This is a genomic window from Acinetobacter shaoyimingii (assembly GCF_011578045.1).
Classification (GTDB): Bacteria; Pseudomonadota; Gammaproteobacteria; order Pseudomonadales; family Moraxellaceae; genus Acinetobacter; species Acinetobacter shaoyimingii.
In genome coordinates, this window is the sequence record NZ_CP049801.1 from 1,787,812 (window position 1) to 1,903,154 (window position 115,343).

Annotated in this window: 111 protein-coding genes and 1 pseudogene (2 of these 112 only partly in view); 55 read left to right on the forward strand and 57 right to left on the reverse strand. The window is 37.7% G+C overall.

Features of this window, described 5'->3' with window-relative positions; translation table 11 throughout:
• On the reverse strand, positions 1-1,579 hold the 5' portion of the coding sequence (locus tag G8E00_RS07985; protein ID WP_166223506.1) for an OsmC domain/YcaO domain-containing protein. 620 nt of this gene lie to the left of the window's left edge; 1,579 of the gene's 2,199 nt are visible here — the first part of the coding sequence; the start codon lies at positions 1,577-1,579; its stop codon lies beyond the left edge, outside the window.
• Between the two features lie 375 nt (positions 1,580-1,954).
• Here G8E00_RS07985 and G8E00_RS07990 point away from each other — a divergent pair, with 375 nt between their 5' ends.
• The 5 genes from G8E00_RS07990 (at position 1,955) to G8E00_RS08010 (ending at position 6,086) form a co-directional block, all read left to right on the forward strand.
• The gene (locus G8E00_RS07990) at positions 1,955-2,899 is read left to right on the forward strand and encodes an ABC transporter permease (RefSeq protein ID WP_166223509.1); all 945 of its coding nucleotides are present in this window, start codon (positions 1,955-1,957) and stop codon (positions 2,897-2,899) included.
• Positions 2,899-3,780 carry an ABC transporter ATP-binding protein gene (locus tag G8E00_RS07995; RefSeq protein WP_166223513.1) on the forward strand — a complete coding sequence of 294 codons (882 nt, stop codon included), beginning with the start codon at positions 2,899-2,901 and terminating at the stop codon, positions 3,778-3,780. Before G8E00_RS07990 ends, G8E00_RS07995 begins: the two co-directional genes overlap by 1 nt.
• Positions 3,781-3,859: 79 nt before the next feature.
• Positions 3,860-4,864: an isopenicillin N synthase family dioxygenase gene (locus G8E00_RS08000; RefSeq protein ID WP_166223516.1), complete on the forward strand. Its 1,005-nt coding sequence runs from the start codon at positions 3,860-3,862 to the stop codon at positions 4,862-4,864.
• Complete coding sequence (locus G8E00_RS08005; RefSeq protein WP_166223519.1) at positions 4,864-5,748, forward strand: hypothetical protein; 885 nt, start codon at positions 4,864-4,866, stop codon at positions 5,746-5,748. The genes G8E00_RS08000 and G8E00_RS08005 overlap by 1 nt, the downstream gene beginning before the upstream one ends.
• An 8-nt stretch (positions 5,749-5,756) precedes the next feature.
• Entirely contained in the window at positions 5,757-6,086 is a 330-nt protein-coding gene (locus G8E00_RS08010; RefSeq protein WP_166012946.1) for a DMT family transporter, read from the forward strand.
• Positions 6,087-6,257: 171 nt separating this feature from the next.
• Here G8E00_RS08010 and G8E00_RS08015 read toward each other — a convergent pair whose 3' ends face one another.
• The 5 genes from G8E00_RS08015 to G8E00_RS08035 all read right to left on the reverse strand — a co-directional run bounded on the left by G8E00_RS08015 (position 6,258) and on the right by G8E00_RS08035 (position 15,939).
• Entirely contained in the window at positions 6,258-6,530 is a 273-nt protein-coding gene (locus G8E00_RS08015; RefSeq protein ID WP_166223522.1) for an RHS domain-containing protein, read from the reverse strand.
• A 393-nt stretch (positions 6,531-6,923) separates the two neighbouring features.
• Entirely contained in the window at positions 6,924-7,247 is a 324-nt protein-coding gene (locus tag G8E00_RS08020) for a hypothetical protein (protein ID WP_166223525.1), read from the reverse strand.
• Positions 7,248-7,265: 18 nt separating this feature from the next.
• The gene (locus tag G8E00_RS08025) at positions 7,266-12,260 is read right to left on the reverse strand and encodes an EndoU domain-containing protein (protein WP_166223528.1); all 4,995 of its coding nucleotides are present in this window, start codon (positions 12,258-12,260) and stop codon (positions 7,266-7,268) included.
• The gene (locus tag G8E00_RS08030) at positions 12,253-13,683 is read right to left on the reverse strand and encodes a DUF2169 family type VI secretion system accessory protein (RefSeq protein ID WP_166223531.1); all 1,431 of its coding nucleotides are present in this window, start codon (positions 13,681-13,683) and stop codon (positions 12,253-12,255) included. The genes G8E00_RS08025 and G8E00_RS08030 overlap by 8 nt, the downstream gene beginning before the upstream one ends.
• Positions 13,684-13,704: 21 nt before the next feature.
• A complete protein-coding gene (locus G8E00_RS08035) occupies positions 13,705-15,939 on the reverse strand; it encodes a type VI secretion system Vgr family protein (RefSeq protein ID WP_166223534.1) in 2,235 nt (744 codons plus the stop codon).
• A 206-nt stretch (positions 15,940-16,145) separates the two neighbouring features.
• On the opposite strand from G8E00_RS08035, the pseudogene G8E00_RS08040 reads away from it, so the two are divergent.
• The 4 genes and pseudogenes from G8E00_RS08040 (at position 16,146) to G8E00_RS08055 (ending at position 20,528) form a co-directional block, all read left to right on the forward strand.
• Positions 16,146-17,873 (forward strand): annotated as a pseudogene (locus tag G8E00_RS08040) (SulP family inorganic anion transporter).
• Between the two features lie 189 nt (positions 17,874-18,062).
• Positions 18,063-19,265: a serine/threonine transporter SstT gene (gene sstT / locus G8E00_RS08045; RefSeq protein ID WP_166010010.1), complete on the forward strand. Its 1,203-nt coding sequence runs from the start codon at positions 18,063-18,065 to the stop codon at positions 19,263-19,265.
• A gap of 36 nt (positions 19,266-19,301) precedes the next feature.
• Positions 19,302-19,976 carry a YoaK family protein gene (locus G8E00_RS08050; RefSeq protein ID WP_166223537.1) on the forward strand — a complete coding sequence of 225 codons (675 nt, stop codon included), beginning with the start codon at positions 19,302-19,304 and terminating at the stop codon, positions 19,974-19,976.
• A gap of 15 nt (positions 19,977-19,991) precedes the next feature.
• Entirely contained in the window at positions 19,992-20,528 is a 537-nt protein-coding gene (locus G8E00_RS08055) for a DUF2058 domain-containing protein (RefSeq protein WP_166010006.1), read from the forward strand.
• Positions 20,529-20,684: 156 nt separating this feature from the next.
• On the opposite strand, the gene G8E00_RS08060 is transcribed toward G8E00_RS08055, so the two are convergent.
• The 4 genes from G8E00_RS08060 to betI form a co-directional block, all read right to left on the reverse strand.
• The gene (locus tag G8E00_RS08060) at positions 20,685-21,458 is read right to left on the reverse strand and encodes a TorF family putative porin (RefSeq protein WP_227591344.1); all 774 of its coding nucleotides are present in this window, start codon (positions 21,456-21,458) and stop codon (positions 20,685-20,687) included.
• Positions 21,459-21,579: 121 nt separating this feature from the next.
• Complete coding sequence (gene betA, locus G8E00_RS08065) at positions 21,580-23,223, reverse strand: choline dehydrogenase (RefSeq protein WP_166223540.1); 1,644 nt, start codon at positions 23,221-23,223, stop codon at positions 21,580-21,582.
• Positions 23,224-23,233: 10 nt separating this feature from the next.
• A complete protein-coding gene (gene betB / locus G8E00_RS08070) occupies positions 23,234-24,709 on the reverse strand; it encodes a betaine-aldehyde dehydrogenase (RefSeq protein WP_166223543.1) in 1,476 nt (491 codons plus the stop codon).
• Positions 24,710-24,733: 24 nt separating this feature from the next.
• Positions 24,734-25,312, reverse strand: coding sequence for a transcriptional regulator BetI (gene betI / locus G8E00_RS08075; protein ID WP_166223546.1), 579 nt, complete (start codon positions 25,310-25,312; stop codon positions 24,734-24,736).
• 292 nt (positions 25,313-25,604) lie between these two features.
• On the opposite strand from betI, the gene G8E00_RS08080 reads away from it, so the two are divergent.
• Positions 25,605-27,644, forward strand: a complete 2,040-nt coding sequence (locus tag G8E00_RS08080) for a choline transporter (protein ID WP_166223549.1) — start codon at positions 25,605-25,607, stop codon at positions 27,642-27,644.
• A 26-nt stretch (positions 27,645-27,670) separates the two neighbouring features.
• A complete protein-coding gene (locus G8E00_RS08085; protein ID WP_166009996.1) occupies positions 27,671-28,279 on the forward strand; it encodes a MarC family protein in 609 nt (202 codons plus the stop codon).
• Between the two features lie 266 nt (positions 28,280-28,545).
• Here G8E00_RS08085 and G8E00_RS08090 read toward each other — a convergent pair whose 3' ends face one another.
• The 7 genes from G8E00_RS08090 to G8E00_RS08120 all read right to left on the reverse strand — a co-directional run bounded on the left by G8E00_RS08090 (position 28,546) and on the right by G8E00_RS08120 (position 36,039).
• Positions 28,546-28,986 (reverse strand): hotdog fold domain-containing protein, encoded by a 441-nt coding sequence (locus G8E00_RS08090; RefSeq protein WP_166223552.1) that lies wholly within the window; start codon positions 28,984-28,986, stop codon positions 28,546-28,548.
• Between the two features lie 80 nt (positions 28,987-29,066).
• Positions 29,067-29,969, reverse strand: coding sequence for an alpha/beta fold hydrolase (locus G8E00_RS08095; protein ID WP_166223555.1), 903 nt, complete (start codon positions 29,967-29,969; stop codon positions 29,067-29,069).
• A 24-nt stretch (positions 29,970-29,993) separates the two neighbouring features.
• Positions 29,994-31,487: a DUF2306 domain-containing protein gene (locus G8E00_RS08100; protein ID WP_196781979.1), complete on the reverse strand. Its 1,494-nt coding sequence runs from the start codon at positions 31,485-31,487 to the stop codon at positions 29,994-29,996.
• A gap of 174 nt (positions 31,488-31,661) precedes the next feature.
• Complete coding sequence (locus G8E00_RS08105; RefSeq protein ID WP_166009988.1) at positions 31,662-32,105, reverse strand: winged helix-turn-helix transcriptional regulator; 444 nt, start codon at positions 32,103-32,105, stop codon at positions 31,662-31,664.
• A 243-nt stretch (positions 32,106-32,348) separates the two neighbouring features.
• Positions 32,349-33,833 (reverse strand): sulfite reductase subunit alpha, encoded by a 1,485-nt coding sequence (locus tag G8E00_RS08110; protein WP_166223561.1) that lies wholly within the window; start codon positions 33,831-33,833, stop codon positions 32,349-32,351.
• 12 nt (positions 33,834-33,845) lie between these two features.
• Positions 33,846-34,436, reverse strand: a complete 591-nt coding sequence (locus G8E00_RS08115; protein ID WP_166009984.1) for a PepSY-associated TM helix domain-containing protein — start codon at positions 34,434-34,436, stop codon at positions 33,846-33,848.
• Between the two features lie 28 nt (positions 34,437-34,464).
• Positions 34,465-36,039, reverse strand: a complete 1,575-nt coding sequence (locus G8E00_RS08120) for a DUF2271 domain-containing protein (RefSeq protein ID WP_227591345.1) — start codon at positions 36,037-36,039, stop codon at positions 34,465-34,467.
• Between the two features lie 114 nt (positions 36,040-36,153).
• Between G8E00_RS08120 and G8E00_RS08125 the strand changes: the two genes are divergently transcribed.
• From G8E00_RS08125 to gcvH, 5 genes are all read left to right on the forward strand, one after another.
• On the forward strand, positions 36,154-37,059 hold the full coding sequence (locus tag G8E00_RS08125) for a DUF4198 domain-containing protein (protein WP_166223564.1): 906 nt from the start codon (positions 36,154-36,156) through the stop codon (positions 37,057-37,059).
• 289 nt (positions 37,060-37,348) lie between these two features.
• Entirely contained in the window at positions 37,349-39,211 is a 1,863-nt protein-coding gene (locus G8E00_RS08130; RefSeq protein WP_166223568.1) for an ABC transporter ATP-binding protein, read from the forward strand.
• A 1-nt stretch (position 39,212) separates the two neighbouring features.
• On the forward strand, positions 39,213-39,668 hold the full coding sequence (locus G8E00_RS08135; protein WP_166223572.1) for a MaoC/PaaZ C-terminal domain-containing protein: 456 nt from the start codon (positions 39,213-39,215) through the stop codon (positions 39,666-39,668).
• A 111-nt stretch (positions 39,669-39,779) separates the two neighbouring features.
• Positions 39,780-40,811 (forward strand): helix-turn-helix transcriptional regulator, encoded by a 1,032-nt coding sequence (locus tag G8E00_RS08140; RefSeq protein ID WP_166009977.1) that lies wholly within the window; start codon positions 39,780-39,782, stop codon positions 40,809-40,811.
• 75 nt (positions 40,812-40,886) lie between these two features.
• Positions 40,887-41,261: a glycine cleavage system protein GcvH gene (gene gcvH / locus G8E00_RS08145; protein WP_166009975.1), complete on the forward strand. Its 375-nt coding sequence runs from the start codon at positions 40,887-40,889 to the stop codon at positions 41,259-41,261.
• Between the two features lie 60 nt (positions 41,262-41,321).
• On the opposite strand, the gene G8E00_RS08150 is transcribed toward gcvH, so the two are convergent.
• The 4 genes from G8E00_RS08150 to G8E00_RS08165 all read right to left on the reverse strand — a co-directional run bounded on the left by G8E00_RS08150 (position 41,322) and on the right by G8E00_RS08165 (position 47,836).
• Complete coding sequence (locus G8E00_RS08150; RefSeq protein WP_166009973.1) at positions 41,322-42,482, reverse strand: PilT/PilU family type 4a pilus ATPase; 1,161 nt, start codon at positions 42,480-42,482, stop codon at positions 41,322-41,324.
• A 305-nt stretch (positions 42,483-42,787) separates the two neighbouring features.
• Positions 42,788-43,849, reverse strand: a complete 1,062-nt coding sequence (locus tag G8E00_RS08155) for a 3-deoxy-7-phosphoheptulonate synthase (protein WP_166223575.1) — start codon at positions 43,847-43,849, stop codon at positions 42,788-42,790.
• 515 nt (positions 43,850-44,364) lie between these two features.
• On the reverse strand, positions 44,365-46,491 hold the full coding sequence (locus tag G8E00_RS08160) for a sensor domain-containing protein (RefSeq protein ID WP_166009969.1): 2,127 nt from the start codon (positions 46,489-46,491) through the stop codon (positions 44,365-44,367).
• A 574-nt stretch (positions 46,492-47,065) separates the two neighbouring features.
• Positions 47,066-47,836 carry an alpha/beta fold hydrolase gene (locus tag G8E00_RS08165; RefSeq protein ID WP_166223578.1) on the reverse strand — a complete coding sequence of 257 codons (771 nt, stop codon included), beginning with the start codon at positions 47,834-47,836 and terminating at the stop codon, positions 47,066-47,068.
• A gap of 278 nt (positions 47,837-48,114) precedes the next feature.
• Here G8E00_RS08165 and G8E00_RS08170 point away from each other — a divergent pair, with 278 nt between their 5' ends.
• Positions 48,115-49,320 (forward strand): amino acid aminotransferase, encoded by a 1,206-nt coding sequence (locus G8E00_RS08170; RefSeq protein WP_166223581.1) that lies wholly within the window; start codon positions 48,115-48,117, stop codon positions 49,318-49,320.
• A 90-nt stretch (positions 49,321-49,410) separates the two neighbouring features.
• Here G8E00_RS08170 and G8E00_RS08175 read toward each other — a convergent pair whose 3' ends face one another.
• Positions 49,411-50,526, reverse strand: coding sequence for an S-(hydroxymethyl)glutathione dehydrogenase/class III alcohol dehydrogenase (locus tag G8E00_RS08175; RefSeq protein WP_166009963.1), 1,116 nt, complete (start codon positions 50,524-50,526; stop codon positions 49,411-49,413).
• A 115-nt stretch (positions 50,527-50,641) separates the two neighbouring features.
• Between G8E00_RS08175 and G8E00_RS08180 the strand changes: the two genes are divergently transcribed.
• Positions 50,642-52,225, forward strand: a complete 1,584-nt coding sequence (locus G8E00_RS08180; RefSeq protein ID WP_166223584.1) for a phospholipase D family protein — start codon at positions 50,642-50,644, stop codon at positions 52,223-52,225.
• A gap of 304 nt (positions 52,226-52,529) precedes the next feature.
• On the forward strand, positions 52,530-52,967 hold the full coding sequence (locus G8E00_RS08185; protein ID WP_166223587.1) for a hypothetical protein: 438 nt from the start codon (positions 52,530-52,532) through the stop codon (positions 52,965-52,967).
• On the opposite strand, the gene G8E00_RS08190 is transcribed toward G8E00_RS08185, so the two are convergent.
• The gene (locus G8E00_RS08190; RefSeq protein WP_166009957.1) at positions 52,964-54,373 is read right to left on the reverse strand and encodes an aminotransferase-like domain-containing protein; all 1,410 of its coding nucleotides are present in this window, start codon (positions 54,371-54,373) and stop codon (positions 52,964-52,966) included. The two genes, G8E00_RS08185 and G8E00_RS08190, sit on opposite strands and share 4 nt — an antisense overlap.
• 145 nt (positions 54,374-54,518) lie before the next feature.
• Here G8E00_RS08190 and G8E00_RS08195 point away from each other — a divergent pair, with 145 nt between their 5' ends.
• Positions 54,519-55,391: a DMT family transporter gene (locus G8E00_RS08195; protein WP_166223590.1), complete on the forward strand. Its 873-nt coding sequence runs from the start codon at positions 54,519-54,521 to the stop codon at positions 55,389-55,391.
• Between the two features lie 83 nt (positions 55,392-55,474).
• Here G8E00_RS08195 and G8E00_RS08200 read toward each other — a convergent pair whose 3' ends face one another.
• Together G8E00_RS08200 and G8E00_RS08205 are read right to left on the reverse strand one after the other, a co-directional pair.
• Positions 55,475-56,071: a uracil-DNA glycosylase family protein gene (locus G8E00_RS08200; protein ID WP_166223593.1), complete on the reverse strand. Its 597-nt coding sequence runs from the start codon at positions 56,069-56,071 to the stop codon at positions 55,475-55,477.
• A gap of 37 nt (positions 56,072-56,108) precedes the next feature.
• Positions 56,109-56,828: an SGNH/GDSL hydrolase family protein gene (locus tag G8E00_RS08205; RefSeq protein WP_166223596.1), complete on the reverse strand. Its 720-nt coding sequence runs from the start codon at positions 56,826-56,828 to the stop codon at positions 56,109-56,111.
• 147 nt (positions 56,829-56,975) lie between these two features.
• Between G8E00_RS08205 and G8E00_RS08210 the strand changes: the two genes are divergently transcribed.
• Together G8E00_RS08210 and G8E00_RS08215 are read left to right on the forward strand one after the other, a co-directional pair.
• Positions 56,976-58,505: an alpha/beta hydrolase-fold protein gene (locus G8E00_RS08210; protein WP_227591346.1), complete on the forward strand. Its 1,530-nt coding sequence runs from the start codon at positions 56,976-56,978 to the stop codon at positions 58,503-58,505.
• 49 nt (positions 58,506-58,554) lie between these two features.
• On the forward strand, positions 58,555-59,325 hold the full coding sequence (locus tag G8E00_RS08215) for a hypothetical protein (RefSeq protein ID WP_166009949.1): 771 nt from the start codon (positions 58,555-58,557) through the stop codon (positions 59,323-59,325).
• Positions 59,326-59,563: 238 nt separating this feature from the next.
• Here G8E00_RS08215 and G8E00_RS08220 read toward each other — a convergent pair whose 3' ends face one another.
• The 5 genes from G8E00_RS08220 to G8E00_RS08240 all read right to left on the reverse strand — a co-directional run bounded on the left by G8E00_RS08220 (position 59,564) and on the right by G8E00_RS08240 (position 63,992).
• Complete coding sequence (locus G8E00_RS08220; RefSeq protein ID WP_166223599.1) at positions 59,564-59,851, reverse strand: hypothetical protein; 288 nt, start codon at positions 59,849-59,851, stop codon at positions 59,564-59,566.
• A 205-nt stretch (positions 59,852-60,056) separates the two neighbouring features.
• Positions 60,057-60,803: an SDR family oxidoreductase gene (locus tag G8E00_RS08225; protein WP_166223602.1), complete on the reverse strand. Its 747-nt coding sequence runs from the start codon at positions 60,801-60,803 to the stop codon at positions 60,057-60,059.
• A 55-nt stretch (positions 60,804-60,858) separates the two neighbouring features.
• A complete protein-coding gene (locus tag G8E00_RS08230; RefSeq protein ID WP_166223605.1) occupies positions 60,859-61,557 on the reverse strand; it encodes a histidine phosphatase family protein in 699 nt (232 codons plus the stop codon).
• Positions 61,554-62,675, reverse strand: a complete 1,122-nt coding sequence (locus G8E00_RS08235; RefSeq protein WP_166223608.1) for a phosphotransferase family protein — start codon at positions 62,673-62,675, stop codon at positions 61,554-61,556. Before G8E00_RS08235 ends, G8E00_RS08230 begins: the two co-directional genes overlap by 4 nt.
• 78 nt (positions 62,676-62,753) lie before the next feature.
• Positions 62,754-63,992 (reverse strand): acyl-CoA dehydrogenase family protein, encoded by a 1,239-nt coding sequence (locus G8E00_RS08240; protein ID WP_166223611.1) that lies wholly within the window; start codon positions 63,990-63,992, stop codon positions 62,754-62,756.
• Between the two features lie 93 nt (positions 63,993-64,085).
• Between G8E00_RS08240 and G8E00_RS08245 the strand changes: the two genes are divergently transcribed.
• Both G8E00_RS08245 and G8E00_RS08250 read left to right on the forward strand, forming a co-directional pair.
• A complete protein-coding gene (locus tag G8E00_RS08245) occupies positions 64,086-65,015 on the forward strand; it encodes a LysR family transcriptional regulator (protein ID WP_166223614.1) in 930 nt (309 codons plus the stop codon).
• 97 nt (positions 65,016-65,112) lie between these two features.
• Complete coding sequence (locus G8E00_RS08250; protein ID WP_166223617.1) at positions 65,113-65,841, forward strand: DUF805 domain-containing protein; 729 nt, start codon at positions 65,113-65,115, stop codon at positions 65,839-65,841.
• Between the two features lie 80 nt (positions 65,842-65,921).
• Here the strand turns inward: G8E00_RS08250 and G8E00_RS08255 are convergent, their stop codons facing one another.
• From G8E00_RS08255 to G8E00_RS08270, 4 genes are all read right to left on the reverse strand, one after another.
• On the reverse strand, positions 65,922-66,029 hold the full coding sequence (locus G8E00_RS08255; RefSeq protein ID WP_166009933.1) for a DUF2474 domain-containing protein: 108 nt from the start codon (positions 66,027-66,029) through the stop codon (positions 65,922-65,924).
• Between the two features lie 14 nt (positions 66,030-66,043).
• A complete protein-coding gene (gene cydB, locus G8E00_RS08260; protein WP_166009931.1) occupies positions 66,044-67,051 on the reverse strand; it encodes a cytochrome d ubiquinol oxidase subunit II in 1,008 nt (335 codons plus the stop codon).
• Complete coding sequence (locus G8E00_RS08265) at positions 67,048-68,487, reverse strand: cytochrome ubiquinol oxidase subunit I (RefSeq protein WP_166223620.1); 1,440 nt, start codon at positions 68,485-68,487, stop codon at positions 67,048-67,050. Before G8E00_RS08265 ends, cydB begins: the two co-directional genes overlap by 4 nt.
• A gap of 216 nt (positions 68,488-68,703) precedes the next feature.
• On the reverse strand, positions 68,704-69,087 hold the full coding sequence (locus G8E00_RS08270) for a DUF2946 domain-containing protein (RefSeq protein WP_166009927.1): 384 nt from the start codon (positions 69,085-69,087) through the stop codon (positions 68,704-68,706).
• A 298-nt stretch (positions 69,088-69,385) separates the two neighbouring features.
• Here G8E00_RS08270 and G8E00_RS08275 point away from each other — a divergent pair, with 298 nt between their 5' ends.
• Together G8E00_RS08275 and G8E00_RS08280 are read left to right on the forward strand one after the other, a co-directional pair.
• A complete protein-coding gene (locus G8E00_RS08275) occupies positions 69,386-69,826 on the forward strand; it encodes a MarR family winged helix-turn-helix transcriptional regulator (protein ID WP_166223623.1) in 441 nt (146 codons plus the stop codon).
• Positions 69,823-71,034 carry an MFS transporter gene (locus G8E00_RS08280; protein WP_166223626.1) on the forward strand — a complete coding sequence of 404 codons (1,212 nt, stop codon included), beginning with the start codon at positions 69,823-69,825 and terminating at the stop codon, positions 71,032-71,034. Before G8E00_RS08275 ends, G8E00_RS08280 begins: the two co-directional genes overlap by 4 nt.
• 149 nt (positions 71,035-71,183) lie before the next feature.
• Here the strand turns inward: G8E00_RS08280 and G8E00_RS08285 are convergent, their stop codons facing one another.
• The 6 genes from G8E00_RS08285 to galE form a co-directional block, all read right to left on the reverse strand.
• The gene (locus tag G8E00_RS08285) at positions 71,184-71,786 is read right to left on the reverse strand and encodes a nitroreductase family protein (RefSeq protein ID WP_166223628.1); all 603 of its coding nucleotides are present in this window, start codon (positions 71,784-71,786) and stop codon (positions 71,184-71,186) included.
• Positions 71,787-72,078: 292 nt separating this feature from the next.
• The gene (locus G8E00_RS08290; RefSeq protein ID WP_166223631.1) at positions 72,079-72,570 is read right to left on the reverse strand and encodes a hypothetical protein; all 492 of its coding nucleotides are present in this window, start codon (positions 72,568-72,570) and stop codon (positions 72,079-72,081) included.
• A 725-nt stretch (positions 72,571-73,295) separates the two neighbouring features.
• Positions 73,296-73,700: a type II toxin-antitoxin system HicB family antitoxin gene (locus tag G8E00_RS08295; protein ID WP_166223634.1), complete on the reverse strand. Its 405-nt coding sequence runs from the start codon at positions 73,698-73,700 to the stop codon at positions 73,296-73,298.
• Between the two features lie 48 nt (positions 73,701-73,748).
• Positions 73,749-73,931, reverse strand: a complete 183-nt coding sequence (locus G8E00_RS08300; RefSeq protein ID WP_166223638.1) for a type II toxin-antitoxin system HicA family toxin — start codon at positions 73,929-73,931, stop codon at positions 73,749-73,751.
• 247 nt (positions 73,932-74,178) lie between these two features.
• Positions 74,179-75,573, reverse strand: coding sequence for a class II fumarate hydratase (fumC, locus tag G8E00_RS08305; RefSeq protein WP_166223641.1), 1,395 nt, complete (start codon positions 75,571-75,573; stop codon positions 74,179-74,181).
• Positions 75,574-75,768: 195 nt separating this feature from the next.
• A complete protein-coding gene (gene galE / locus G8E00_RS08310; protein ID WP_166223644.1) occupies positions 75,769-76,770 on the reverse strand; it encodes a UDP-glucose 4-epimerase GalE in 1,002 nt (333 codons plus the stop codon).
• A gap of 73 nt (positions 76,771-76,843) precedes the next feature.
• Here galE and tusD point away from each other — a divergent pair, with 73 nt between their 5' ends.
• From tusD to G8E00_RS08330, 4 genes are read left to right on the forward strand one after another with little or no spacing between them, the layout of a single operon-like run.
• Positions 76,844-77,212, forward strand: coding sequence for a sulfurtransferase complex subunit TusD (gene tusD, locus G8E00_RS08315; protein ID WP_166009913.1), 369 nt, complete (start codon positions 76,844-76,846; stop codon positions 77,210-77,212).
• Positions 77,213-77,255: 43 nt separating this feature from the next.
• Positions 77,256-77,606 carry a hypothetical protein gene (locus G8E00_RS08320; RefSeq protein ID WP_166009911.1) on the forward strand — a complete coding sequence of 117 codons (351 nt, stop codon included), beginning with the start codon at positions 77,256-77,258 and terminating at the stop codon, positions 77,604-77,606.
• 6 nt (positions 77,607-77,612) lie between these two features.
• A complete protein-coding gene (locus tag G8E00_RS08325) occupies positions 77,613-77,897 on the forward strand; it encodes a DsrH/TusB family sulfur metabolism protein (RefSeq protein WP_166009909.1) in 285 nt (94 codons plus the stop codon).
• 60 nt (positions 77,898-77,957) lie between these two features.
• Positions 77,958-78,281 carry a TusE/DsrC/DsvC family sulfur relay protein gene (locus G8E00_RS08330; protein ID WP_166009907.1) on the forward strand — a complete coding sequence of 108 codons (324 nt, stop codon included), beginning with the start codon at positions 77,958-77,960 and terminating at the stop codon, positions 78,279-78,281.
• A gap of 217 nt (positions 78,282-78,498) precedes the next feature.
• On the opposite strand, the gene G8E00_RS08335 is transcribed toward G8E00_RS08330, so the two are convergent.
• Together G8E00_RS08335 and G8E00_RS08340 are read right to left on the reverse strand one after the other, a co-directional pair.
• Complete coding sequence (locus tag G8E00_RS08335) at positions 78,499-78,942, reverse strand: hypothetical protein (RefSeq protein WP_166223649.1); 444 nt, start codon at positions 78,940-78,942, stop codon at positions 78,499-78,501.
• Positions 78,943-79,020: 78 nt separating this feature from the next.
• On the reverse strand, positions 79,021-79,368 hold the full coding sequence (locus tag G8E00_RS08340) for an immunity protein Imm33 domain-containing protein (protein ID WP_166223652.1): 348 nt from the start codon (positions 79,366-79,368) through the stop codon (positions 79,021-79,023).
• A 245-nt stretch (positions 79,369-79,613) separates the two neighbouring features.
• Here G8E00_RS08340 and G8E00_RS08345 point away from each other — a divergent pair, with 245 nt between their 5' ends.
• The 5 genes from G8E00_RS08345 (at position 79,614) to accC (ending at position 84,088) form a co-directional block, all read left to right on the forward strand.
• Positions 79,614-80,240: a LexA family protein gene (locus G8E00_RS08345; protein ID WP_227591347.1), complete on the forward strand. Its 627-nt coding sequence runs from the start codon at positions 79,614-79,616 to the stop codon at positions 80,238-80,240.
• A gap of 9 nt (positions 80,241-80,249) precedes the next feature.
• The gene (locus tag G8E00_RS08350; RefSeq protein ID WP_166009901.1) at positions 80,250-81,578 is read left to right on the forward strand and encodes a Y-family DNA polymerase; all 1,329 of its coding nucleotides are present in this window, start codon (positions 80,250-80,252) and stop codon (positions 81,576-81,578) included.
• A 237-nt stretch (positions 81,579-81,815) separates the two neighbouring features.
• Positions 81,816-82,271: a type II 3-dehydroquinate dehydratase gene (gene aroQ, locus G8E00_RS08355; RefSeq protein WP_166223655.1), complete on the forward strand. Its 456-nt coding sequence runs from the start codon at positions 81,816-81,818 to the stop codon at positions 82,269-82,271.
• Between the two features lie 17 nt (positions 82,272-82,288).
• A complete protein-coding gene (gene accB / locus G8E00_RS08360) occupies positions 82,289-82,708 on the forward strand; it encodes an acetyl-CoA carboxylase biotin carboxyl carrier protein (protein ID WP_166009897.1) in 420 nt (139 codons plus the stop codon).
• Positions 82,709-82,723: 15 nt separating this feature from the next.
• Complete coding sequence (gene accC / locus G8E00_RS08365) at positions 82,724-84,088, forward strand: acetyl-CoA carboxylase biotin carboxylase subunit (protein WP_166009895.1); 1,365 nt, start codon at positions 82,724-82,726, stop codon at positions 84,086-84,088.
• 84 nt (positions 84,089-84,172) lie between these two features.
• Here the strand turns inward: accC and G8E00_RS08370 are convergent, their stop codons facing one another.
• Entirely contained in the window at positions 84,173-84,655 is a 483-nt protein-coding gene (locus tag G8E00_RS08370) for a hypothetical protein (RefSeq protein ID WP_166009893.1), read from the reverse strand.
• A 255-nt stretch (positions 84,656-84,910) separates the two neighbouring features.
• Between G8E00_RS08370 and G8E00_RS08375 the strand changes: the two genes are divergently transcribed.
• A complete protein-coding gene (locus G8E00_RS08375; protein ID WP_166223658.1) occupies positions 84,911-86,368 on the forward strand; it encodes a GGDEF domain-containing protein in 1,458 nt (485 codons plus the stop codon).
• 63 nt (positions 86,369-86,431) lie between these two features.
• Here G8E00_RS08375 and G8E00_RS08380 read toward each other — a convergent pair whose 3' ends face one another.
• Both G8E00_RS08380 and G8E00_RS08385 read right to left on the reverse strand, forming a co-directional pair.
• A complete protein-coding gene (locus G8E00_RS08380) occupies positions 86,432-87,592 on the reverse strand; it encodes an MFS transporter (protein ID WP_166223662.1) in 1,161 nt (386 codons plus the stop codon).
• Between the two features lie 296 nt (positions 87,593-87,888).
• Positions 87,889-88,326 carry an I78 family peptidase inhibitor gene (locus G8E00_RS08385; protein ID WP_166226490.1) on the reverse strand — a complete coding sequence of 146 codons (438 nt, stop codon included), beginning with the start codon at positions 88,324-88,326 and terminating at the stop codon, positions 87,889-87,891.
• A gap of 147 nt (positions 88,327-88,473) precedes the next feature.
• On the opposite strand from G8E00_RS08385, the gene G8E00_RS08390 reads away from it, so the two are divergent.
• Positions 88,474-88,917: a universal stress protein gene (locus G8E00_RS08390; RefSeq protein WP_166223665.1), complete on the forward strand. Its 444-nt coding sequence runs from the start codon at positions 88,474-88,476 to the stop codon at positions 88,915-88,917.
• Positions 88,918-89,027: 110 nt separating this feature from the next.
• Here the strand turns inward: G8E00_RS08390 and G8E00_RS08395 are convergent, their stop codons facing one another.
• Positions 89,028-89,264, reverse strand: coding sequence for a hypothetical protein (locus G8E00_RS08395; protein ID WP_166009885.1), 237 nt, complete (start codon positions 89,262-89,264; stop codon positions 89,028-89,030).
• 485 nt (positions 89,265-89,749) lie between these two features.
• Between G8E00_RS08395 and G8E00_RS08400 the strand changes: the two genes are divergently transcribed.
• Positions 89,750-90,217 (forward strand): hypothetical protein, encoded by a 468-nt coding sequence (locus G8E00_RS08400; protein WP_166009883.1) that lies wholly within the window; start codon positions 89,750-89,752, stop codon positions 90,215-90,217.
• 71 nt (positions 90,218-90,288) lie between these two features.
• Here G8E00_RS08400 and G8E00_RS16400 read toward each other — a convergent pair whose 3' ends face one another.
• From G8E00_RS16400 to prmB, 3 genes are all read right to left on the reverse strand, one after another.
• Positions 90,289-90,639, reverse strand: coding sequence for a hypothetical protein (locus G8E00_RS16400; protein WP_171522205.1), 351 nt, complete (start codon positions 90,637-90,639; stop codon positions 90,289-90,291).
• 172 nt (positions 90,640-90,811) lie between these two features.
• The gene (gene aroC, locus G8E00_RS08410; protein WP_166223668.1) at positions 90,812-91,897 is read right to left on the reverse strand and encodes a chorismate synthase; all 1,086 of its coding nucleotides are present in this window, start codon (positions 91,895-91,897) and stop codon (positions 90,812-90,814) included.
• Positions 91,898-91,909: 12 nt separating this feature from the next.
• Positions 91,910-92,920, reverse strand: a complete 1,011-nt coding sequence (gene prmB / locus G8E00_RS08415; protein WP_166223671.1) for a 50S ribosomal protein L3 N(5)-glutamine methyltransferase — start codon at positions 92,918-92,920, stop codon at positions 91,910-91,912.
• 381 nt (positions 92,921-93,301) lie between these two features.
• On the opposite strand from prmB, the gene G8E00_RS08420 reads away from it, so the two are divergent.
• Entirely contained in the window at positions 93,302-93,511 is a 210-nt protein-coding gene (locus G8E00_RS08420; protein WP_166009877.1) for a cold-shock protein, read from the forward strand.
• 90 nt (positions 93,512-93,601) lie between these two features.
• Here the strand turns inward: G8E00_RS08420 and G8E00_RS08425 are convergent, their stop codons facing one another.
• Positions 93,602-93,919 (reverse strand): hypothetical protein, encoded by a 318-nt coding sequence (locus G8E00_RS08425; protein WP_166223674.1) that lies wholly within the window; start codon positions 93,917-93,919, stop codon positions 93,602-93,604.
• Positions 93,920-94,256: 337 nt separating this feature from the next.
• Between G8E00_RS08425 and G8E00_RS08430 the strand changes: the two genes are divergently transcribed.
• The 5 genes from G8E00_RS08430 to G8E00_RS08450 all read left to right on the forward strand — a co-directional run bounded on the left by G8E00_RS08430 (position 94,257) and on the right by G8E00_RS08450 (position 99,516).
• Positions 94,257-94,565, forward strand: a complete 309-nt coding sequence (locus tag G8E00_RS08430; protein ID WP_166223677.1) for a hypothetical protein — start codon at positions 94,257-94,259, stop codon at positions 94,563-94,565.
• Between the two features lie 170 nt (positions 94,566-94,735).
• Positions 94,736-96,109: an ABC1 kinase family protein gene (locus G8E00_RS08435; protein WP_166223680.1), complete on the forward strand. Its 1,374-nt coding sequence runs from the start codon at positions 94,736-94,738 to the stop codon at positions 96,107-96,109.
• A gap of 287 nt (positions 96,110-96,396) precedes the next feature.
• Positions 96,397-97,692: an acyl-CoA dehydrogenase family protein gene (locus tag G8E00_RS08440; RefSeq protein WP_166223683.1), complete on the forward strand. Its 1,296-nt coding sequence runs from the start codon at positions 96,397-96,399 to the stop codon at positions 97,690-97,692.
• 28 nt (positions 97,693-97,720) lie between these two features.
• Positions 97,721-98,920 (forward strand): acyl-CoA dehydrogenase family protein, encoded by a 1,200-nt coding sequence (locus G8E00_RS08445; protein ID WP_166223686.1) that lies wholly within the window; start codon positions 97,721-97,723, stop codon positions 98,918-98,920.
• Positions 98,921-99,024: 104 nt separating this feature from the next.
• Complete coding sequence (locus G8E00_RS08450) at positions 99,025-99,516, forward strand: GNAT family N-acetyltransferase (protein WP_166009864.1); 492 nt, start codon at positions 99,025-99,027, stop codon at positions 99,514-99,516.
• Here G8E00_RS08450 and G8E00_RS08455 read toward each other — a convergent pair.
• Both G8E00_RS08455 and G8E00_RS08460 read right to left on the reverse strand, forming a co-directional pair.
• Entirely contained in the window at positions 99,505-100,098 is a 594-nt protein-coding gene (locus G8E00_RS08455; RefSeq protein WP_166223689.1) for a DedA family protein, read from the reverse strand. The two genes, G8E00_RS08450 and G8E00_RS08455, sit on opposite strands and share 12 nt — an antisense overlap.
• A 26-nt stretch (positions 100,099-100,124) precedes the next feature.
• Positions 100,125-100,670, reverse strand: coding sequence for a TetR/AcrR family transcriptional regulator (locus tag G8E00_RS08460; protein WP_166009861.1), 546 nt, complete (start codon positions 100,668-100,670; stop codon positions 100,125-100,127).
• Positions 100,671-100,779: 109 nt separating this feature from the next.
• Here G8E00_RS08460 and G8E00_RS08465 point away from each other — a divergent pair, with 109 nt between their 5' ends.
• Positions 100,780-101,355: an HPP family protein gene (locus G8E00_RS08465; RefSeq protein ID WP_166223692.1), complete on the forward strand. Its 576-nt coding sequence runs from the start codon at positions 100,780-100,782 to the stop codon at positions 101,353-101,355.
• Between the two features lie 177 nt (positions 101,356-101,532).
• Complete coding sequence (locus G8E00_RS16405; RefSeq protein ID WP_166223695.1) at positions 101,533-102,042, forward strand: nuclear transport factor 2 family protein; 510 nt, start codon at positions 101,533-101,535, stop codon at positions 102,040-102,042.
• 137 nt (positions 102,043-102,179) lie between these two features.
• Here the strand turns inward: G8E00_RS16405 and G8E00_RS08475 are convergent, their stop codons facing one another.
• Positions 102,180-103,382 (reverse strand): alkane 1-monooxygenase, encoded by a 1,203-nt coding sequence (locus G8E00_RS08475; protein ID WP_166009852.1) that lies wholly within the window; start codon positions 103,380-103,382, stop codon positions 102,180-102,182.
• A 188-nt stretch (positions 103,383-103,570) separates the two neighbouring features.
• Here G8E00_RS08475 and G8E00_RS08480 point away from each other — a divergent pair, with 188 nt between their 5' ends.
• Entirely contained in the window at positions 103,571-104,521 is a 951-nt protein-coding gene (locus tag G8E00_RS08480) for an AraC family transcriptional regulator (RefSeq protein WP_166009851.1), read from the forward strand.
• A gap of 261 nt (positions 104,522-104,782) precedes the next feature.
• Here G8E00_RS08480 and G8E00_RS08485 read toward each other — a convergent pair whose 3' ends face one another.
• From G8E00_RS08485 to G8E00_RS08495, 3 genes are all read right to left on the reverse strand, one after another.
• Entirely contained in the window at positions 104,783-106,648 is a 1,866-nt protein-coding gene (locus G8E00_RS08485; RefSeq protein ID WP_166223698.1) for a SurA N-terminal domain-containing protein, read from the reverse strand.
• Positions 106,649-106,779: 131 nt separating this feature from the next.
• On the reverse strand, positions 106,780-107,052 hold the full coding sequence (locus tag G8E00_RS08490; RefSeq protein WP_166009847.1) for an HU family DNA-binding protein: 273 nt from the start codon (positions 107,050-107,052) through the stop codon (positions 106,780-106,782).
• A 170-nt stretch (positions 107,053-107,222) separates the two neighbouring features.
• A complete protein-coding gene (locus tag G8E00_RS08495) occupies positions 107,223-107,687 on the reverse strand; it encodes a phasin family protein (protein WP_166009844.1) in 465 nt (154 codons plus the stop codon).
• A 217-nt stretch (positions 107,688-107,904) separates the two neighbouring features.
• Between G8E00_RS08495 and G8E00_RS08500 the strand changes: the two genes are divergently transcribed.
• The 8 genes from G8E00_RS08500 to fdx all read left to right on the forward strand — a co-directional run bounded on the left by G8E00_RS08500 (position 107,905) and on the right by fdx (position 114,122).
• A complete protein-coding gene (locus G8E00_RS08500) occupies positions 107,905-108,558 on the forward strand; it encodes a hypothetical protein (protein WP_166009843.1) in 654 nt (217 codons plus the stop codon).
• Between the two features lie 133 nt (positions 108,559-108,691).
• A complete protein-coding gene (locus tag G8E00_RS08505) occupies positions 108,692-109,165 on the forward strand; it encodes an Rrf2 family transcriptional regulator (RefSeq protein WP_166009841.1) in 474 nt (157 codons plus the stop codon).
• Between the two features lies 1 nt (position 109,166).
• The gene (locus G8E00_RS08510) at positions 109,167-110,384 is read left to right on the forward strand and encodes an IscS subfamily cysteine desulfurase (protein ID WP_166223701.1); all 1,218 of its coding nucleotides are present in this window, start codon (positions 109,167-109,169) and stop codon (positions 110,382-110,384) included.
• Between the two features lie 119 nt (positions 110,385-110,503).
• Positions 110,504-110,890, forward strand: coding sequence for a Fe-S cluster assembly scaffold IscU (gene iscU, locus G8E00_RS08515; RefSeq protein WP_005010233.1), 387 nt, complete (start codon positions 110,504-110,506; stop codon positions 110,888-110,890).
• Positions 110,891-110,932: 42 nt separating this feature from the next.
• Entirely contained in the window at positions 110,933-111,253 is a 321-nt protein-coding gene (gene iscA, locus G8E00_RS08520) for an iron-sulfur cluster assembly protein IscA (protein ID WP_166009838.1), read from the forward strand.
• A gap of 101 nt (positions 111,254-111,354) precedes the next feature.
• On the forward strand, positions 111,355-111,870 hold the full coding sequence (gene hscB / locus G8E00_RS08525; RefSeq protein WP_166009837.1) for a Fe-S protein assembly co-chaperone HscB: 516 nt from the start codon (positions 111,355-111,357) through the stop codon (positions 111,868-111,870).
• 37 nt (positions 111,871-111,907) lie between these two features.
• The gene (gene hscA, locus G8E00_RS08530) at positions 111,908-113,767 is read left to right on the forward strand and encodes a Fe-S protein assembly chaperone HscA (protein ID WP_166009835.1); all 1,860 of its coding nucleotides are present in this window, start codon (positions 111,908-111,910) and stop codon (positions 113,765-113,767) included.
• A 16-nt stretch (positions 113,768-113,783) separates the two neighbouring features.
• Positions 113,784-114,122 (forward strand): ISC system 2Fe-2S type ferredoxin, encoded by a 339-nt coding sequence (gene fdx, locus G8E00_RS08535; protein WP_166009833.1) that lies wholly within the window; start codon positions 113,784-113,786, stop codon positions 114,120-114,122.
• Positions 114,123-114,248: 126 nt separating this feature from the next.
• Here the strand turns inward: fdx and G8E00_RS08540 are convergent, their stop codons facing one another.
• Positions 114,249-115,343 carry the 3' portion of an adenylate/guanylate cyclase domain-containing protein gene (locus G8E00_RS08540; RefSeq protein WP_166009831.1) on the reverse strand. Its footprint extends 372 nt past the window's final position, so the window shows 1,095 of its 1,467 coding nt (coding positions 373-1,467); the start codon falls outside the window, past its right edge; its stop codon occupies positions 114,249-114,251.

Sequence of the window (115,343 nt, forward strand, 5' to 3'; positions counted from 1 at the left end):
CTAAGTGTTTATAGACTGCCATATACACTTCTTTGCCCATATCTTCTAAAATGCCGAATAATGTTGAGGCTTCAGCTTCATTGTCACCATTGCCTGTGAAATCCCATTCCACAAATTCAAAATCGGATTTGGCACTGAAGAAACGCCAAGACACCACACCGCTTGAATCAATAAAATGTTCGACAAAGTTATTCGGTTCAGTCACTGCATTTGAGCTAAAAGTCGGTTTTGGTAAATCATTTAAACCTTCAAAACTACGACCTTGTAACAGTTCCGTCAAACTGCGTTCTAATGCGACTTCAAGTTTTGGATGTGCACCGAAAGAAGCAAAAACACCGCCTGTACGTGGGTTCATTAACGTCACACACATCACAGGATATTGACCGCCAAGTGAAGCATCTTTCACTAAAACAGGGAAACCTTGTTCTTCTAAGCCTTTAATGCCTTCAACAATACTCGGATATTTCGCTAACACTTCCGCTGGCACGTCTGGAAGAGTGAGTTCGCCTTCCAAGATTTCACGTTTCACCGCACGTTCAAAAATTTCAGATAAACATTGAACTTGTGCTTCTGCCAAAGTGTTCCCAGCACTCATACCATTCGACAGGTACAAGTTTTCAATCAGGTTCGATGGGAAATAAACAGTTTCACCATCAGACTGGCGTACGAATGGCAGTGAGCAAATACCACGTGCCGTATTGCCTGAGTTGGTGTCGTATAGATGTGTGCCTAAAAGCTCACCCTCTGGATTATAAATGTCACGAGTGTAATCATCTAAGATTTCAGTTGGTAATTCACCCTTTGGACCCGGTTGAAACCATTGTTCATCTGGATAATGCACAAATTCAGCGTTGGCAATGTCTTCACCCCAGAATTGATCGTTATAAAAGAAGTTGCAGTTTAAACGCTCGATAAATTCGCCTAGCGCTGATGCTAAAGCACTTTCTTTGGTTGCACCTTTACCATTGGTAAAACACATTGGTGATTGCGCATCACGAATATGCAATGACCAAACATTCGGCACAATGTTACGCCATGATGCAATTTCAATCTTCATCCCCAAACCGGCCAAAATACCTGACATATTGGCAATGGTTTCTTCTAAAGGTAAATCTTTACCTGGAATAAAGGTGCTGCTCCCCGCTGCTAAATTTGGCATGAGAAGTGCTTGAGCATCTGCATCAATGCTTTCCACTTCTTCAATCACAAACTCAGGACCAGTTTGAATGACTTTTTTCACCGTACAACGGTCAATCGAACGTAAAATCCCTAAACGATCTTTTTCAGAAATGTCTGATGGAAGTTCGACCTGAATTTTAAAAATTTGTTTATAGCGATTTTCAGGATCAACAATATTGTTTTGCGATAAACGAATGTTATCTGTTGGGATGTCTCGTGCAGCACAATAGACTTTTACAAAGTAAGCTGCACATAAAGCCGATGATGCTAAAAAGTAGTCGAATGGACCTGGCGCTGAACCATCACCTTTATAACGAATCGGCTGATCGGCAATGACAGTGAAGTCATCAAACTTCGCCTCTTGTCGAAGGTTATCGAGATAATTGACTTTGATTTCCATGCAGGTACCTAACGATTGTGATGTGTTTTTTTCAAACACATCAAAAAATTCAATTTTTTGGAATTGGCCAAATAACGTGATGTCATTGACTTAAAATAGAAAATAAATAGATCAGCGACAAAATACGAGTATTTGTTTGAAAGCTGAAAAAGAATGAACGAATTTTACCGAATAATTGCAAAGAAATAAGGTTTTTTATCAAAGAAAAACGCTTTTTTCGCAAATAAAAGGATATTCGACCGGTTAATATCTCTAAAATTCAAATAACACACGATTTTAAAAATTTAATCAGAAAAAATAAATAAGCTTAAACTGGCACTCATTTTGCTTATTCAATATTACGATTTATAAAAAAAGTAATATCGGGGCGAGATTATGAGTTATGTTGCAAAAGAACTGAGCAAGCAAAATAAAATATTGCTGAGCTTTTGTTCTTTTTTAATCCCAGTTTTAATTTGGTGTGCTGTTAGTTATTTACCTTTTATCTGGCATCCACAAGTACAAATTACTGAAGCAGGCAGTGTGAGCTATTTTCAGGTCGATAGCCGTGTAGAAAAAGCGGTGTTTTATAGCGAAGCACAAAATGCAGTTAATCAAGGTTTAGCCCCACCTCAAGGGAAATTGGTCAATCCGATATACTTACCAGCACCACATGAGGTCGCAAAAGCTTTAGTCACAGCATTCACCACTCCTCCCGTTCAAGACAATGCACCGTGGTTTCACCAAAGTTTGTGGCACAGTATTAAGTTAGTTTTTATTGCTTTTTTTATCTCATCATTGATAGGTTTACCTTTAGGTATTTTGTGTGGTTTTTCGTCAAAAATTTCTTTGTTAACAGAACCTTTTGTTGAGTTTTTCCGTTACTTACCAGCGCCAGCCTTTGGTGCATTGGCTGTGGCAATCTTGGGCATTAATGATGCACCGAAAATAGCCATCATCGTCATTGGTACATTATTTCAACAAATTTTGATTATTGCCAACACCACACGACTGGTTGACAGAAGTCTCATCGAAGCAGGATTTACTTTAGGCACCAATAAAATCAAAAGTTTATTTTATGTGGTCATCCCTGCTGCATTGCCTGAAATCTATCGTAATTTACGTGTTTTATTAGGCTGGGCATGGACCTACCTCATTGTTGCTGAATTGATTGGAAGCACTTCAGGCATTACTTGGTTTATTACTCAACAAGCACGTTATCAAAATTTCGAAAATGTATTTGCCGCTATTTTAATTATCGGTTTAGTCGGTCTTATTTGTGACATGGTTTTAATGAGATTGGGTCAACGCTTATTTAAATGGAAAGCAGGAGCACACTAATGGAAAATTTAGAATTTAATTCATCTGAATATTTTCAAAAAATCTATAAACGCCCTGTCCTTCTAGAGGCGAAAAATCTCACACAAACGTTTAAACATGGCAAGACTGAGCGTACGGTTTTAAATGCACTCAATTTAAAAATTCATAAACGTGAGTTTATTTGTGTGATTGGTCCATCTGGATGTGGAAAATCGACATTTAGTCGTGTGGTTGCAGGTTTAGATGCTTATAGCAGTGGTGAAATTTTGGTGGATGGCAAGGCAATTACTGGACCAAGCCCAGAGCGTGGCATGGTGTTTCAGGGTTATACCCTATTTCCATGGAAAACAGTGAAAGAAAATGTCATGTTTGGCCCCCTCATGAAAGGTCAAAGCCAAGCGACTGCTGAAGCGCATGCTAGAGAATGGATTAATATTATTGGTTTAGATAAGTATGAAAACCAATATCCACATGAACTTTCTGGCGGGATGAAACAACGCGTTGCCATTGCTCGTGCACTGGTGAATGAACCAAAAATACTGCTCATGGATGAACCTTTTGGTGCACTAGATCCGCATACTCGCCAAAAAATGCAGCGCCATTTGATGGATTTATGGCAGAACATCGATATCACCATTATTTTCGTGACTCACGATATGGACGAAGCGATTTTACTCGCAGATCGTATTGTTGCATTAAAAGCCAATCCAGGGGAAATCAAAGAAATTATAGAAGTGAATTTACCCCGACCTCGTCACCCAGATGTCATGTTAACACCTGAATTTAAAAAGTTACGTCAACATGTCGATCAATTGGTGCATGCCGATGAAGATGAATTAGATCCTGCATTGGCTGAACTACCAGTGATTCCAAGAATGACTCAAGTCAGCCATTGCAAATAATCTATATGTTCCTCAAATCTTTGGGACGACCCAAAGATGTTATTTTCCAGTTGGACGACCAACGATCAAGGTGATTGTCATGCAAAGTCAATATGTACTGCCACTCGTTGATATTTCAAAAATGCATAGCCCAAATCTTACAGATCGACTTGAAGTCGCTCACGCGCTTGATCAAGCCTGTAAAGATGTTGGATTCCTCTATTTAAAAGGGACTCAATTTAATTTTGACTATGCTCAGCAGTTAATTGAGCTGGCAAAATCTTATTTTGCCAAAGACCTCGACACTAAAATGCAGCATTATATTGGTCAATCTCAGAACCATAGTGGTTACGTCCCCATTGGTGAAGAACAATTTGCTGGACAAAGCTATGATTTAAAAGAAGCTTACGATGTCAATTATGACTATTTGGGGTCTCCTACAGATTGTCCATTATTAGGACCGACTTTATGGCCTGAAGATGCGCATTTCAAAAGCATTGTCAGTCAATATTATGGTCACTTAAGAGGCATTAGCGCACAGATCTTTCAAGCATTTGCTTTGGCTTTAAATGTTGATGAACATTATTTTGATGAAAAAATTACCCATGCCCCAAGTCAATTAAGGTTGATTCATTATCCTTACCATCCTGAAGTTCAAGATGCAGAAGGTATTGGTGCGCATACTGATTATGAGTGTTTTACCTTATTGTTACCGACTGCACCCGGACTGCAAGTTCTAAATAAAGCGGGTGAATGGATTGATATTCCTTTAATTCCAGATACTTTGATCATGAACATTGGCGATATGATGGAAATTCTGTCGAATGGAAAGTACTTGGCCACAAAGCATCGAGTCAAAAAAGTTGCCGAAGAACGATATTCATTTCCATTATTCTGCGCCTGTAACTATGACACGGTAATTGAACCCGTCATTCATGATCAAGATTCAAAATACCAAGCGTTAATTGGGGGTGAACATCTATTTAATCAGACTGCACAAACTTTTGCTTACTTGAAACGTCGAGTTGCGTCGGGTGAATTGGTATTAAAAAATGCCGTGCCCTTGTCTTCTTTTGGTTTAAACGAACAATTGGAAGATGCTTGATGAATCTATACGAAGCGCTAAACTCGATTGAAACGACAGAACAACATCAAGCTGTTATTCCAAGCTATTTATATGGTGCTTTTCGCCGTAAAAGTATTAGTTTTTATAATGGATTAACTGATGAAAATACCATTGTCTATTGGTTTCAATCACGTAGTTTTACCATTGATTTAAGGCTTAAACATCCTACTGAAACGCCTGTGGTAGAACGTCAAGGTTGGATTGGAGATACACGCTGGGATACACAAACTGAATTGTTATCATGGCATGTGAAAGATCATGCAAATTATCAAAATCATGTGCAGTGGCCAGAACCTGCAAAACTACATGCTATTGGAAACTGTATTTTAGAGTTTTCACCAAGCAATGTATATGTGGAAGACTGGCGCCAACAGGTTCAACATGGACTTTTTTTAGGATTACGTTTAAAGAGAGCCTTAGATTTAACTTCACAGCAATTTTTGGATTTGGACGGTGGTTTGATTATTTGTGACAATCATTTTGCCTTTTCATTGACACGTCTTCCTCATGATCAAGACCAAGTACAGCAACTCGATTTAAATTCAAATGCTTTGACTGATGAAGATTTAACTGCAATTGAAAGTTTTGAAGTTTCAGTTAGATTTGACGGTATAAAACGTTTAAGTACCACGCATATTGAAGCGCAGTCCAACTTTAATTTAGAAGGATTTAAAGTTTTAGATGCACATCATTTGCTACAACAAATTGAATGGTACGGTCGGAGTATTGAATTGACCTTCGAAGTTGACATGTATATTCCAGCATATTCTTTCCAACACAGCACCGAAACAACGCAAGATGCGCAAGCGTGGTTCACGCAGCAAAAGGATCATTTGGCGCATCATGCAGAAATTGTTTTGTAGGGAGCTTTATGTCTTTTTTCTATTTATCCATCGCGATTATCGCTGAGGTGATTGCAACCTCAGCTTTAAAAGCATCTAATGGATTTAGTGTGCTTTGGCCTTCTTTGCTGACTATAGTCGGTTATATGATTGCGTTATTTTTTCTGTCTTTAACATTAAAAACAATTCCTATGGGAATTGCATATGCGATTTGGTCTGGTGCAGGCATCATTTTAATTTCAACTGTGGGGTTGATTGTGTTTAAACAGCAGTTAGATGTACCTGCATGTATCGGACTAAGTCTTATGATTTTAGGGATTATTGTGATTAATGTTTTTTCAAAAAGTACTGAGCTTTAATGTGTTAAAAAATCCTCGATAAAGGGGATTTTTTAGCATTACTATTTTTGAAATTTTGATTTATTTATTATTCATCCATACCTTTTTCTATAAATACAAAGCATACTTTGTATTTGCTCACGATCATGGAAAATAAAACTTCTAGCATCAGGGTCATAATAACGGAAACGGTTATAGTGTAAACCCGTTTCTACATCCTTGCGCTTCATGCTGAGCAGTGCTCAGCCTTTGCTCATGACCTTGGAAACGATGTGGCTGTAATAAATACGCTTTTTCAAGCTCATTCAGTTCAATGGCTTCAAATTCTTGCGCCTTGGCAATCTCCTGCCATTCAACCGTAACGGTATTGCCCCACGCCTGATACACCGCTTCCCATTCAATATTGCCAGCATTTGAAGTCAGTTCACTTGGCGTTCCCAAATGATCATTCTGATACCAATACACTTGATGCGGATGCTGTGTAGATGGCTCATCATTGGCTGCAACATTGAATTTTAAGGCATGACAAGTTCAATATTTAAATACATATGATCATTGTGAATGAAGTTTACTTTATAAAATTAATAGATAAAACAATAGACCTCTTGAAAAAATCAGAAAATATACAACTAAAAATAATTATTTTTAAGAAATTTTTACGGGAAAATCATTAAAAACAGTACTTACGCGAGATTTCTATTAAATATACTTTTAAAAAATCATATATTTTTATAATTATCTATAAACTAATTAATCCAATAGCTATAGTCATCAAGATTATCTTCATCATAATCTAAAGTTAATAAAAAAATTAAAATCCCTAAATATAAATAAAGGAGTATTACTAAATATTATTTATTAAACTCCCTTTTTAAGTTTAATAGCCGACTTCCAAATATTCAAACAATCAATAAAATCTGAAATTTTAATTTTACTTAAGCTTTCTTCAGTATATTCATTGCTTACACCTACATATTCTTTATTAATATAAATATTAAAAGCATTTCCTACACTATCAATATCATCGGATATATCATTTTTAATTTTATCAATTAAATCCAAGTAATAATCACAAACCTCTATCGATTCTTGTATATCCACCTCAAAAAACTCACTTAATAATGACATTTGAGGTGGTGTAACCAAAACAATTTCATTATTGATAATTTTAGTTTTAAACATAATCTTATCCTTTCTATTCTATAGTTTAGGAAATGCTGTAGCAATGTTACCAAATTTATCAGTATAACCGTCAATTCTGGTTCCAGTACTTGATACACCTGACCATTTTTCACTTTTACCAACATTTCCGCAAGAACTGAATGCAGAATTAATTTCATCTAAGACTTTTTTTCTACTCCAACTATCTGGGAAAAATGTAGAAGGTGCTATTTTGGAAACCCATTGTCCTGTTTTTGAATTAAATATTTCAACTTTAGCTTTGAAAAAACCTTGACCATTAGGAGGCGATATTATAGACACAATCCTTGCTTTACCATTATGCCCAATAGATCCTTGATGATGAAAACCTACAGCTTTACCTTTTTTATTAATCTCACCGTGAAAGATATGCTTTATAAAACTCAAGCCTAAAGCATCCACCCACTCCACCGGATTCGGCGCATACTGAAAATGATTATCTCCGCCCAACAACCCTATCGGATCATGGCTAATAAACCTTCCAGCATCAGGGTCATAATAACGGAAACGGTTATAGTGTAAACCTGTTTCTACATCATAAATCTGACCTTGGAAGCGATGTGGCTGTAATAAATACGCTTTTTCAAGCTCATTCAGTTCAATGGCTTCAAAGTCTTGCGCCTTGGCGACTTCCTGCCATTCAACAGTAACGGTATTTCCCCACGCTTGATACACCGCTTCCCATTCAATATTGCCAGCATTAGAGGTCAGTTCTTTCGGCGTTCCCAAATGATCATTCTGATACCAATACACCTGATGCGGATGCTGTGCAGATGGCGCATCGTTGGCTGCAATTTTGAATTGAAGGTCTTGAGTATTTAAACTTTCAAAACCATCCAATTGCTTAAATGCAACCTGTTTCAATTCTTCAAACTGTTCAGCATCAACCTGTGGCGTTGCATCATTAGCGGCGACAGTTAAACTGTCTTGCAACCACAACAATCGCGCCAAGGGTACAAAACTGTCGGCTTCATACACGGTGGTAAACACATGCTGACCATGATGATCTTGCAAAATACGGTTGCCATCCCAAACACTCCAAATGGCGTAGACATGCACCCGTTGCAATTGTTCATGCTTTTTCGGTGCAGCAGTCAGTTGGTTGCCATAACTTTGCGAATGCGACGGTGCTTTTTGGAAAAAGGTCTTTTTATAGACCTGACTCTGTTTGGCAATACGTCGCCCAAAAGGGTCATAGCAATATTGCGTGTGAATCACATCTTGACCGCCACGACCATCAGGTTTTACTGATGTTGATGATTGCAATTGATTCTGCTCGTCCCACTGTAACTCAATTTGTCGTGACGTAAACTGATTCAACACATGTTGCTGACTGAGTTGCTGGCGTATATGACCAAAAGCCTGTTTATCTTTTATATGAATCTGTTTATGGATAATACGACCCAAGTCATCATATTGGTAATGCACGGTTTGATGCTCTTGCTCAATATGACGTACACGGTTGTCTTCAATCTTATTGTTTTTATCCTGTACCGCATTGTCTTGACCTTGATGTGCAATCGGCAAAATATTGCTTGCAGGGTCAAAGGCAAAACGCTCACGCATTTGGATGTAATTTTCACTCTTACCCAGTGTACTCAACTCACTGGCAGTTAAACGTGACAAGACATCATAGTGATAGTTCTGCGTACGTTGCCAAACATGATCTTGACTGACAAAACGCTTGTCTAAAATCTCTTTCAGCTGACCTGCTTTGTCATACTGATACAACCGTTCAATCCGTTTTTCTTGACGGCCACGTTCATCATGCACTTGTTGCTCTATCAACCGACCCATCGTGTCGAGCCTAAATTGACTCGCCAATTGCCCTTGCGTCCTTGAAATTTCTTGGTGTAAATCATCACGTTCTAAACTAGAAATCTCATGAATGCCGTGACTGTCTTCAAGCGCGTAATTCCATGCATGTCCAGAACCGTAATACATGGTTTTTAGTTTACGACCATCAGGCAAAGTGGTTTCAATGCGGTTACCCAATTCATCATATAAATGCGTTAGGCTGTGCGAACGTTTGACATGTTCTTTTGTTGTGGTATTAAACCAATGCGCAATCAATTGTTCTTTGCTGAGTTGTCCCAGTGCGTCATAGCTCAGTTTGACATGACTGTCCGCATTGCGTGCTTCAATCAATTGGCCTGCAACGTCATAGTCATAACGAGTCCGTTTTTTCTCGCTTAAATCTTGATGATCAACGATATATTGTTCACGCAATTGACCCAGTAAATCACGTTGAAACACAGTGCTATAACGGACTTTTTTATGATCAGTGAATTGACGATGCTTAATTAAATGTCCTGCAGGACTATATTCATATTCTGAACGTACCTGATCAAAAGTGGTTTCAGCAATCAGTTGATTGGCAGCATCATATTCAAGTGTCCATGTTTTGCCATTTTCATTGGTTAATCCGACAAATCGGCGTAAGGCATCATAGTGATAAATTACAATCCCATGTGCAGCATCAATACGACGTATAGGCAAATCATCGACACTATAGTCATAACGTGTGGTGCGTCCTAAGGCATCTCGATATTCAATTAAACGTTCAAGCCCATCATATTTGAAGTGTTCAGTACTGCCATCTGGGTAATGAATTTCACTCGGTTGTTGTTGATGGGCAAAATAGTTGAACTGTGTCTTATGCCCCAAAGCATTTTCAACTTCAGTCAAACGTCCATAAGCATCGTAAGCATATTGGGTGGTTTTACCACTACAGTCCTGATATTTAAGCAAATTGCCATACATATCCCACAGCAGACGTTTATGCCCACCTTTGGCATCGGTAATCTGATACGCCATACCCGTTGGGTTGTATTTAATTTGGGTCTGATGTCCTAAGGCATTGGTCATCACCAAAGGTTGGCCCGCAACATCGAACATGGTGCTTTCAGTATTGCCTAAAGGGTCGGTAATACCCACAAGACGACCATCTTTCCATGTTAATGAGACTTCTCGCCACTCTGGCATTTCGGTGGTGCTGTTGTATTCAATGAGACTGCGGATTTTAGAAATATTGGCGCCTGTATATTGATACTCAGTGATACCACCATCGGCATCGGTTTTACGAATTAGTTGCTGTTTATTGTTATAGTCGTAATATTCTGATTGCCCCAAACTATTTACGTATTGGGTTAAATAATTGTATTCATCAAAATAGAAACGCTCGGTTTGTTGAATGTCAGTATTGGGTGCGGAAATCACATCGGTATAACCCGTTTCATATTTAAACAGGAACTCTTCACCCGTGTTGATCCAGTGGCGTGTTACCTTGCCTTTTATGCTGTATTCGTCATATTCATAATAACTGCTCACACCACCCACAACATGGTGTGCCGTCATAATATGGTTGTTCCATTCAAACTGACGGTTTAAGCGTAATTTAAACTGTTCTGGCTGTGTTGCTTCAACTGCGCTGTCATCCACGAACACTTTAATTAAATCGGCATCTTTAGAATATTCGTATCGTGCTAATACCTTGGCACTCACGAAATCATCTAAATCCATGAGTTCCTGTTGTGCCAATTGTTCAGCGCGGAAAATACGCTCAGCTATAGCTAGCGCAATACCCGTATGCTTCGGATTAACCTCTTCAAGCTCCGACAAACCTTGTAAATGTTTAATTTCACGTAAACGAACCTGACCTTGAATTTCAATAAAATCCAATGTCAAAATACGGTCAAGCGAGTCATAGATGTGACTTGGATAATGCTGACGCACCTCATCTTTATATAAATACTCCAAACCAATCCGATTACCCAACACATCATAATTGCCTGTACAAAGCACCAAATGTTCAGGTTTACTCGACGTATTTTCAACTTGATGATGGAACTCATAAAATTGAGTTGCAGATTCAAGTTGCCCCGTACATAGACGGAAACGAAACTCTTGTTCGTCCAAGCTATCAGTAGCAACAACTTCACGTACAATGCTCAAGTCATATTGTAAAATATAATGACTGTCACCAGGCTCCAAATAAGGACAAGGAATCACTTGACCTAAAGGCAGTAAAATCTCAATTTTCTCTAAAGCTGGACGGACTTTAATTTGAATACTGTATGGCGTATCCCAACCCTGACCATACCACGCTGTTGAAAAATCCTGAGTCCCTACAGGACTATCGCTGGAATAGCTACGCGTCCACTGCAAGGGAAATGCAGAATTGAGTACAAAATCGGTATCAGTATCCCCCAATAACAATTTAGAGCCATAAATAGAGTTGACTGGTCTACCTTTTATAATTTGAAATGGCTTACATTTAGGACATTTGAGTTTATCCCAGAAACCTTTAATTTTTGCCCCAACAGCATTGGCACCTTTTTTAATTTTTGCTGCAGCTTCTGCGGCTTTTGCACCAGCCTTTGTAGCTTTAATGGTTTTATTGGCAGCTTTCGCACCTGTTGCTGCCCAACCTGCAAATGGAATCATGGCTGCACCAGATAATGCTGCATTCACATAATCACCACGCGCTAAATAAATCACTGCGTTAATACCGTCAGCAATTTCACCAATGCCTGGAATGAGCCCGACAATATCCAAGCCGACCTGTAAAACATCGAGTGCTTTGGTCAGCATTTCTTTCATGGATGGAATCTTAACGACCTTACCACGGGTATTTCCGCTAACACCATCATTGCCATTCATCCAAAAGGCATCGTCGGCACGTACAGTCCATTTGCCATTCACGCGGAAACTACTACTTTTATCTATGGGATAACATTCAGCCCCAACCGTCTGGCTTTTAATGCCTTTTAAAATACCAAGCTGATCACCCCATGTGGTCGTGACACAACTTTTATTATGTAATACAAAGGGATGTTGATTGGCTTTTACATTGTCTTGAACTTTATCTGAATCTTTTAAAAAAGCCACAACAGGATAAGGCACAGGAATACATGGCGGCGTTTTACAGACATCTGGACAGGTAAAAATCACCATCCATCCAGACTCTTTCCGTAACATCAAATTATCAGCCATGACGACGTTCCTTATTCTGATGATCTAGATGCTCAAGATCTTGATCTTTTTTGTCTTGTTGTTCTTCTGGGAAAATAAATAACGCGCCTTCCGCCTCGTCACTAAAACGAGTTTCCACATGATGCAATGGTGCAGTATCTGCTCGAATCCATGCTTTATGGGTCAGGCTGATGATCATATTATCTGTATCAATCAGGACCGTGTCCGTGATCATTGGAAATGGAACCACTTCGCCCGTTTTAAAATGCATGGTGATATAAGGGCGATGTCCAGGAAAATCGATACATACATAACCTTTGTGAGAAAACTCAGGCTTGGTTAAATTCCAAAGTTCTAGACGTGCGTTCGGATAAAAAAATTCAATTTGCTGATCGGTCGGTGCTGCATTCCAATAGCCGTAATCGATATCCTGCGGGGGGTATGGATGCTGTTCTTCTAACCATTTTTCATCATAAGTTCCTGCCAAAGCGATTCGAGGTGACCATGGACGACCTAAATAGCCAAAACCCGCAGGTTGATAGGGATAATTTTGACTGATCTGTGCCATTTGCTTTGCATTTAAATCCCCCCTTTTGGGGTGTTTTACAAATGCAGGTTTCGGCTGACGTTGTAGGTGATATTCAATGCGTGGCGCTTTGATCATTTTATAATCTTCAATTTTCTCATGCCGTGTTCGGTACTTGGCATTGACCTTTTCGCACTCACTGAAATAATCGTTTTCTATCCATCCTGTGCCAATCGGATTGGTAAAACAGGTTTGGTTATATAAAGGTTCAGCTGTATCATCTGCATATTTATAGATGGTATTTGTGCCACCAAAGGCATATTCCCAACGAATAGGTAATTCAGTAAAGGTGGATAATGAAGTTCTTTTCCAACCTGGCAGTAAGGCATTCGGTTTAAAAACGCTTTCGCCTAAAATACTTAAGGTTTTTTCTAGTTGGGTTTTATACTTGATTTTTTGATTTGCCATGGCCTGCTGATGGCGCAATTTTTCATGTTGCCAACGTTCTACCTGCTCATCAGTTAATGGCATGGTGGGATTCAGCGGCTGGGGTTTTTGTGGCTCAGGGATCTGTTCAGGTTTTTCAGGATGACTTAACTTCAAACGTACAGCAATGGCTGTCATTTCCTTAGCATTGGGTGTATACGCCGTACCATTTAAAATGACATCACACATCGGCTTATAAGGGGCAAGATCACTCTCAACTTTAACGCTGGATTGACCCATTTCTCCCCAGAATTCATCCGCTAGACACAAAGGCACTGAACCATCTGAAATTAATTCTAAACCCCAGCTATTTTCATCATGGCGCAGTATTTTATAGCTGACCTTCATCACCACAATGTCATGTTCTTGACGATCTGGATCTGCTGCAGAATACATCAATGCAGGAAATGGCGTTTGATTCTCTAAATTCATGTATGCACGTCACTAATTATTTTAATTTATATCGACATCTTTACCGTTGATTTGTACAGGACCATCACCTTCAATCAAGATGCTGGTTCCTGAAATCATAATCGTGCCATCAGAATTGAGAATAAAACTTGATGCACCCACGCGTACTTCAAACCGATCCGCAACATCAATGGTAAAAGTCTTTCCAACACTAATATTCTTAGCAAGACCAACTTGCTCAAATTGTGCTAAACCGACAGCAGTATTCATTGCACCACCTACTGTGACTGCATGACCTGCTCCTACAGAAACCGCATATCCAGCGCCCACATTCAGAGCTTTCGCGATTGCAACCGTTTCAACTTTATTTTGGCCTACTGAAACTGTTTGGTTTTGACCGACATTGGTCGCTTGATTTTGTCCAATTGTGGCATTTTCATTGGCAACAACTGTTTTGGTACGATTTTGCTGAATGGTTGCATTTTCATTGCCTGTCACTGTTTTGGTACGGTTGGCACCAATGTTGATTGTTTCATTGCTACCGACTGTTTTGGTTCGATCGGCACCAATACTGATGGTTTCATTACTGCCCACAGTTTCAGTACGGTCTACGCCAACATTGACCGTTTCATTGTTTCCAATCGACTTTGAACGGTCTGCACCCACAGAATGCGATTCATTGTTTTTAACATTAATCCGCTGGTCTTTTTCAGCTTGGATCCAAACTTCCTCTGCACCACGCTTATCTTCAAAGCGAATCGCATTGGCATTGTCAGGTCCTGCACCCTCTGAAGAACGAGATAAAATCCCCGATTGCGTCGCATTATTTGGCAAATCCCAAGGCGGTAAATTGTCTTCGTTATAGACACTTCCCGTTATGATTGGTCGGTCGGGATTCCCTTCTAAAAACTGGATAATCACTTCTTGACCAATACGTGGAATGGAGACCATACCAAAGTTACTGCCTGCCCAAGCACTAGCCACGCGCACCCATGCAGATGAACTTTCGTTTTGTTTACCTAAACGATCCCAATGAAACTGAACTTTGACACGACCATATTTGTCGGTATAGATCTCTTCGCCCGCAGGACCAACGACTTTCGCAGTTTGTAAGCCATAGATATGGGTAGCTGTACTGTTTAAATTCTGTTGCGGCGTCCAAGGTGTTTCACGTGCAATACAAGTAAGCTCAGCTTGGTATTGGGCTGTTTGTTTATCTGTTTCAAAAAGATAGTTATTGCCTGCACGATGTTGAATCGAAGTGATTAAAAACTCGTTGTTGGCTTGACCAGAGTTACCCATGCGCGCCAACTTAAACCAATGCCCAATTTCGGCATGTGCATCGTTAGAAATTAAATATTTCTCTTGATTGGCTGCATAGTCAGCCTGACTTTTTAGTTTAAGTTCTTGAGTCCCTTCATCTGCATCCTTAAAACCATAAGCACCTGTATAGATATAACTTTCTAGTTTCATCAAGGCTGCCATGGTATTTGGTGAAGTAAACTCCGACTGCAATTGATCTGGGGCTTTAAAATCAAAACTGGATGCAGAATAGGAATTAAAACTCATCTGAGAATGATCACTAAATGAGATAATGCCTACACCTGTATTACTTGCACTATTTCCACGCCAAATCAGTTCATTGTTTATGGTTTTGATTGGGGCACAACTTTGGGTTTGGTCAACAATATTTAAGCTATGACCATCTTTACGGTGTTCATACCAATAGACCCAACCTGCTTTTTCCCACTGACGTTGCAGATAGTTATAATCCGTTTCATTAAACTGCACTGAAAATGTTGTGGCTGGATCTTTGCCCTTAAGATCCCAAACTGTTTCACTATACAAACACCCATCAAAAAGCTTGGAACTTCTTTCTTTGAGCGTCATTTCTTGGAAAACTTGACAGTCTTGTCGATGGCGTAGAAAAGCGAGCCATGGTTTTAGTACCATTTCATAACGGCTATAGCCACCATCGTTTTTAACAAATTTAAAACTAAAGATATAGCCGTTAAAAAAACGTGAAGAACCATCATGGCGCATACATTCGATGGTCGCCATTTTACCCATGAGGTCTTTTAAAGGGATTTCAGCATTATCAGATAATACTTCGACTATAAATTCAAAGTCTTGATTAAATTTTTCGGTCGCAGTTAAAAAGTTTGCGACCATTTGCGAGGCAAAAGGCACATCATTATTTGGAAATGTTAGCTTCAGCATTCTGTTTTGTTGTTGAACAGATGCGATGAGTTGCTCTAATATTTTTGTATATTGCATGTGCGTTTCAACTATATTATTAATTTATAATTAAATATTCTTTTCAACGAATATTATAATGTAATCAAACCTAGACTATTATTGTTTTTTGTTAAATAAAATTGCAATTTTTGAAAATTATCTATAGGCAGGGATTTTTTAATCACCTGATGAATTCCTATCGGTTCTTCTGCATAATATAGCTTGAATTCGATTTAGGCTTAGTTATGTCATTTTCCAAGTTTGATATTTCAACACTATTTCCTGCTTGGGCGTGGTTAAAAAACTATCAAAAAATCGAGTTCAAATCTGATTTAGTGGCGGCACTCATTGTGGTGGCCATGTTGGTTCCTCAAGGTATGGCCTATGCCATGATTGCAGGTTTACCGCCAATGGCTGGTCTATATGCCAGTATTTTACCCATGATCTTGTATGCCTGTTTTGGTGGCAGTCCGACTTTATCCATTGGTCCTGTGGCATTAATTTCCATCATGACCTTTGCGACACTATCCCCCTTATACGAAGTTGGTTCTCCTGTTTATATACAAGCGGCATGTTTGTTGGCTTTTTTAGTCGGTCTGATTTCAATACTACTGGGAATGCTACGTTTTGGTTTTCTGATTCGACTCATCAGCCATCCGGTTATTCAAAGTTTTATCATTGCCTCTGCGGTGTTAATCGTTTTAAGCCAAATCAAATTTTTACTCAATATCCCTTTAAATTCCAATAATTTATTTTATTTCACAAGTAGCTTGATTGAGTATATTCGTTACAGCCATTGGCAAACGATGCTATTGGGCATTTTCGCCATGCTGTTTTTAATTTATGTTCCGAAGTTATTGCAGCACCACGGCTTAAAATCCTATGCTTAATATTTCACCTTTCTCAATAAATCTTTACCTTTGCTATTAGTCCTTGGTGCGATTTTTCTGATTCATTTTGCTCATATTGATCAATCAGGGATTAAAACTGTCGGTGAAATTCCATCTGGATTTCCTGCATTAAGCATGCCGTATTGGAATTGGGAAATGGTGCTCACACTCTTGCCGGGTGCAGCGATGATTGCCATGGTGAGCTTTGTTGAATCTATTTCCATTGCACAAGCAACTGCTTTTCAGAAACGTAGTGAACTCAATAGTAACCAAGAATTGGTCGCTTTAGGACTGGCAAATTTGAGTGCTGGTTTTTCTTCAGCTTTTCCAGTTACGGGGAGTTTATCGAGGACTGTGGTTAATGCAGATGCAGGTGCTAAAACACCTTTAGCAGGTGTGTTTTCATCTGTTTTCATTGTAGTGGTCAGTCTTTATTTTACCGGTTTATTTCAAGACCTTCCATTGGTGGTTCTTGCTGTTACCATCATTGTTTCGATTTGGAAGTTGGTTAACTTTAAACCATTTGTAGATGCATGGCGCTATTCCAAAGCAGACGGTTTAGCCATGTGGCTAACATTTTTTGGTGTGCTGTGTATCGATATTTCTACAGGTTTAATGATTGGCATCGTTTCTACCTTTATATTATTGCTTTGGCGAATTAGTCGACCACATATTGCAGTGATTGGTTTAGTCGAAGGCACTCAGCATTTTCGAAATATCTCACGCTATGATGTGCGCACAAGTTCGCGTCTCATCTCCATTCGTATTGATGAAAATTTAAGTTTTTTAAATGCCAATACCTTAAAAGAATTCATCATTCAACAAGTCAGTCAGCAAGATGAACTGCGTCATGTGGTGATTAATTGTTCGAGTATTAGTAATATTGATCTGAGTGCGCTAGAGGCTTTAGAAGAAATAAATGCTGAACTGCAAAAACTTAACATCCAAATGCATTTGACTGAAGTGAAAGGTCCTGTGATGGACAGATTAAAACATTCAGATTTACTTGATCATTTGAGTGGGAACATATATTTAACGCATTACCAAGCAATGCATGAATTAGATAGCCAAACTTTTCATTAAATGTAATTTTATGACTGTATTTGTTTGTTTATACAGCATTTTAATGAGTGAATATTTAAAAAAAATTGATTTTTTTTAAAGGCTTAATTTTTATTACGAAATTGTTTCATTCATGTTTTTGCTTTTCAGTATAGAATATGGCGCTTGTTTATTTGATTTTAAGCCAGTCTAGGCATATTAGGTTGAATTATGTTCGCTGCTCTAGCACGTTTGAGTTTAGTCACCAGAATTATTATCGCCATCATTTTAGGCGTTGCAGTGGCCATTTTTTTCCCTAATGTAGCGCCCTATTTAAGCTTGTTGGGTGACTTGTTTATTAAGGCACTTAAATCAGTTGCGCCTATTCTAGTATTTGTCCTTGTACTTTCATCAATTGCCAATTTCAAAGTTGGCGGCGGTCATGATTCTAAAATTAAACCTATTATCATGATGTACGCTGTTGGTATGTTTTTATCTGCGATGACTGCGGTTTTTGCCAGTCAAATCTTTCCTAGTACATTGTTTCTCGATGTTCCGCATCAAGCAGCTGTACAACCACCCGGCAGTTTAGCTGAAATTCTAAAAAACTTGCTCCTCAGCTTTGTTGCTAACCCGATTGTTGCTATTAGTGAAGCAAATTTCATTGGTATTTTAGCTTGGGCTGTGACACTTGGTATTGCATTTCGTCATGCTAGTGACACTTCAAAAGTGTTCTTGACCGACACAGCAGAAGCAGTCAATAAAGTCATTCGTTTAGTGATTAGCTTTGCGCCATTGGGTATTTTTGGTTTGGTTGCGGTGACTTTTGCTGAAGCAGGTATTGATACTTTAGCAAGTTATGGTCAGTTGCTCGCTGTTCTCATTGGAACAATGTTCTTTGTGGCATTGGTGATTAACCCTATTATGGTTGCGTTTGTCACACGTTCTAACCCATATCCATTGGTTCTAAAATGTTTACGTGAAAGTGGAATCACTGCATTCTTTACCCGTAGTTCAGCAGCCAATATTCCTGTGAACTTAGATTTGGCTAAACGTTTAGGTGTTGCTGAATCCACTGCCAGTGTTGCAATTCCTTTAGGTGCTGCAATCAATATGGCGGGTGCGTCTGTCACCATTACTATTTTGACCTTAGCAACTGTACACACTTTAGGTATTCATGTTGATTTAACCACGATGGTGATTTTATCTATTGTCGCAACTGTTTCTGCATGTGGTGCATCAGGTGTGGCAGGTGGGTCTTTACTCCTCATCCCTGTCGCTTGTGGTTTATTTAATATTTCAACTGATATTGCCATGCAAGTTGTTGCCATTGGTATGGTGATCAGTGTGTTGCAAGATTCAACTGAAACTGCGCTGAATTCATCCACTGACGTTTTATTTACTGTAGCGGTTGATCGCGCACCATCAAAATAATATATTGAAATGTAATCATCTTTCTTATATGAAGATATGCCATTTCAAATCCTTCCAAAATGGGTACAATTCGGAGCATTCGTGCTCGCAATGAATGCGGGCATGATTAATGTTTTAGGGCTAATTTGCCTGCTTCATCAATCTGTCTCGCATATGACAGGCAATGCCAGCCTAATGGCCATCAGCCTTGTTGATGACGACTACGCATCATTTTTTTTCCTCATATTTGTCATTATTAGTTATGTTCTAGGTTCAAGCTTGAGTGGTTTGATTTTGGGGAATAGCCAATTCAAACTCGGACGACGTTACGGATTTCCGCTCAGTTTAGTCACGCTCTTTATTTTAATATGTTGTTTTTTAATCGATGATTTCCCTCGTTATGCATTACTTTGGGCATGTGCATCTATGGGCGTGCAAAATGCGATGGTCAGTCATTATCAAGGTGCAATTATTCGTACAACGCATTTATCGGGCGTATTGACCGACTTAGGTTTGGCTTTAGGGTATTTTATTCGTGGTTTAAAACCTGAAAAAAAGAAAACAATTTTGCATTTACTGATTTTATTTGGTTTTATTAGCGGTAGCATTGTTGCAGCCTTTGCCTATCCTTATTTACAATTGCAGTCTTTCCTTCTTCCTGCGGGCTTAAGTCTTAGTTTAAGTCTTTCTTATTGGATCATCTATTTTCGATATTCTTACTTGGTTAAGTAATGGTGGTTATTTCTCATGGTTAAAAATGCATTACAGGCTCAATTGCTCAAAGCCGGTTTGGTCGATAATAAAAAAGCAAAAAAGCTTTCTAAACAGGCTGTACATGAACAACGTACAGGTCAAAGCAATGACGCTGAATTGAAAGCGAAAATTGAAAAAGATCTGCAAGAAAAACTTGCGAAGGATCAAGCTTTAAATTTGGAAAAGAAACGTCAGCTTGAAGAGAAAACGCTACAAGCATCCGTCATTCAAATGATTAGTCATCATAAAATCAAAGATACAGATGGTGAACTGACCTATCAATTTATTGATGAAAATAAAATTAAGAAAGTTTATATCAATCAACAAATTTACAATGCTTTGGTGTCTGGAAGTCTATTGGTTGCTAAAGATCAAGGTGGCTATGCATTTTTACCGAAAGCCTTGGCAGATCGTATTAATGAAAAAATGGAAGGCTTTATTTTAGTCAATAATGCTGAAAATAAAGAAGCTGTAACCGATGAAGAAGATCCGTATGCAGCTTATGTCATTCCAGATGATTTGATGTGGTAATGCATAGACTTTTGCGACAACATAAAATATATCAATAATATTGGTTTAACTTTGTTTCAACGTCATTGATCTATATAAGGTCAATCAAATTCAAATTTGATTAACCTTATAACTTTGTAATTGGTTGTAATAGAATAAATTATGATCAGCTAAAAGTTAAAACTGATACGTCAATCCAACAATGCCCAGATTACGTTGTTTGTCATCGTAACGATCATACCCCCCAAAAATATACTCACCCGATACTTTGAAATTTTTATAAAACTCATAATTCAAACCAAGCGAAGCATAACGAAATGCCAAATTTTTCTCTGTATTGCCCAATTCTTTACCTTCATACTTACCATGATCTTGAAAATAACTGGCAGTAGTTTTCACTCTTGCTTGTAATCGATCATTGAGTTGATGGTCTAACTGCAAGGTCATAAATGTATCCCCTTGATTGGCATAGGCTACGTCGTAAAGATAAGTGGACACTGAAGTAGTAAGCTGTGTTTTATCAGTTAAATCACGGTTGAGGGTCAACCCAAGTTCATTACTGGTGGTATGTTTACCTCCAGAATAATAATACGTTGCTGACCAAACATTCCAATTCCAGTCACCAAATTTTTTGTTATACCCTAAGATAAAATCATGCTCAAATTGGTCTTTACGTTTGCGCTTGTGGCCTTCGAATTCTGGAAATGAATAATCTAAGGTCGACCCCCAATATCCAATATAAAAGTTTTCATAACCTGCGTTTAGAGTCAATTGAACAGCAAGATTATCGTCTTCTGGATTATTGGTTAAACCACGAGAGATATATTTTGAGACCAGATCAATTTGACCTGAAACATTGATTTTTTTGTCTTCTTCTGCATATGCGGGCGCACCAAAAATGCAAAACAAAATAGGTGTAATACGTTGTATGCGCTTATCTAAAATTTTCATATTTTTATTCATATTTAAATGATAAGTCAGTGACTTAATTAAAATGCAGGAATTAAATAATATATTTAAGTTTGATATTGAGTTCTGTCGAATTAACAGAACTCAACATAGGAACAACATTTTACGCACGATAAAATGGTGCAGTTGACGGTGGAAGCGGTTGCTTTTCTCGAATATGATCGGCGAGTTTTTCTGCAATCATAATGGTGGTGGCATTTAAATTACCCGTAATAATGAGTGGCATAATTGAGGCATCAATCACACGCAGATGTTTTACCCCATGTACGCGTCCATAACCATCCACTACAGCCATGTCATCCTCACCCATTTTACAACTACATGATGGATGATAAGCCGTCTCTGCATGTTGGCGTACAAACTCATCAAGCTCTGCATCGGTTTGTACACGGCTACTTGGGCTAATTTCATCTCCACGATAAGGATCTAGCGCAGGTTGCTGCATAATGTCACGTGTAATTCGAATCGCATCACGAAACTCTCGCCAATCCTGATCCGTACTCATGTAATTGAACAAAATACTCGGATGTTCAAATGGATCTTTAGATTTAAGTTTAACTCGACCACGGGATGGTGAGCGCATGGATCCGACATGGGCCTGAAAACCATGCTCTTTAATGGCATTGGTTCCATTGTAATTGATGGCAATTGGGAGAAAATGATACTGAATATTCGGCCATGCAAATTCATCGGATGAACGAATAAAACCACCTGCTTCAAATTGGTTACTCGCACCAATACCCTGACCTAAAAACAACCATTCTGCGCCAATTTTCGGCTGGTTGTACCATTTTAATGCAGGATACAAACTTACAGGTTTTTTACAATGATACTGCAAATACATCTCTAAATGATCTTGCAGATTCTCTCCTACACCAGGCAAATCCTGTACGACTGGAATATCCAGAGATTGGAGTAAATTTTGTGCACCAACACCTGATCGCTGTAAAATCTGAGGGGAAGCAATTGCACCTGCACAAAGTAAAACTTCACGATACGCATAAACCTGAATTGGGTTTCGATCTTGACCTTGAAAATATTCAACTCCGACCGCCGTTTGTCCATCAAATAAAATACGATCTGTGGTGGCGTGAGTCACAATAGTTAAATTGTCACGACCTTTGGCCATATCTAAATAACCACGTGCAGTACTCGAACGACGACCTTGCGGTGTCACAGTTCGATCCATTGGGCCAAAACCTTCTTGTTGATAACCATTCAAATCATCAGTGCGTGGATAACCTGCTTGTACTCCAGCTTCAACCATGGCGTGAAACAGTTCATTATTGCCATTTTTAGGTGTAGCGACAGACACAGGCCCATTGTCACCATGATAATCATTGCCACCAATATCACGGGTTTCCGCTTTTTTGTAATATGGCAGACAGTCTGCATACGACCAATGTTCTAAGCCATTAAAACTTGCCCATTGTTCTAAATCCATGGCATTACCACGGATATAACACATGCCATTAATCAGCGATGATCCACCCAAACCTTTTCCTCGTCCACATTCCATCCGACGATTATTCATATACGGTTCAGGGTCAGTTAAATACGCCCAATTATAGCGACGACCTTGTAGTGGATATGCCAAAGCAGCTGGCATTTGCGTACGAAAATCGAGTCGATAATCTGGTCCACCTGCTTCCAGAAGTAACACTTTAATTTGTGGATCTTCAGTAAGTCTTGCAGCCAACACATTGCCTGCAGAACCTGCGCCAATAATGATGTAATCATAGTTCATACGATGCTCCTTATTGGCTAAAGACGGACTGGAATGGACTCAGCTCAACTTGAATCGATTTGGTTTGTGTATAGTGCTGCAAAGTAACTAAACCATTTTCACGACCTACGCCAGAATGTTTATAACCACCGACAGGCATTTCCGCAGGCGATTCACCCCACGTATTGATCCAGCAAATACCCGCCTGAATTTGATGAATGACACGATGCGCTGTTGCCAAATTAGGACTTACAACACCAGCAGCTAAGCCATAAACCGTTTTATTTGCACGTTCGATGACTTCTTGTTCAGTTTCATAGCCTAGGATGCTCATCACGGGACCAAAAATTTCTTCACGGACAATGGCCATATCATCATGACAGTCTGTAAATACTGTAGGTTGTACATAAGCACCATGAGCAAGATGCTCTTCTTGCGCACGACCACCACCAGACAGTAAACGAGCACCTTCTTGTTTACCTAACTCAATAAAATGAAGCACTTTTTCCATATGGGAAAAACTTGATACAGGGCCAAAGTTGGTTTTTGGATCAAGCGGATCACCCATATGGATATAAGGTATACGCGCTAATATTTTGGCTTCAAATTCAGCTTTTCGTTCATTGGGAATAAAAACTCGTGTGCCATTGGTACACACTTGGCCTGAACTGTAGAAGTTCGCCATCATAGCGATATCCGCCGCCAAATCGAGATCTGCATCTGGGCAAATGATCAGTGGCGATTTACCGCCAAGTTCCATCGTTACTTCTTTTAATGAAGACTCAGCTGCCTGCGACATGACTTTCTTCCCTGTCGCAATACCACCAGTGAAAGAAACCTTTGCAATATCTGGATGAGATGTTAAATAACCGCCGACTTTACCATCACCTGTCACGACATTAAAAACGCCATCTGGAACACCCGCTTCGGTATAAATTTCTGCCAATTTAAGCGCAGTTAATGGGGTAATTTCACTGGCTTTAAAGACCATGGCATTGCCAGCGGCCAAAGCGGGGGCAGACTTCCAAAGTGCAATTTGAATCGGATAATTCCAAGCGCCAATGCCTGCGACCACACCCAAAGGTTCACGACGTGTGTACACAAAAGACGTTTCACGTAACGGAATTTGTTGACCTTCGAGCACTGGTAATATGCCTGCATAATATTCAAGTACATCTGCACCTGTAACAATATCAACAGTAGATGTTTCAGAATAAGCTTTGCCACTGTCCAAAGACTCGAGCTTCGCAAGCTCATCATTGCGTTCGCGTAAAATGGCAACGGCTTTATTTAAAATACGCGAGCGTTGAATCGCCGTCATGGCCGCCCAAATTTTTTGACCTTGTTGTGCTGAAATTACAGCACGATCAATATCATGTTCAGCACAGCTTTGTAGTTCAGCTAAAACCTCACCTGTCGCAGGATTAATGGTTTGAAAAGTGCTATTGGATGTAGCATCGACGTATTGACCATGAATATAAGGTCTTAATAAGTTAGAAGTAGTCAATGTTTTTCCCTCGCATAATTTGTTTTATTCGAATTGATTCCGAATGAATTGTTGGCAAATTTCAATCGGAATAGACAGATTCATTTCTTCATTCATCAAAGCGCCTCTTAACCAAAAGCCATCAATCAAAGCCGCTAAACCTTGTGCTGCTTTTTCTGCACGCTTTGCATCAAATACCTTTAAAAATTCAAATTTAATATTGGAATGCAAACGATGATGATTAATCTGTTGTAAACGATGTAATTCAGGTTGATGTAAACTATTGGCCCAAAAAGCCAGCCATACTTTCATAGCCGCCTGATTTGTCTGAGACGCTGCAAAATTTGCTTGCACAATCGCCATCAGTCTTTGTTCAGGATCATTACCAACTTCAGCTTGTTTATCTGTCAGGGATTGAGCTAACTGTTGAAGCAAATAACGCATGGTCGCTTCAATTAAGCCATTTTTACCTTTGAAATAATGGCTAATAATCCCTGTCGAAACCCCTGCTCTTTGTGCAATTTGTTGAATCGATGTTTCGGCAAAACCCAACTCATTAACTGCAGAAAGCGTCGCCTCAATTAACTGTTGACGTCGGATTGGTTGCATACCCACTTTTGGCATAACTACACCTGAAAGAACCTGAAACAAAAAACATCGTGTGATCTACATCCTTCAGATGTAGATTAAAATTTGGTTAACATTTAACAAACGTTTTTTTAATTGAACGTTCAATTAACAAAAATTATAGTACTAGTTCATCCTTGATGTACAGCGCAGTTTGTTTTGGATTTGCAATTGTTTGTAATAAGCTTTGTTTTAATAATCAGCAAAGCCATATTTGTCTAATCAGTGTCATATCGAATCACACTGCGCTGTAGATCACTCTTTCTAAAAATGAAAATGGTGTTCGCATATGGATAAAAAAATTGAACAACAAAAAGATAGTTTGAATCATGTGGTCTTTTATTTTTCCGCCACATTAATTTTACTTTTTTCAATAGTCACTATTTTATTTAATGAACAATCGAATCAAGTGATTGTTACGATCTTGAATTGGGTCAGCTCAACTTTCAGTTGGTATTACTTGCTGGCTGCAACTTTGTATTTTGTCTTTATTGTTTTTATTGCTTGTTCTCGTTATGGCGAAATTAAATTAGGTCCTAAACATTCTAAACCTGAATTCAGTCTGCTCAGTTGGTCAGCTATGCTGTTTTCTGCAGGCATTGGCATCGACTTAATGTTTTTCTCGGTCGCCGAACCTTTGTCACACTATATGGCACCTCCTGTCGGTGATGCTCAAACCTTTGAGGCTGCTCGTCAATCTATGGTGTGGACGCTATTCCATTACGGATTAACAGGTTGGAGTATGTATGCCTTGATTGGCGTCGCTTTAGGGTATTTTAGTTATCGCTATAACTTGCCTCTAACCATCCGTTCTGCACTTTATCCGATTTTTGGTAAAAAGATTGACGGTCCGATTGGACATACAGTCGATACAGCTGCTGTTCTCGGTACAATTTTTGGTATTGCTACAACCTGTGGTATTGGGGTTGTACAGCTGAATTATGGCTTACATGTCCTATTCGACTTACCTGAAAATTTATGGATCCAAGCGGCTTTAATTGCTGTAGCCGTCGTGATTACAGTGATTTCAGTCACTGCAGGTGTCAATAAAGGTATTCGGGTACTTTCTGAGATTAATATTTATGTTTCGATAGCACTGTTACTGTTTATTTTATTGGTTGGAAATACTGAATTTTTACTGGCCGCTTTAATACAAAATTTTGGTGATTATATTAGTCAATTTCCAAAGTTATCGCTCACCAGTTTTCCATTTGAACAACCCAAAGAATGGATGAACAGTTGGACACTTTTCTTCTGGGCATGGTGGATTGCTTGGTCGCCATTTGTCGGCTTATTCCTTGCGCGTATCTCTCGAGGTCGTACTATTCGTGAATTTGTAGCAGGCACATTGATTATTCCACTGTTATTTACTTTAACTTGGTTGTCTATATTTGGAAATAGTGCTTTATACAGTGTGATTTTTGAAGGCAATACTGCACTTGCTGACACCGTGATGCATAACCCAGCCCATGGTTTTTACGATCTGCTTGCACAATATCCAGGTTTTAGCTTCGTTGCAGGCGTTGCCACTATTACAGGGCTGTTGTTCTATGTGACTTCTGCGGATTCTGGTGCATTGGTTTTAGGTAATTTCACCACCAAATTCAGCAATATTGAACACGACTCCCCGCGTTGGCTCAGTGTTTTTTGGGCAATTGCAATTGGTTTACTCACCCTTGCAATGCTCATGGCCAATGGTGTTACAGCACTACAAAACACCACCATTATTATGGGATTACCTTTTAGTTTTGTGATTTTCTTTGTCATGGCTGGCTTATTTAAATCGCTTCGACTTGAAGATTTCAGACAAGCCAGTACCAGTTTAAATGCTGCACCTGTGGTAGGTAATGTGGATATTCTCAACTGGAAAAATCGACTCAGTCGCGTGATGTTGCATCCAAGTCTTGCACAAACTAGAAAAATGCTGAATGAAGTGTGTAAACCAGCAATGCAGGAAGTTGCGGAGGAGCTTAATCGTAAAGGTATTATTGTCGCTGTTAATGAAAGAGAACTAGATGATGACGATCATGGACTTTACCATCTCGATTTACAGATTGATTTAGGCGAAGAAGAAAACTTTGTCTATGCCATTTGGCCAGTTCGTTATGCAATGCCCCAGTTTAGTACCCGTGGTAAAAGTGCTAAACGCCATTATTATCGTCTGGAAAGTTATTTATTTGAAGGATCTCAAGGCAATGATTTGGTCGGTTATAGCAAAGAACAAGTCATTAATGACATTTTAGATAAATATGAACGTCACATGATGTATTTACATATTAACCGTATTAGTCCGGGAAAACGCCCTTTATTTCCAGACCGTGAAAATTAATTTAGATTTTGCCAAGGATGTAATTCATGTCAGAAAGTTTGCATGCATTTGCGTTGTTTTTCTCACTCCTCAATCCCTTTTTGATGAGTATTTATATGCTTGGCATTATTCGGAATTCTGATGCCAAAATCTTTAATATGGCGTTGATTCAAGGAAGCCTAATCAGTTTTATTGTCTTCATCATTTTTGCAAAAACTGGTCAAGCCTTTTTTAATGAAATACTGCATGTCCGTTTTGAATCATTTCAGATTTTTGGTGGCATTATCTTTTTGGTGATTGGCTATCGTTATGTGTTTGAAGGTGCTGAAACGATTGGTGTAACACGTGGTGCTCCCAATCATTTGGCAGGTACGATTGCCATGCCCTTTATGATTGGACCAGGTACGGTATCTGCCGCCGTCATTACAGGTATTAAACTGAATTTATTAGAAACCATTTTGGTGATTTTTTTCACGTTATTTCTAACATGTAGTTTACTGATTTTAATGAAATATTTACATGATAATTTGCAGCGTAAAAATTCCAATTATATTGATTTGTATGTAGATATCGTAGGGCGTATTTCGGCGCTACTGATTGGTACAATTGCGATTGATATGATTGTGACGGGCATTACAGGTATTATCAATGCTTAGTGATCAGCACCTTCAATATGATTCGTAAATTAATTTATATAAAATATTGTTTTTAATAATATTATACGTTTTTTTTGGCTTCATTTCTAAGTTAAATTTTAGGACTTAGTATCAAAATTTAATTAAAATGCTTTTTAAAAAGTGAGAAATAATCTTCTCACTTTTTAAGTGTACATCTAAGGTTGTTGACATTTCACAGATGTTTTTATCCCAAAGAGTTATGGCTAAAACCACAACTCATAGATGACATGTCAACACACCCTAACTCAATCATGCTTAACATTCATCATAATATTCGCAGTAAAAACTTCAGTTCCCCCTGTATCTTTAATACTCACAGGAACTTGAATGTCGCCTGGCTGTGTCCAATCGATATTTCGTCCATCTGCAACGGCAACCACATCAGTTTTAGCCTTTGCTAGATATTGAACTTGCATCCCTTTTGGAATCCAGCGAGCGCCCTCTGGAATAGAGACATCCGTCATCATCCCACCAGCTAATTCTGCCGCATTACATAATGCAATGGCATGCATGGTACCTAAATGGTTGGTCACTTCTTTACGAAATGGAATTTCGACAGAAACAAAACCTGGCTCAAGCATGGTAATGGATGGATTCACGGTGCTGAAATATGGTGCCATTTGGCAGACCATTTCAGTAAATTTTTCAGCGCCAATTTTTTGATACATTCCTAGATATTGATTCATTTTTATTTCCTATCTGATTTAGATTCTTTATCAACTTCTTTTGTTCAAAGCAAAAAGATATTTGTCTTGTAAAACTCCCTTTATTGATTTGGTTGTAAAGATGTTGTAAAACGATGAATCGTTTCAGCAACTTGATTTGGACAGCTTAATGGTGCCCAATGAGAAGCATTCACAAAGGATTCTGAATGCTGTGTTGCCCACTTAGATGTATCTGCAAATAAACGAGGCGGTAAGAAGGGATCTCTGACGGCAATGAGTGTATGTACAGGTACATCTGTTTGAACAACTTTTGCGGTCAAAACGCGTTGTAAAAGATTGGCGCGATAAATACCTAAATAACGAATGGCATCTCCCTCTAAGCCCTCATTTTTATGATAGATGACATTTCTTTCACCTTTGGTGACTAAGGTTTTCATCAACCAAGCACCTAATCCAATGCGCCACATCAGTTCAGGTAAAATGGGCATAGAGAAGAATGTCATTAGACTATTTCGAGCCAATTGATTGAACAATTGCCATAAATTAGTTGGTGTGGGTTTGAATAATCGACTTTTTAAATAAACGCCCACTTGTTCCAAACTAGGCGCCATTGTTGTAAACGAGGCAATACGCTTTGCACCTTCAGCATCACGAATCGCATTCCAACCATAAATTCCGCCCCAATCATGCCCAATAAGATGAACTTTTTGATTTGGACTCACAGCATCAATCACAGCAAATAAGTCTTTTAACAATTCATTGAATTTATAATGTTTATACCCTTGAATATGGGTTGATTCACCACAGCCACGCATATCAAAAGCCACGACATAAAAATCATCTTTTAGCGCTTGGGCAATCTTTTCCCAAAAAATAGCACGATCTGGATAACCATGAGCAAAGACCAAGACTTCTTTAGGATGCTCCGCAGTGGGTTTTTCACCCCATGTGTAAATTGCAAGTTCTACATCATCGGAATGGGCAAATAATTCTGGTTGTAACATGTGGGAGACTCCAATCAATTTAATTTAGTTATATTCGCGTGTGGCTTGTCCAAAAATCACATAGCTAAAGGCAAGAAAAAGTAAGGCAGTACTAAAACCAACAGGGATCACGAATCCTTGTCCTGCATCGAGATAATCAGGTGGAAGATGAAAAAAACTCAGGATAAAGAGTGTCAATAAAAATATGCTTGTAAAAGGCAATAAGCTCATCAAAAAGACTAAAGTCTCTTTCATATAAGCAACATTCTGACGGTGCGTCGCCATTAAAAAAGCGATCGCAAAGATGAAAATCAAAGCACCATAAACGCTATACATGGTGCCACCTGAAAAAATTAAATTTTGTGGCGCAAGGCCAATATTCCAGCCTAAATACACAGCTATAACGCCTGCAATACCAGCAAAAATAGCCAAAATTTGACTCAAAGCAATCTCTTGTCTCGTTAATGAATTTTGAGCTGATTTTTTAAGTAAATGATTGAAAATATACAAACCGAGGAGTAAAGCGGTACCCGTACATAGAACAAGAGACACATTTAAAAGTGATGATGAACTTAAAAGTGTATGTTCACGCTGAATCAAAGCTGTTGGCAGTAATTTTTCAGCAAAACTCAGTCCTGCTAAACCATTATTAAGAGAAAAATAATAAAAATTCGCTGCAATACTACAGAAAGCTAAAACATATAAAACAGGCTGTAATGTATGGAATTTCTGTACTGCACGTTCAGCAAATGCATGTGGTTTACGCTGCTTCATTGGACGTAAATATTGGCGGTTAATCACAATCAATCCATAACCAATCAAGATCGTTTCAGGTAACATAATGCCCATCGTCACAAGATTCAGCGTTTCTTGGTCAATTTCAGGAAATATAATTGCCAATAAAGCCCAATCCCAACGTAGCATTGGCGCAACCATAAGACATGCAAATGATGCTGCCATCCAAGCTTGATGTTCAAAAATTCTTTTTTTCTTGAGCGCGAGTACCGCCATAGAAATAGACACTAAAGATAAAATGCCAAAAACCCAAAGTGCAATCCAAGCAACCAAGTGATCATAAATATGATGCGGTGCTGTGTTGGCCAAATAAAGTAATGAAGTCACTACAGCAATGGGAACAGATATTAGATAAATCGCACCAATGGTTCGGTGCACTTTCATATGCTTTTTACGAAAAGAAGGCCAAAATTGAAAGGAACCTAAAAGCATACAAAAGCTTCCTAACAAGACGTGGATCAACATTAATATTTTGTTACAAGTCGACATGGTGGTGTAATAGACACCATGTTGTAATAATTTAGATTCAGTAAATCGCGATGGCTCTGTCATTTTTGACAATCCCCACAGTTCCATACCAAAGGGTTTCATATTTTCAAGCGTAGGGTCTTGTTCAACCTGATCGAGTTGTTTTTGCATTTGCTCCGTGGCATTTTCACTGGTAAACGGCAACATAAAGCGCCCTTTTGCTTCACTGAGCGCTACGATACCTGCGATTGTCATTGTTAATGTAATGATTAACATGAAAATCACTCCAGTTACTTTTCCTAAGAAATGTACTGGTACGTTATTTTTATTCATGCTCATTGAAACTGCCTAAAAAAATTATTTAATCAAATTTAATATTTCAAAACCCATATTAAGTTCCTTTTTAGAACTTATAAAACAAAAAAAGATGACTCGTCATTCACCTCTATTTTAAGCTAAACGAGTAGATGTGTTTGCTCTTGTTAAAGGTTCACCACAACATTGACATGTCATGACCAATCCAGCTTCATGACCACAACTTTTGTGAACATATCTCACCACTGGATAATTTTCATCTTCATTCATCCAGTCATTGCCCCATTTGGTGAATGTGAGCAAAATTGGATATAAAGCAAGACCGCGTTCTGTTAGCTTATATTCATATCTGGGTGGCGCTACTTGATAAGGTTTTTTTTCAAGAATTTTATGCTCTACCAAGCGATTTAAACGTTCAGCCAGAAGATGACGTGTCATACCCAGTTGATTTTGGAATTCATCAAAACGAGAAGTATGCATAAATGCATTACGAATAATGAGCAAAGTCCAACGATCGCCTAAAATAGATAAACTACGTGCAATTGGGCAGCTCACGTCTGATAAATCACTCCATTTCATATTTTTTCTCCAATGAATTACCACAGAGTATGCTTATTAGCATAAAATTTTCAAGATAAAAGCAAAATAAGTAAAGGGATTACGGAATTTTGCTGTTTAACATTCAGCGTTTATGCAGTAAAGATTGTTAAATAAGCACTTAGATTTGATCGTATTGAGCGCCTGCTTTTTCTTAACAATCATATCATGATTAAAAAACCCAATGATGACATTGGGTTTTTATGAACGCAGTACAAATATGATTTAATACACATCACGTAAATAGCGTCTAGATTGAATCAAATCCATCATGACCTGTTCACCTAAAATCTCATATAAGGTTTGATCAACATCTTTCGCCATGCTATTTAAACTACCACAGACACAGATGATAGCGCCTTGTGAAATCCATGTTTTAAATTGTTCAGCTTTAGTGTGTATACGATCTTTCACATATTTATCCTGATGACCATCACGAGAAAACACCAAATCAAGTTCAGGCAAATGAGCACTTGCTTGCCATCTTGCAAGTTCATTTGAATAGAGATAATCAAATTGCTGTTGACGCTCGCCAAAAATCAACCAATTTTGATGATGATTCAATTTTTCACGTTGATACAAATGAGATAATAAGCCTGCAATACCTGAACCATTTCCAATTAAAATCAGCGGCACAGCTATATCAGGAATATGAAAAGAAGCATTATTACGGATTCGGATTTGAATCTTCTCACTCAATTTTGAATGTGCTGTCATCCAACCTGAACCTAGTCCTAACTCACCATCAGTCATATGTTGACGAATGACCAGTTCGATATAACCTTGCGCTGGAATGCTCGCGACAGAATATTCACGAATACCTAAGGTAGGAATTTCTGTTAACCATTGTGAAAATGATTCATTTGCCTTTCTTTCTGGAATATTCAACAAATTCTTGGTTGTTAAATGCACTAAATCTTCAGCAGTACATTCAGGAAATTGTGTTTGAAACGCATGAAGTTGCTCAGTTGAATTTGCACACTGAACTTCAACAATATCCCCTGACTGCCAATGTAATTTATCATTGACAGATAATCGGACGCGATAAAGTGCCAATCCTTGACTGCCTGCATTCAGTAATTCACGTTCAATCAGTTGCACATGTTGCCATGCAGAACGAGACCGATCTTGATAAGTAGCCAATTGAACTTGAGTATGCAATGCAAGTTGTTGTGACCAACGCGCCAAATCATCTTTATTTAAATCATTGACACAGACCATTTCAAATAATGGCATTGCCTGTTGATTGATCAGCCATTGATTCAACTGCTGCCCAAATTGACAATAGTTTGCATAATGACGATCACCGAGTGCCAAAATTGCAAACTTTTTATCCGCGAGATTGATCGATTTAGACATGATGTTGTGTACAAACCCACGTGCAGTATCCGGTGCATCACCCTCACCATAGGTACTGGCAAAAAATAGAATGTTATTTGCATCCAATAAATGCTGTGTTTGAACATTCTGAATATCGAAAATGTGCACAGCAATATGATGTTGCTGTAATTGATCGAAAGTTTGGTTTGCAAAATGCTTTGCATTGCCAGATTGGCTGGCATAAATCAGTAAATATTCTGTTTTGATTGTACTGAGAGCCACCTGCTTTCGTTGTTTCATTTCGCTTATTTTTAAGTAAGCAATCCAAAACACATGCACAAAAAGCAAAATGGCGAGAAAAATCAGAATATATGTCGCAGCTTGAGTCATGTTCAATACTCTTTAAATGGCCAAAAACATCAGCCAAATGAGTAAGGCAATACTCACAGCCGTCAATGTCAAATGAGTGACTAAACGGGTTTTAATGCTTAAGAATAAAATATAACCTGCAATGGATAACAGTAAAATCACAATCGCAGAAATGTCGATGAGTAAACTCCAAGAGACACTTGCATTTTTGCCACGATGCAATTCATTCAGCAATGATACTGTAGAGGCAGGTTTTTGCGTAATTTCAGCCTCACCCGTATCCAACATGACCCAGACATCACTCGATCCTGCAGGGCTTTCAAGATGGATCATCACCTCTCCATCCAGCACTTCACTGCTCTTAAAACGCCCGACTAAATCTTGTTTTTGACGCACATAATTGAGGATATCGTCACTTGGGTTTTCTTTATTCTCAATTGTTTTGATCAATTGAGCAGGAAGTTGAATCGTAGTGGTGCTTTCTTCTTTAGCAGGTTCAAACCATTCGGGATGATTGAGCGTCAAACCTGTTGCCGAAAAAAATACTAAAATGAGAAAAGCAAAAGCTGAAAGCCAGCCATGCACATAACGTGCATGGCGGTAAAAGTCTCGACGTTGATACACAGTTAAATCTCAGTAGGAATTAATAACATTAATTCACTTTTTGGAAGTTAAGTTTCAGTGTGCCAATTTCTTTTTGTGCAGCCAAAGTTTGTGCAGAAGGTTTAGCTTTTACATCAAGATTAATGGTTTGATATGAGTGATCACCATGTTCACGTGCGGTTTCAATATGAACTTGATATTGACCTGCTGCGACTGGTTTTCCATGATCATCTTTACCATCCCAAGCCAGTTTATAATTACCTGGTTGGCGAGATGGTTTTGCTACGGCATCTAAGCTGGTCATTTGACGGCCGTAACGTCTCCACCATACATAGTTGGTGTTAATCCATTTTTCATCTTTACCCCAAACTGCAAGGGTTCGGACAATTTTCTTATCTTTATCTGTGACCCAAACAACCACATAAGGTGCACGATATTTTTCAACGTCCAGTTTTGGAATATTCAGATCAAGCACTGCTTGATAACCTGCTGGCCATTTTGCTGAACTTGAACTTGCAATATTCAGCATATCTGCTTGTGATTGTGTATGAACTAGATTGTTCCAACCGTTACTTTGGAATACTTGTCCATCGGCAGTAGTGAGTTTAGATTCATAACCCACTAAAGCATCAATCAGTTCTAGACCTTCAGATGGTGTCATTGCAGCTAAAGCTGTTGCCAAAGCATCTGCTTGTGCCGCACATTGACCCACAACAACACATTGCTCGACTTGTTGTAAAGGTGCACCTGTTTTAGGATCAAGTAGATGTGATTGACCTGCTAAGTTACGATAACCTTTACCACTAAAGGCAATGGCTTGATCTTTTAGATTAAGTACTTGATCTGGTGCGACATTGTCAAAATGATTAAATGCGCTTTGCACCCCAATACTCCAACCTTGTTGATCTGCTGTTTGATTTTGTTTGTTGGGTGCTTGGCCCCAAACACGCATATCACCACCAATATCAACTAACAGTCCTTGAATTGCAGGAACTTTTTCACGTGCGACTGCAAGTGCACGGTCAATGATATAACCTTTGGCATAAGCATCAGGTGCAAATTTCACTGCTGAATCTATGGCAATGGTTTTGCTGTCTTGGTCTAAAGACACACTATTTTGATCAAGCTGTGCAATTACTTGAGCACGTGTGTTTTGATCCAGCTTTTGAATGCCTTGAGATTTTTCCCAGAGTGCAATCAGTTGTCCTAAACGTGCATCAAAAGCACCGCAGGTTTGATGACGCATCGTTTCACATGCAGCTATCACTTCAAAAAGTTCTGGTGATGCTTGAATATTTTTCTCACGATTCAGTTGACTGATTTCACTGTCATCACGCCAAGTGGAAAGAATTTTATCTAAACGTGCAATTTCTGATTCAATGGCTTTATAGGCAGTTTTTGCTTGTTGTTTTGAAACGCCTGTGATCACCACATCTAAAGATGTACCCAGTACATGATCTTGATGGAATTGATGGCTTTGAAGTTGTGCTTGATCAAGCTGATTTGCACTTTGAGCTTCAGTTGCATGTGCACTGAATGGAGAGATCAGTGCAATTGCCATCACTAAAGGTGTAAGACGAGATACAGCACGTAAAGGATAGAAATTTTTAACAGTCGTAGACACCACTGATACTCCAAAATATTTTTGTAGATAATATTGATAATGATAGTTGTTATCAAGTAAATTAGTCAAAATTATTTAACACATATGATTTCACTTTAATTGGATGTATAAATTATGAATAACTGGCTAAAAATTGCTTTATTGTCGTCATTACCTGTAATTTCATCAGCTCACACCATCAGCCCTTTCGTTTTGCCAGAAGTGTTCGATACTAAAGCATCTCAAAATGTGAGTTTCCAAAGTGCAATGACCATTGAAAAGTTCTTTGTTCCAAGCATGAACTTTAAAACAACCTATTTAATCACTGAACCAGATGGCACGCAAAAAGCAGTTAATCCAGCGGCAACGTTGAAGCGTTTTAACGTCGCTGAATTTGATCTACCAAAAGAAGGGACATATCGTATTCGCACTGTCGATGCTGTAGGCAACAGCAGCAAATATGCATTGGTAGACGGTCATTGGTTACGTGTTCGCCCAGTACGTGCGCCTGCTGCTAATGCAGCAGCCAAACCTGAACCAAAACCAGAACAAAAAGCTCAAGCTGCTGCACAAGTAGCCACCAAACCAGCTCAACCACCACGTGTGATTGCAGCGGATCAAGTGCCAGCAAATGCTAAAACATTTGAAGTCAAAAGCCATATTATTGCTGAAAGCTTTGTGACTAAAGCAAAACCATCCGCTATTCCTGCTGTAACCAATAAAGGCTTCGAAGTAAAGCTGATCACTCATCCTAATGAACTTTATGCAGGTGAATCACTTAAAGGCCAAGTGCTTTACAATGGTAAAGCGGTAAAAGATCTTGAAGTTGACGTATTTAAAGGTGCAAGCAGCTACGATGTGAGCGCTAAACGTGAACAACCGCATGTTAAAACCAATGCTAAAGGTGAATTTGAAGTTAAGTTTGAAAATTCGGGGATTTACTTGATTTCTACAAGCTATCCTGAAGCCAATGCTGACAACACCAAAAAGCCACAAAGCGAAGTATTCAATTATGGTTTAACGGTTGAAGTTGCAGAGTAATCAATCTAAACATTTAGCTGTGTAAAAACATTGAGTTAAAGATTATTTATCGTCAGTTTTTATTCATAGTCTAAAAGTAAATTAAAGGGATAAATTTATTTATCCCTTTTTTATTTGAGCATAAAAATCACTAAAAATGAGTTTAAATGAAAGCTATAACGATGATGAATTTTGGGAAATGCTTTGGAGTAAAAATGATAATTGTATCAATGATGACGATATAGATTTGCGCATAGCACAATTCACAGTAAACTTAAGCCAGAGATAAAATGTTTAAATGAGAATGAAAATGCTGCAATGGTTCGAAAAACGAGTTGATCCTTATCCAGAAAAAAACTTGAATGAACCCTTACCGAAAACTTTTTTTCCATTTGTTTGGGACGCTGCTTCAGGCGTTAAACGCTATTTACTCTTATTGGTGATCTTCTCCGCACTGACTGCAAGTTTTGAAGCCATTTTCTTTTCCCAAATTGGGCATTTGGTCGATTGGCTAACAACATCGACCCCAGAAACGTTTTTAAGCAATCATCGAACACATTTAATGGTCTTAAGTGCAGTATTATTGGCTAATATTTTATTTGCCAATTTACAAACCGTTATTCGCCACCAGATTTTATTTAGTAGTTTTCCAATGCGTCTTCGTTGGCGTTTTCACAATTTACTGTTACTACAAGGCTTAGATTTTTTTCATAATGACTTTGCCGGTCGATTATCTGCAAAAGTCATGCAGACAGCACTTTCGGTGCGTGAATTTTGGGTCATTTTGGGCGATATGCTCACGTATGTTTTGATCTATTTCATTACCATCAGCGTAGTGATGGCTCAAGTCTCACCTATTCTGCTGATTCCTTTATTAGTGTGGTTAGGATTGTTTATTGGCGCTGCTTGTTTCTTTATTCCGCATTTAGGGCGAATTTCTAAAGATCAGGCCGATGCACGCTCTGTCATGACGGGCCGTGTAACGGATGCCTATACCAATATTCAAACCGTAAAGCTATTTGCCCACGCAGGTCGTGAAAGCCAATATGCCAAAGAATCGATGCAATTGTTTATGGTCACTGTATTTAAACAAATGCGTTTGGCGTCTTTATACAATATTTGCATTAATTTACTCACAGCCATTTTATTTTTTGGTGTTTTAGGCACCGCGGTTTGGTTATGGCTTCAGGGTCAGGCCAATATTGGTGTGATTGCTGCGACAACTGCCATGATTTTAAAACTCAATAGCATGGCAGAGTTTATGATGTGGCAAACCTCTGCTTTATTTGAAAATATCGGAACGATTCAAGATGGTATGGTGACCATGGGCAAACCGATTAAGATACAAGATAAACCAGATGCCAAACCATTACAGATCAAACATGGTGAAATCAAATTTGATCAGGTGAGTTTTGCTTATAATGATAAGAACGTAATTTCAAACTTGAATTTAACCATACATCCTGGTGAAAAGATTGGCATTGTTGGACGTTCAGGTGCAGGAAAATCGACATTAATTCAGCTTTTATTGCATTTCTATTCGCTCAATCAAGGCAAAATTTTAATTGACGGTCAAAATATTGAAGATATAACCCAAGACAGTTTAAGAAAAAATATTGCACTCGTGACCCAAGATACCTCTCTTCTTCATCGTACTGTCGCTGAAAATATCAAATATGGTCGACCAGAGGCTTCAGATGAAGAGATGTTTGAAGCTGTTCGAAAAGCCAAAGCTGAAGACTTTATTCCGAGTCTCACTGATTTAAGAGGTCGCATTGGCTATGACGCTTACGTAGGCGAACGTGGGGTAAAACTCTCAGGTGGACAACGTCAGCGTATTGCCATTGCACGGGTCTTTTTAAAAGATGCACCTATTTTGGTGCTTGATGAAGCCACCAGTGCACTTGACTCGGAAGTTGAAGCAGCGATTCAATCGAGTTTAGATGATTTAATGAAAAATAAGACAGTGATTGCAATTGCGCATCGTTTATCTACAATTGCTCAAATGGATCGTCTGATTGTTTTGGATCAAGGGAATATTGCTGAACAAGGTACGCATGACGAGTTGATTGCTCAAAATGGTATCTATGCACAACTTTGGCAAAGACAAACAGGTGGATTCCTGGTGGAACAAAAATTGCAAGAGCAAGAACACAACAAGGAACCTGAGTAACATGCTTTATCTAGAAGATTTAAAAGTTGGGGATCAATTTAAAAGTCGTGAATACGAAATGACTTTGGCAGAAGTTGAAGAATTTGCACACAAATATGATCCTCAAGTTTTTCATATCGATGCTGAAGCCACTCAAACACATCCTGTTTTTAAAAAAATTGTTGCTAGCGCTTGGCATACTTCAGCGGTGACTATGCGTTTACTCACCGAATGCTTTCCAATTGCCAATGGTTTAATTGCAACAGAATCTAGTCTACGTTGGACACGCCCTGCCAATGTTGGTGATCGTATACATATCGAAATTGAAATTGTTGCCATTACCCCTTCAATTACCAAATCAGATCGTGGTATTGTGACTTATGTCTCACAAGCTCGTAACCAAGATGGTGATGTTTTATTGCTCGCAACCAATAAAATTTTAGTGATGAAATCCAATTTAGGTCATGGACAAAGCTAAGCTTTGTCCTACAATTTAAAATGATTTTCATGCGATTTTATGTCACTATGTTTTTTAAATTACCTAGTTAAATAACATTATTAGAAAAATTGTGAACAGCACGGATCGCAAATGAAAACTGTCACTCCTCGTCAAGATTCAGGTATACCAGGCGTTTACGGCCTGTTACTTTTAGATGTAGTTTCCCGTTGGGGCTACAGCGCTGAATCTTTATTTACCCCTTTTAATTATACGAATGAGCAGCTCGCTGATCCTGATTTTCGTATCCCTCTGCATGTCGCCAATGAAATGATCATTTTGGCACGAAAAATGACTGGTGAAAGTACCTTGGGTTATCACCTAGGTAATCAGATGCGAATTTCAATTCATGGTTTTATTGGCTATGCCATTATGACCGCCAATGAAATTACTGATGCACTGGTACTTGCAAATCGTTTTATACAGCTTCGCATGCCATTTCTACAGTTTCATTTTTCGACTTTTACAGAGCAAGTGTCTTTGCAATTGCAATGTGATATTGACATTGAACCTCTGCGCACCGAAATTGTGATGGCGCTTACCTTTGGTGTGATCACAATGGCCAAAGCATTAACAGGTATTGAAGATCTGCACGGTGATATTGATTTTGATTTTCCCAAACCTGAAGGCTTTGATAAATACTTATTAAAAATGAATAAACTCAACAATATTCGTTTTGATCAACCGCATTTTTTGGCGTGTTTTGATAAAAAGTATTTAGGCTTAAAAATGGTCAATGCTGACCCGATTGCCAGTCAAATCGCCATTAATCAATGTGAAGCAGAGCTGTCTGAACTGGGTGAACGACGCCGTATATCCATGCGTGTCCGTGATATTTTGACGCATTCTGAACAACATTATCTAAGCATTGAACATGTGGCTGATCGCCTACATATGTCTGACCGCACCTTAAAACGTCAATTAGCTGCTGAAGGCACTTCATTTTCAACGATTGTGGATGAAGTTCGTTATCGACACGCGACATCTTTATTGTCACGTACAGATTATACCCTCGAACAAATCACCGACGAGCTTGGTTATTCTGATGTTGCCAATTTTAGTCGCGCCTTTAAACGTTGGAGCGGACGTAGCCCAAGTAGTTGGCGCAAAGATCCATATTTATAAAGTGTGTAAAACTTTCGTTTTATAAAAAAAACATGTATAACTCACAAAAACATTGTTGAGTAACAAGGAGTCCTCATGAATCATCCTTCAGATTTGAAGTATGCTGCTACCCATGAATGGGTGAAAATTGAAGGTGATCTGGTTGTGACCGGAATTTCTGATCATGCCCAAGATGCTTTAGGTGACTTGGTTTATGTCGAAGCACCAGAAGTTGGTCGCCAATTAACAGCTGGTGAGCAAGCTGGTGTCGTTGAATCAGTAAAAACAGCATCAGATATTCATGCACCAGTTTCTGGCGAAGTGGTTGAAATCAACCTAAACCTTGAAGATGATCCTGATTTTGTCAATGATGACCCTTATGGTAAAGGTTGGATCTATAAGATTAAACCAAACAATATTGCAGACGTTGAAAAACTACTTTCAAGCGCTGACTATGAAGCAGGTTTATAATTTTTAAGTCACCATAAAAAATCAGCCTTTTGGCTGATTTTTTTAATAGTTTTTTAATTTTTATTCACTTTCATCATGTTGCATATTTAAATTCATTGCACTTGGTGCAGAGTTGCCTTCACCTCGTTTACTTTTCAGTTTAATTTGTAGACGCAATTCGTTTGCCGAATCCGCATTTCGGATTGCCTCATCATAGCCAATGGCGCCTTCATCATATAAATCAAAAAGCGCTTGGTCGAAGGTTTGCATTCCCAGTTCGCGAGATTTACCCATAATCTCTTTTAGCTCGTGAAAATTTCCTTTTAAAATCATGTCTGAAATTAATGGCGTGTTGAGCATGATCTCAACTGCAGCACGACGCCCTTTTCCATCTTCAGTTCTCACCAAACGTTGAGAAATAATCGCTTTCATATTGGATGATAAATCCATCAATAATTGATTACGACGTTCTTCTGGGAAAAAGTTAATAATACGGTCAAGTGTTTGGTTGGCATTGTTAGAGTGCAGCGTACCTAAACATAAATGTCCTGTCTCAGCAAAGGCAATCGCATGTTCCATGGTTTCAGTGTCTCGAATCTCACCAATCAGAATGACATCTGGGGCTTGTCGAAGTGTGTTTTTTAAAGCATTGTGCCAATTGTGACAATCCACACCCACTTCACGATGGGTAATCATGGATTTTTTATGCTTATGCACATACTCAACAGGGTCTTCAACGGTAATAATATGCCCTGCTGAGCTTTCATTGCGGTGGTCGATCATGGCAGCTAAAGAGGTTGATTTACCAGAACCTGTCCCTCCCACGACCAGTACTAGACCACGTTTTTCCATGATCACTTTTTTAATCGATTGAGGTAGCTTTAATTTTTCAAAATTTGGAATTTCAGAAGTGATGGTACGAATCACCATCCCTACGTTCAGTTGCTGTTGAAAAATATTGACACGAAAGCGTGAAACTTCGGGTACGCTTATTGCGAAATTACACTCCATATCACGTTCAAATTCGCCACGTTGTTTCTCATTCATAATGCTATATGCAAATAATTTTGTTTTATCTGCAGTTAACGGTTGTGAACTGAGTGGTTTCATTAAACCTTGATGTTTCATACTTGGTGGAAATTCGGAAGTAATGAATAAATCCGATCCGCCATTATCAAATACAGTCTTCAGTAAGCGAAACATGTAATTACGAGCTTCATTTAATAAATCAGCTGTATACATAGAAGTGAACCCCGTTTAATTGCTTTAATATGCGATAACATCATGATTATTTATGAATAAAAGCTTGTGTTATCATTAAGTTGTTTATAATTTCAATAATGCATAAATTTGTGTAATAGCTCAAATTTTAAAATTAATACTACTACTTATTATTTTATAGATGTGTGATTTATTACCGTTTTGTGCGCTTTTAATTTCGACAATCAGATAAAAAACAATACCTGCCGTTAAAAAAAGAAAAAGCACACGGTGGTGCTTGATCTTAAAGAATCAAATTAAATTTTCTGCTTAAACATCCCAGACTTTTAAGCACTACGCTTAATTTTGAGTTGTTCATTCAACATTTCAGCAACTTCAATGAAAAGATTCTGCGTTTTATCCCAACCTAAGCATCCATCTGTCACAGACTGTCCATAAGTCATGTGGTCACATATTTTTTGCTGACCGTCAACCAAGAAGCTCTCAAGCATGATACCGCGAACATTGGTTAAATGACGTTCTTCAATAATCTGCTTTAACACTTCAGGTTGTTTGAGTGGATCTTTATGGCTATTTCCATGACTGCAATCAATGACTAAAGCTGGAAGCTTGCCATTGTTTTTGGCTTTGATTTTCTCAATTTCGCTTAACTGGTAGTTTGGACCATGATTTGCACCGCGTAGAATCAAATGCGGATGTGGATTCCCTGTTGAACTAATGATACACGGTAAACCTGATTGACTCATGCCCATGAATTGATGCGGATTTGAAGCAGATTGAATCGCATCCAAGGCAATTTGAATTGAACCATCTGTACCATTTTTGAAGCCAATGCTATACGGCATATGACTTGATATTTCACGATGGATTTGTGATTCGCTGGTACGTGCTCCAATAGCGCCCCAAGCCAATAAATCATCGAAATAACCTGTTGCCATAGGATTTAGAATTTCAGAAGAAATAGGTAAACCCAATGCGATAATGTCTAAATAAAGCTGACGGGATTTCTCAAGTCCCAATTGCATATTGCCAGAATTGTTGAGTTCTGGATCATACAGAAAACCTTTCCAACCCACTGTTGTACGTGGTTTTTCTATGTAAGTTCGCATGACAATGAAAATTTGATCTGCAACCTTCGCTTGAATGTGTTTGAGTTTTTGTGCGTATTCAAGTACAGCAACAGGATCATGAATCGAACATGGACCAGCAATCACCAATAAACGATGATCTTTCGCTTGTAAAATATTTTCAATGGTTTGACGATGCGAAGCAATTTGCTGTGCAAGTTGATCGGATAATGGGAGTTGAGCTTTTAATTGCTCTGGTAAGCTTAAGCAAACTTCTTGAGTTTTTTTTGTATTTTCTAAAGCGACATTTAAAGCATTCATTGGTGTTTCCTTTGGACTATTTTATTCAGTCCGATCGTTTATTTGAGCGTATTGAGTCGAATGGCTAGATTTTTAAATTGACTAAAGTAAAACCAATAATGATTGCTAAAATATGATGCGTTAAAAATGTTCATGTGAATACTCCCGAAATGTTAAAAAAGATGCATAAAAAAACCTGATTGGGGTTGCCCAATCAGGTATAAACTTTGATGGGCAACCTAAACGTTGCCCGAAACGAAGCAGGCAACTAGATCATAAATTGCCAAAAGTAATAATAAGCGTTGATGTTCACAATCTGGTTCTGCATCGTTATATACTAGAAATCTGAATTAAAATTACAATACGCATAAATTAAACAATTTACAAGTAATTTATTTAAAATAATTTTTATCCTTTGTATAGCCTAAAGTAATCAGTTTTTTAAAATATTCCTAAGTTGATCAATTATTTAGTTCAACCACGATTTCGCAACACTACATTGCACTAAAATCATTGCAACAAAACACAACGAAGGATTATGCAACTTTACTAATCAACATTTCTTCAGCATATTTGGCTGCAATCGCCCGGCTAAACAAGAAACCTTGACCATACTCACATCCTACAGCTCTTAAGCTTTGCAATTGTTGATCTGTTTCAATCCCCTCAGCAATCACATCTAAAGACAGAATTGGACCAAGTTTTGCAATGCCTTCAACAATTGAACTAATTGAATTTTCTTCATTCATACAGCTAACAAAGGCATAATCAATTTTTAAACAATCGACAGGATAGTCCCGTAAATGCGTCATAGATGAATGGCCAGTACCAAAGTCATCCAGTGAAATACGTAATCCTAATGTCTTTAATTTTTCCAAGGCACGAATCACAAACTCTGAACCTCGTTCTGAAAGAATATGTTCCGTAATTTCAATTTCAACCAAATGTGCTGGAATATTAAACTTATTCAATCGTGCAATGAGTAATTCTGCGTAGTTGTCACGCATAAACTCAATAGGTGATGCATTGATTGAAACAGGTACAACATCAAGACCATCTTTGATCCAGCTTGATAAATCTGTAAAGATTTTTTCATGCATGATTTCACTAAATTTGGTCGCTAATTCATAGTCATTAAATGCTTCAACAACCGAACCTGGGAAATGAATTTTATCGTAATGATCACGCCAACGTAATAATGCTTCAAAACCAATGATGCTACGATCATCTAAACGAACCTTAGGCTGATAAAAAGGTTCGATTCTGTTTTCACGAATGATCATTCGTGCTGTTTCAAGTTGCTTGGTTTTCAACTCAGCTTCAGCGAGCATTTTTTTATCATACATGCGATACCCACCGCGCCCACGATCTTTTAAATCGTTCAGTGCGGTATCTGCACATTTCATCAAACCAAACACATCTGATGCATCTTTCGGATATACAGCACAGCCAATACTCATACCGCCGTTAATCAACTTTCCTGAGTAGGTAACTGGTGCATCATTTTGTTTTAAAATGAGTTGGATGATGTTTTGCAAATCATCAGTGCTGGTCATATTGGTCACAATGACTGCAAACTCATCACCACCTAACCTTGAGACGAAAGTATTTTCATTGGCACATTTGATTAAACGTTTTGCCAACACACGCAGTAGATGATCGCCTGCTGGATGCCCCAATGTGTCATTGATATTTTTGAAATAATCTAAATCGATAAACATCATTCCAATACTGGTTTTATTTTTCTTCGCTTGCGTAATGGCGTGTCTTAAGGTGGCTTTGAATGCACGACGATTCATTAAACCTGTCAGATCATCATAATCACTGGAAATTTTAAGTTTATTTTCTGCAATTCGCTGTAGAGTAACATCGCGTGACACACATAAAATGCTGGTGGTTTCACCCTCTTCATTGATGACTGGGGTAAGCATATTGTCCCAATAGAATGTCATCTCACCAGAAATACTTTTGCCAGCAAAGCGTGTATTTTTGCCTTTTGCAGCACTTCTAATCGCTTTTTTACCTTGTTCTCGAATTTCAGGAGGCAATAAACTCAGCCAATCCATACCAAATTGACGAACATGCTCTTGTCCAAGCAAAGCAATGCAGCCAGATTTATTCATATGCGAAACACGACCATCTGGCGTAAGGATCTTGATGCAATCGACACTCACATCCAACATATTAGAGTTTGCACGCAATAAATCTGCTGTTTCACGAAGTTTGACTGCACGATCATGCACATTTGTACAGCTGATGGTCCAATTAAACTCATTATTCCTATGCGGATTCTTATGACTTTCTGCGATCAGTAAAAACCAAAAATATTCACCATCATGTTTTTTAATTCGGCATTCTTTTTCAAATCTTTTGCCAGACTTTTGAGCTGTTGCCCAGATATTATAAAAATGTTCAGCATCTTCTGGATGTAGAAATTTAATAAGATCGCTATAGTGGATATTTTGTGAGTCTACGCCTGTGTAATTCTTTAAAGCCGTATTGCAATAACCTATGCCAGACTGAATAACCAAAACCAAATGCGGCAATAAATCTAAAGCAACCTTAAAATCATGGCTTAATGATCCTGCCGTACTCTTCCCTGTTCCTTGGGATGTATCCATTTGACTTAATACTGAATCACCTTTCAAATCCAGAATGCTCATATATTAACCTACATCTAATTTTGTACTGGCAAATAATTGAATATTGATTGTCACAATATTGATTATTTTTTTCACCCCTTGTTTACACTAAATAAAATTATAAAGTACAAACAATTTTGATTTTAAAATAGTGAAGCCAATCACAAATAATAAAAAATTATTGATTATTATAGCACTTATTATTTTTAAATAAAAACGTAGTGCATTTTTAGATCATACAATATTAATAGACACAATGCACAACAATTAAGCATTTTTTATTTGTTTAATTAAATTTTATCTAATTTAAAACAATATGTTAAAAGTCTTTTTAGTTATGTTTGATAAAAATGATTAATGTGATTCAAACTGATTTAATTATGATAAGTGTGCACAGTTTTTAATCAGGCAAATATAAATGTATCTTATCTATAAAAATTATAATACTGTCAAATAAACAAAAATTTCTAAAAGTGTGACTTAATCTATTTTTTTAAATAAAAAATTATTCAAAATCATAGAAGCATGCTTTCCTTGGCCGATTAAGATATAAAAAGAAAGCCTTGATTGAGATAAAAATCAAATCAGTAGCTGTTTACTTGATTTTATGGTTTAAAAAATCTTGAATGAAGTGTACAACCTCATTGGTTTTTTCGGCATGTAACCAATGCCCTGCATCGACCATTTCAACAGCAGAATTTTTAAACTGTGTTGCAATCGCTTGACGTTGAATTTCACCAATATAGGGTGATTTTTCTCCACGGATAAATAATGTTGGTTTTTCCCAAGGGAGTAAGTTTTCCCAAGAAATAATCTTTGAATATTCATCAAAAAGCGCTTTGACATTAAATAACCATTCACCCTTGTGAAATGATTTAAGTAAAAACTGAATCACCATATCTTCACGAATATACCTTTTCATAATCTCAGTGGCTTCTTTTCGCGTTGTAATTTGGGCTTGTTCAATAGCAAATAAAGCTTTAAAGATTTCATCGTGATTATTTTTTTGATAAGCAAATGGTGCCATATCAAGCACGACAAGTTTTTGTAAACGTTCTGGCGCAATTTCAGTGAGTTTCATGGCAATTTTGCCACCCATAGAATGTCCTATCACTGAAAAATTTTGAATTCCAATATGATCAAGTGTATCGACAATATCTTGTGCTAACTGAGCATAATCCATATGTTCACTCTGCCCTGAAAGCCCATGATTGCGAACATCGATTTGGATCACGTCATATTCATTTTCAAAAGCTCTTGCCAACATCCCCAGATTACTTAAACTTCCAAATAAGCCATGAATCAGGACCAATGTAGGACGTGTATTTATAGTCAATGACTCGTTTCTTTGGAAATTTAAGATCATAAGTTTTTACTTCAATATTTGAATAGTCACAAAATAAATAAGAGAAATTTTTCCGAATTATAAATGAAATTGCCTCACTCATGACCAATATTTACATTTTAAAAGCAATTGATGAAATCTGATCTATTTGCTTTTAAGCATGTATGAATCAATGTCGTTATAAGCAAAAGTTTCGATATATATAACTATTTATCGTGTTTTTAGGTGTTGAGTGAAACTTTAAATTATATATAGTATCTGCACATACAATTTTTTAGTTTGACTTAGGAAATTAGACCATGTTTCAACATGTAGATCCTTATGCAGGTGATCCAATCCTTTCGCTTATGGAAGACTTCGGTAAGGATAGTCGTACAGAAAAAGTAAATTTAAGTATTGGTCTATATTACAACGAAGAAAACATCGTTCCTCAGCTCAATGCAGTCAAAAAAGCGCATAAAAATATTGAACCGTTAAATGACGCCGTTAAACTTTATCTACCTATGGATGGTTTAAAGTCGTATAACGAAGCGACTCAAGCTTTAGTTTTAGGTGAACATAGCCAAGCACGTAAAGATGGCCGTGCAGTGACTATTCAAACCTTAGGTGGTTCAGGTGCACTCAAAGTCGGTGCAGATTTTATCAAAAAATACTTCCCAGAATCTGACATTTGGGTCAGCCAACCGACTTGGGACAATCACATTGCCATTTTTAATGGTGCTGGTGTGAAATCACATTTCTACCCTTATTTCGATGCAGCGACCAATGGTGTGAATGTGCCAGCAATGCTTGAAGAATTAAATAAACTTCCAGCCAAAGCTGTTGTCCTTCTTCATCCATGTTGTCATAACCCAACAGGTGCAGATTTAACACCTGCTGAATGGGATCAAGTGATTGAAGTGCTTAAAGCGCGTGATTTACTTCCATTCTTAGACATTGCTTATCAAGGTTTTGGTCAAGGCATTGAAGAAGATGCGTATTTAATTCGTGCTCTAGACAAATCAGGGATGAATTTTATTGTCAGCAATTCATTCTCTAAGATTTTCTCACTTTATGGTGAGCGTGTGGGTGGTTTGACGTTTGTATGTGATGACCAAGAAACTGCGCAAAAAGTTTTAGGTCAGCTCAAAGCAACAGTTCGTCGTATCTATTCAAGCCCAGCAACGACTGGTGCATTATTAGTAAATAATGTATTAAACGATGCTGCTTTGACCGCTGAATGGAAACAAGAACTGAAAGTAATGCGTGAGCGTATTATTGAAATGCGTAAACTGCTTGAATCTAAACTCAGCCAAGCTTTGCCTGATCGTGACTTTAGCTATTTGGTGAAACAACAAGGTATGTTTAGCTATACAGGATTAACTGGCGAACAAGTCGATATGTTAAAAGATAAATACGGTATTTATTTGGTTCGTAGTGGTCGTATGTGTGCTGCTGGTTTAAACCATAAAAATATCGATTATGTTGCTAGCTCTTTTGCAGAAGTCTTGAAAACAACAAACTAACTGAGTTTGCACATTTTAGTTTTCATTTAATGTAAAAAACATAAAAAGACCGAGTAAGCTCGGTCTTTTTATTTGAATAGATATTTTGATTTAGTCTTTAAAATGAATCACTGAACGAATTGATTTACCTTCATGCATTAAATCAAAAGCTTCATTAATTTTATCTAGCCCCATGGTGTGTGTTACGAATGGTTCAAGTTGGATATCACCTTTCATCGCTTCTTCAACCATACCAGGAAGCTCTGAACGACCTTTAACACCACCAAATGCTGTGCCTTTCCAACTACGACCTGTCACCAATTGAAACGGACGAGTAGAAATTTCTTGACCAGCTCCTGCTACACCAATAATGATCGATTGACCCCAACCGCGATGCGCACATTCCAGCGCTGAACGCATGACATTGGTATTACCAATACATTCGAAAGAGTGATCGACACCCCAACCTGTTTTCTCAACAATCACTTCTTGAATTGGACGGTCGTAATCTTTTGGATTTAAAAACTCTGTTGCACCAAATTGCTCAGCCAATTTGAATTTTTCAGGATTGGTATCTACAGCAATAATACGACTCGCTTTGGCTTTTTTTGCACCTTGAACAACAGCTAAGCCAATACCGCCTAAACCAAACACTGCAACAGTATCGCCTTCTTGAACTTTTGCTGTATTTTTCACAGCGCCAAGACCAGTCGTTACGCCACACCCCAATAGACATACGTGTTCAGGATTGGCTTCTGGGTTAACTTTAGCCAGAGATACTTCAGCCACAACGGTGTATTCACTAAACGTTGAACAGCCCATATAGTGATAAATAGGCTGACCGTTATAAGAAAAACGTGTTGTGCCGTCAGGCATTACACCTTTACCTTGCGTAGCACGTACAGATACACAAAGATTGGTTTTACCAGATTTACAGAATAAACATTCACCGCATTCAGCAGTGTATAACGGAATAACGTGATCACCAGGTACAACACTCGTTACACCTTCCCCAACTTCGACCACAATCCCTGCACCCTCATGCCCCAATACCGCAGGAAAAACCCCTTCAGGATCATCACCAGACAATGTGAATGCATCTGTATGGCAAACACCTGTATGTGTGATTTTGATTAGAACTTCACCTGCTTTAGGTGGTGCAACATCAATTTCGACAATTTCTAAGGGTTGACCTGGACCAAATGCAACCGCAGCACGTGATTTCATCTTTTAAACTTCCTGTGTTGGCTTCTAAAAAGAATGACTTACAGTAACCTCTTTTACTGATCTGATTCAACCTATAACATGGTGATATTATGAGCGTATAAACATTACAAATTTCATGGAAATCATGACACATCAAAAATATTTTTTTCTGCTGCTGGTCAGCATACTTTTTACAGCAATTACAGGATGTCATTTACCCATGAATACAAGTTCCAAGGATCAGCCTATTCAAGAACGTACTGCTGAATGGCTCAATGAAAGTGAACAAGTTAAACAAAACATAGCATCTGGTCTTACAGCGTATTTAAGTTTGCAAGATCCCTTTATGAGTATGGCGGCTCGTGTACATCTCATTCAAAATGCCAAAGCCCATTTAGATTTACAATATTACATTTGGGAAGATGACGTCATTGGTCATCATTTATTGTCTGATTTACTCAAAGCCGCAGATCGAGGGGTTAAAGTTCGTTTGCTCATCGACGATCAAAACGGAACAAAGCTGGATCAAACCTTGGCACAGTTGGCTCAACACCCCAATTTTGAAATTAAACTTTTTAATCCTTATAAATATAGACATTTACGAGTGATTGATTATGTATTTCGTTTTAAAAATATCAATCATCGTATGCATAATAAACTGATTATTGCGGATGGTGCTGTCGCCGTGACTGGCGGACGGAATATCAGCAGTGAATATTTTGATGCCAGTGATCATTTTCAATTTGCAGATATGGATATTTTCTTCGGTGGAAAATCTGTTGAGCAAGCCAATCATGCATTTCTACAATTTTGGAATGATGATCTGAGTTATTCAGTACAACAATTATTAAAACATGAGTTTAAATCAGCCAAACAAAATGCAGGTTTAGAGCAAATTCGTAAACGTTATGCAGATGCACGTGATTTCCCAAAAAGTGCGGTCGATATAAAAATACAGCAAGCGCAAAAACAAATTCAAACCAATTTAGAACAAAGTCCTGTGCAATGGGCGAAAGCAAACTTTTTAGCAGATTCTCCAGATAAAATTAGAGGAAAAGTCTCTGAAGACCAACTCCTGTTTAATCAAATTATGCAGATCATGGGCCAACCTAAAAATCATATTGAATTGGTCTCTGCATATTTTGTACCGACACAAAAAGGAGCTGATTATCTCAATTCTTTACAACAACAAAACATTAAAGCTCGAGTATTGACCAATTCTTTTTTGGCCAATGATGTTCCGTTGGTGCATGCATTTTATCAAAAATATAGAAAAACCTTGCTACAACATGGGGTTAAGCTATATGAATTTAAGCCCTATATCGAACGTGAGCATCGAACTTGGTATGAAGTAATGTCAGGAAATGTCATACCTGCCAAAGGAAAAAACTCATCACGACTGCATGCGAAGTTTTTCGATATTGATGGAACTGTATTTATAGGATCATTTAACTTTGATCCACGCTCTGCACATCTCAATACAGAAGTCGGCTTGGTAGTTCAATCTGACCAATTGCAAAATGAAATCTCCACATTGCTTGATACCTTATTACCTCAAGTGGCTTATGAACTAAATCTAAATGAACAAGGTCAAATTATTTGGTTAGATCATCAAAAAAATGGACTAGTTAAAACCCATGATAAAGAACCAGAAACCACAGGTTTTCAAAGATTTGTGATTAAATTAGTCTCAATTTTCCCAATTGAATGGATGATGTAATGACAGGGGGATGACAAACTCAGTCCAATATATTAAAGCCCTTTAATTACTTAGGGCTTTTCTATACATATACTTTGATGTACTAGTTAATACGTATATCCTGAATGGAAATGCGTTCTTCAAAATATTGCGATTTTATGCGCCTTCCATATCTAGACTGATCATTCCATCGTTTTCTTTTAATTATGATTACATAATTACTTATACTTATTAAAGATTAATCTATACAAATGTTTTACAGTGATTTTTGATTGGATTAGAATCCAAAACTTAATTTTCTCCCTCCCACTGTGTATTTATTGCAATGCAATTTTTTGATTTAAGTCATCAGTTCAATCTGAACGATATACTCACCCCTGTAAAAACTTTAGATGAACTCAGTGAGCAAGATTGGTTTTTAGCCAAAGTCCGTGTTGATCATGATTGTTTATCAGATTCTGAAACCATTGAAGGTCTCGTCGTTATTCAATCCAATCAAAATATTCAAATTGAATTGGGCTGGATGATTGAAGACACGGGACATGAGTTACAAGTGCTTTTTAAAGGCATTGAGACTGAAGCGATTGAAAAAACTTTGGTAACCATTAATGGGGCTAAAATTTTAGATGAATCTGCACAGATGATTTCTGTCCAAGCCTTAAGTCTATGGATTGATGGTACATTACTGCCAATGATGCCCAATATTCGTCGAGACATTAAAGCACGTTTAAACTTGTGGGATTATGTTGAATATGATGGCTAGTGCTTAGTCGAGTGTTTCGTATCATTTCTCAGCATTTCTATCGCCGTTTTCAGAACTTGATAAACTTTTTCTTGCGAAGATTGCGCTACATTAAATCGTAGGCATTTTTTTGCTGCATCATCTTGACTAAATGCTGATCCTGGGGCCAAGATCACGTCGTTTTGTAAACATATTTTAGAAAGTTCAGCGGCATCAATTTCGTCAGGTAACTGGCACCAAATGAACAACCCAGCTTTTGGAATCACTTTAGCTTCGATACCTAAGTCTTTCAACCGTCTCAAGGTATCATTCATTGCGTTAATTAAGCGTTGTCTTAAATGCTGAATATGTTTTCTATAAGAACTATCGTTCATCGCATGATAGATAATTTCTGCATTTAAATGTCCACTGCTAAAGTTGGTTGCGATTTTTAAATCAACGAGTTGATCAATTTTTTTATGATCTGTAATGATATAACCACAACGAATGGATGCCGATAACGTTTTCGAGAAACTTCCTATTTGAATGACTTGATTTAAACCCATTAACGCTGAGTATCTTGGTGCGGGTGAAAACTCAAACTCTGAAAAAATATCGTCTTCTATAATCACAACATTGGCTTGTTCGCATAATTTAGCAACTTGATATGCCGTTTGTAATGCGAGACTTGCGCCAGTTGGGTTATGAATACCTGAGTTGGTTAGATAAAGTTTAGGTCGATGCTGTAATGCATTTTCAAAATGTTTTAAATCTGGTCCAGTTTCTGTAAAAGGAATCGCAATAGCCTGTAAATGATGTACATTAATCAGCGCTAAAAAATTAAAATAGCATGGATCATCAATAAGAATGACATCACCTGCTTTCAGTAACAGTCTAAAAATAAGGTCTATTGACTGAGTTGCTGAGTCTGTAATCAGAATTTGTGATGTATCAATGTTTAAATCATATTTCTCATTTTTTTTCGCAATATATTCTCTTAAAGCCAAATGTCCGTATGGTGGAGGATAGTCAATTAAAGTATTTACAGAATTTGTAGCCACCGTTTTTAAAGCTTTACGAATACAATGCTCAGGCATCCAATCATTTGGTAACCATCCACAACCAGCTTTAATCACATGTGTTTCTGCAATTAATGACTGTCTTGAAATCCAAAGCGGATCAACTTCTCGATCATAATGCATACGTGGCTGAATAGTATTTGCAGTTTTTAGTGGACTACAAACAAAATAACCAGCACCTTTTCTGGCCTCGATAATATTCATAGCCACGAGTCTTGCATAAGCTTCTATAACGGTTGATACCGAATAGCTCATTTGTTCTGCCATTTGTCGTACAGATGGTAAACGCTCCCCAGGAATCAAAGTATGGTTTGCAATTTGTGTTTGAATCATCTGTACCAGATTTTCAATTTTTGTTGTCTTTAACATATTGATCTGAGTATATAAGTTATAACTTTATGCCTAACTGTTATGGAAACACTAGCATAACAGTTTTTTTAAATTGTATTGGACTGTGACTGTCTAAATTATCAGATTGCGAATTAAATATTAAGATGAAAATCGAGATATTTATATGCAAAAGCAAACACTTGGATGGATTAATGGCTTTATCGGAATGCTCATTTTTTCAGGCTCACTACCTGCAACTAAAATAGCAATTACGAGTTTTAGTCCTGAATTTCTAACATGTATACGTGCTGTGATTGCAACATTCGCAGGCATCATATGTTTATGTATTTTTCGTCAGTTCAATTTGAGAAATATCCATAGTCATCAAATTAAATCCTTACTAATTGTCGGTTTGGGTGTGGTCATTGGATTCCCTTTATTTACAGCAATGGCACTTGAGCATATTGATTCTTCTCGAGCAATTGTATTTGTAGGTTTACTTCCTCTAGCAACCGCTATATTTGGTGTTTTACGTGCTTCGGAACGACCACGACTCACATTTTGGATATTTGCAATTTTAGGTGCTGGTTGTGTCATTACATTTATGCTCTCAAATGCCTCCTCTCAAAAGATTGGCATTGGCGACTTTTATATGTTGCTGTCTATACTTTTATGTGGATTAGGCTATGCCGAAGGTGGACTACTCTCCAAAACACTGGGAGGCTGGCAAGTGATCTGTTGGGCTTTAATTTTCTCATGCCCTTTAATGCTGTTTCTGATGTTTTATTACCTACCTAGCCATTTCCAGCCGATCTCCATACAAGCAATTTTAGGACTCTTGTATGTATCATTGTTCAGTATGCTTATTGGTTTTTTCTTTTGGTACAAAGGCTTGGCATTAGGTGGAGTTGCACAAGTGGGACAAATACAATTGATTCAACCTTTTTTCGGCTTATTGCTTTCAGCATTTATTTTAGGTGAACACATTTCTTTAGCAATGATCTTTACAGCAATAGCAGTCGTACTCTGTGTTTTATTGGCAAAAAAATATGCTTAACTCTTTTATTGAAAATTTCAAACTTCAATTAAAAGCTTTAAACTTACTTATAGTGAGTAATTAACATAAAGTAATTAATTAACTTAAAGTAATCCTGTATCTTTAAATAATTGCATATAGGCTTCGGCTTTCTTTTCAACAGCCAAAGGATAAGCCCGTGAAGTAGAAGGCATCCGATACAGCTTTAAATCTCGCTGAGCATAGTGAGTTTCTGAAAATTGGCCAATGATTGGTTTTATGGTACCTTCAGGCATTGAAAGCATTAATGTCTCTGTGGCTTTATCACCTGTGGTTACAATGGCTTGGCATTGTGGAATTTGATTGAGTAATAATTCTATGTTGGTCGTTTGATGAATCTTTAAAAATTTATCCGATGCATTGCCTGCTAAACGGATCACTTGTTCTGCTGTATCAAAAATAGCTATACCTTTTTCATTTAAAAAATCAAAAATCATTTGTTCTTTAAAGGTTTTATTTTCTGTATCAATAAAATGATTTTTGTCATTAAAAAAACACAAACCAAAAATTTTCCACATATCATTTTGAAAATTTGGATAGTAAAAATCCATTTTCCAGCGTTTTTTGGGTGGTGGAAAACTGCCTAACATTAAAAGTTTGGCATTTTTTGGCAAAAATGGTTTGAGTGGATGAGTTTCAATTTTATTTTCCAATTCTGACATCAAGATTACTCAATAATTTTGTATCGCTATGAATCAATCATTCATCTTTAAAGTGTTTTAAAATGATATCTGCCAATTCTTGAGCCCATACTGCATAAATTTCTTTGCTCGGATGAAAGCCATCTTCAGCCATGTCCAGATTAAGTTCTTGGTACTTGGCAATGTCGAATGGGATGTATCGGATAGTTGCATGCTGGGCAATAAAATATTTAAGCTGCTGATTCATTTGTTTTGAATATTGTCCAAACAACCAGGCCAATGGATTGGGTAAAGCTGGAAATAAATGCATTGGAGGAACACCCGAAGCTAAAATCAATTTTGGCTGAAACTTTGCTTGAATGACATCATAAATTGCGTACTGTTTTCTAATCCATTTTTTTGCAGAGCTGAGCTGTGTGACATCATTTACACCAATTGAAGTAATGACCACATCATATTGTTTTGGCTCAATGCTTTGAATCGCATGATAAATTTTAGTTGAATCATCTCCTGTTTTTGCATGTAATCGCCACGATATAGAAAAATGATCCCGTAAAGCATTAAGCAACGCACCAGATAATGCATGCTGTTGTTCTGACACTCCAACGCCAGCAGCGGCTGAGTCACCAACGATTAAAATAGATATTGTATCGCCCTGACCTACTTGTCCATGCCGTTCACCTTGTGGTTCAGGTAATCTTGGAGTGTTTTTTTTGACTTTATAGCCTTGCACAATCAAAGCAGGCAGTAAGGCAACGGTCGATATTTTTAACCACATGAGCAATTCAGATGTAAAAAACAGGTCGCCATAAAGTGTATAAGATCATTCGTATAAATACATTCTTTTTAAGCAGAGTTTGTGTGGATGAGTAGATTATTTTAATTAGAATGATTATCATTTATAAAACTTATAATGTGATTTGTGATGATGATTGTGAAAAAACTCTGTTTAACACTGTTGTTCAGCGGTCTATATAGTCCGTCACTCATTGCTGTTGCTGATACTTCATTGAAACAGTTGAGCCCGAATAATCAAAAGAAAATATTAGACCCAATCTATCAGTCCTCAGATTTATCCACCCAAAGTCCAATTCTAAATCACGTCGCAAAAAAGAAACCACTTCAAACTTCAGATCAATCATCTAAAGCACAAAACATCAAAAGCCACGCACGCCCATGTGAAGACGTTCAACCTGAAAGTACTTTACTGCGTAGCTTACAACTGGATTTAAAATCGCAATCTAAAACAGAACTGCGTCAACAACGTATTGAACAGTTTTGGCAAACCGTTCAACAACAGGGTACACCTTATGTTGAAAAGATCGATGCTGAAAAAAGTCGAATAATTTTTTTATGGAATGGGCCAGAACATAATGTGCGTTTGATTGGTGGACCGAGTAATGATCATGAATGGCTGACGCGTCTTGCAGGTACAAATATTTGGTTTAAAGAAGCGATTGTGAAAAATCAGTTTATGGGAAGTTATAGTTATGCTGTAAACGTTCCTTTAGTGGATGATTTTCTGACCCACTATTGTCCACATTTAAATCCAAACTTAAAGGAATCTCGACCACAGCGCCGTGCAGTCTTAAAAGTCAATAAACTTGATCCTTATAATCCACGCCGTTTTTTCAATAACTCACCGAATCAAAGCGCTCTTCGCAATGAAAATATTGTGATTTTAGCGAAATCCCCTGCGTTTATTGACCCTTCACAATTTCCAAATCATAAGCAACCTGAACTTAAAACATATCGTTTTGAAAGTAAAATATTGAATAATAGTCGTGTTATACAGATTTATCAGTCAAAAAAAATTAAGAAAAACCAAAACTATATAACGGCAATTTTCTTTGATGGTCAGCATTATGCTGAATTACTCAATGTGCCTAAAGCCTTAGATATCTTAGTTGAACAAGGCAAACTCCCCCCGATTCAAGCGGTGTTTCTCTCTCCACCCAATGAACAGATTCGACCGCAAGAACTCACACCCAACCGTGAGTTTTCCAAATTTTTCAGTCAGGAATTTCTGTCTTGGTTGGATAAAAAATTGCCAAATAAACGTCATAAAAATAAAACCGTATTATTGGGTTCAAGTTTAGGTGGTCTAAGCTCAGCATATTTAGCACTTGAGAATCCTAAACACATTAGCCATGTTGTACCTTTATCTGGATCGTTTTGGTGGCAAGAACATTCATCTGACTTACCGAATGGTATGAGTAAAATTATTCGTGAAAAGCAAAAACAACCTAAACAAGCGTGGTATATCACTGCAAACAGTTATGAATCTTCACGAAATAACAATGAACTCAGTATTTTAGAGACAACACCGATTGTAGCTCAAGATTTACGAGAAAAAGGTCATGATGTCGAATACAAAAACTATGTTGGTGGCCATTCTTATGCAATCTGGCAAGGGATTTTACAAGATGCGCTATTGCATTTTTTTCAGGACTGAGTCAAATTATTTAAAGTTAAAATTTTAATGAAATATCATGGATTTAATGATGAAAATAAATACTCTGCTTCAAACCTCAGCGCTCGCTTTAGCAACAATGACTTATAATATAAGTAGTTATGCAGACGATTTAACTACAGCACAAAAAAAATCCGTTTCAGAATTAATCCAAATATTTAAAAAAAATGATGTTTCAATGATTGCACAAAAAATTGAATATCCACTTCTACGTGAGGCACCGATTCCCAACGTTAAAAACTCGATAGATCTGAAATCTCGTTATGATGAAGTTTTTGATAGCAAACTCATTAAACGTATTGCTTCATCTAATATCAATCAATGGTCGAGCATGGGCTGGCGAGGCATTATGCTCAATGATGGTGAGATTTGGTTTGATGGAGAAAAAATTACCGCAGTGAATTATAGTAGTCCTGCAGAAAAACAACGTAGACAACAACTGATTACTGAGAAAAAAACAGGTCTCCATGCCAGTTTAAAAGCTTTCAAAACACCAAAGCTCGTTTTCCAAACATCGAAACATTTGGTTCGCATTGATGAATTAAATAATGGGAAATATCGTTATGCTGCGTGGAAAGCGAATCAATCTCAGTCGTCACAGCCGGATTTAATTCTGGTCAATGGAAAGGTTAAATCTGAGGGTTCTGGTGGTAATCACAGCTATATTTTTAAACGTGGACATTACACTTATACTGTCTATCGTAATCTTATAGGCTCAGATGACACGCCAGATGTTTTACTCGAAGTGAAACAAAATGCCAAAGTGATTTTGGAACAAAACGGAAAATTAATCAAAGATTGAGCATTTTGAACTTTATGTACTGATATTAAAATTTAATCAACGAAAACAAGAGGGAAAAGAATCGAAAATCTTTACCCTCTAAAATAAAAAAATCGATTGAAAATCATAGGATGTGACATTCTTCAATGCATTCTTCAATCAAATTTATGGCTGGTTGGAGGTATTCTCATTTATGTTTCTGTACCAATAGTAAAATTCAAACTATTCATAGCTTACTATTTATATATTTAGTATTGCTCTACATATTTAACCACCAACGATAAATAAAATTTAAGGCAATACAAAACAAGAACGTGCCTAATGCATCCCAAAATAATAAATATGCTTTATCGTGTTTTTTATACAAATACGCATTAAACCCGCCGATTAAAATCACCAGTCCATACATGATCATGAGTTCAAATGGTAGATCGAACCAACATTGTTGAGATAAACATTGATCCTGAAAAAAATACAGATAAACAAATCGGGCAAGTAGCACCATAAAAGCACTGATTAAAATGCCGAATAAAATAAATATAATCATGATGTTAATCTTATTTTGTTTGGGTTTTTTGTGATGTTTTAATGATACATGATGGTTGAATTTTTGTCTTTCCAAATTAAAAAAATAGCCCCCGATCTGAAAGCTATTTTATGTATTTAGATAAAAATATTTTCTTTAATGAATTCACCTTGCATCTTAAGCTTTAATTTTCATATCTTCTGACGAATATAAATATCATTCATCTTTATCCACTTAATTTATTGACCCATTTTAATGGTAAAACTCGCATTGCAAAACCGATGGGTAACCATGGCCATTTAGGAATATAAGCTTTAGCTGGAGCTTTTTCTATTTCAGCCACCAAAAGTCTTGAGCCTGTTTTTTCATCAATTTCAAAAGGTAATTTTTGTGCGCCTTCATTAATTTCCGTACGAATGTATCCAGGGAATATGGTGGTGACTTGAATAGGTGTATTGAGTAATTCTGCACGTATACCTTCTGCCAAAGCCGCAACTCCCGCTTTACTCGCACCATAAGCCGTTAAATGCTTCGGCATACCTCTTAAAGCGCTGATAGAAGAAATGACCACCAAATGCCCTGCATTCTGTTCTCGGAAAATTTCAACTGCTGCCTCACATTGCGCCAATGCTGAAATAAAATTGGTTTCTACTGTGCTACGATTAATTTCAAATTTGCCCTTCCCAATACGACGTCCGTCTCCAACACCGGCATTGACAATTATTCGATCCAATGTGCCAAATTCAGATTTAAAAGCGTTAAAAACCTCAAACACTTGGTCGTATTGAGTGACATCTAAAATTTTCGCAATCACTTGGATGCCATATTGTTGTTCAAGTTCTTGTTTTAGACTTTGCAAACGTTCTACACGACGAGCACATATTGCTAAGTTATAACCTTTTTTGGCAAATTCACGTGCCATACCAGCACCAATGCCTGAACTTGCACCGGTAATTAATATTGTCTTCGCCATTGCATATTCCTTTATTTATTCTAAATCTATGTGGTTTAAATTGATGTTATGAGCATTAAAGCCATGTCAATAAATCTGGACGCTCAGCTTTTATAAAATGATGTTCATTTAAACTCAATAATTGTGGTTCTGTACCTACCAAACGTAAAGTGGTAAGACTGGTATTGGTGATTGCCCAATTTAAAGCAAAGGTGCGATTGACGCTAAGTTCCAGTAACTTTCCTGCCAATACCGAAATCACCCCGCCTGAGGTAAACACCACAGCATAACGAGGTTTGGTTTGAGCTAAAATTTCACATAAATCAGTTAAAGCATTTTCTACACGCGCTTTAAACTGTGGCCAAGATTCTTCATATTCATGATGAAATTCACCCCCAGTCCAACGTTGCATCGCACCTTCAAAAATTTCAGCCAAATATGCCCGTGGGCTTTCATACTTAGACACTTCTTGTTTTAACAAATGCGGCGCTTTAAAGCGCTCATCATATTGTTCAAAGACTTGTTGATGATTAAATTCATTCCAAGCATCGTTGGTGAGCAATTCACATTCAGGAAAACATTCGGCAAGTGCTAATTTGGCAGTTTGCTGATGACGTTGCATGGAACCTGCAACAACATAGGGTGCTTCTTTTAAAATTTTATCGAAGTATTGCCCCAAGAGTTTGGCTTGTAATTCTCCGTTAGATGAAAGTTTGTCATAACTTTCTGCACCAAAAGATGCCTGACCATGTCGGACTAGGTAAATGGTCGTCATTTTGGCATCAACTCCTTAAATTTAGCGATATATTTTTGAGCTAACTCATTGGCTTCTAGCTTATGCAATCCAATCAATTTTAAAGCACGAATATGTAAAGCGTGAATCACAATCCAGAAATCTTTAAATGCAGGATTGGTGGTTTGCTTGTGGTAATACCGATAATAAATTTGCTGTGCAATCACTGCTAAGCGGAAAATACCAAACACTTCATAGAAGGTCCAATTATCTGTTTGAAGTCCTGTTTTCTTTAAATAATATTCAACTACTTCTTTACGACTAAACATGCCTTTTAAATGCGTTGGTTGACGCCGTGTTGATTTAAAAATTTGATTATCAGTATCTTCCACCCAATACGCCAAGGCGGAACCTAAATCCATAAGTGGATCACCCAAAGTTGCCATTTCCCAATCCAAAACACCAATCACTTGCGTTGGATTGTTCGGATCTAAAATAATATTGTCAAAACGCCAATCATTGTGAATTACACAGGTTTTAGAATCTTCAGGAATATTGTCTAATAACCAATGACGCACAAATTTAAATGATGGCACGTTCATGGTATGGGCTTTTTCATAGCGACTGTCCCAACCTTCAACCTGACGACGACAATATCCGTCACCCTTTCCTATTTTTTCTAATTTGGTTCCTTCATAGGGAATCTGATGAAGTTCAATCAATTTATCTAAAACATTGATACAAAGCTCACGGACTTCTGCTTCACCAAATTTTAACTCTGGTGGAAGTTTTGCACGCGGAATAATGCCTTCAATGCGCTTCATCACATAAAAATCACAACCAATGACAGATTCATCCTGACAAAGTGCGACCATTTCAGGAACAACAGGATAAAACTCTGCTAAATAATTTTGCACCTGAAACTCACGTGCCATGTCATGTGCAGATTTGGCTTTTGTGCCTTTGGGAGGTCGTCTTAAAATTAAGTCATCATTTAAATACTTTAAACGATACGTCCAGTTGGATGCTCCGCCAGAATATTGAGTGACTTCTACAGGACCCTCAATTTCGCATCCATTTTCAACCAACCAATTTCCTACTGCTCGGACATCCAGCTCTTCACCCTCTCGAACTTGACCCCCCATATCAATCACTGACATGTTGTTTTCCTTTATTCAATCTAAATCACTTAAAATTATCTAATATGAGTTCAATATGTATACATAGCACACATTACATTATTTACGCCGAGAACTATAACCACGTTTTGCCAATTCAAGTTTAGCAATCATACCTTTATGTACTTCATCAGGACCATCGGCTAAACGAAGTGCCCTGGCTTGAGCAAAAAAACCAGTCAATGGAGTATCACGTGAAAGTCCTGCACCACCATGAATTTGAATAGCCATATCGACAACTTGCTGTAAAACATTCGGTGCAACCACTTTAATGGCTGAGATTTCGGTTAATGCTGCCATATTTCCTAAAGTATCCATTTTATAAGCAGCATACAAGGTCAAAAGGCGTGCTTGATCAATGGCGACACGCGCCTCTGCCACACGTTCCAAATTTCCACCCAGTTTTAAGATTTCTTTGCCAAAAGCTTGTCTAGACATACCACGGTCAATCATCATCTCTAATGATTTTTCTGCAGCACCAATACACCGCATACAATGATGAATACGACCTGGACCTAAACGACCTTGTGCAATTTCAAAGCCTTGACCAGCACCACCTATAAAGTGATCAATGGGTAAACGTACATCATTAAAACTGATTTCGCCGTGTCCATGTGGAGCATCATAATCACCAAAAACAGGGAGCATTCTTTCAATGTTGACTCCTGCAGTATCTACAGGAACCAAGACCATAGAGTGTTGATGATGGCGGTCTTTATTTTCATTTGGCGTGTGTGCCATAAAAATAATAATTTTGGCATTCGGATCTCCCAAACCTGAAGACCACCACTTACGTCCGTTCAATACAATTTCATTGCCTTCAACAACCGCAGTGGCTTGCATATTGGTTGCATCACTGGAAGCAACTTCAGGTTCGGTCATACAAAAGACCGAACGAATTTTTCCATCTAAAAGTGGCAATAACCATTGCTTTTTTTGCTGTTCAGAACCATAACGCCAAAGCACTTCCATATTGCCACTGTCTGGTGCATTACAGTTAAAAACTATCGGTGCTAGAAGACTGCGACCTGAAAGTTCAGCAATATGTGCATATTCTTGTACTGACAATCCTTGTCCTAGGACTGGATCGGGTAAAAACATATTCCAAAGATTGGCTTGTTTGGCTTTGTTTTTTAATGTTTCAAGTTGTGCTGGCCATTGCCATTTGGTCCAATCCGCACCTTGATTTAAATCGTGGACTTGATTCCAGAACGCTTGTTCAATGGGTTCAATTTCATTTTGAATAAATGCTTTAGTTTTAGACACGTATTCTTGAGCGCGTGGCGACAGTTCAAACATGCTTTTAATCCTTAAATATTATTGTCCATGTGCTTTACAACACCTTAGTGCGAAAACTAATATGAATAAAATGATTTAAAACCATAGAACATCATGAATACTATGCATACTAAAAAATCTCAACATGTTCCAATGGATCTTGCACTTTTTCATCGTATCGATATCAACTTATATCCTTTGTTTATCGCAATCTATGAACAAAATAGCATTTCTAAAGCTGCACAAATTTTGTTCATCACTCAATCTGCTGCCAGTCATGCCTTACAACGTTTGAGACAGCTTTTAAATGATGATCTGTTTGTGCGTTCTGGCAGTAAAATGCGTGCCACACCTTTTGCTGAGCAAATCTATCCTGCTGTAAAACATGCGTTGATTGCGATACAAAACATCAGTCAGCAAAAAAATAGTTTTGACCCACAGCAAATTCAACATTTAAAAATTGCTGTACATGATGAAATTGAGCCGATTATTTTTCCCAAATTGGTTCAACATTTTCAATCGCTGAATATAGGTATCCAGTTTATAAGTATACGGTTGGATCGTAAAACTTTAGCTTCTGATCTAGCAGTTCAACAAATTGATTTTGCTTTTGATCTTGAACAAAATTTTGGTGAGAAAATTCAATTTCAACGTTTATTTGAAGATCAGTTTGTGGTGTGCTCACACATGCATGAGATGAATACAGAGATCTATTTATCTGCCATGCATTTAGGTGTTTCTTCTCGTCGTACAGGTTTATTACTTGAGGATATTTACTTAAATCAAAAACAACTTTCTCGTGAAATTCTGTTGCGATGCCAACACTACTCAACTGCACTTCAAATTTTAGAACAGATTCCAAACAGTATTTTGACGATTCCTCAAAGTATTTTGAATAATTTAAATATATCCGATGCACTAAAAATTTATGAATCACCTATTGAATTACCAAAGATTAGTCTTGGAATTTATTGGCATTTAAATATGAAAGAAAATTTAAGACATCGGTTTTTGGTGAAAGAAATTTCTAAAATTTTTGCTTAGGCTATTTTGATGAGTAGGATTTTTTATTTATTTGCATTATGATATGCCTGCTTCAAATAAATTTAACTTTATAAATACAATAACTTAAGGTATATACATGTCTTATTTAGAAACGAAAAATGTTCAAGATAACCCATTGTCTCATAAGGGTCGATTCAGTCGATTATCTTATTTGGCTTGGACATTTATCATATCGATCATTTATAGTGCTACGCTATTTCTTGTGCTTGGTGTTGGTGCACTCGCATTATTTAGCTCTGGTGCAGGTTTTGGCATCGAAAATTTATTTTCAAGTGGCTTAGGCTATTTGGCTGTATTTTTATTTGTCATTGTCATCATTGCCTTCTTTGTGTTGTTGATTAATATCACTATACGTAGATTACATGACCTCAATAAATCTGGATGGCTTGCTCTGTTGATGTTTGTTCCGCTGGTGAACATTGGTTTCTCGATCTATGTGTATTGTTTTAAAGGACCGGCAGGTGCCAATAACTATGGCCCTGCCCGTCCTACGGAACAAGCTGAAAAATATCTTGGGGTTATTTACGCCATCTTCTTAGTGATTGTGATTTTTGCGTACGGCGTTGCGATTGTTGCTGTGCAAAAGTATAGAAATGCACCAAGTGACTTAACTACACTGGGTCAAAGTGAGCTTAACTATGAAGATTTAGGGTTAAGTGAAGAAGATATTCAGAATTTACAAGTTGATGAAACTTTGCCTGAGGATGCTGAATCTGAACTTCAAGTTGAATCAAATGAAGTCAGTGATGACGAAGCAGTTGCTGCGGCTGAAAGAGCTGCAGAAGCTGCGTTGCACGATGAGTAAATCAGTTTAAGCAGATTTATAATTGAATCTTTACTTAGGCTATTTGTAAAAGAGGCTCTTATGAGCCTCTTTTTATATACTTAATAAGCGATTTGTATAAGCCATCTAAAAAAACCTGCGATAACAGCGAGCGCCATAAATCCAGCAAGCCACAGCAATATGAACCATTGAGCTTGAGATAGTTTCATCTATCATCTCTCCTTTAGTGATATCCTTCGTCACCCATTCTGACTTTATCTCTAAACACCCAGTACGATAGACCTGTATAAATCAAGATAATAGGAATCAAAATAAGTGCACCAATGAGAGCAAACAGCTGACTGCTTTCAGGTGCTGCAGCTTCCCAAATAGTCACCGATGGCGGAATAATATAAGGCCATAAACTGATCATAAAACCTGTATAAGCTAAAAATACCAAAGCCAATGACCAGATAAATGGACTTAATTCATCACGTTTTTTACATGCTCTGAGTACCAAGAAGGTAAATAGCACCACTAAAATAGGTACAGGACTAAAATAAAAAATGTGTGGCTGACTAAACCATCTTTCTGCGATTTCAGGATGTTGTAATGGTGTGTATAAACTTACTGCAGCAAAAGTCAGAAATAAGATGATGATGAGTTTCGGCATGAGTTGATACATTCTATCTTGTAGATCATGATCCGTTTTGAAAATTAACCAACCACAACCTAATGCCGCATATAAAATAATCACGGCAAAACCTGTAAACAGACTAAAGGGCGTCAACCAGTCAAAACCTCCACCTACATAAACATGATTTTCAACTTTAATTCCCTGAATATAAGCACCTAGAATCACCCCCTGTAAAAAACTTGCCAATACCGAGCCTGAAATAAATGCTTTATCCCAAAAATGCCGACTACGATCACTGGCTTTAAATCTAAATTCGAAAGCCACACCTCGGAAAATAAGCGCAATCACCATTAAAATAATTGGCAAATACAAAGCAGACAAAACGGTCGCATAGACCATTGGAAATGCTGCATATAAAGCGGCTCCACCTAAGACCATCCAAGTTTCATTGCCATCCCAGACAGGTGCAACGGTGTTCATCAGCACATCGCGTTCTTGCTGTTGTTTAAACAATGGAAATAAAATACCAATCCCTAAATCGAAACCATCTAAAACAACATAGATAAATACACCAACGGCGATAATAACAACCCAAATCAGAGATAAATCAATCATTGTTTAGGCTCCTTCTGCTCAGGATCTTCTGCATCTTCTGTAAACGTGCTAAGTGGGCGTTTAGATGCCTGAATCACAGTTGCATCGTCATGAGTATCATTGACCGATGAATGTATGAATTGTGGACCTAGATGCATCAGTTTCAACATGTAATAAATCCCCACACCAAAGACCACACAATAAACCACCACAAAAATAATCAGCGTGAATCCTACTTGCTCAGCAGATACAGGTGATAACGCATCCTTAGTCCTCATCACGCCATAAACCACCCAAGGCTGACGACCGACTTCTGTGGTAAACCAACCCGCTAAAAGTGCAATAAATCCAGCTGGTCCCATGAGTACAGCAAAACGTTGTAGCCACTTATTCTCAAAAAGTTTGCCATCTTTACGCTGAAATAAAGCAAATAAAGCGAGCAGAATCATTAGAACGCCTAATCCCACCATGATTCTAAAACTCCAGAACACAATAAGTGAGTTCGGTCGATCTTCAGGTGCAAACTCTTTGAGTCCTAAGACTTTGCCATCGAGTGTGTGGGTCATAATTAAACTGCCCAGATTGGGAATACCAATGGCATATTTGGTTTCTTCTGCTTGCATATCTGGAATACCAAATAAATAAAGCGGCATACCTTCATCATGATTGGTTTCCCAATGTCCCTCAATCGCAGCAAGTTTGGCAGGTTGATGTTTTAAGGTATTTAAACCATGCAAGTCACCAATAAACATTTGTAATGGTGCGAGTACCAAAAGCATCCAAAGCGCCATGGAGAATGATGTTTTGACCAATGCATCACGACGTCCTTTGAGTAAATGCCAAGCTGAAGTTGCAGCGACCAAAAGCGCAGAAACTAAAAATGCGGCCGCAGCCATATGCATCAATCGATATGGAAATGAAGGGTTGAAAACAATGGCAAACCAGTCTTGTGGCACAATAATGCCATTTTCAATTAAAAACCCTTGAGGTGTCTGCATCCAACTGTTTGAGGACAAAATCCAAAACATCGATATACATGTCCCGATCGCCACCATACAGGTTGCAAAGAAGTGTGCTCTCGGTCCAACACGCCCCCAACCAAATAACATAATGCCAAGGAAACCAGCCTCTAAGAAAAAGGCACTTAAAACCTCATACGTCAGTAATGGTCCAGTGACACTTCCTGCCACACGTGAAAACTCACTCCAATTGGTTCCGAACTGATAACTCATCACCACACCAGAGACCACACCCATACCAAAGGCTATAGCAAATATCTTCACCCAAAATTTAAATAAATCTTGATAAATTGGATCTTTGGTCTTGAGCCATCGCCACTCTAAAACTGCTAGAAAACTGGCCAAACCAATCGAAATGGCAGGAAAAATAATATGGAAAGAGACCGTAAAGGCGAATTGTATACGTGCCAATTCAAGTGCTGTAAATCCAAGACTCATATCTGCCTCCAATGGATTTCAAATCGCTTTTTTATTACATCTAATAAGTGGCTTGTCTTTTGCTGAGCGAAAGCTTTAATGCAAAAACATGGTGACGCTTGTAAATCACGCCATTTCAATAGGTTTAAATACATTACCATTTGAATTGTCATTTGAATTCTCGTTATAAAATTTTAGTCATATTTGAGCGAATCAAATTGATAGAAAACATTAGAACTATTGAAATGGCGGGGCTCGGCCTTGAGGTAAAAGATAGAGTCGTTGTAAGGCGAAATAGATATTTTGCGCATTTTTTGCAAAAGCCATCATTCGAACTTTGATTCTAACCTGTACTTCCTTAATGCCAATTTCAGGTGTGACAACCAGATTTCCATACAGAACACAATATTGACACTGATGATTTAAAGCCTGATGTTCGTGATCACTCTGTTTGGTTATTTCATACTGATAAATAGCATTTGGCTCTAGATGTTGATGAGCTGTTAAAACCCGTAATTCGTGAGTCACTTTCTGACAAACAGACTCAATCTGATAGTGCTTTGGTAATAATGGCTGTAAGAAAACCGAAAGCTGTAAAAGGATTGTTGCAAAAGCCAGCATTAACCCGCTTATTCTGAACAAAATATTTTCTCGACTTCCCACTTATACAGTTAAGACATACGACTGATTGGATGCTCTTCAATTCATTCGCTTATATCAGCTGTTTTAGGATTAAAAATACATGGATAGAACAACTTGAGACATTAAATTTTGCTCATCCTTTAATCACTATAGCCCATTGGTTTTTTTTTGAAAGCCATGCACTATAAATCGCCTGAAAAGTTACAAATCTCAACGATTGAATAAAAAACAAGCTCGGCGTATAGTAACGATAATTTAGTTACCCTAGTTAACTATTATGTCATCCAAAATCAAATATCGAACTGCACTGCTCCGTTGTGCTCGCCTGTTGAGTGATGAGCTGAATCATGTGCTCAGTCCATTTCAAATCAATTATTCATTGTGGCAAGTGATTTATGTGCTAAATGAAAAAACCGAATGTACCTCCATTGAACTTGCCCAATATTTAAATGTTTCAAAACCTTCTATTACCAAACGGATTCAGGTACTTGAACAATTAAATGTAATTGAACATGTGCATACTGAAGACAAACGCCAAAAAATGTTGAGATTAAATACTGAAGGTTTGCAACTGTATCAACAATGTTCAGCTACGATTGATGACTACGAATTAGGGTTATTGCAAGATATAAATACCCATGATTTAGACGTGTCATTACAGACTTTAACCGAGTTAATGAGGATTTTAGAAAATACATCTGTTGGAGCACAATCATGAGCGAAAACAAACAACCACTCTGGACAAAAAACTTCATTTTGGTCAGTGCAATCAACTTCCAACTGGTTTTGACGTTCTATCTTTTGGTGATTGTGATTGTTGGTTACTCTGTTGCTGAACTCGGGGCAACTACAGCGCAAGCAGGACTGGTATCTGGTCTATTTATCATTGGTACACTCGTTGGACGTTTTCTGGTCGGTAAGTTTTTAGAGCGCTTTGGACATCGAATGACCTTGATTACTGGTCTCATTGGTTTTTTACTGTTTTCTGGTTTGTATTTTATCAAACTGGATATTTCTATGCTGCTGATTGTGCGTTTTATGCATGGTTTTATGATGGGCATTGCCTCAACGGTTTTAGGAACCATCATTGCACAGATTATTCCTGCCACACGGCGTGGTGAAGGTATTGGTTATTACAGTTTAAGTAGTACTGTCGGCACGGCAATTGGACCATTTCTAGCCATCTGGATGATGCTGCATTTGGGCTATCAAGCAATTTTCATTTTTTCGAGTGTTATTGCCTTAAGTTGTGTGATAGTCGGGCTTAATATTGGAGTTCCAAAAATTCAATCTGCTGAAAATAAATTGGAAACAGCTGTAAATGTTCAAAAGCCGAGTTGGATTTCACAATTTATTGAAGTGAAAGCTTTACCCATTTCTTTTATCATGCTGATTGCATCGATTTGCTATTCAGGTGTTTTATCGTTTATTAGTTTCTATGCCAAAGAAATTAACTTGGTCCAAACTGCATCTATGTTTTTCTTGATGTATGCCTTAGCGATTATGATTTCTCGTCCTTTTACTGGACCACTGCTCGATCGTAAAGGTGAAAATATCATTATGTATCCTGCCTTTGTGATTATGGCACTTGGCTTATTTTTACTGAGTCAGGCGCATAGTCCTTGGATGCTGTTACTTAGTGCAGGTCTACTCGGTCTAGGCTATGGCAATATTCAATCTGTTTGCCAAACAGTTGCGGTGAAAAGTGCCAGTATTGAACGCATGGGCTTTGCCACTTCGACTTTCTTTATTTTCCTTGATGCAGGCTTAGGCTTTGGTCCTTATTTTATTGGAATCGCCTTAAACTATATTGGTTATTCACAGTTATATTTTTTTAGTGCCATTGGCGCAGCTTTATCGATGATCGTCTATTTCTTTTTACATGGTAGAAAGGCATCGATAAAGAACCAACTGAAAGCAGCATAAATTGCATGATCCGATGAAAACAAAGATAAGCAAAAAGGTAAGCTAAAAAGATAAACAAAATAATAGTGCTATAAAAAATCCCATGAGGTCATTTCAACTGGCATGGGATTTTTTATTAATATGGCTTTAAACGTATTTAAATGGTTTTTTTATTTAAACACTTTAAAACGTTCAGCATCATCGATATATGATTTTGGCGCAGGTTCACCTTCAATTGAACCAAACACGATTTGCGCACGTAGCTTCCAGTTTTCAGGCACATTCCATTCTGCGTGAACTTCTGCATCAACCACTGGATTATAATGTTGTAGCGATGCACCAACGCCATCTGCATGTAAAGCTGACCACACTGCAAATTGTGCGATTGCAGTTGAATGTTCAGACCAGATTGGGAAGTTTTCTGCATAGAGTGCAAATTTGTCTTGTAAGCCTTGAATCACGTCTTGGTCTTCGAAGAATAATACTGTGCCTACGCCTGCGGCAAAGCTATCCATTTTCGCAGCTGTTTTTGCCGCTGCTGCTTCATCTGTTGCATAAGATTTTAATTTTTCTTTGACAAAGCCCCAAAACTTTTCATGTTCTGCATTAAATAGAATCACCGCACGTGAAGATTGCGAGTTAAATGACGATGGGCTTTGTTTGATTGCATTTTGAATCAAATCAGTGAGGTATTCTGGTGTGTGTTCTACATTTTTACCAATGGCGTAGATGGTACGGCGTTTATTAATTAAATCTAAAAACTGATTCGACATTCTTGGAAATCCTTGAATATATACTCGGGGAAATACAATACTTCATGTGAATATTCATTAGTTAAATTAAACAACTGAAGATTTTTCAATCTTCTTCACATGAGGGTTTTCATCGTATTTGGCTATTTTTGCAAATAAAATATGCAGAAATTAAGCCAAACGCGATGTAGTGAATTGATCATAAACATTTTATCTGGATTTGCTTTGCATTTATTTATCAAAACATATCATCAGAATGAAAAAATCCCCCTAGATCAGGAGGATTGAATGATTCTGTTTCGACTTGTCAGTTTTAAAACTTTGCCATCAAAACATTGTTCGATACATTATTTTTCCAAAGATCACGCAATGTTGGTAGATAGAACTTTTCACCGAGCTCCACCAGTTCAGCATCAATCAATGCATGCGTTTCGTGCATGAATAAGTAATCCAGCTCCACTGTTGTAAGCTTTGGCTGTGCTTTGGCATAGCTTGCACGTTTTTGTTGTGCATTTTTCACCAATTGATCGGCAAAGTTACGGTCTTTGTATTGGGTAATGGCGTTGAGTCGGAGTTCAATGATGCCCCAACCCGTAAGAAGCAATTTAAAGGTTTCAAAGTCTTTAGAGGTTGATTCCCATGTCATGTCCTCTAAGTTTTCATCTTTTGGAAGTACTGGCAATAACAGTTCCATGACACTTGGGAAAATCTTTTTGAAATTGAGAATAAATTTAACAGGATGCTCACCTGGATAGTCTTTGAATTGAACGTTTTTCTGAACATCTGTTAAATAAATATCGAGCATTAAAAAATCCTTGGAGATAGCACTGTCTAATGTTCATGGGGGCTTATCATTTGAACACAACATGAAACAGACAGCTTAAAGAAGCGATGTGCATTTTAGCAAGTATGGCGTTTGAATCAATGCCTATTCTTTACTGCAATCTTTGATCTCATAGATTTATGTGTTGAATTACTCTAATCTATATCAATGAACAATAATAATTCCAAAATATCAAAATGAAAAACTTAACACTTCTCGGTTGGTGTCTTCTAAATATTCAACTCATTATTGGATTTACATATTCTTATGATTTTTTGCATCGTCATGTCATCATGTACAATGTCTTGCCTTTTATCCTCTTAGTCTTTATTTGTTCAAATCTACTCTTTCATATTCTTAAGTTTATTAAACTCTATAGCTTACGTGCGTTTATAGTCATTATATGCTCTGCATCACTGATGGCTATTTTGATCATCATAATCAATGAAAAAGGCATAGCCTTGACCAAAGCCAACATTATCAATTTAGTAGAGCCATTGTTCATCTTAATGCTTGGTAGCATCTTTCAATTATTATTGTTTATTACGACACCAGTATCGTTAATCATTGAACTCTTTACTCGTTGGAAATTAAAAAAAAAATTGCAAAGTAACACACTGTTTAATAAAGATTTATTAAGATTTATATAAGTTCACAATCAAGAGAATAAAAAACCCGCCATAAGACGGGTTTATTCTTAATACATGTTATGCATGCAGCATTCTTTCTGCACTCGCAGCTAAAAATGCCGACCGTGATTTATAACGAGTGTCTTTTTTTACACGATCATCAATTAAATGGATTAAACGGCTTGGCAGAGTAACATTTACTTTTTCAGCCTTACCTAAGTAACGACTAACATCAACATCAACGACAGCCCAAACCATACCCTTATAATCTTCATCATCAAAGAAATTAGAAGCCTCTGAAGGTAAAGGAATCTCTTCGCCTTCTTCTGCTAAAATTTCTAAATGACCTGCGATTGCCTCTTTAGCGTTCTCAAGCGCCTCCTCCAAAGTATCTCCAGCTGAGAAACACCCTTGAATATCAGGGACAATCACACCGAAAGCTTCCTTATCTGAGCCTCTCTCTACTGCGATTGGATATAACATGATTACTCTCCAAACAGGGTCAATAAAAATATCTGGAATTGCTGCGGGTCACTTTAGACCCGCTTGCTTCAAAATGCTATTCACAGTGCCAGATGGTAAATCCTTTTTAGGATGAGGAATTGTGACCAATCCCTTTTTTGTTGGATGCTTAAAGTGATGATGATCACCCTTACATCTAACCTGATACCAACCGTCTGCTTCAATCATTTTGATTAAATCCAGACTTTTCATTTAACCCTCTATATTTACATTATGGAAAATATTATAACCCTAGAGTTATATTTAATCAATAACTCTAGAGGTATGTTTAAAAATATCACCTGTAGAATTAAAAAACACCTGAAATAAATAAGACTATGAGATAGCCTATAAAGTTAAAATACCTCGACTGGAGAAAATCAATTTTAGATAAATATAAAGCACATATTTAATATGTAAAAAATCCCTCAACTGAGGGCTTTTTTACATCACAAATTTATTATTTCGTATTCGGTGAAACCATATTTTCAGGAACAACCACTTCATCAAACTGCTCAGGCGTCACCAGATTCAGCTCAACAGCAACTTGTTTTAGGGTTTTGCCTTCTTTATACGCAGTTTTCGCCACTTTCGCTGCATTCTCATAACCAATCACAGGGTTTAACGCAGTTACAAGCATTAACGAGTTATGAAGGAAATGGTCAATCTTCTCAACATTCGGCTCAATACCTACGGCACAATGGTCATTAAAGCTATTACACGCATCACCCAATAAACGAATCGATTGAATCAAATTAAATGCAATCACAGGCATAAATACATTCAATTCAAAATTACCCGATGCACCTGCCACATTAATGGTCGTGTCGTTCCCTAACACTTGTGCCACCACCATGGTCATGGCTTCACTTTGGGTTGGATTCACTTTCCCTGGCATAATGCTTGAACCAGGTTCATTTTCAGGAATACGAAGCTCGCCCAAACCACAACGTGGACCACTTGCTAACCAACGCACATCATTGGCAATTTTATTTAAGCTCACAGCTAAGGTTTTTAATGCACCAGAAGCAAATACAGCAGCGTCACGACCTGCCAAAGCTTCAAACTTATTTGGTGCAGTCACAAAAGGTAAACCAGTCAGTTTCGCCAATTGCTCAGCAGCTTTGACGGCATAATCAGGATGGGCATTTAAACCTGTACCCACAGCCGTACCACCCAAAGGCAATTCATACAAACCTTCAAGCGCTTGATTCAAACGTTTTAAACCATGATCGAGCTGTGACACATAGCCACTAAACTCCTGACCTAAAGTCAACGGCGTTGCATCTTGTAAATGCGTACGACCAATTTTCACAATACTTTCAAACGCTTTTGATTTTTCATCGAGTGTATTGCGTAATTGTTTAACCGCAGGAATCAACAATTCATTGATCAATAAGCTTGATGCCACATGAATTGAAGTTGGAAATGAGTCATTGGTGGATTGTGCACGATTGACGTGATCATTTGGATGAACAGGCTTTTGCGAACCTAAGGGATTGCCCAATTTCTGATTGGCAATATTGGCAATCACCTCATTACAGTTCATGTTACTTTGCGTACCTGAACCTGTTTGCCAGACCACCAATGGAAATTGATCATCCCATTTACCTGCAATCACTTCTTCTGCAGCATCAACAATATATTTAGATAATTCTTCAGGAATTTGATTCAGTTCTGCATTAGTAATAGCAGCGGCTTTTTTCACTAAGCCCATACCACGAATCATCGCACGTGGTAGACGTTCACCACCAATCTTAAAATTTTGCAAACTACGTTGAGTTTGGGCGCCCCAGAGTGCTTCGCTCGGTACTTCTACGTCGCCCATCGTGTCATGTTCAATACGTGTTTGCATGCTACACCTCTATCCAGTTTTGCTTGTCATTTGATTGTATAACTGACTATATAACGATCACTTTAACCCAGATCTCTGAATTCATGTCATCTTTAGTGATTCAGATTGATCTAAGCTCATAGTCATACTAATCAAATCAGTTACAATTGTAAATAATTATCATTTATATATTGATACTTCATTCTGGTTTAAAAATTAATTTTTTAAACTGTTTTGATAAAACTTCCATTGATCTTGAATCATTTGTTCTATCGAGCGTTTCGCGGTCCAATTCAATATAGTCTTGGCTTTATCACTTATAGATGCTGTTTCTTGTAATTCTTGATAACGATATTGTGCATCTACTGTTTTAATTTCAGTTTCAGTCACTTTTTCAATACTATGGATTAAATTTTGAATCGAGCTTTGATGTCCCATAATATCGAAGGATTCACAACCACCTTGTCGGCTTTGCATCCAAAACAAACTGGCAAAAATCGCATCACAGACATCCAGTACATGGACAAATTGACGAATGACTGTACCGTCTGAAGTTTCTGAATGTCGTTGTAACTCTATGCAGTCTCGTTGCATGGCTGCGACCTGCATCGCCAAAGGCACAATATTTTTTGGTAATGGTGGTACCAACTCACCCAAAATACCATTTTCAAATGCACCCATAACATTGCTGAGTCTTAAGATAGACACATTCCATTCTGCATCGGTTTTAGCGGTATCACGAATGATCTCTTCAATCATCTGCTGTGACTTGATATAAGGGTTTGGATTGGTCGCGTTAAATACAATTTCTTCACTGAGTTCTAAACTTGATAGCCCATAAATAGCCAAACTTGATAAATGCACCAGTTTACGTACACCTGTACGTTGCATGGCACGCAACAAACTCATGATGCAACTGACATTGTCATTATAATATTCAAGCGGTTTTAGACGAGATTCTTCAATCGACTTAAAACCTGCTGTGTGGATCACGGCGTCAATCGAATACTGTTCAAAAATTTTATTTAATGCAGGGGTATTACGTACATCTAATTTTACAAAAGGTACATACATGCTAGAAATAAATTCAAGTCTTTCTAATGTCTGTAAGTTGGCATTGGCTAAATTGTCCACAATGACGACTTCTTGCCCATGTGCTAACAGGCTTAAAACCACATGTGAACCTATAAAGCCTAAACCACCAGTCACTAAAATCATTGTATACTACCTTTTTCGTTATAAAGTCTGAATGTTGCATTCATACGATGCACATTCTTCAAGTGAAGCCTCAATGAGTTCTTTATTACTAATTACCTCAGCTCCAAGTTCGATTCATGCCTGGCATGCACTTGGGCTTGCACAAGCATTGAAAGAGAAAAATCAGGATTTCCGAGTTTTCTTCTATCAGGACGGCGTTATGGTTGCGAATAATTTGCAATGGATTCCCGATGATCAAAGAAACCTTGCTTTAGAATGGGCAAAACTGAACATACGACTTCCTGTTTGTGTTAGTGCAGCCTTGGCTCGTGGTATTACTGACCAAGACAATGCACAACGTCATGCACTTCACACTCACAACCTCGCCCAAGGTTTTGAGCTCGTGGGTTTAGGTGAACTTGCAGATGCCGTTCAATCCGCTGAACGCATACTTCAATTTTAATTTCTTATTTTTAATTGACTGTAGCAATTGAAAGGTAAATTGTGTGAATACTGTACTGGTTATATTAACTCAAGCAAACTTAAGCAGTTTACAAGCGCATGAGAGCTTATCTGCAACCATGGTTTTGGCCACATTTGGCAGTGAAGTAAAAGTATTATTGCAAGATGCTGCATTGAGTTTGTTGCAATCCGATATGAATTTTGATGGATTAAAACATGCGTTTAAAATTGCATCCAATATGGTCGACAGTTTTGAGTTTTATGACCTTACCCCCATCTTGGTTGAAGCAAAATATCAAACGCATCCTTTTGTTGTCGCATCCAATCAAGAAATCGAATTTATTGACTTTAACACAGACTTTATTCAGTCTTTTGATCATGTTTTGTATTGGTAAATGAAAATGTCAAAAAATACGCTTTATCTGGTTCAATCGACTTTTTCAAATACCCCACACGTATTGGATAAAATTGCACAGATTTACGGTACTGAAGATGCCATTTTCCTCATGGGTGAATCTGCGCTTTATGTCCATGATGAACGCTTAAAGCCATATGCTAAGCTGTATGTATTGAACAACGATGCTGAAATGCTTACAAGTGAACTTGCATCGCATGTCCATCTTCTAAATTATGCACAATTTGCAGATTTAGTTTTAAGTTTTAAGCGCAGTATCAGTTTAAAATAAATCCTTAGATTTGAAGATTTTGACGTCTTCCTCCATTTTGTTATTTGCTTAGGCTATTTTATGACAACACAATTTGACCTCGAACTTGATCAAGATGGTCATTTGGTGGATTACACCATTTGGAATGAAGCTGTTGCTCAACAGTTGGCACAAAGCCTCGACCTTGAACTAACCCCTTGGCATTTTGAAATTTTACATGCGGTACGTCAGTTCTATGCACAATTTGGGCACTCTCCAGCAACACGTCCACTGATTAAATTTCTCATGAAAACAGTCAGCCCTGATGTAAACAACGCCGTGTTACAAGACAAGTTTCAAACTGGCTTAGTGGCACGTCATCTCAGTCGTTTAGCCGGTATCCCTAAACCTGCGAACTGTTTGTAAACATCTATTGGGCTATCTGACATAAAAAAACCCGCTTTCGCGGGTTCGGACGTCATCTGCATGAATGGATGACCATAAAAATATAGAGATTTAGATCAGGGAATATCTAAGCCCATATTTTTAATGCTTAAATTATAAAGGTAACTTACTTATCAATTCCCGCCATTTTCTTATCAATTTCTGACAAATAATGCCTTATAACAAATACAAATCTATTTTATTGACTGTTCACAAAATTATGTGGTTGATCCTGCTTCACAACACAAAAGCCTTTCTCACCCATCCCTGAACTTTTAAGGCTCTGTTGTTGACGGTCTAAAAAGGCTTTTGCTACATATTGCATCATTGCAGCATTCTTCAAGGTGTTATTTTGCTCAGACAATGCATAAATCCCCTCATAAGCCTGTATACGCTGACACAAGGCTTTTTTCTGCAGCGTTGCATCTGTCTCAGCTTCTGGTCCATCTAAAATTTTTTTAGTCTCATTGACTTGAGCAATGTATTGTTCAATCTGCTGATCATACTGCTCTTGAGTCAGGAGCGTTACTTGCTGAAGCGGTGTTTCCGAATGCACTTTTCGGTCAACACTGATCCTAATGTCTGCTGAAGCAATTGTTGCATTCAAGATTAAACAACTCAATAAGGCGAATTTTAATGTCATACAACAATCACTTTTTTGTTTTTAAGATTAAATTTATACCCTTTAAAAAGAATACAAACTCAATCTGGTCAGATTAAATTAAGGTAAAACAGCGTCCGCTTTCCACACATCTTCATAATCATCACGATCGATCATAAAGCGAAAACCTTCTTCTAAGGCTAAATACGGAATTGCTTCTGGTAAAATTTCTTCTAACTCTTTCACCGTTACAGTTTCAAAGAAATCTTCGCCTTCTCCTAACTCTCCACCATAAATAAACCATGCCACATTTTCATCCGTTTCTGGTTTTTTACGCAAACCTACGATTGGCTCTTGTTCTAAAGTATGTTTTGCAATCGCAATAACATCGTCTTCTTTAACTTTGATATATGCGGAATCAAATTCTTCACACACCAGTTTTTGTTCATCAATAAAATCTTGCAACATGGATGATTCCGTATAACACAATCGTTTAAATGTTGATTTTATGCGGATGTTGACGCATACACAATCATTCCCGATAAAATCAACCAAAGCCCAAACTACAACACCCTCGGAACAGTTAAAAATGATGATTTTTTAAACATTTATTAACCCATTAGAATTTGTGAAATATCCACTATTCCTAGGATTTAGACTTAAAATTTGCTATCTTGAAAACGTTACAAATTCAAGTAAAGGGGAAATGGGGTATGACAACAGCTCGAAATGACAATGAAGATGAACCACTGTCATCGTTCAAAACGCATGGCGGTCAACGTGCCAACTCAGGTCGAAAAGCACAATTTAAAGAAAAAACAGTGGTGATGCGTGTACCAGAATCCAAAGTCATTGAAATCAAAGAATGGCTAAAGCCGAAACCTGAAGATGATCGGATTGAGCATCTCGATTTAAAATCAATCCAGATTCATACCCAGCTCAAAATTCCTTATCCACTTGAGTCTGTGGCCGCAGGCTTTCCATCGCCTGCACAAGACTATACCGAAGACCATATCGACCTAAACGAATACCTGATTCAAAACCCGATTGCGACTTTTGTTTTGCGTGTCAATTCACTCTCGATGAAAAATGCGGGTATTGAAGTAGGTGATCAGATTTTAATTGATCGCAGCTTACAAGCTGAACACGGCGATATTGTACTTGCGCTCATTAACAACGAATTTACCGTTAAACGCCTGATGAAAGAAAAACAACAAGGGCAAAAAGATAAAATTTGGCTGAAAGCAGAAAATCCAGATTATCCGAATATCTATCCACACAGTGATGAGCAAATCATCATTTGGGGTGTCGTGACCTGTATTTTGAAAAAACTGAAATAGGTCACGCTCATGAACAGTACCTATGATCAAGAGATTTATGCGCTCATTGACATTAACAACTGCTATGTCAGCTGTGAGCGTATATTTAATCCCAGCTTGAACGGCAAGCCCGTTGTTGTGCTGAGCAACAATGATGGCTGCGTAGTATCACGTAGTAACGAAGCCAAAGCCCTGAATATTGGCATGGCTGTGCCGTGGTATGAAATAGAAAAAGAAGCACTGAAAGCTGGTGTACAGGTATTTTCTAGTAATTATGCTTTATATGGGGATATGTCACGGCGTTTCTTTGAACTTCTACATCAACATTTTAAAGATGAAGATTTAGAAGCCTATTCCATTGATGAATGTTTCATTCGATTAACCAGTTATCAAAAATTTTTCGATCTGGAAAAATATTGTCGTCAACTCTTAGCGCAAATTCAACAATGGCTGGGACTGCCTTGTTGTATCGGTATTGGATATACAAAAACTCAAGCCAAACTGGCCAATCATTTTGCCAAGAAACGTTCAGGATTTAACAGTGTCTGTTCTTTGCTACAGCTTGATTTATGCAGTCATGAACAACTGTTATTAGAGACTGACGTAAGTGATATCTGGGGTATAGGTCGAAAAATAAGCAAACAATTACAAGCTTACGGTATTTATAATGCCTATGACTTAACTTTTGCCAATGAACACCACATGGGTAAAGCCTTCTCAGTGGTTATGTCACGCACTATTCGTGAGCTAAAAGGTCAATCGTGCATTGCCTTGGATGATCCAGATATTCCCTCTAAACGCATCCTTTCATCACGCAGTTTTGCCTCTCCTATTCAGTCCAAGGCGCTCATTAAACAGGCTGTGGTTTTTCACTTAAATCGTGCCCATCAGCGCTTAACCGCACAGCAGCAACTTTGCGCCTGCGTGCATGTTTCACTATATGAAAAAATTCCAATTCCCCCGTATAAAAAGCCGACATCTTTTGTGGTTGGTCTGGCTTATGCAACCGATGATTTAATTGTTTTAACGCAAGCAACCGTTAGACAAATTGATGTTTTATTTAAAGAAAAAATAAACTATGTAAAGGTTGCCATCATGTTTTCTGCACTGCATACAAAGCAGCATCACACCCATGATCTATGGGAACCTTTAGCACTCATTCAACAACGAGATCATCTGATGCAGACCCTTGCCAATATGAAATCTCGTTTTGGTCCAGACAGCATTCAAGTGGGTTATCACTCACCATTAAACCAGTGGAAAATGAAACAACAACATCGCTCACCACGCTACACCACATGTTGGAATGAGATGCTCAGCATTGATGATTCCATGCTCTCTGTTACACAAATCAAATGAATACTTTTGGTCAATTGGGTTTAAAATGTGCAAAAGAATAAAACTTCATAAAAATGTCATTTTTTAACATTGCCAATTCCGTGCAAAGTTCGCAATATATGTCATCATCTTGATGTGTGTTTTTTCGCTCAGATTAAAACAATTTTTCCAATAAAAGTGAAAAAATATGCCATAATGAGCAAACTTTGCAGACATCTTGCAATGTTATTTTGCAACTTTCATATTGGAGTAGCCTTCATGAGTTCGACCATTTTGGTTATACATGGACCAAATTTAAATTTGCTAGGAAAGCGAGAACCAGAAGTTTACGGTCATCTCACCTTAGACGATATTAACCAGCAACTGGTCGAACAGTCTAAAAAACTCTCTATTAAAGTTGAAACTTTCCAAAGCAATTGGGAAGGCGCAATTGTTGACAGAATTCATCAAGCCCAAACAGAAGGCGTAAAATTTATTATTATCAATCCTGCAGCATTGACCCACACCTCTGTTGCCCTTCGTGATGCCCTTCTTGGCGTTGCCATTCCGTTTATCGAAGTACATTTGTCCAATGTCCACGCACGTGAAACATTTCGACATCACTCCTATTTATCCGACAAAGCTGTCGGTGTTATTTGCGGCTTAGGCGCACAAGGTTATCACTTCGCTTTAACCTTTGCGGCGCAAAAAATTCTATCTTCAACCAACATTTAATTCAGGAATACGCATTCATGGATATTCGCAAAATCAAAAAGCTCATCGACTTAATGATTGAATCTGATCTTCAATCGATTGAAGTTAAAGAAGGTGATCAATCCATTGCATTAGCGCGTCGTAATCCTATTGTTGCTGCTGGCGTACAACTCCCAACAGCTACAGCACCTGAAGCACCAGTGGTTAAAGCAGCTTCGCGTGGCGCAGTTGAAACATCTCCAATGGTCGGTGTGTTCTATGCAGCACCAAATCCAGGTGAAGCTCCTTTTGTCAATGTCGGGCAGACGATTTCTGCAGGCGAAACATTGGGAATCATTGAAGCCATGAAAATCATGAACCCAATTGAAGCAACGCAAAGCGGTGTAATTGAAGAAATTTTAGTGAAAAACGGTGATGTGATCCAATTCGGTCAACCATTATTCCGCTATCGCGCGTAATAGCTGGGGATTGATATGTTGCAAAAAGTTCTCATTGCAAACCGCGGCGAAATTGCTTTACGCATTACCCGCGCATGCAAAACCCTCGGGATTAAAACCGTTGGTATCTATTCAGATGCTGACAAAGACCTGATGCATCTTCGTTTCTGTGATGAAGCCGTTTGTATTGGTCCCGGTGCAAGCAGCGAAAGCTACCTCAATATTCCAGCCATTATTACTGCAGCTGAAATTACAGGCGCAGATGCCATCCACCCAGGTTATGGCTTCTTGTCTGAAAATGCAGAATTTGCTGAGATTGTAGAAAACTCAGGCTTTATCTTCATTGGGCCACGTCCAGAGCATATTCGCCTCATGGGCAATAAAGTCTCTGCAATTATGGCGATGCGTAAAGCAGGCGTACCTACCGTACCTGGTTCTGCACATGCCGTAACAACCAATAATGCATTAGCTGAAGCCAAAGAGATTGGTTTTCCATTGATTGTGAAAGCTGCCTCTGGTGGTGGTGGTCGTGGCATGCGCATTGTTGAACGTGTCGATACTCTACTTGAGTCTGTGCAAGCTGCACAACGTGATGCAGAAATGTGGTTTGGTGATGATACGGTCTATATGGAACGTTTCTTACAAAAACCTCGTCATGTTGAAGTTCAAGTTCTAGCCGATGGTAATGGTCATGCAGTTCACTTATACGACCGTGACTGTTCACTACAACGCCGTCATCAAAAAGTTTTAGAAGAAGCACCTGCTCCAAATTTACCTGAAGATGCACGTGCAGAAATTTTAGCAGCTTGTGTTAAAGCATGTGAACTCATGCAATACCGTGGTGCAGGTACATTCGAATTCTTATTTGAAGATGGTGAATTCTTCTTTATTGAAATGAATACCCGTGTTCAAGTTGAGCATCCTGTAACTGAAATGGTGACAGGCATCGATATTATTGAACAGCAACTACGTATTGCTGCTGGTTTGGGTCTCAATTTACAACAGGAAGATATCCAACTTCATGGCCATGCCATTGAATGCCGTATCAATGCAGAAGATCCAACCACATTCTTACCTTCACCGGGTAAAATTGAGCACTTCTACATGCCAGGTGGTGCAGGTATCCGTTTAGATTCACATATCTATTCAGGGTATAGCATTCCACCGTATTACGATTCAATGATTGCAAAATTGATTGCGCATGGTAAAGATCGTAAGACTGCGATCGCACGAATGAAACAAGCGTTGGATGAAGCAATTTTAACTGGGATTAAAACCAATATTCCATTACACAAAGATTTGATTCTTCAAGATAAGAATTTCTGTGAACAAGCGATGGATATTCATTACCTAGAAAATCACTTGCTTAAACAATTGCAAAGTGACGAAGTCAAAACATAATCTGAATAAGATTCAGATGAACAAAAAAGCCTCTAATTTCAATTAGAGGCTTTTTTTATGATTTAAATATTTTTAAATTAAAGCTTATGGCAATACACGGCGCAATGTTGCAAAACACTCTTGACCTTTTTCATTGGCACAAAACTGGATTTGATTAGGATTTTGCCATTTCACAAAATACTGAGACAGATCGCCAGTTTGATCTACTTGATTTCCTGAACAATCTTTTTCATTATTTTCATAGCGAATTTGCATCACCACAGTTGGCAACACTTCTTTGGTATTGTCTGGTGATGGTTGATATTCAAACAATCCCGCAGACCATTCCTGTGCACTATTAACAATGACTTCATTGGAGCCACGAAAATTATAATATTCGGTACAAGATTTTGTATTTGGAATACTCATGCCCCATAAACCTAAAATTTCAGGTCGAGTCTTAATTTGAATTGTGTTTTCAGTAGCTTGAAGATCTTGTGACTTAGCAGTAGCTGCTATTTTCTGGTCAGCATTTGAATAACCACATACCAAGCCTAAGAAAGCGATGAATAAAGCACGTTTTTTCATACATCATCTGTTAATAAAAACCTTAGAGGTAAATTAGCACATCTGACATGAAAATCCTGAAAAAATAACGGTATAAAAACAATTTAATTTGAATTTATTCAAAATGAGGCATAAGTCACATTTATCTTATAATTTAAGTACTTATAATTCAGCAAAAAGATTGAATATTTTATATAAGCGTTTATCCTAATATGTAGTCATTCGTAAAATAACGCGATTCCAAACTATTGAAACAAAGAATAACAGGACATTCAATTGTCAACACTTAATCAAAATCAAAACTTAACGTTAAAGCAAAATATTCAATCTTTCTGGATTGTTGGCTTAGTCATCGCATTAGCAGCATTGGCTGGAATATTGGGACGCCCCCTTGCATTTCTTGCTATGTTTTGGCCTGCAAATGCAATTTTATTGGGCTTATTCCTCAGGTTTAAATCGCTGAATAATCCGGGAGGTTGGTTGGGTGCATTTGTTGCGTTCATAATTGCCGATTTAATGACTGGAAACTATTTTTTACTCACCTTATGTTTAACCATTGCAAATCTATCTCACCCCTTCGCTTCCTTAACCCTTATACGCTTATTTAAATTAAATTTTAGAGAATACAATCAAGGTCTGACTTTTTTTTACCTGTTTTTAATCAGCGCATTTGGTGGATGTCTTGCTAGTGCCCTCTTTGCCATATTCACTGTGCCTTATATGCCCAATACCTTTATGGCAATGGATCGGCTTTGGACTGATTTTGGCATGTGGTGGACAGGTGAAATTCTTAACGTCATTACCTTTTTACCCATTGTTTTAGCATTACCCAGTTTAAAAGAATTTAAACAACTCGTTGCTGAGAAGAGACAACAAGGTTTTGAAATTCAAAATATTTTACCTATGCTTTTTATTATTGCATCGGTTGTTTTAGTTCATTTTTTTATTGGTCCAGGGGCAATCATGTTTCCCATTGCCGCACTCATTTGGGCGGCATTGACCTACAATTTATTCCTTGTAACGCTCATCAATTGTTTCGTTTGCATGTTCTTGTACAACAGTATTAGTGGTTACTATTTGACTGAATCACCAGATGCCTATATCTCAACAGCAATTTCGATTCGCATTGGACTATTTATGTTGGCTTTAGGACCATTAACCTTATCGATTATTAGCTTAAATAGACATAAGCTCTATCATCAAATTTTATATTTAGCCAACCACGATGAACTGACCACAGCTATGAATCGACGTTTCTTCTATGAGGAAGGCGAAAAAACTTTAAGCGCACAAACCACCGAAGCTGAAGCAGAAACGGTCAGTATTTTGGTTTTAGATCTGGATTATTTTAAAAAAATTAATGATACCTATGGACATGCAGTCGGAGATAAAGTGCTGAAAGAGTTCACAGCACAGGTCAAATCACAAATTCGATCACACGATTTGTTTGGACGCATTGGCGGTGAAGAATTTGCCATTTTGCTTAAAAATCTTAGCTTAAAACAAAGTGTTGAGATTGCGCAGCGTATTTGCAATAAAGTCGATTCCACACCTATATTGCTTGATGATGGTCAAGAATTATATATCAGCGTGAGTATCGGTTTAAGTTATCAAAGCCTGCCTTATTGCACACAAATTCAGCAACTCATTAATCGCGCAGATCATGCTTTATATCAAGCCAAAGAAAAAGGTCGCAATCAGCTGTGTTTGGAACCAGATTTACAAGCCAGTTAAAGCACGCCAATGAAAGAATTTAAACTTAGACAGGCTAAAGTTTAAGTCACTTAAACAGTACAGTTATTGGTTTGTAGTCATAACTTTAGGCAATCCACCCAAAAATATTAATCCAAAAATTGTTGCTAAACCCGCGAGTATAAAAATATGCTCTGCACCTAAAATGTTCCAATAATGCCCTGCCAAAATACTGCCTGATGCCACTCCCAAGCCCCACATCGTGCTGTACAAAGCCTGTCCACGACCTTGCTGACCTTGGGTGAAATTGGCAAAAATAATTCGCATCGCCAAAAGATGAAATAAACCAAAGCTAAAAGCATGCAATGTTTGTGATAAAAACTGCATCATAAACACATCAGGAAAGAGTCCCACGATGACAAAACGTAATCCCGTCATACACAGACACATCAAGACCAAAGTGCGCAATGAAAAATGCTTAAAAAATACATTGGCATAAGCAAACATGATAATTTCAGCAATCACCCCAACAGACCATAGTGTTCCAATCGCTGTCGTGCTAAAGCCCGAGAGTTTTAAATAATTACTGTAAAAACTATAAAACGGCGCTTGGGAAAAAAGCATCACAAACTCAATTAAAAATAAGGATGCCACTACAGGCTTCTTAAGCACAGGCCATAAGGGTTCGAGCTGTTTTTGTGCTTTGGGTGCGCTCGTAGGTTCCTTAACCATAAATGACCAAAGGAAAGCGGTAAAGGCGATACAAAGCAGTAAAATAGGCAACATAGAAATCGGAACAATTTCTAAAATTGCACCAATTATAAATACCCCAATAATAAAACCAATCGATCCCCATTTACGGACTTTACCGTACAATTCAGATCTTTTTTCGCCAAGCCAAAACAGCGTCACACCTTCAAATTGTGCCAATATCGCATTTTGAAAGAAACTAAATACCAGCATGAGAAATGCGACGGATTGAAAATTGTTGGGAATCACAAAGATTAAAAACCAAATCGTGGCTTCCATCCATGTTGCGATACGAACCAACAACATGCGTTTGCCAGATTTATCTGCCACCCATCCCCAAATGAACGGTGCAAAAAATCGGGTAATAATTGCAATTGAACTGAGTATGCCTATTTCGGAATAATCAAAACCTTGATCTTGTAGATACAAACTCCAATACGGCATAAATGTACCGACAATGGAATAATAGAAAAAGTAGAATCCTGCAAGTCGGTAATGGATGGGTATGGGTTGCATAAGGCGATGTCTATATATTCACGTATTAGTTGAAGAAACTGAATAAAATTAAATTTGCTTTAGAGTCGTGTCTATTGACCTCTCAGACTCGATCTATAATAAGTTATATTGAGGCTAATACATGTGAAATGTTTAATATCCTTTTGAATCTAGGGTCCGTTGAAAGTTCACAGATGGTTGCGACGACAAACATTTTTTGATTTAAAAAGTCCTCGATTGAGGACTTTATAATTGCATATTTGAATTCGATACCACCACGATACCGACTTTTAAAGTTGCAAACACCAATTTATTGATCAACCACACGTTGCATGAATAATCTTTTTAGATTTTTGATCAATCGTAATATTCACACGATCTTCACGAAAATCCATCGTCATTGGCTGACCTGGCTCTAAACGACGAATTTGACGCGCGTGTGTGAGTTTACGAATTTCTTCATCTGATAAATTTTGCTGACCAATTAAACTCGAAACTTTATCTGAAATACAGCTGTTATAAGATCTAAAGAAGCTCCACTCCTCAAACACTGAACCATCTTTCAGATGACAGTATCCCACTTGACCACTGGTTTCATTTTGAATTTTTAATGTACCACCCTGCTCCACACAAAATTTACTTGCAGGATTTGCCAGACCCACTTGAGGTGTAGTGACTTCAGTTGAGCTTTGCTGATCCGTAGCACAAGCACCTAACATCAGTGCCAAAATAGAAAAACAAATTGTATTTTTCATCATGAACCATTCTTCATATAAAAGTTAGAATTAACATAACAAATCTTGCGATTACAACCAATTGTTATTTACACCCACATCATCTCTGTGCTAACAATATCAATGAAAATAAATTGAACACAATTAAATCTTCAAGGAGAAGAATGAATGAGCTATAAAAATATTTTAGTGCCAGTAGATGATTCTCCTATCTCATACGCAGCCGTTGAACATGCAGAAAAAATTGCAAAAGCATTCGGTAGTAAAGTGATTGTGATGTGTGTTCTGTCTGTCGACCCACTCATGAGCGTAGATTTCTACAAAGTTGCCCCTGCAATTACCCAACATGTGCTTGAAGCAGAAACCAATGCAAAAGGTCGTCTAGATGACATTAAGCAGACACTAACTGGACACGGCGTTGCTGTAGAAACCATCATTATTCGAAGTGTGCCCACTGCAACAGGTATTTTAAATGTCGCAGATGAAATCCATGCTGATTTAATCGTGATGGGCTCACATGGGAGAAAAGGATTAAAAAAACTGGTTTTAGGCAGTGTTGCACAAGAAGTGTTAGGTTTAAGTCAACGACCAGTACTGATCATCAAACAATAGAATTGTCATTTACAGTTAAAAAAATCACACATCAATAAATTATGAAAAAAATAAGGCAGGAGTCCTGCCTTATTTACATTTAATGCTTTAATCTAAATCGTGATACTTCATCACTCATTTACAGCAATGACTTTGACTAAAATCGTTTGAGACTCTTCAAAATCATCAAAGATTTGCTTTCGAACCAGTTCTTTTGATTTCACTTTAAAATCTAAATTTTGAAAACGAATAACTGATGGAATTTCATCGAAATATAAGTGACTGGCATCAATTTCATCTTCGAATAAAACAGTACCCAATTGGTAATCTTTACTTTTAAGCACTACATACTTTACGGTCGTCTTCATTACACGTACTCTTTATTCATACCCTTTATTTTTAGTTATATCAGCTTTTGAATCAAAATAAAAAAAGAAATACATCATCTTGCTTATAACTTAAACATTTGATTAGATTATGCCAGATTGCAGAACACGCGATAGGATCAACATGTACCTTATTTTCAGATATGAGCTCCACAGCGCAATATCAAGTCCATCATCACTTTCATAAAAAAGCATCATCCATACAAGCATCATTATTAAATTTATCTGCAATATATTTAAGTACAAACTAAACAACAATAGTTTTAATCATGGTTTATTTAGATGCCATGTTTATGAATATATGTTATTTTTCATTAAATATTGTTTATTAAAACAAGAAACTGAACTAAAATTCAAAGTTAATTTACTTAATATTTCTAACAAATGTAGGTTTCTTTTTTAGTCACAACCCTGTAAATTAACGCTATACATAATATTGTTATAAATCATAAAGAATGGATATAAATATGAAAAAATTTAGTCTAACACTCATAACAGCTACTATTTTACTTTCAGCTTGTGCAACATCAGCTCCAGAAAGAATTGTCACCAAAGGACCGCTCATTTGTAGTGAGCACGAAGTTTGTCCAGAGCTTTCGATTCGTTGGATTGAAGAAAAACGTAATGGTTTTAAAATTACAGCCGAAATCAATAATGCTGAAGCTTATAATATTAAACAACTTGAATTCATTATTGATGGCCAACCGTATACATACTCAACCATCCAGCCAACAAAATTTAAAGATGTCAGTGGCTTAAAAAATTCCACCAATTTTATTCAAGTGCCGGTTAGTTTCTTAAATTCGTTCACGCATGCAAAACAAATAGATTTGAAATTGGTCACTGATAAGGGCGATATTGAACGTCCTATTTTAAAAGCCAATGGTGAAAAGTCTTCGGCATATCTCACCTTCTTAAAAGGCTATAAACAATAAAATAAAAAAGACTCTGCTAAAACCAGATTGTCATGATCTGGTTTTTTTCGGTTTACCTAAAATATCGAGTATTAACGCTTACAACTGCGATTATATGTGGTCCCCAGATCCTCTAGAGACTGATCAAAATTTTGAATCAGACCACGAATAAAATTCACTTCATCTTGCGCTTTTCTCAGATGGATATTTTCCAAAGACAGTTTTTCAAGATTACGCATATAATTTGCATATTCACATGATTTCTTTAAAATTGAGCTTAATGAATCACGTTTATCTAAAGCGCGATTTAGGTCTGCTTGAGTTGTCTCTAATGCATTATAAAATTGTCTCACTTTAATATCATATTGAGACTGTGTAAGTTGTTCAGCGAATGCAGATGAACTTAATAGCACCCCAAGACATAAAATCCAATTTATTTTCATTTTTCTTCCTTAACGAATTACATCATGAAGAACATAAAACGTCCTTCACTCCCCTGAAATTAGCATACTCTTTTTAACTTAAATTACCAAATAAAATCAACGTAATCGATTCATTTATAATAAAAAACCAGACCGAAGTCTGGTTTTGATCATTTTCTATTCTTTAAGAAAATTAAATAGGCTCAAATGGTGCAATCACATCTGCATTTTGTGCACGATGGCGCATGAAATGATCCATCAACACAATGGCTAACATCGCTTCAGCAATTGGTGTTGCACGAACCCCCACACATGGATCATGGCGACCTTTGGTCAACACATCAGTATCTTCACGGTTCAAATTAATCGTTTTACCGGGTGTGGTGATCGATGCTGTAGGTTTAAGTGCAATCGCAACACGAATATCTTGACCTGATGAAATACCACCCAAAATACCCCCTGCATGATTGGCAAGGAAGCCATCTGTGGTCAACTCATCACGTGTTTCATGACCAAATTGCTCAGCAACTGCAAAACCATCACCAATTTCAACCCCTTTTACCGCGTTGATAGACATCATGGCATGCGCAATATCCGCATCAAGACGATCAAATACAGGTTCGCCCCAACCGACAGGAACATTCTCAGCAATAATTTCTAACTTTGCACCACAACTCGTTCCTTGTTCACGTAAAGATGTCACCAAAGCTTCAAAACGAGGAACAGCATTGACATCACCACAGAAAAATGGATTGTTCGGTACTTCATTCCAATCCAATACTTCTGCTTTCTCAGTACCAATTTGAGTGACATGACCACGAATCACGATGCCAAACTTTTCAGCCAAGTATTTTTTCGCAATCGCACCAGCAGCAACACGCATTGCAGTTTCACGAGCACTTGAACGACCACCACCGCGATAATCACGGAAACCATACTTCTGAGTATAAGTATAATCTGCATGACCTGGACGGAAGGTTTGCGCAATATTGCCGTAATCTTTAGATTTTTGATCTGTGTTACGGATTAAAAGCCCGATTGATGTTCCTGTGGTTTTACCTTCAAAAACACCTGAAATAATTTCAACTTGATCTGGTTCTTTACGCTGTGTCGCAAACTTTGAAGTACCTGGTTTACGACGATCTAAATCATGTTGCAAATCTGCTTCATTCAGTTCGATTCCGGGCGGTACACCATCGACAATCGCCATGAGCCCAACCCCATGAGATTCACCACAAGTCGTTACACGGAAGAGTTGTCCAATACTATTACCTGCCACGTTCACGACTCCTTATGCTTGAACAGATTGAATAAATAAATCACGATATTCACGGCATTGTGCTGCTGTAAGTGCAAAAATACCTGAACCACCGTTTTGGAAAGTTAACCAGTGGAAATCAACTGTATTGAAGTTTTGACGCATTGCCCACTCAGAATTACCCACTTCAATGACAATTAAACCGTCTTCAGTCAAATAATCTGCAGCTTGCGCCAACATTTTACGCACCAAATCCAATCCATCTTGACCAGCAGCCAGAGCCAATTCAGGTTCATGACGGAATTCTTCTGGTAAATCTGCCATGTCTTCAGCATCTACATATGGCGGATTTGAAACGATTAAGTCGTATTGATTTTCAGCTGGAATTTTTGAAAACAAATCAGATTCCAGCAATGCAACTTCAAATTGCTTATTGTGGTGCTCAGCATTAATCGCAGCCACTTCCAACGCATCTTTTGAAATATCCGTTGCATCCACTTCAGCTTCTGGAAATGCATACGATAATGCAATAGCAATACAACCCGAACCCGTACACATATCTAAAATACGACGTGGCATTTTCGCATTGCTATTTATAGGAAGATTATTAGCCGCTTCACGTGCTTGATGGTTTTCATCTAAACAATACGGTGAAAAACGATTATTGATCAGTTCAGCAATAGGAGAACGTGGAATCAACACACGTTCATCGACGTAATATGGTTTTTCGCAGAAATAGGCAAGATTTAATAAGTACGACGTCGGCACTTTTTCATTAATACGACGTTCTAATAAAGCAATAAATTCAGCTTTTTCACTTGGAAGCAATTTCGCATCCAAAATTTCAGGATTTGCACTCCAATCCAAAGCAAGGGTTTGCAACACCAATGCTGAACTTTCAGCAAAAAAATCTTCTGTACCTTGCCCTAGATGTGCATCATATTGACGTAGAGCTGTGACACCAAAACGAATAAAATCGCGAATGGTTGATAAATTTTCAGCAGCTTCCTGTAAATGTTCAGGGCTAATAGTCAGTTGATCCACTAAAGGAGTCTCCAAGGTGTATATTCAAAAACGCCTTATGATACCTTGTTTTCAGACAATTTATAAAAATTATCCGTTTTTATTCACCTTCAACCCGGTCAAAAAACTTAAAAAAACCGATAAAATGAGCAATTTAATAAAAATTAAACGTAAATTTACCAATTTTAAGCACTTTACAAAATATAACTATCGTTTTCGTTGCATATTATGTGTATAATACCTTTCAACTAGAAAATTTATGTTGTTTCAATAAATCTTGTATTTTCGCAGTGTTAGTCATAATCCTACGTTTGTTTTCAGATTTTTAGTTTCATTCTTTTTCAAAGTTACATCTTGAGTCGTTAAAGACTCGCAACATCATATTCAAAATAGGATTGTATTATGTCTAATACTGTTAAAGGTACTGTTAAATGGTTCAACGAAACTAAAGGTTTCGGTTTTATCCAACAAGAAAATGGTCCAGACGTTTTTGCTCACTTCAGCGAAATCAAATCAAACGGTTTCAAAACTTTGGCTGAAGGCCAACAAGTTGAATTCAGCGTTACTCAAGGTCCTAAAGGTCCAAACGCTGTAAACATCGTTGCACTTTAATTTTTGACACCCCTTAAATGATTCATTTCATTTAATTTGGTGCAAAATTTGTGTGATAAAAAGCGAGGAATTTCCTCGCTTTTTTATGCTTTAAATTTTGTTCTGCCCTTCTAAATGTCGTGCTTCACAAGTCTTGTTCCATTTTTGAATGAAATTCTGTAAGGCTTGATCTTTCAATTGCTTTAATTGATACACAGGTATTTTTTTAATGTCTTCAATCATGTCTGTAAGTAACAGAACTTCATGTGCCGTCAATTCAGTCTGATTAATATCAGCTTCACCCAAGTCAAAACCACCTTGACGTAATTGAAATAAAGTTTCTGCTGTATCTTGCACAATTGAGCATGAAGCAGGTTCAACAATTGAAAAATCTTGTGCATTGCCCAAAGCATTTGTCGTAATTAACAAAACACCAATTATCCACATTGTGATTGTTTTTTGCCGTCTGACATGAAGAAAACCTTTATACATCTTTGACCCAGTCTTTATTGTTAGAATACAACCATTAAACGTTAAAATAGAAAATCACTGACAGCTATTTTTGAACGTATTTTGTAACATGCAATCACTGCATGATTTTTATGATCGGCTTAAAAATGAATCCAAATTAACTGATTCAAAACTTGAATTAAGCCACAATGCCTATATATTTGTTTATAGACTTTCATTGTTATCATGCAATGTCATTGTCGATGTCGTCAATCAATGTAAAAAAGCATTCAAGTTTTGAATCAGGTTTTAAACAATGAGTTATAAACACAACAACTTAATGGCCATGCGTCAAAACTTTTGGAACGATCATTCAAATGATCAAGTTCAAAATGAAAAACGCTTCTTACAGAACACCTTGACCGAACTTGGTATTTTTCAGCCTGCAACCCTTGAAGATACTAAATACTGTTTCTTTCTTTTACCCAGCATCATTATTGTAAAGGGCTATGCGCTTGGATTTTCCAATGAATCTGTAAAAAAAATGATCATTGATTATCTTTCACAAAATAAAAAATTATTGACTGAACGTGCATCGCTAAAAATTCAATATCGTATGACTTAGACAAATAAGCATTTTTTTGCTTAGGCTATTTAAGTTACATCTTATTGGCAATAATTACACCAGATATTCAAATAGTTGAACTTTTTTAATACGTTCATACGCTATAATATTCACTATAGTATTCTCTATCATGTTTCACCTGCTGCAATGACTCACAGGACTTTATCTTCATGTCAGATCGGAACGAAAAGCTCAAACAGTTAAAAACTTCCTCTATGGACCGACGTCTTTCAATAGCAAAAGCGTCTCTATTGGCTGGAACACGTTGGGCTGCATCGAGTGCATCTTCTATCTTTTCCAATGAAGAAGATAAAGAAAAGAAACGTAAACAAGCCATGAAGGATCAGGCGGAATATCTGGTTGCCGAGATTGGCAAGTTAAAAGGTTCAATTGTTAAAATTGGCCAGATGATGGCGCTATACGGCGAACATTTCCTCCCTGATGAGATTACCCAAGCACTCAATACACTGAATAATCAGACTGTTGCATTGGCATGGCCTGCAATTAAAGAACAATTGGTTAAGCAATTGGGTTCAAAGCTAGATGATTTAACCATTGATCATGAACCTTTAGGAACAGCATCTCTTGCTCAAGTCCATCGTGCTACACGCAAATCTGACGGCATGGAATTGGTACTGAAAATCCAATATCCAGGTGTAGCAAGTGCCATTGATTCGGATATGAGCCTATTTAAGAATATGCTGAAATTAACGCGCATGGTGCCGCAAACGCGTGAATTTGACCAATGGTTTGATGAAGTTCGTGAAATGATGCATCGTGAGGTCAGTTATAAAATTGAAGCTGCAACCACGCGTCGCTTTGCAGCACGTTTGAAAGAAGATCCACGTTATATCGTGCCTCAAATCGTGGAGCAATATTGTACAGACCAAGTGCTGTGTATGACCTTTGAACGCGGTGTTCCCATCAACAGCCCTGTCATGCTTTCTTTACCTCAGGAACGTCGTAATCAATTGGGTGAAGCATCTTTGGAAATTGCGGTTAGAGAGCTGTTTGAATGGGGTGAGATGCAAACCGACCCAAACTTTGGGAACTACTTGGTTCGTCTAGGCGATGGCGAAAATATTCGTGACAAGATTGTGCTCCTTGACTTCGGCGCAATACGTCAATTTGATCAGCAGCTTTTACAAGTTGCTCGCAATTTGATTAAAGCCGGCTATCATCATGATGCAGAAGCGATGGTTGCCAGTATGTCGGGTTATGATTTCTTCAACAATATGCCAATGAGCATTAAGCCTGATATGGCCAAAGTCTTTTTAATGGCGACTGAAGCATTCAGCACTTATGAAAATAATCCTGAATTACCCGCAGGTGTGATGGACGAACAACAACGCTATGATTGGAAAAAGAGTCAATTGCATAGTCGAGTCATCCAACGTGCATCAAAATCCATGGCTTCGCGTTATTTCACCATTCCACCGAAAGAGTTTATGTTCATTAGCCGAAAATTTATTGGTGCATACACGTTTATGACCGTCATAGATGCGAAAACCAATGTACGCAAAATGATTCAGCCTTATCTTTAAGCTGATTTTGATGTTTTAAAATGTGCTTAGAATGCATTTAAAATCCAAATTTGATGATACTTTTTAATTGACCAAATTGATACATACTGTCATTTTGGTCAATTTTTAATTTTCAATCATAAATTTATTATAAATTATTATTATAATTATTAATTACTTATTCTTCAATATACCATTTATCGCTTTAACTCATTTAAGTCAATTCCTTCGTCATTCATGACATGGTCATGCACGTTTATAAGTGTCAGGATAATCTTGATCATTACAAACCAGAAAAGGGACAAACAATGACTGATATTGCGAATAAAGTGCAAGGTTTAGGTCTTTCATTTATAACTAAAATAGCAGGAAGTGACTTATTAGACCGCTTTAATTTACGTAAAGTCATCGAGAAATCACTCTACACTGGCTCAAAAGCAAGCTTTAAAGCATTATCGGCAACCCAAAAAAAATTCTCATCTAACGCCAATCAAAATAAACAGCGATTATCTAATCAGCAAAAGTCATTGTTTGATCTAAGCTTGACCGAAGAGCAACAAATGACCGTAGATGCCATGAGCCAATTTGCATCCGAAGTCCTTTACCCTTTAGCACACGATGCAGACCATCTGGAAAAATTCCCTGCTGAACTTTGGCAGCACAGTATCGATCTTGGTTTAAATTTTTATGCTTTGCCTGAACAATTCGGCGGTGTTGCAGTCGAAAAAAACATTGTCAGTAATATTTTGATTGCAGAACAACTTGCAAAAGGTGATTTCAGTTTAAGCGCTGCATTATTATCGACCTATAGTGTCATCAATGCGATTACACAATGGGGCTCTCAAACTGTTCAAAACACTTATCTCAATGCATTTTCTCAAGATCCAGAAATTAAAGCGACTTTTGCAGTTCAAGAAGCTACCCCAGCCTTTAATCCATTTGAGCTCAAGACAAAAGCCATAGCGCAATCTGGGAAATACAGCATCACAGGTGAAAAAACCTTAGTTCTTTTGGGCGAAATTGCTGACATTATTTTAGTCAGTGCTGAATTATCTGGTCAGCCTGAAGTGTTTATCGTGCAACGAGATCAAAGCATAAGTGTCAAAAAGTCTCCTGCTATGGGACTAAAAGCCGCAGAAACCGTGACTTTAAAATTTGATCATACCCCTGCTGAACGTTTGGGTGATGATGATTTTAATTATTCAGCATTTTTAGATCTTGGTCATTTAATGTGGTGTGCCAATGCAGTCGGTACTTGCGAAGCGGTGAAAGCATACGTCATCCAATATGCCAATGATCGTGTGGCATTTGGTGAACCGATTTCACACCGCCAAGGTGTGGCATTTATGATTGCAGACATGGCTATTGAAATTGAAGCCATGCGTATGCTGGTTCTGAATGCAGCCAGTCTTGCTGAAACTGGGCAATCTTTCCATCGTGAAGCTTATTTAGCACGCTTATTGTGTGCAGAAAAAACCATGAAAATTGGCACAGATGGTGTGCAACTCTTAGGTGGTCATGGCTTTACCAAAGAGCACCCTGTGGAACGCTGGTATCGTGACTTACGTGCAACAGCCATTATGCAATCTGGCTTACACGCTTAACCACATCATCTTGAATTAGGAAAATCTCATGAACTTACAAAATCCAAAAAAATTCAAAATGCTTGTGGATCAAGCACATCAAACCGCACTGAATGTTTTACGCCCTATTTCTAGAAAATATGATAAGGCTGAGCATAGCTATCCGAAAGAACTCGATATGCTGGCATCATTGGTTGATGGCATGAATGAGGGTGGCGATGGTCTCAATGCTGGCGCATCAATTAACAAACGTGGTGATATTGAGCTGGGCAATAAAAATGGCGTAAACATGTCAACTGCATTGAGCGTGATTGAAATGTGCTACGGCGATACTGGCTTATTGCTCACCATGCCACGTCAAGGCTTAGGTAACTCTGCCATTGCCGCCGTGGCTAACGATGAACAACTAGAACGCTTTAAAGGCACATGGGCTGCTATGGCAATTACAGAGCCTGGATGTGGTTCAGACTCTGCTGCGATTCGTACAACCGCCACTAAAGATGGTGATGACTATATTTTAAATGGTGAAAAGATCTTTGTAACTTCTGGCGAACGTGCAGATGCTGTTGTGGTTTGGGCAACCCTCGATAAAAAACTTGGTCGCGCTGCAATTAAATCTTTTGTGGTTCCTAAAGGCACACCGGGCATGACTGTTGAACGCCTTGAACACAAACTCGGCATTAAAGCTTCAGATACAGCAGCCATTAGCTTTATTGACTGTCGTGTCCCTGCAGCCAACCTATTAGGCAACGCTGAAATCGATGTTGCTAAAGGTTTTGCAGGTGTTATGGAAACTTTTGATAATACTCGCCCCTTGGTGGCTGCGATGGCCGTTGGTTGTGCCAAAGCTTCACTGGAACGTATTAAAGAAATTTTTAAAGATCAGCTTGATGCAGAATATTCGACACCTTATCTGCAAACTTCAAATATTGCAGCACAAATTTATCGCATGGAAGCTGAATGGGAAGCAGCCCGTTTACTCACCCTCAAAGCCGCATGGATGGCGGACAATAAAAAACCAAACTCTCGCGAAGCATCTATCTCTAAAGCAAAGGCAGGTCGTATTGGTAATGAAATTACACTCAAGTGCGTTGAATTAGCTGCAAGTGTTGGCTACAACGAAGATGAGTTATTGGAAAAATGGGCTCGAGATTCTAAAATTCTTGATATTTTTGAAGGTACCCAGCAAATTCAACAGTTGATTATTGCACGGCGTGAACTGGGTAAATCATCAAGTGAACTCAAATAAACTCAATAACATTAGCTCACAAATAAAGCCAAATCAAAGCTTTATAACTGATGGATTTATCATTAGAATCATCATGTATAAATCCATCTTTTTTGATATTCATTATGTTTCAAATCCGCGTTATTCAAGCATCAGACAACCCAGAATTGGCATCAATCGTCCGTGAAGTATCAAAAGAATTTGGTCTTGCACCCGAATCAGGATTTGCTGTTGCAGATCCTAGCTTAGATGATTTATATGCGGTTTATACACAACCACATTCTCAATATTGGGTCATCGTCGATGAGCACAATAAAGTTTATGGCGGAGCTGGCCTATCCCCCTTAAAAGGTGCAGAACATATTTTAGAAATTCAGAAAATGTATTTTCTTCCTGAACTAAGAGGACATGGATTTGCCAAGAAACTTCTTGAATTGTGTTTTGAATTTGCCCAACAGCATGGTGTTCAATCCTGTTATTTAGAAACCACAAAAAATTTGTCACAGGCCATAAAGCTCTATGAAAAATTAGGCTTTAAATACTTAGATGCACCATTAGGTCAAACCGGTCATAGTCATGCTTGTGAATATTGGATGGAAAAAGATTTAACCGTCTGAATCATCCATTTCTTTGGACTTATGCCGAGTCATTAAGACAAAAAACAGTCGAATAACGATAATACAGAAAATTACAGCAACCACAATCAATATATTGTGTTGCTGTGGCAATAGATAATCCCAAAGCTTGTGCAACCATCGACTGGCTTGTATACCGACACTCACCACTGTAAATGCCCAGACAAAACTGGCAATAATATTGACTGCGATATAACGCTTAACTGGAAATTTTTTAATTCCAAAACTGATAGGAATTAAAGTACGCAACCCCCAAGCAAAACGCATAAATAAGATGGTTATAATTGGAAAGCGATCGATCAATTGACTAGCATTATCAAATTTTTCTGCCAGTTTGGGTCTTTTTTTAACAAAGTCATAGCCGTATTTGGCACCTATTTGATAATAGAATTGATCTCCCAAAAATCCACCCAGCATTGCAGCAGCAATCAATAGCCAGAAATTGAGTAGATGTTGTTGCACTGCATAAGCACCGAGCAAAAGAACTGTTTCACCTTCAAAAAAAGTGCCTATAGCAACTGCTAAATAACCATATTGTTCTAATAAATGCGACCAGTCGAGCATAGTATTAAACATTAAATTTGGAGCTATTAACTTAATACAGTGATGATTTTATTCAAGCTTAATTGTGTGATTTTTACTTTATTTTCCGAATACCCTTCTATCAAAAAGCGACTAATCATCCCTTCCAATAAAGTGTAGATGAGCTCGACCAATACCTCTACATCAGCGCTAAAATGACAATGCTGTGCAATCAATGTTTTTATCCACATCTTATGCTTTAGAGCTATTTCAGCAACGATAGGATCAGCATCAGATTCTGCAACGGCACGCACAAACAAGCAGCCTTTATAATCATCTTCTTTAAACCATTGAATATGCCAATCCAAAATTTTTTCAATTGCGCTCTGTCCTGTAGCATCTGCAATGTATTTTAATAACGATGCTCGAAATTTTTGATCACGTGCCAACAATACAGATTCCACAAGATGCTGCTTGTTTTTAAAATAGGTATACATCGTGGTTTTAGAGCAGCCCGATAAATCACGGATTAAATCAACCCCTACAGCATTAATACTATGCACATAGAACAATTGTTCCGCTGTATTTAAAATTTTTTCTGCAGATTTTGACATTATCTTCTCTCATAAAAGTTCTCATAAAACCAATAGTACAGATCTGTACTATTTTCGATTTTAAGTCTATGATGATTTTTATACAAGAGTTAAAAGGAATCAAATCATCATGTTTTCTGTTTTAGAAGGAAAAGAAAAATTAGCCCAGCGACCAAGATTTGGCGAACTCTTACGGGCTTTTATTGGAGGAACGCTCAGTATTGGTATTTTACTATTACTCGGTAAAATTTCGAATAATCCCTTTATCATGGCACCCTTTGGCGCGACTTGTGTCATTCTCTATGCTGTTTCGCAATCACCATTGGCACAACCGCGCAATGTCATCTTTGATCATCTTATTTCAGCTTTTGTCGGTATATTATTTTTAAAACTGTTGGGTGACTCGATGTGGGTCATCGCCTTATCGGTAGGCACTGCCATTGCCCTTATGCAATATTTTCGTTGTGTTCATCCACCTGCAGGTGCAAATCCTTTAGTGATTTTACTTAGCGCATCCTCAGTCGAATATTCATGGAGCTTTTTAATTTTTCCCGTGCTGATCGGCTCAGTAGCTTTGGTTTTGGTTGCAATGCTATTGAACAATATAAAAACTTCTCAAAAATGGCCACATTATGGACTTGCAGTCATGCATTCAAAGACATCTTTAGTCAATACAAATGAAGCATCGCATCTTCAACAAAAATAATCTTATCAATCACTTAATTTCAAATATCAACATGAATTTTTGCAAAACTTTCATGTTGACTCCATAACAATTCACACACTTTCCTATGCATAATATTCTTTATCTTATTATTGTTATTTAAGTATTGGCCATTTTCATGAAAAATCATGACTCCCCTGATCAATACGAGAACATATAATGACACAGGAACAAGAGCTGATTTCAAAAGCCCAAAACAGCCAAGCCCCAAAAGATGTAGTGCTAGCATTTCTAGCCAATACAGCAAAAGAAAATGTAAAACACGCTGCTGAAATTTTGGTGCATGAAAATGCCACCTATATTTCACTTAATTTTGACAATAAAGAACTGGAACAAATCGAACCTTGGACAGGCACACGTCAAGGCCGTCAGATTTACATCAACACTTTCTCAAATGTAGGTACTTATTGGGACGTGAATGAATTTAAAATCACTGACGTTGTGGGTGAAAATGAAATTGTGGCCGTCTTTGGTTCTTTTACTTACACTTCAGTTGAAGTTGGACATCGATTTACTTCACCCTTTTCAATTTTAGCGAAAGTCAAAGATGGTCAGATTGTCTTTTTTCAATTCATGGAAGACACCTATGCATCCGCACGATCATTTAGAAAAAGTGGCTCTTGGAACATTCAGAACAATCACCGTCAAATAACAGTTGGTGATGAATAATCAATTTTGACCAGGGTCTTTTACATTTTAGCCACGCGTTGTGTAATGGCAAAACACAGACTCTACTTATTCACGCAATACACCATATAGAGTTTAAGACATGGTGTATTGCTAAAATTTTAAAAACAAGATCACAATTAAGAGAGATTGATTTTGAATTTCTCAAATAATTTTTTGCGACGCTTAGGGTAAATATTCGCTCTGGTTAAATCCCCTTCATAGTGATCATAAACACGCTGATCCATCATTTTAAACCACCAAGATGGAATCAATGCGGGTAATAGCATACTGGCATAGCCATTCGGTAATTCTGGTGCCTCATCGAAATGACGTAAAGCTTGAAATGGTCGAGTTGGATAAGCATGATGATCCGAATGACGTTGCAACTGATACAAAAACAGATTGGTCACAATATTGTTATTGTTCCAGCTATGTTCAGGGCGAGTACGCTCATATTTCCCATTTTCATCTTTCTGACGAAGTAAGCCGTAATGTTCAATATAATTAATTATTTCAAACAAAGTAATACTATAAGCTGATTGCGTAGCCAAATATGGCAGTACACGTTTTCCAAATAGCGCCATCATGCTTGAATGAAATACACCACTCATGCCCCAGCCTTGTAAAAGCTCATTGTCCTTTGACCAGAAGCTCAAGCCTTTGCGTTTTAAACGTCGAGTTTCTATATCGATAGCAGATTTGAGTGAACCAATCACTGTACGGGGTAAAAACTCATAAAATGTTTCACCCATTTTAGATGATGCCGGATCTTCAGGCGTTGCTGCACGCTTATGATGACCGTATGGATGTTCAATGCGAAAATGATTGTAGCCAGAAGGAACCAGAGCCAAATGTGACAGAATATGATCTATTCGGTCAGACTTATGGCTTAGCTCATGTGCTGTATTAATAGCAATACCATTAATCGCCCCCATAGAAGCACCCAATAAAATTTTATCCAATAAAGGCGTACTCTTACGACTTGCTAAATAACATGCATAGATATTGGCAACATACTGAATTGGAATAAAGGATTTGACCAAGCGGGCATAATATGGGTCTTGTTCCAACAATTTTACTTCTTCTGCAGTCGGGTTGTTTTTATCCTGCCCAATAATCGTATCAATGGTTGGAATAATCACATGTAAAACAATTGGACCACCCAAAGCGAATAAGGTTTTAAACGGACGTGGTGCAAAATGGTATCCTGCTAAAATACCCAATCCAATGACGGGTAAGGATGGACTAATCATCCATAAATAACGTTTCTTATCTAATGCCAGACCAGAAAGTTTTTTATTGTCTAATACTGAATCATTCAGTTTTAAGGGCGCATTCATTTGCTTATTTTCCTATCACTTGCTATACCTCTATCTTTAAACATTCAATAGTTGAAAAACAGTTGTAATCGTCCAAATTAGCTATGTGAGCATCTTTGGCACTTTTGACCTAGCCTTTGACCTGAAATCACATACAAACTAAACAAGCCTTTGTTAAAATTAAATTTAAATATAGAAAATAATAAATTATGGATGCACTCAGCCAAGTTTTCGAAGATATTCACTTAAAACAAACCCAATATTTATACCTAGAAGCACAAGGTCAATGGGCATTTGAATCTGAACATCAATCTGCCATGATTACGCATATCGTACTCTTTGGTACCGCTTATGTGCATTTTGAGGGGCAAGCCAGTGTGCTATTGAACACTGGTGATATGATGATTATTCCTTCAGGAATAAAGCATCATTGTTCAAGTCATATGGTGCATCAACTGGTTGAACCTTTAAAAATTGAAGCGCTATTTCAAGGATTACGTGAAGACCCTATCCAAGTGGGACAACACGATACTAACCAAGTTGAAAATAAATCACTGATCTTCACTATAAAAACGCAAATAGACAGCATCATGGCTGGTCCTTTGATTCAGGCATTACCCACTTATCTACATATTAAAAGTGCCCTCAATGCGCAAGAACCTGAATGGCTGAGAATTGGACTCTATTTTGTTGCTAATGAAACCACCCATAAGCAACCTGGACGACACAAGATTATGGATCATGTCGTCAGTATCATGTTGATTGAATGTGTACGAGAATATATCAACGAGATCAATGATGAAAATAATTGGTTAAATGCCTTAACGCATCCAGAACTCGCCAATGCATTTAGCGCCATTCACAGTCAACCTGAACAAGCGTGGACTGTAGAAAAATTGGCGGAACGTTGCTTTATGTCCAGATCAAAATTTGCCAACTTATTTCATGAAATTGTCGGTGAACCACCTTTGGCCTACCTAAAACAGCATCGTTTACGCTTAGCCAGTCAATATTTACGTACGGGTCAATTGTCTATACAACAAATTGCGCATCATGTTGGTTATTCATCTGAAACAGCTTTCAGTCAGACCTTTAAAAAATATTTTCAACTCAGCCCAAGTCAATACCGCCAATTACACTATGCTCAACAATCAAATTAGTGCTGAAAAAATCTTAATTTTCTTTATAAAAAATCCAAAAATATCAGAAATATGCGTGTAATCCTAAGTGGCAAAGAAGAGAAACAGTTGTAATACCACTATTGAAATAAATTTTGCTTTAAAATTTTTACTATGGTTTTAATCATTTCATCGATATTTATCGGTTCAAAAAATAAATTAAAAATTTATTCTCATAGCTAAAAAATAAGCATAAAAAAAAGCGCCGAAGCGCTTTTTTTTATGCTTATTTTAAACATTCAATTATTTAATTTTGGCTTGAGACTTCAAATAATTTGTATAGTCTTCAAGCATTTGATTACCACGGTAGTTTTGGTATAACTTCAACAACTCTTGGTTTTTCTCAGCAGATAATGAATCTACTGAAGCATTTTTTACTGAAGCCACTGCAACCACCACCATTTCATTTGGCAAAGCAGCAGTCGTTACAGACCACATTCCTTCTTTTGGTGCAGGAACACTAAACGCAGCACGCTCAATTTCACGCTTCAACCCTTGTGAACGCGTAAATACACCGGCATTTTCAAAAGATTGCGGATATTTACTCAACACTTGCTGAGCTGGCAATTTGTTAAAATCATTCAGCATTGTTGCGATTTTGGCTTTAGCAAGATCATATGCTTTTTGATCAATCAATTGTTCTTTCACTTTAGCTTTGACTTGTGCCAAAGGTTGAACACCAGCAGCATGATATTGACGCACTTTGAACCAAACGGTATCGCCATTTGCTAATTGAATATTGCTTGAAGCGTTACGGTCACCGTTTTTCACGTCATCACTAAATAATTTCGTTTTAACGTTTGGATCTGACAATACTGGATTAGTCGTCCCCAAAGTGACTGCTTTGGCCGTTTCAATTTTTACAGTTTTAAGTTCTTGAGTCACCACATCAAGCGCATCGTTATTCACAACATCTTCATTTAAACGATTCACAGTATCTGTATAGACATTGGCATTTTTCGTTTTTAAAACTTCAGCAGTTAAACGTGCCTTTTCCGATTCAAAACTTGGAATATTGACTGCTTCAGGCTTAGCACTAATAATGTGATAACCAAATTGGGTTTTAACAGGTTTCGAAATGGTGTTATTTGCAGCTGCAACCGCTTTATCAAAATCTTCACCAAAAGCACCAGCAGTATAGGCCTCAACCAAACCGCCCACGTTTTTTGATGTAGGATCTTCAGAATACTGTTTTGCTGCATCAGCAAAGTTCATACCTGCCTGAATTTTTGCATAGATATCGTTGGCAAGCTTTTCAGCTTCAGCAGGTTTACGCGCATCTGTTGTAATTAAAATATGATGGACTTCAACTTTCGCATTCTTTTTCTGAGTTTGTACAAACTGATCATATGCCTGTTTCAATTCCGCATCTGTCACTTGGTTTTGAGATCCAAACAAAGCAGGTGATACAACAACATAATCTACATCCACAGCAGCCAATTGTTTGAATTTTTGGCTATGCTTATTGTAGAAAGCTGTAATGTCTTGATCTGTTACTTTCACTTGATTTTTGTAGGCATCAAGTTTCACAGAGGACAATAACAAACTGCGTTGTTCAGATTGCAAATTCGAGATCTGCTGGATATCAACTTTACTCACCAAAGAATTATCAGTAATCATTGAAGAAAGAATTTTCAAAGCATGATCTTGACGTAAATTTGCAATCAAGGCCTGACTCGTCATACCAATTGAACGTAAGTAATTTTCATAAGCAGTTTTTGAAAATACACCATCCACTTGCAGACTTGGTTGCTGTGCAATCATTTGCTCAATTTGAGCATCACTTAATGTAATTCCCAACTTCTCTGCTTGCTGAATCAACAAAGCACGATTTACCAAACTATCTAACGCAGCTTCGGCAATATAAGACTGATTTAACAAGGATTCGTCACCTTGAACCATTGATAAATACTGATCTTTATAATTCTTGATCTGAACTTCTAAGTCTTTGTCAGAAATTTCTAAATCATTAACAGTCTTGGCAACACCATCTTTGTTCGATCCAGTTCCAAATAAGCTTTCCATACCAGCCAAAGCCAAAGGTAACAAGAATAAAACGAGGAGGACTTTTCCCAACCAACCCCTAATGAGTTTACGAAACGATTCCATGAGTATTCCAATATTTTATTTCAGTTGGATTCTAACTGAATTTCAAATATGAATGAATCACAACTGAAGGATATTTTTTGTTATTTCATAAAAAACGCGCCGTAAAGGCGCGCTTCTTATTTTACAAGCTCTTATGCAACAGAGTCTTTAAGGCCTTTACCAGCTTTAAAACTTGGTACCTTACTTGCTTTAATCTTAAGTTCTTCACCAGTTTTTGGGTTACGACCAATGCGTGCAGCACGATCTTTGACACTGAACGTACCAAAACCAACTAAAGTTACAGTATCACCCTTCTTCAACGCTTCACCAATTGAAGCAATAGTCGCGTCCAATGCTTTACCTGCATCAGTCTTAGACAATCCCCCTTTCTCGGCAATCGCGTCGATTAATTCTGATTTATTCATGAAGATTTCGTCCTCTTATATCGTTTGTTTAAAATCCAAGGCTCAGGTTTAAAAAAGGCCATGACGACTTTATAGCAATGCTTTAGGGCAAAACGCAAGACCACATACACGCATTTCACAAAAATAAATGGCAAAAACTGATAAAAACATCACTTTTAGCTCTTTTTTATTCATTTTTTATTCAATTGCGCTTTTAATGTTTTGTTTTCTTCCATTAAAACATCAACTTTTCTATGCAAATCTAATATTAAACTTTCTAAATGTTGAATATCTTTTGCAGTCACCAACCCAATCTTATTTAACGATGTCGTGACATGATGATCAAGCATTTTTTCAACTTTATCTTTGGTGTCGATCACAGATTCTTTCGTTTTTTCAGTCACTTTGCTCACTGTTTGATCAGTGAATTCGACTGTTTTTGACTCAAGTTCCTCACCCACTTTAACCAAAGACTCAAAAATTTTGCTTCCTTCATCTTCCGCGCGCGAAAAAGCACCCAGTCCCGCTAACCAAATTTGTTTGGTATATTTACGGAAATCAAGTGTCGACTTACGGTTATGATGACGTTTCGTTTTCCCCTGTTTTTTATCAAATTCCTGATCTTCATACATTTTAGATGAGTTATTGTTATTCATACGGCTATCCATTGAAGTTACGCTCACAACACTACTGTGTATTTTATGATCTTAATTGGCAATTTATGTATATATTTTATAAATTATATCAAATTTTGCTCTTGAACCTTTTGCAAAACTGTTCTACAAAGCAAACATTAATTGAATTAAATTAGGGCAGATTTATTAGCCCATAGTTTTAATGAGATGGATTTCTCATTTTGGATAGGATTTTTTTATGAGTGATACGCAACAAAACCAAGGTCATACTCGTTTGTTGCTTAACATTGTGATGGTGTTATTAGAAACATTCTATTCGTTTATTTTAAAACATGATCGCGTTGTACGTTTACAAGCAAAGAAATTTATTGAGAAACAAATTACGCTAAAAATAAATAGCTACATTCCATATTTTGACTTTTATGTGCAATTTTCAAGTAAAGGTATTTTGTTTGATCTTAATACACCTGAAAAGCCAGTTGACATGGTCATAAACAGCACACTTATTGATTTGATTCAAATTTTCGCTTTTGCGAATCGAAAAAGTCTTAAAAAAATGCGCATAGAGGCAGATCCTACTCTACGTGATGAATTTAAAGACTTGTGCTTACATCTGTCTATGCCTAAATTGATTTCCGACTGGAAACAATGGCTCAATAGTGATTCAGATGAAAATAATCTGGTTGCTTCAAAAAAACGAATTGCTCCACTTTTGGAAAAAATTGATTTACAACGTTCTAGAATCAATACCTTACAGGTTGAAGTAAAACAATATCAAAATCGCATTCGTCGTATGACTCAAAGTCAAAAGAGACTTAAATTCGCCTTTGGTATAACACTTGTTCTTTTCTTGGTATTATTGATGTATAATTTGTGGATATTTTTCCAATAATTTGAATAAAAACAATTTCTAAGTTCCTCTACAAAAAAACCAACTAATTTAGTTGGTTTTCGTAAATAATACTTGACTATTTTAGTCAGGATTCATAAAATTCATACATCTAGCCTTACATGTGTATCGAATCATGCGCCTAACCACTCGCGGTCGCTACGCGGTGACTGCACTACTTGATCTAGCATTGCAGCCAACTGAGCAGACGATTACCTTAGCTGAAATTGCTGCTCGCCAAACTATCTCCGTTGCCTATTTAGAACAATTGTTTGCTAAATTGAAGCGTCATGGATTGGTCTCTAGCGTTCGTGGAGCAAATGGTGGTTACCATTTAGCGCGTAATGCTGAAGAAATTACTGTGTTAGAAATTATTGAAGCTGTAAACGAAACTGTTGATGCAACACGTTGTGATCATAAAGGCAACTGCCAAAATGGTGCGATGTGCTTAACTCATGATTTATGGCAAGAACTCTCCCATCACATTGCCGATTATTTAGCTAAAATCTCTCTTGCTGATCTCGTTGCTCGTGACAACGTTCAAACTGTTGCCATTCGCCAAAATACAGCACCTTTAGATTCAGCCCTTTTATCGGTTACAGGTATTTGACATGAAACGTCCGATTTATCTTGACTATGCTGCAACGACTCCTGTCGATCCACAAGTTGCTGAACGTATGATGGAATGTCTTACATATGAAGGCACTTTCGGAAATCCAGCATCACGCTCACACGCATATGGTTGGCAAGCTGAAGAAAAAGTTGAATACGCACGTGAACAAGTTGCCAACTTAGTGAAAGCCGACCCACGTGAAATCGTGTTTACTTCTGGCGCAACTGAGTCTGACAACCTTGCACTTAAAGGTATTGCCCAGTTTTATGCTTCAAAAGGCAAACATATCATCACAAGTAAAATTGAACACAAAGCAATTTTAGATACTTGTCGTGAATTAGAAGAAGAAGGTTTTGAAATTACCTATTTAGAGCCACAAGCTCAAACTGGTTTGATCACACCTGAAATGGTTTCTGCTGCACTTCGTCCAGATACGATTCTTGTTTCCCTCATGATGGTTAACAACGAAATTGGTACTGTGACTGACGTTGCTGCTATTGGTGAACTCACTCGTGCCAACAAAACATATTTCCATGTCGATGCTGCTCAAGCTGCAGGTAAAGTAGAAATTGATTTATCAACCATGAAAGTTGATTTAATGAGTTTCTCTGGCCATAAAATTTATGGTCCTAAAGGTATTGGCGCGCTATTTGTTCGTCGTAGCCCACGTGTTCGTCTAAAAGCACAAATGCATGGTGGCGGTCATGAACGTGGTATGCGTTCAGGTACACTTCCTACTCATCAAATCGTGGGTATGGGTGAAGCATTTGAACTTGCAGGTAAGAATTTAGCATCTGAACAAGCACGTTTACGCGTACTTCGTGACAAACTTTGGAATGGTTTACAAGATTTAGAGCAAGTGTTCTTAAACGGTCACCCGACTCAAAACGTTGCAAACTACTTAAACGTGAGCTTCAACTTCGTTGAAGGTGAATCATTGATGATGGCATTGAAAGATGCTGCTGTTTCATCAGGTTCTGCATGTACTTCTGCAACTTTAGAACCTTCTTATGTTTTACGTGCACTTGGTTTATCTGATGAACTTGCACATAGCTCAATTCGTTTCAGTTTTGGTAAATACACCACTGAAGCAGATATTGATCATGTTTTAGAAGTCACTAAAGCAGCTGTAGTGAAATTACGTGACCTATCACCGCTTTGGGATATGTTCAAAGAAGGTGTTGACCTGTCTAAAGTAGAATGGGCTGAGCACTAATACCGTACAACTTTCGGCATCCTGATTCAGCATTTCAATGAATCAATAGATTGAAAATTGAATCAGATGCCACAATATTAATTCTAATCTAGGCTGACCCCGAGGTTTGGAGAAGCATCATGGCTTATAGCGAAAAAGTAATTGATCATTACGAAAACCCTCGTAATGTTGGTGTTTTAGACAAAAACGCTGAAAATGTTGGTACTGGTATGGTTGGTGCACCAGCATGTGGTGACGTTATGCGTCTACAAATCCAAGTTGATGACAACGGTGTGATTGAAGAAGCACGTTTTAAAACTTATGGTTGTGGTTCTGCGATCGCATCGAGTTCATTAGTGACTGAGTGGTTAAAAGGTAAAACTTTAGACGAAGCTCAAGCCATTAAAAACATTGATATTGCAACCGAACTTGCACTTCCTCCAGTGAAAGTTCACTGCTCTGTACTTGCAGAAGATGCAATCAAAGCAGCTGTTGAAGATTACCGTAGCAAAAAAACGAAAGCTTAATATTTTAAATATGAGCTTTATTGATGATTGAATGGAGTTTTCATGATCAATTTAACTGAAAATGCTGCAACTCATATCAGCAATTACATTAAAAATCGCGGTAAGGGTGAAGGTATTCGCGTTGGTGTGAAAACTTCTGGTTGTTCAGGCTTGGCTTATGTACTCGAATTTGTGGACACTGCAGATTCGCATGACCAAGTATTTGAACAGTTTGGTGTTAAAGTTTTTGTAGATCCAAAAAGTATGGTGTATCTCGAAGGTATGGAGATGGATTATGTCAAAAATGGATTAAATGAAGGCTTTGAGTTTAACAACCCAAACAAAAAAGGTGAATGTGGTTGTGGTGAGTCGTTCACTGTCTAATTTCATTTCCTTGCTCTATTCAATTAAAACAGTGTCATGCACTGTTTTAATTACATTAACGATTTGCTTTTACCCCTTTATCATCTTGGAATTTTCTCCCAATGAATCATTTTGAGTTGTTCAATCTCCCTGTAGCACTCGATATTGATTTAGCAACTTTAAAATCAGAATTTTTAAAATTGCAGCAACAATATCATCCAGATAAAGCTGAAGATAAAGATCAAGCATTGATTAAATCGAGCGAAATCAATCAGGCATATAAAGTCTTATCGAATGTTGATAGTCGTGCAGGATATTTGCTATCACTCAAAAAACAAGATCATCATTTAGACCAATCCATCAATGATTTTGAGTTTTTACAATCTGCATTAGAAATTCGTGAACAGCTCGATGAAGCAAGCAATACCGAACAGCTAAATTCACTTAAAACTGAAGTACAGCAATGGATTGATGGCCTCGTTCGTGAATTCAAAATTGATTATGATGCTGAAGATTGGGCTGAATCACGAGATACTGTTCGAAAGCTTCGTTTCTTCCAAAAAGTGATGAATGACATTTTGAAAGCTGAAGATCGTATTCTTGATGATGAAGATTTCGACCTCGATGATGATTTTTAATTTTATTTTTTTGACTTATTTTCAAGGGATTTAACCCATGGCACTCTTGCAAATTGCAGAACCAGGACAATCAAGTGCGCCACATGAACATCGTATTGCCATTGGCATCGATTTAGGCACCACACACTCGCTTGTCGCGACAGTATTGTCAGGTAAAGCCAAAGTTCTCAATGACCAACAAGGTCGTGTGTTACTTCCATCAATTGTGCATTATTCAAATCAAAATATTGAATTGGGTGATGATGCAAAACCATTTTTAACAACTGACCCTAAAAATACCATTGTTTCGGTAAAACGCTTTATGGGTCGTTCAAAAGCAGATATTAAGTTTCAACATCCTTATACCCTTGTGGGCGAAGACAATCAAATGCCTGCATTTGATACTGCGCAAGGTCATAAAACGCCTGTTGAGATTTCTGCTGAAATTTTAAAACAACTGAAAGATCGTGCTGAAGCCAGCTTAAATAACCCAGTCAATGGTGCTGTAATCACTGTTCCTGCCTATTTTGATGAAGCACAGCGCCAAGCAACACGTGATGCTGCTCAATTGGCTGGCTTGAATGTTCTTCGCTTGTTGAATGAACCTACAGCGGCGGCCGTGGCTTATGGTTTAGATCAAGACACCAACCTTGCGACTGACCGAAACTATGTGATTTACGACCTTGGTGGTGGTACATTTGACGTTTCAATTTTACGTTTTTCGCAAGGCGTTTTTGAAGTTTTAGCGACGGGTGGCCACACTGCACTCGGTGGTGATGATTTAGATCGTCTTATTCTTAAATGGGCGAAAAAACAGCTCAATATTGAAACACTGGATGACAGTGAATACGCGCATGCTATTGTTGCAGCACGTAAAGCAAAAGAAGCTCTTTCTGATCAAGATTCAGTTGAGTTTTCAATGGCATCGCAAAGTATCACTTTAGACCGCCCTACTTTTGAGTCTGTGATTCAAGTAGCTCTCGATAAAACCATTAGTGTTTGCAAACGGGTTCTACGTGATGCGAAACTTGAACTTGATGACATTCAAAACGTAGTCTTAGTCGGCGGTTCAACACGTTCATACGCTGTACAGCAAGCAGTTCGTCAAGTGTTCAATCAAGAACCTTTGTGCACCATCAACCCAGATGAAGTTGTTGCGATTGGCGCTTCAATTACCGCAAATCAACTGATTGGCAACTCTAAAGATGGTTCGCTACTCCTAGATGTCACTCCGCTTTCATTAGGGATTGAGACCATGGGTGGATTGGTCGAACGTTTGATTTCACGTAATACCGCTATTCCTGTCGCACGTCGTCAAGAATTCACCACCTATCAAGATGGTCAAACTGCCATGCTGATTCATGTGGTTCAAGGTGAACGTGACTTGGTTGAACACTGCCGTAGCTTAGGTCGTTTTGTATTGCGTGGTATTCCACCAATGGTAGCAGGTCAAGCACGTATTGAAGTCACTTATCAAGTCGATGCTGATGGTTTACTTGCTGTCTCTGCACGCGAAACAACCTCAAATGTTTCGGCGCATATCGACATTAAACCGTCATATGGCTTATCTGATGCAGATATGGAACGCTTATTGTTAGATGGCTATAAGTTTGCATCCGAAGATAAAGACTTACGCCACTTGCAAGAAACCAAGGTTGAAGCGCAACGTGAACTTGAAGCCCTTGAACAAGCTTTAAAAGTTGATGCTCACTTGTTAGCTACTGCTCAACTTGAAGCGCTTGAAAAAGCCCGTGCTGATTTGCAAGCTCAACTTAAAACAGATGACATCAAAGTGATTGAACAAGCAGTTGAACAACTGAAAGTTCATAGTGATGCATTTGCTGCAGAACGTATGAATCAACATATTGATGATGCCTTAAAAGGCACAAAACTTGATGATTGGTCAAACTCTCACTAATTTATAGGTAAAAATTATGCCACGTATTAAAGTTCTTCCACATGCGCAAATTTGCCCAAATGGTGCTGAGTTTGAAGTTGAGCAAAATGCAAATCTTTGCGAAAGCCTACTCAAAAATGGGATCAAAATTGAACATGCTTGCGATATGTCAGCAGCGTGCACCACATGCCATGTGATCGTTCGCAAAGGCTTTGACGGTCTTGACGAAATGAATGATGTTGAAGCTGATCTACTAGACCGTGCTTGGGGCTTAGAACCAGATTCACGTCTTTCATGCCAAGTTAAAATTGAAGATGAAGATTTAGAAGTTGAAATTCCGAAGTACACCATTAACCATGCTTCAGAAAATCACTAATTAAAATTGTTTTAAATAAAAAAGGTCACTTCAAGTGACCTTTTTTATTTCTACCTTTTGTTTCATCTTGAACGAAGGCAACAATTGACTATATTGAGTCCTTAGCTATAAGTGATTAGTTATTCATTAGCCATGTTCAATCGGTTGGTTTGTTTCAACTGGCTTCACTTCATCTTCCGGATTAAGCTTTACCACACCAGACACGGTGGTTAAATTTTTCTGAACTTTGATGCGCTCAATCATTTCCTCAAGTACAGAAAGTAATTCAGCATATTCATAGTTTTGAACTTCTTCCAAATTTAATACCAAATGAAAGCCTTTGTATTCATAATCAAACCATTGCTGACTATCTTTCTTATTGGCATATTTTTCCATGACTTGCCAACTTTTTACAGGTTGTTGAATCCCTTTCAACTCAATCGGCGCTTGAGGCGCACACAAATAATCATTTTTAACCAGTTTATGGGTATCATCCGAAATTAAGATTTCATCTATTTCTGCTGCACTTTGTAAACGCGCAGCAAGATTTGCATCACGTCCGACAATGGTATACGCCATACGATGCACAGCACCATAATTTCCTACGTGGCAGTAGCCCGTACTGATACCCATACGGATATGTAACGGCGGATAACCCATTTTCAGCCAACGTTCACGCAAAAACTTCATTTGCTGACGCATAGATAAAGCCATATCTAGACAGTTTTTCGCATCTTGTTCAGTCCCTTGAGAATCAGGATCCCCAAAGAAAATTAAGATGGCATCGCCCATAAACTTATCGATCGTACCACCATATTGTTTAGCTATTTCCGTCATATGACTTAAATAGTCATTTAAAACAAAGGCTAAATCGTCTGGGATAAGGGTTTCAGAAAGCTCCGTAAAGCCTTGTATGTCTGAAAAGAAAATGGTGATTTTTTTTCGTTTGTATTCCAGTTTTGCTTCGGTCTCACCGCGCATAATCGATTGCCACAACTGAATCGGGGCATAACGACTCAATTGATTGGACAATTCAATATAACGATTCATTTCTTTAAAATAGGTTTGACGTTGCAAGTCTACTTTTAAAATCTGCTTTTGCTGATAATAACTTGCGAAATTGACAAAAATAATCGCACACATACAAGCAACAACGGACAACTCAATCGAAGTTTGCTGAAAGTATTCTTGAAACCCAAAAATGAAAATTGTACAAAAATAGAAAGCGAAAATTGCCAAGAG

Coding starts and splice junctions, on each gene's coding strand:
- G8E00_RS07990 (WP_166223509.1), top strand. CDS start 1,955: ATGAGTTATGTTGCAAAAGAACTGAGCAAGCAAAATAAAATATTGCTG.
- G8E00_RS07995 (WP_166223513.1), top strand. CDS start 2,899: ATGGAAAATTTAGAATTTAATTCATCTGAATATTTTCAAAAAATCTAT.
- G8E00_RS08000 (WP_166223516.1), top strand. CDS start 3,860: ATGCAAAGTCAATATGTACTGCCACTCGTTGATATTTCAAAAATGCAT.
- G8E00_RS08005 (WP_166223519.1), top strand. CDS start 4,864: ATGAATCTATACGAAGCGCTAAACTCGATTGAAACGACAGAACAACAT.
- G8E00_RS08010 (WP_166012946.1), top strand. CDS start 5,757: ATGTCTTTTTTCTATTTATCCATCGCGATTATCGCTGAGGTGATTGCA.
- G8E00_RS08020 (WP_166223525.1), bottom strand. CDS start 7,247: ATGTTTAAAACTAAAATTATCAATAATGAAATTGTTTTGGTTACACCA.
- G8E00_RS08025 (WP_166223528.1), bottom strand. CDS start 12,260: ATGGCTGATAATTTGATGTTACGGAAAGAGTCTGGATGGATGGTGATT.
- G8E00_RS08030 (WP_166223531.1), bottom strand. CDS start 13,683: ATGAATTTAGAGAATCAAACGCCATTTCCTGCATTGATGTATTCTGCA.
- G8E00_RS08035 (WP_166223534.1), bottom strand. CDS start 15,939: ATGCAATATACAAAAATATTAGAGCAACTCATCGCATCTGTTCAACAA.
- sstT (WP_166010010.1), top strand. CDS start 18,063: ATGTTCGCTGCTCTAGCACGTTTGAGTTTAGTCACCAGAATTATTATC.
- G8E00_RS08050 (WP_166223537.1), top strand. CDS start 19,302: ATGCCATTTCAAATCCTTCCAAAATGGGTACAATTCGGAGCATTCGTG.
- G8E00_RS08055 (WP_166010006.1), top strand. CDS start 19,992: ATGGTTAAAAATGCATTACAGGCTCAATTGCTCAAAGCCGGTTTGGTC.
- G8E00_RS08060 (WP_227591344.1), bottom strand. CDS start 21,458: ATGAAAATTTTAGATAAGCGCATACAACGTATTACACCTATTTTGTTT.
- betA (WP_166223540.1), bottom strand. CDS start 23,223: ATGAACTATGATTACATCATTATTGGCGCAGGTTCTGCAGGCAATGTG.
- betI (WP_166223546.1), bottom strand. CDS start 25,312: ATGCCAAAAGTGGGTATGCAACCAATCCGACGTCAACAGTTAATTGAG.
- G8E00_RS08080 (WP_166223549.1), top strand. CDS start 25,605: ATGGATAAAAAAATTGAACAACAAAAAGATAGTTTGAATCATGTGGTC.
- G8E00_RS08085 (WP_166009996.1), top strand. CDS start 27,671: ATGTCAGAAAGTTTGCATGCATTTGCGTTGTTTTTCTCACTCCTCAAT.
- G8E00_RS08090 (WP_166223552.1), bottom strand. CDS start 28,986: ATGAATCAATATCTAGGAATGTATCAAAAAATTGGCGCTGAAAAATTT.
- G8E00_RS08095 (WP_166223555.1), bottom strand. CDS start 29,969: ATGTTACAACCAGAATTATTTGCCCATTCCGATGATGTAGAACTTGCA.
- G8E00_RS08100 (WP_196781979.1), bottom strand. CDS start 31,487: ATGTTAATCATTACATTAACAATGACAATCGCAGGTATCGTAGCGCTC.
- G8E00_RS08105 (WP_166009988.1), bottom strand. CDS start 32,105: ATGAAATGGAGTGATTTATCAGACGTGAGCTGCCCAATTGCACGTAGT.
- G8E00_RS08110 (WP_166223561.1), bottom strand. CDS start 33,833: ATGACTCAAGCTGCGACATATATTCTGATTTTTCTCGCCATTTTGCTT.
- G8E00_RS08125 (WP_166223564.1), top strand. CDS start 36,154: ATGAATAACTGGCTAAAAATTGCTTTATTGTCGTCATTACCTGTAATT.
- G8E00_RS08130 (WP_166223568.1), top strand. CDS start 37,349: ATGCTGCAATGGTTCGAAAAACGAGTTGATCCTTATCCAGAAAAAAAC.
- G8E00_RS08135 (WP_166223572.1), top strand. CDS start 39,213: ATGCTTTATCTAGAAGATTTAAAAGTTGGGGATCAATTTAAAAGTCGT.
- G8E00_RS08140 (WP_166009977.1), top strand. CDS start 39,780: ATGAAAACTGTCACTCCTCGTCAAGATTCAGGTATACCAGGCGTTTAC.
- gcvH (WP_166009975.1), top strand. CDS start 40,887: ATGAATCATCCTTCAGATTTGAAGTATGCTGCTACCCATGAATGGGTG.
- G8E00_RS08150 (WP_166009973.1), bottom strand. CDS start 42,482: ATGTATACAGCTGATTTATTAAATGAAGCTCGTAATTACATGTTTCGC.
- G8E00_RS08155 (WP_166223575.1), bottom strand. CDS start 43,849: ATGAATGCTTTAAATGTCGCTTTAGAAAATACAAAAAAAACTCAAGAA.
- G8E00_RS08160 (WP_166009969.1), bottom strand. CDS start 46,491: ATGAGCATTCTGGATTTGAAAGGTGATTCAGTATTAAGTCAAATGGAT.
- G8E00_RS08165 (WP_166223578.1), bottom strand. CDS start 47,836: ATGATCTTAAATTTCCAAAGAAACGAGTCATTGACTATAAATACACGT.
- G8E00_RS08170 (WP_166223581.1), top strand. CDS start 48,115: ATGTTTCAACATGTAGATCCTTATGCAGGTGATCCAATCCTTTCGCTT.
- G8E00_RS08175 (WP_166009963.1), bottom strand. CDS start 50,526: ATGAAATCACGTGCTGCGGTTGCATTTGGTCCAGGTCAACCCTTAGAA.
- G8E00_RS08180 (WP_166223584.1), top strand. CDS start 50,642: ATGGAAATCATGACACATCAAAAATATTTTTTTCTGCTGCTGGTCAGC.
- G8E00_RS08185 (WP_166223587.1), top strand. CDS start 52,530: ATGCAATTTTTTGATTTAAGTCATCAGTTCAATCTGAACGATATACTC.
- G8E00_RS08190 (WP_166009957.1), bottom strand. CDS start 54,373: ATGTTAAAGACAACAAAAATTGAAAATCTGGTACAGATGATTCAAACA.
- G8E00_RS08195 (WP_166223590.1), top strand. CDS start 54,519: ATGCAAAAGCAAACACTTGGATGGATTAATGGCTTTATCGGAATGCTC.
- G8E00_RS08200 (WP_166223593.1), bottom strand. CDS start 56,071: ATGTCAGAATTGGAAAATAAAATTGAAACTCATCCACTCAAACCATTT.
- G8E00_RS08205 (WP_166223596.1), bottom strand. CDS start 56,828: ATGTGGTTAAAAATATCGACCGTTGCCTTACTGCCTGCTTTGATTGTG.
- G8E00_RS08210 (WP_227591346.1), top strand. CDS start 56,976: ATGATGATTGTGAAAAAACTCTGTTTAACACTGTTGTTCAGCGGTCTA.
- G8E00_RS08215 (WP_166009949.1), top strand. CDS start 58,555: ATGAAAATAAATACTCTGCTTCAAACCTCAGCGCTCGCTTTAGCAACA.
- G8E00_RS08220 (WP_166223599.1), bottom strand. CDS start 59,851: ATGATTATATTTATTTTATTCGGCATTTTAATCAGTGCTTTTATGGTG.
- G8E00_RS08225 (WP_166223602.1), bottom strand. CDS start 60,803: ATGGCGAAGACAATATTAATTACCGGTGCAAGTTCAGGCATTGGTGCT.
- G8E00_RS08230 (WP_166223605.1), bottom strand. CDS start 61,557: ATGACGACCATTTACCTAGTCCGACATGGTCAGGCATCTTTTGGTGCA.
- G8E00_RS08235 (WP_166223608.1), bottom strand. CDS start 62,675: ATGTCAGTGATTGATATGGGGGGTCAAGTTCGAGAGGGTGAAGAGCTG.
- G8E00_RS08240 (WP_166223611.1), bottom strand. CDS start 63,992: ATGTTTGAACTGTCGCCACGCGCTCAAGAATACGTGTCTAAAACTAAA.
- G8E00_RS08245 (WP_166223614.1), top strand. CDS start 64,086: ATGAATACTATGCATACTAAAAAATCTCAACATGTTCCAATGGATCTT.
- G8E00_RS08250 (WP_166223617.1), top strand. CDS start 65,113: ATGTCTTATTTAGAAACGAAAAATGTTCAAGATAACCCATTGTCTCAT.
- G8E00_RS08255 (WP_166009933.1), bottom strand. CDS start 66,029: ATGAAACTATCTCAAGCTCAATGGTTCATATTGCTGTGGCTTGCTGGA.
- cydB (WP_166009931.1), bottom strand. CDS start 67,051: ATGATTGATTTATCTCTGATTTGGGTTGTTATTATCGCCGTTGGTGTA.
- G8E00_RS08265 (WP_166223620.1), bottom strand. CDS start 68,487: ATGAGTCTTGGATTTACAGCACTTGAATTGGCACGTATACAATTCGCC.
- G8E00_RS08270 (WP_166009927.1), bottom strand. CDS start 69,087: ATGCTGGCTTTTGCAACAATCCTTTTACAGCTTTCGGTTTTCTTACAG.
- G8E00_RS08275 (WP_166223623.1), top strand. CDS start 69,386: ATGTCATCCAAAATCAAATATCGAACTGCACTGCTCCGTTGTGCTCGC.
- G8E00_RS08280 (WP_166223626.1), top strand. CDS start 69,823: ATGAGCGAAAACAAACAACCACTCTGGACAAAAAACTTCATTTTGGTC.
- G8E00_RS08285 (WP_166223628.1), bottom strand. CDS start 71,786: ATGTCGAATCAGTTTTTAGATTTAATTAATAAACGCCGTACCATCTAC.
- G8E00_RS08290 (WP_166223631.1), bottom strand. CDS start 72,570: ATGCTCGATATTTATTTAACAGATGTTCAGAAAAACGTTCAATTCAAA.
- G8E00_RS08295 (WP_166223634.1), bottom strand. CDS start 73,700: ATGTTATATCCAATCGCAGTAGAGAGAGGCTCAGATAAGGAAGCTTTC.
- G8E00_RS08300 (WP_166223638.1), bottom strand. CDS start 73,931: ATGAAAAGTCTGGATTTAATCAAAATGATTGAAGCAGACGGTTGGTAT.
- fumC (WP_166223641.1), bottom strand. CDS start 75,573: ATGCAAACACGTATTGAACATGACACGATGGGCGACGTAGAAGTACCG.
- galE (WP_166223644.1), bottom strand. CDS start 76,770: ATGATTTTAGTGACTGGTGGTTTAGGCTTTATAGGTTCACATGTGGTT.
- tusD (WP_166009913.1), top strand. CDS start 76,844: ATGAGTTCTTTATTACTAATTACCTCAGCTCCAAGTTCGATTCATGCC.
- G8E00_RS08325 (WP_166009909.1), top strand. CDS start 77,613: ATGTCAAAAAATACGCTTTATCTGGTTCAATCGACTTTTTCAAATACC.
- G8E00_RS08330 (WP_166009907.1), top strand. CDS start 77,958: ATGACAACACAATTTGACCTCGAACTTGATCAAGATGGTCATTTGGTG.
- G8E00_RS08335 (WP_166223649.1), bottom strand. CDS start 78,942: ATGACATTAAAATTCGCCTTATTGAGTTGTTTAATCTTGAATGCAACA.
- G8E00_RS08340 (WP_166223652.1), bottom strand. CDS start 79,368: ATGTTGCAAGATTTTATTGATGAACAAAAACTGGTGTGTGAAGAATTT.
- G8E00_RS08345 (WP_227591347.1), top strand. CDS start 79,614: ATGACAACAGCTCGAAATGACAATGAAGATGAACCACTGTCATCGTTC.
- G8E00_RS08350 (WP_166009901.1), top strand. CDS start 80,250: ATGAACAGTACCTATGATCAAGAGATTTATGCGCTCATTGACATTAAC.
- aroQ (WP_166223655.1), top strand. CDS start 81,816: ATGAGTTCGACCATTTTGGTTATACATGGACCAAATTTAAATTTGCTA.
- accB (WP_166009897.1), top strand. CDS start 82,289: ATGGATATTCGCAAAATCAAAAAGCTCATCGACTTAATGATTGAATCT.
- accC (WP_166009895.1), top strand. CDS start 82,724: ATGTTGCAAAAAGTTCTCATTGCAAACCGCGGCGAAATTGCTTTACGC.
- G8E00_RS08370 (WP_166009893.1), bottom strand. CDS start 84,655: ATGAAAAAACGTGCTTTATTCATCGCTTTCTTAGGCTTGGTATGTGGT.
- G8E00_RS08380 (WP_166223662.1), bottom strand. CDS start 87,592: ATGCAACCCATACCCATCCATTACCGACTTGCAGGATTCTACTTTTTC.
- G8E00_RS08385 (WP_166226490.1), bottom strand. CDS start 88,326: ATGAAAAATACAATTTGTTTTTCTATTTTGGCACTGATGTTAGGTGCT.
- G8E00_RS08390 (WP_166223665.1), top strand. CDS start 88,474: ATGAGCTATAAAAATATTTTAGTGCCAGTAGATGATTCTCCTATCTCA.
- G8E00_RS08395 (WP_166009885.1), bottom strand. CDS start 89,264: ATGAAGACGACCGTAAAGTATGTAGTGCTTAAAAGTAAAGATTACCAA.
- G8E00_RS08400 (WP_166009883.1), top strand. CDS start 89,750: ATGAAAAAATTTAGTCTAACACTCATAACAGCTACTATTTTACTTTCA.
- G8E00_RS16400 (WP_171522205.1), bottom strand. CDS start 90,639: ATGAAAATAAATTGGATTTTATGTCTTGGGGTGCTATTAAGTTCATCT.
- G8E00_RS08420 (WP_166009877.1), top strand. CDS start 93,302: ATGTCTAATACTGTTAAAGGTACTGTTAAATGGTTCAACGAAACTAAA.
- G8E00_RS08430 (WP_166223677.1), top strand. CDS start 94,257: ATGAGTTATAAACACAACAACTTAATGGCCATGCGTCAAAACTTTTGG.
- G8E00_RS08435 (WP_166223680.1), top strand. CDS start 94,736: ATGTCAGATCGGAACGAAAAGCTCAAACAGTTAAAAACTTCCTCTATG.
- G8E00_RS08440 (WP_166223683.1), top strand. CDS start 96,397: ATGACTGATATTGCGAATAAAGTGCAAGGTTTAGGTCTTTCATTTATA.
- G8E00_RS08445 (WP_166223686.1), top strand. CDS start 97,721: ATGAACTTACAAAATCCAAAAAAATTCAAAATGCTTGTGGATCAAGCA.
- G8E00_RS08450 (WP_166009864.1), top strand. CDS start 99,025: ATGTTTCAAATCCGCGTTATTCAAGCATCAGACAACCCAGAATTGGCA.
- G8E00_RS08455 (WP_166223689.1), bottom strand. CDS start 100,098: ATGCTCGACTGGTCGCATTTATTAGAACAATATGGTTATTTAGCAGTT.
- G8E00_RS08460 (WP_166009861.1), bottom strand. CDS start 100,670: ATGTCAAAATCTGCAGAAAAAATTTTAAATACAGCGGAACAATTGTTC.
- G8E00_RS08465 (WP_166223692.1), top strand. CDS start 100,780: ATGTTTTCTGTTTTAGAAGGAAAAGAAAAATTAGCCCAGCGACCAAGA.
- G8E00_RS16405 (WP_166223695.1), top strand. CDS start 101,533: ATGACACAGGAACAAGAGCTGATTTCAAAAGCCCAAAACAGCCAAGCC.
- G8E00_RS08475 (WP_166009852.1), bottom strand. CDS start 103,382: ATGAATGCGCCCTTAAAACTGAATGATTCAGTATTAGACAATAAAAAA.
- G8E00_RS08480 (WP_166009851.1), top strand. CDS start 103,571: ATGGATGCACTCAGCCAAGTTTTCGAAGATATTCACTTAAAACAAACC.
- G8E00_RS08485 (WP_166223698.1), bottom strand. CDS start 106,648: ATGGAATCGTTTCGTAAACTCATTAGGGGTTGGTTGGGAAAAGTCCTC.
- G8E00_RS08490 (WP_166009847.1), bottom strand. CDS start 107,052: ATGAATAAATCAGAATTAATCGACGCGATTGCCGAGAAAGGGGGATTG.
- G8E00_RS08495 (WP_166009844.1), bottom strand. CDS start 107,687: ATGAATAACAATAACTCATCTAAAATGTATGAAGATCAGGAATTTGAT.
- G8E00_RS08500 (WP_166009843.1), top strand. CDS start 107,905: ATGAGTGATACGCAACAAAACCAAGGTCATACTCGTTTGTTGCTTAAC.
- G8E00_RS08505 (WP_166009841.1), top strand. CDS start 108,692: ATGCGCCTAACCACTCGCGGTCGCTACGCGGTGACTGCACTACTTGAT.
- G8E00_RS08510 (WP_166223701.1), top strand. CDS start 109,167: ATGAAACGTCCGATTTATCTTGACTATGCTGCAACGACTCCTGTCGAT.
- iscU (WP_005010233.1), top strand. CDS start 110,504: ATGGCTTATAGCGAAAAAGTAATTGATCATTACGAAAACCCTCGTAAT.
- iscA (WP_166009838.1), top strand. CDS start 110,933: ATGATCAATTTAACTGAAAATGCTGCAACTCATATCAGCAATTACATT.
- hscB (WP_166009837.1), top strand. CDS start 111,355: ATGAATCATTTTGAGTTGTTCAATCTCCCTGTAGCACTCGATATTGAT.
- hscA (WP_166009835.1), top strand. CDS start 111,908: ATGGCACTCTTGCAAATTGCAGAACCAGGACAATCAAGTGCGCCACAT.
- fdx (WP_166009833.1), top strand. CDS start 113,784: ATGCCACGTATTAAAGTTCTTCCACATGCGCAAATTTGCCCAAATGGT.